Source organism: Actinomyces sp. HMT897, from assembly GCF_016626125.1.
Lineage (GTDB): Bacteria > Actinomycetota > Actinomycetes > Actinomycetales > Actinomycetaceae > Actinomyces.
Genome location: NZ_CP067336.1, coordinates 1148223 through 1263565 on the forward strand (window position 1 = coordinate 1148223; position 115343 = coordinate 1263565).

84 protein-coding genes and 1 tRNA gene (2 of these 85 cut by a window edge) are annotated in these 115343 nt (G+C 71.1%); 24 read left to right on the top strand and 61 right to left on the bottom strand.

The annotated features are described in order from the left end of the window. From JJJ15_RS04675 to rplJ, 5 genes are all read right to left on the bottom strand, one after another. Positions 1 to 267, bottom strand: partial view of an FtsK/SpoIIIE domain-containing protein gene (locus JJJ15_RS04675; RefSeq protein ID WP_200511600.1) — the 5' portion only. The gene continues 3096 nt to the left of window position 1, outside the view; the window shows 267 of its 3363 coding nt (coding positions 1–267); it begins with the start codon at positions 265 to 267; its stop codon lies off the left edge, out of view. Between the two features lie 495 nt (positions 268 to 762). Then, positions 763 to 4782 carry a DNA-directed RNA polymerase subunit beta' gene (gene rpoC / locus JJJ15_RS04680; RefSeq protein WP_200511601.1) on the bottom strand — a complete coding sequence of 1340 codons (4020 nt, stop codon included), beginning with the start codon at positions 4780 to 4782 and terminating at the stop codon, positions 763 to 765. Positions 4783 to 4879: 97 nt separating this feature from the next. Continuing rightward, on the bottom strand, positions 4880 to 8401 hold the full coding sequence (gene rpoB / locus JJJ15_RS04685; protein ID WP_200511602.1) for a DNA-directed RNA polymerase subunit beta: 3522 nt from the start codon (positions 8399 to 8401) through the stop codon (positions 4880 to 4882). A 615-nt stretch (positions 8402 to 9016) separates the two neighbouring features. Beyond that, the gene (gene rplL, locus JJJ15_RS04690) at positions 9017 to 9400 is read right to left on the bottom strand and encodes a 50S ribosomal protein L7/L12 (RefSeq protein WP_106109688.1); all 384 of its coding nucleotides are present in this window, start codon (positions 9398 to 9400) and stop codon (positions 9017 to 9019) included. A 63-nt stretch (positions 9401 to 9463) separates the two neighbouring features. Next, positions 9464 to 9985 carry a 50S ribosomal protein L10 gene (rplJ, locus tag JJJ15_RS04695; protein WP_106109689.1) on the bottom strand — a complete coding sequence of 174 codons (522 nt, stop codon included), beginning with the start codon at positions 9983 to 9985 and terminating at the stop codon, positions 9464 to 9466. A gap of 261 nt (positions 9986 to 10246) precedes the next feature. Here rplJ and JJJ15_RS04700 point away from each other — a divergent pair, with 261 nt between their 5' ends. Beyond that, positions 10247 to 11005 (top strand): A24 family peptidase, encoded by a 759-nt coding sequence (locus JJJ15_RS04700; protein ID WP_106109690.1) that lies wholly within the window; start codon positions 10247 to 10249, stop codon positions 11003 to 11005. Positions 11006 to 11234: 229 nt separating this feature from the next. On the opposite strand, the gene rplA is transcribed toward JJJ15_RS04700, so the two are convergent. From rplA to JJJ15_RS04725, 5 genes are all read right to left on the bottom strand, one after another. Then, a complete protein-coding gene (gene rplA, locus JJJ15_RS04705; protein ID WP_106109691.1) occupies positions 11235 to 11924 on the bottom strand; it encodes a 50S ribosomal protein L1 in 690 nt (229 codons plus the stop codon). 117 nt (positions 11925 to 12041) lie between these two features. Continuing rightward, complete coding sequence (gene rplK / locus JJJ15_RS04710) at positions 12042 to 12473, bottom strand: 50S ribosomal protein L11 (protein WP_106109692.1); 432 nt, start codon at positions 12471 to 12473, stop codon at positions 12042 to 12044. Between the two features lie 220 nt (positions 12474 to 12693). Then, complete coding sequence (gene nusG, locus JJJ15_RS04715) at positions 12694 to 13500, bottom strand: transcription termination/antitermination protein NusG (RefSeq protein ID WP_246742153.1); 807 nt, start codon at positions 13498 to 13500, stop codon at positions 12694 to 12696. An 8-nt stretch (positions 13501 to 13508) separates the two neighbouring features. Continuing rightward, positions 13509 to 13736 carry a preprotein translocase subunit SecE gene (gene secE, locus JJJ15_RS04720; RefSeq protein WP_106109693.1) on the bottom strand — a complete coding sequence of 76 codons (228 nt, stop codon included), beginning with the start codon at positions 13734 to 13736 and terminating at the stop codon, positions 13509 to 13511. 96 nt (positions 13737 to 13832) lie between these two features. After that, positions 13833 to 13905: transfer RNA gene (locus tag JJJ15_RS04725), tRNA-Trp, on the bottom strand. Between the two features lie 296 nt (positions 13906 to 14201). On the opposite strand from JJJ15_RS04725, the gene JJJ15_RS04730 reads away from it, so the two are divergent. Continuing rightward, complete coding sequence (locus JJJ15_RS04730) at positions 14202 to 15416, top strand: pyridoxal phosphate-dependent aminotransferase (protein ID WP_200511603.1); 1215 nt, start codon at positions 14202 to 14204, stop codon at positions 15414 to 15416. 295 nt (positions 15417 to 15711) lie between these two features. On the opposite strand, the gene JJJ15_RS04735 is transcribed toward JJJ15_RS04730, so the two are convergent. After that, complete coding sequence (locus JJJ15_RS04735; protein ID WP_106109695.1) at positions 15712 to 16965, bottom strand: phosphotransferase; 1254 nt, start codon at positions 16963 to 16965, stop codon at positions 15712 to 15714. 397 nt (positions 16966 to 17362) lie between these two features. Here JJJ15_RS04735 and JJJ15_RS04740 point away from each other — a divergent pair, with 397 nt between their 5' ends. Together JJJ15_RS04740 and JJJ15_RS04745 are read left to right on the top strand one after the other, a co-directional pair. After that, positions 17363 to 18058: a demethylmenaquinone methyltransferase gene (locus JJJ15_RS04740; protein ID WP_200511604.1), complete on the top strand. Its 696-nt coding sequence runs from the start codon at positions 17363 to 17365 to the stop codon at positions 18056 to 18058. 12 nt (positions 18059 to 18070) lie between these two features. Then, positions 18071 to 19546, top strand: a complete 1476-nt coding sequence (locus tag JJJ15_RS04745; RefSeq protein ID WP_200511605.1) for a chorismate-binding protein — start codon at positions 18071 to 18073, stop codon at positions 19544 to 19546. A gap of 245 nt (positions 19547 to 19791) precedes the next feature. Here the strand turns inward: JJJ15_RS04745 and JJJ15_RS04750 are convergent, their stop codons facing one another. The 6 genes from JJJ15_RS04750 to JJJ15_RS04775 all read right to left on the bottom strand — a co-directional run bounded on the left by JJJ15_RS04750 (position 19792) and on the right by JJJ15_RS04775 (position 31004). Next, positions 19792 to 21420 (bottom strand): trypsin-like peptidase domain-containing protein, encoded by a 1629-nt coding sequence (locus JJJ15_RS04750; protein ID WP_200511606.1) that lies wholly within the window; start codon positions 21418 to 21420, stop codon positions 19792 to 19794. A gap of 68 nt (positions 21421 to 21488) precedes the next feature. Continuing rightward, positions 21489 to 23729 (bottom strand): thiamine pyrophosphate-binding protein, encoded by a 2241-nt coding sequence (locus tag JJJ15_RS04755; protein ID WP_246742154.1) that lies wholly within the window; start codon positions 23727 to 23729, stop codon positions 21489 to 21491. Further along, entirely contained in the window at positions 23726 to 24964 is a 1239-nt protein-coding gene (locus JJJ15_RS04760; protein WP_348641493.1) for an o-succinylbenzoate synthase, read from the bottom strand. The genes JJJ15_RS04755 and JJJ15_RS04760 overlap by 4 nt, the downstream gene beginning before the upstream one ends. A 200-nt stretch (positions 24965 to 25164) precedes the next feature. Then, the gene (argF, locus tag JJJ15_RS04765) at positions 25165 to 26193 is read right to left on the bottom strand and encodes an ornithine carbamoyltransferase (RefSeq protein WP_200511607.1); all 1029 of its coding nucleotides are present in this window, start codon (positions 26191 to 26193) and stop codon (positions 25165 to 25167) included. A gap of 1438 nt (positions 26194 to 27631) precedes the next feature. Next, complete coding sequence (locus JJJ15_RS04770) at positions 27632 to 28975, bottom strand: arginine deiminase family protein (RefSeq protein WP_200511608.1); 1344 nt, start codon at positions 28973 to 28975, stop codon at positions 27632 to 27634. A gap of 1168 nt (positions 28976 to 30143) precedes the next feature. Then, entirely contained in the window at positions 30144 to 31004 is an 861-nt protein-coding gene (locus JJJ15_RS04775) for a hypothetical protein (protein WP_200511609.1), read from the bottom strand. A gap of 57 nt (positions 31005 to 31061) precedes the next feature. On the opposite strand from JJJ15_RS04775, the gene JJJ15_RS04780 reads away from it, so the two are divergent. After that, positions 31062 to 32297 (top strand): 1,4-dihydroxy-2-naphthoyl-CoA synthase, encoded by a 1236-nt coding sequence (locus JJJ15_RS04780; RefSeq protein ID WP_200511610.1) that lies wholly within the window; start codon positions 31062 to 31064, stop codon positions 32295 to 32297. A 318-nt stretch (positions 32298 to 32615) separates the two neighbouring features. Further along, positions 32616 to 33191, top strand: a complete 576-nt coding sequence (locus JJJ15_RS04785) for a DUF1440 domain-containing protein (RefSeq protein WP_200511611.1) — start codon at positions 32616 to 32618, stop codon at positions 33189 to 33191. A 95-nt stretch (positions 33192 to 33286) separates the two neighbouring features. On the opposite strand, the gene JJJ15_RS04790 is transcribed toward JJJ15_RS04785, so the two are convergent. Next, positions 33287 to 34384 carry a 1,4-dihydroxy-2-naphthoate polyprenyltransferase gene (locus JJJ15_RS04790; protein ID WP_281433034.1) on the bottom strand — a complete coding sequence of 366 codons (1098 nt, stop codon included), beginning with the start codon at positions 34382 to 34384 and terminating at the stop codon, positions 33287 to 33289. 421 nt (positions 34385 to 34805) lie between these two features. After that, positions 34806 to 35966, bottom strand: a complete 1161-nt coding sequence (locus JJJ15_RS04795; RefSeq protein ID WP_246742155.1) for an AMP-binding protein — start codon at positions 35964 to 35966, stop codon at positions 34806 to 34808. A 370-nt stretch (positions 35967 to 36336) separates the two neighbouring features. Here JJJ15_RS04795 and JJJ15_RS04800 point away from each other — a divergent pair, with 370 nt between their 5' ends. Further along, complete coding sequence (locus JJJ15_RS04800) at positions 36337 to 36753, top strand: PLD nuclease N-terminal domain-containing protein (protein WP_200511614.1); 417 nt, start codon at positions 36337 to 36339, stop codon at positions 36751 to 36753. Positions 36754 to 37352: 599 nt separating this feature from the next. On the opposite strand, the gene JJJ15_RS04805 is transcribed toward JJJ15_RS04800, so the two are convergent. Together JJJ15_RS04805 and JJJ15_RS04810 are read right to left on the bottom strand one after the other, a co-directional pair. Continuing rightward, positions 37353 to 38144, bottom strand: coding sequence for a hypothetical protein (locus tag JJJ15_RS04805; RefSeq protein ID WP_246742156.1), 792 nt, complete (start codon positions 38142 to 38144; stop codon positions 37353 to 37355). Then, entirely contained in the window at positions 38141 to 38914 is a 774-nt protein-coding gene (locus tag JJJ15_RS04810) for a histidine phosphatase family protein (protein WP_200511615.1), read from the bottom strand. Before JJJ15_RS04810 ends, JJJ15_RS04805 begins: the two co-directional genes overlap by 4 nt. A gap of 104 nt (positions 38915 to 39018) precedes the next feature. On the opposite strand from JJJ15_RS04810, the gene dapD reads away from it, so the two are divergent. Then, entirely contained in the window at positions 39019 to 40002 is a 984-nt protein-coding gene (gene dapD / locus JJJ15_RS04815) for a 2,3,4,5-tetrahydropyridine-2,6-dicarboxylate N-succinyltransferase (RefSeq protein ID WP_200511616.1), read from the top strand. 110 nt (positions 40003 to 40112) lie between these two features. Here the strand turns inward: dapD and JJJ15_RS04820 are convergent, their stop codons facing one another. From JJJ15_RS04820 to JJJ15_RS04915, 20 genes are all read right to left on the bottom strand, one after another. After that, the gene (locus tag JJJ15_RS04820; RefSeq protein WP_200511617.1) at positions 40113 to 40949 is read right to left on the bottom strand and encodes a class I SAM-dependent methyltransferase; all 837 of its coding nucleotides are present in this window, start codon (positions 40947 to 40949) and stop codon (positions 40113 to 40115) included. Positions 40950 to 41181: 232 nt separating this feature from the next. Then, positions 41182 to 42696 (bottom strand): citrate synthase, encoded by a 1515-nt coding sequence (locus JJJ15_RS04825; RefSeq protein WP_200511618.1) that lies wholly within the window; start codon positions 42694 to 42696, stop codon positions 41182 to 41184. A 177-nt stretch (positions 42697 to 42873) separates the two neighbouring features. After that, positions 42874 to 43128 (bottom strand): Txe/YoeB family addiction module toxin, encoded by a 255-nt coding sequence (locus JJJ15_RS04830; RefSeq protein ID WP_200511619.1) that lies wholly within the window; start codon positions 43126 to 43128, stop codon positions 42874 to 42876. Then, complete coding sequence (locus JJJ15_RS04835) at positions 43129 to 43380, bottom strand: type II toxin-antitoxin system prevent-host-death family antitoxin (protein WP_200511620.1); 252 nt, start codon at positions 43378 to 43380, stop codon at positions 43129 to 43131. A 67-nt stretch (positions 43381 to 43447) separates the two neighbouring features. Continuing rightward, on the bottom strand, positions 43448 to 44662 hold the full coding sequence (dapC, locus tag JJJ15_RS04840) for a succinyldiaminopimelate transaminase (protein ID WP_246742234.1): 1215 nt from the start codon (positions 44660 to 44662) through the stop codon (positions 43448 to 43450). A 134-nt stretch (positions 44663 to 44796) separates the two neighbouring features. Beyond that, complete coding sequence (gene fdxA, locus JJJ15_RS04845; protein WP_106109710.1) at positions 44797 to 45147, bottom strand: ferredoxin; 351 nt, start codon at positions 45145 to 45147, stop codon at positions 44797 to 44799. A 347-nt stretch (positions 45148 to 45494) separates the two neighbouring features. Beyond that, positions 45495 to 47549, bottom strand: coding sequence for a VanW family protein (locus JJJ15_RS04850; RefSeq protein ID WP_200511622.1), 2055 nt, complete (start codon positions 47547 to 47549; stop codon positions 45495 to 45497). Positions 47550 to 47961: 412 nt separating this feature from the next. Beyond that, positions 47962 to 49884 (bottom strand): translational GTPase TypA, encoded by a 1923-nt coding sequence (typA, locus tag JJJ15_RS04855; RefSeq protein WP_106109712.1) that lies wholly within the window; start codon positions 49882 to 49884, stop codon positions 47962 to 47964. A 353-nt stretch (positions 49885 to 50237) separates the two neighbouring features. Next, positions 50238 to 50858, bottom strand: coding sequence for a hypothetical protein (locus JJJ15_RS04860; protein WP_200511623.1), 621 nt, complete (start codon positions 50856 to 50858; stop codon positions 50238 to 50240). Between the two features lie 234 nt (positions 50859 to 51092). Continuing rightward, the gene (locus tag JJJ15_RS04865; RefSeq protein WP_200511624.1) at positions 51093 to 52766 is read right to left on the bottom strand and encodes an ABC transporter family substrate-binding protein; all 1674 of its coding nucleotides are present in this window, start codon (positions 52764 to 52766) and stop codon (positions 51093 to 51095) included. Between the two features lie 217 nt (positions 52767 to 52983). Further along, on the bottom strand, positions 52984 to 53589 hold the full coding sequence (locus JJJ15_RS04870; RefSeq protein ID WP_200511625.1) for an ABC transporter substrate-binding protein: 606 nt from the start codon (positions 53587 to 53589) through the stop codon (positions 52984 to 52986). Between the two features lie 27 nt (positions 53590 to 53616). Next, a complete protein-coding gene (locus JJJ15_RS04875; RefSeq protein WP_200511626.1) occupies positions 53617 to 55788 on the bottom strand; it encodes an ABC transporter ATP-binding protein in 2172 nt (723 codons plus the stop codon). Further along, the gene (locus tag JJJ15_RS04880) at positions 55785 to 56792 is read right to left on the bottom strand and encodes an ABC transporter permease (protein ID WP_200511627.1); all 1008 of its coding nucleotides are present in this window, start codon (positions 56790 to 56792) and stop codon (positions 55785 to 55787) included. Before JJJ15_RS04880 ends, JJJ15_RS04875 begins: the two co-directional genes overlap by 4 nt. Positions 56793 to 56795: 3 nt before the next feature. Then, on the bottom strand, positions 56796 to 57755 hold the full coding sequence (locus tag JJJ15_RS04885) for an ABC transporter permease (protein WP_200511628.1): 960 nt from the start codon (positions 57753 to 57755) through the stop codon (positions 56796 to 56798). 330 nt (positions 57756 to 58085) lie between these two features. After that, the gene (locus tag JJJ15_RS04890) at positions 58086 to 59801 is read right to left on the bottom strand and encodes an ABC transporter ATP-binding protein (RefSeq protein WP_200511629.1); all 1716 of its coding nucleotides are present in this window, start codon (positions 59799 to 59801) and stop codon (positions 58086 to 58088) included. Then, positions 59798 to 60772, bottom strand: coding sequence for an ABC transporter permease (locus JJJ15_RS04895; protein ID WP_106109719.1), 975 nt, complete (start codon positions 60770 to 60772; stop codon positions 59798 to 59800). The genes JJJ15_RS04890 and JJJ15_RS04895 overlap by 4 nt, the downstream gene beginning before the upstream one ends. Beyond that, positions 60765 to 61691 (bottom strand): ABC transporter permease, encoded by a 927-nt coding sequence (locus JJJ15_RS04900; RefSeq protein WP_106109720.1) that lies wholly within the window; start codon positions 61689 to 61691, stop codon positions 60765 to 60767. Before JJJ15_RS04900 ends, JJJ15_RS04895 begins: the two co-directional genes overlap by 8 nt. 69 nt (positions 61692 to 61760) lie before the next feature. After that, positions 61761 to 63365, bottom strand: coding sequence for an ABC transporter substrate-binding protein (locus JJJ15_RS04905; protein ID WP_200511630.1), 1605 nt, complete (start codon positions 63363 to 63365; stop codon positions 61761 to 61763). Positions 63366 to 63833: 468 nt separating this feature from the next. After that, positions 63834 to 65024 carry an MsnO8 family LLM class oxidoreductase gene (locus JJJ15_RS04910; protein WP_200511631.1) on the bottom strand — a complete coding sequence of 397 codons (1191 nt, stop codon included), beginning with the start codon at positions 65022 to 65024 and terminating at the stop codon, positions 63834 to 63836. 579 nt (positions 65025 to 65603) lie between these two features. Then, positions 65604 to 66164 (bottom strand): biotin transporter BioY, encoded by a 561-nt coding sequence (locus JJJ15_RS04915; protein ID WP_200511632.1) that lies wholly within the window; start codon positions 66162 to 66164, stop codon positions 65604 to 65606. Positions 66165 to 66625: 461 nt separating this feature from the next. Between JJJ15_RS04915 and JJJ15_RS04920 the strand changes: the two genes are divergently transcribed. Further along, complete coding sequence (locus tag JJJ15_RS04920; RefSeq protein ID WP_348641494.1) at positions 66626 to 67321, top strand: NUDIX domain-containing protein; 696 nt, start codon at positions 66626 to 66628, stop codon at positions 67319 to 67321. A 981-nt stretch (positions 67322 to 68302) separates the two neighbouring features. Here JJJ15_RS04920 and JJJ15_RS04925 read toward each other — a convergent pair. Continuing rightward, the gene (locus JJJ15_RS04925) at positions 68303 to 69307 is read right to left on the bottom strand and encodes a patatin family protein (protein WP_200511633.1); all 1005 of its coding nucleotides are present in this window, start codon (positions 69305 to 69307) and stop codon (positions 68303 to 68305) included. Between the two features lie 233 nt (positions 69308 to 69540). Here JJJ15_RS04925 and JJJ15_RS04930 point away from each other — a divergent pair, with 233 nt between their 5' ends. Next, positions 69541 to 70635: an NADH:flavin oxidoreductase/NADH oxidase gene (locus JJJ15_RS04930; protein WP_200511634.1), complete on the top strand. Its 1095-nt coding sequence runs from the start codon at positions 69541 to 69543 to the stop codon at positions 70633 to 70635. 414 nt (positions 70636 to 71049) lie between these two features. Here the strand turns inward: JJJ15_RS04930 and JJJ15_RS04935 are convergent, their stop codons facing one another. Beyond that, the gene (locus JJJ15_RS04935) at positions 71050 to 72708 is read right to left on the bottom strand and encodes a M18 family aminopeptidase (RefSeq protein ID WP_200511635.1); all 1659 of its coding nucleotides are present in this window, start codon (positions 72706 to 72708) and stop codon (positions 71050 to 71052) included. Between the two features lie 545 nt (positions 72709 to 73253). Here JJJ15_RS04935 and JJJ15_RS04940 point away from each other — a divergent pair. After that, positions 73254 to 73769, top strand: a complete 516-nt coding sequence (locus tag JJJ15_RS04940; RefSeq protein WP_246742236.1) for a GtrA family protein — start codon at positions 73254 to 73256, stop codon at positions 73767 to 73769. Between the two features lie 172 nt (positions 73770 to 73941). On the opposite strand, the gene JJJ15_RS04945 is transcribed toward JJJ15_RS04940, so the two are convergent. Beyond that, complete coding sequence (locus tag JJJ15_RS04945; RefSeq protein WP_200511934.1) at positions 73942 to 74844, bottom strand: peptidyl-tRNA hydrolase; 903 nt, start codon at positions 74842 to 74844, stop codon at positions 73942 to 73944. Between the two features lie 290 nt (positions 74845 to 75134). Between JJJ15_RS04945 and JJJ15_RS04950 the strand changes: the two genes are divergently transcribed. Further along, on the top strand, positions 75135 to 75479 hold the full coding sequence (locus tag JJJ15_RS04950) for a hypothetical protein (RefSeq protein WP_106109730.1): 345 nt from the start codon (positions 75135 to 75137) through the stop codon (positions 75477 to 75479). Positions 75480 to 75688: 209 nt separating this feature from the next. Here the strand turns inward: JJJ15_RS04950 and JJJ15_RS04955 are convergent, their stop codons facing one another. Together JJJ15_RS04955 and JJJ15_RS04960 are read right to left on the bottom strand one after the other, a co-directional pair. Further along, complete coding sequence (locus JJJ15_RS04955) at positions 75689 to 76405, bottom strand: GNAT family N-acetyltransferase (protein ID WP_200511637.1); 717 nt, start codon at positions 76403 to 76405, stop codon at positions 75689 to 75691. Positions 76406 to 76622: 217 nt separating this feature from the next. Then, a complete protein-coding gene (locus JJJ15_RS04960; RefSeq protein WP_200511638.1) occupies positions 76623 to 77135 on the bottom strand; it encodes a PH domain-containing protein in 513 nt (170 codons plus the stop codon). Between the two features lie 440 nt (positions 77136 to 77575). On the opposite strand from JJJ15_RS04960, the gene JJJ15_RS04965 reads away from it, so the two are divergent. The 4 genes from JJJ15_RS04965 to JJJ15_RS04980 all read left to right on the top strand — a co-directional run bounded on the left by JJJ15_RS04965 (position 77576) and on the right by JJJ15_RS04980 (position 82483). After that, positions 77576 to 78634 (top strand): YdcF family protein, encoded by a 1059-nt coding sequence (locus tag JJJ15_RS04965; protein ID WP_106109733.1) that lies wholly within the window; start codon positions 77576 to 77578, stop codon positions 78632 to 78634. A 225-nt stretch (positions 78635 to 78859) separates the two neighbouring features. Then, complete coding sequence (locus tag JJJ15_RS04970) at positions 78860 to 79918, top strand: YdcF family protein (protein ID WP_106109734.1); 1059 nt, start codon at positions 78860 to 78862, stop codon at positions 79916 to 79918. A 488-nt stretch (positions 79919 to 80406) separates the two neighbouring features. Further along, positions 80407 to 80697 (top strand): DUF4235 domain-containing protein, encoded by a 291-nt coding sequence (locus JJJ15_RS04975; protein WP_200511639.1) that lies wholly within the window; start codon positions 80407 to 80409, stop codon positions 80695 to 80697. A gap of 931 nt (positions 80698 to 81628) precedes the next feature. Next, positions 81629 to 82483, top strand: a complete 855-nt coding sequence (locus JJJ15_RS04980; RefSeq protein ID WP_200511640.1) for a lysoplasmalogenase family protein — start codon at positions 81629 to 81631, stop codon at positions 82481 to 82483. A 119-nt stretch (positions 82484 to 82602) separates the two neighbouring features. Here JJJ15_RS04980 and JJJ15_RS04985 read toward each other — a convergent pair whose 3' ends face one another. From JJJ15_RS04985 to JJJ15_RS05000, 4 genes are all read right to left on the bottom strand, one after another. Next, a complete protein-coding gene (locus JJJ15_RS04985; RefSeq protein WP_200511641.1) occupies positions 82603 to 85125 on the bottom strand; it encodes a DUF87 domain-containing protein in 2523 nt (840 codons plus the stop codon). Positions 85126 to 85553: 428 nt separating this feature from the next. Then, complete coding sequence (locus JJJ15_RS04990; RefSeq protein ID WP_200511642.1) at positions 85554 to 86051, bottom strand: hypothetical protein; 498 nt, start codon at positions 86049 to 86051, stop codon at positions 85554 to 85556. Then, positions 86035 to 87726, bottom strand: coding sequence for a ThiF family adenylyltransferase (locus JJJ15_RS04995; RefSeq protein WP_200511643.1), 1692 nt, complete (start codon positions 87724 to 87726; stop codon positions 86035 to 86037). Before JJJ15_RS04995 ends, JJJ15_RS04990 begins: the two co-directional genes overlap by 17 nt. Before the next feature lie 29 nt (positions 87727 to 87755). Continuing rightward, positions 87756 to 88565, bottom strand: coding sequence for a hypothetical protein (locus tag JJJ15_RS05000; RefSeq protein ID WP_200511644.1), 810 nt, complete (start codon positions 88563 to 88565; stop codon positions 87756 to 87758). A gap of 307 nt (positions 88566 to 88872) precedes the next feature. Here JJJ15_RS05000 and JJJ15_RS05005 point away from each other — a divergent pair, with 307 nt between their 5' ends. From JJJ15_RS05005 to JJJ15_RS05015, 3 genes are all read left to right on the top strand, one after another. Continuing rightward, complete coding sequence (locus JJJ15_RS05005) at positions 88873 to 89715, top strand: hypothetical protein (RefSeq protein ID WP_200511645.1); 843 nt, start codon at positions 88873 to 88875, stop codon at positions 89713 to 89715. A 321-nt stretch (positions 89716 to 90036) separates the two neighbouring features. Further along, the gene (locus JJJ15_RS05010) at positions 90037 to 91602 is read left to right on the top strand and encodes a hypothetical protein (RefSeq protein WP_200511646.1); all 1566 of its coding nucleotides are present in this window, start codon (positions 90037 to 90039) and stop codon (positions 91600 to 91602) included. 72 nt (positions 91603 to 91674) lie between these two features. Next, positions 91675 to 93495 (top strand): AAA family ATPase, encoded by a 1821-nt coding sequence (locus JJJ15_RS05015; RefSeq protein WP_200511647.1) that lies wholly within the window; start codon positions 91675 to 91677, stop codon positions 93493 to 93495. 340 nt (positions 93496 to 93835) lie between these two features. On the opposite strand, the gene JJJ15_RS05020 is transcribed toward JJJ15_RS05015, so the two are convergent. Next, complete coding sequence (locus JJJ15_RS05020) at positions 93836 to 96310, bottom strand: type IV secretion system DNA-binding domain-containing protein (RefSeq protein WP_200511648.1); 2475 nt, start codon at positions 96308 to 96310, stop codon at positions 93836 to 93838. Between the two features lie 412 nt (positions 96311 to 96722). On the opposite strand from JJJ15_RS05020, the gene JJJ15_RS05025 reads away from it, so the two are divergent. The 4 genes from JJJ15_RS05025 (at position 96723) to JJJ15_RS05045 (ending at position 101839) form a co-directional block, all read left to right on the top strand. Further along, on the top strand, positions 96723 to 99296 hold the full coding sequence (locus tag JJJ15_RS05025; RefSeq protein WP_200511649.1) for a tetratricopeptide repeat protein: 2574 nt from the start codon (positions 96723 to 96725) through the stop codon (positions 99294 to 99296). 193 nt (positions 99297 to 99489) lie between these two features. After that, a complete protein-coding gene (locus JJJ15_RS05030) occupies positions 99490 to 100272 on the top strand; it encodes a tetratricopeptide repeat protein (RefSeq protein WP_200511650.1) in 783 nt (260 codons plus the stop codon). A 116-nt stretch (positions 100273 to 100388) separates the two neighbouring features. Further along, the gene (locus JJJ15_RS05035) at positions 100389 to 100823 is read left to right on the top strand and encodes a tetratricopeptide repeat protein (protein WP_200511651.1); all 435 of its coding nucleotides are present in this window, start codon (positions 100389 to 100391) and stop codon (positions 100821 to 100823) included. Between the two features lie 347 nt (positions 100824 to 101170). Continuing rightward, a complete protein-coding gene (locus JJJ15_RS05045) occupies positions 101171 to 101839 on the top strand; it encodes a tetratricopeptide repeat protein (RefSeq protein WP_348641500.1) in 669 nt (222 codons plus the stop codon). Between the two features lie 147 nt (positions 101840 to 101986). On the opposite strand, the gene JJJ15_RS05050 is transcribed toward JJJ15_RS05045, so the two are convergent. The 9 genes from JJJ15_RS05050 to JJJ15_RS05090 form a co-directional block, all read right to left on the bottom strand. Then, a complete protein-coding gene (locus JJJ15_RS05050) occupies positions 101987 to 102838 on the bottom strand; it encodes a hypothetical protein (protein WP_200511653.1) in 852 nt (283 codons plus the stop codon). 326 nt (positions 102839 to 103164) lie between these two features. Next, complete coding sequence (locus JJJ15_RS05055; RefSeq protein ID WP_200511654.1) at positions 103165 to 103959, bottom strand: hypothetical protein; 795 nt, start codon at positions 103957 to 103959, stop codon at positions 103165 to 103167. Continuing rightward, positions 103956 to 104768 carry a hypothetical protein gene (locus JJJ15_RS05060; RefSeq protein WP_200511655.1) on the bottom strand — a complete coding sequence of 271 codons (813 nt, stop codon included), beginning with the start codon at positions 104766 to 104768 and terminating at the stop codon, positions 103956 to 103958. The genes JJJ15_RS05055 and JJJ15_RS05060 overlap by 4 nt, the downstream gene beginning before the upstream one ends. Before the next feature lie 67 nt (positions 104769 to 104835). After that, positions 104836 to 107163 carry a DUF87 domain-containing protein gene (locus JJJ15_RS05065; protein ID WP_200511656.1) on the bottom strand — a complete coding sequence of 776 codons (2328 nt, stop codon included), beginning with the start codon at positions 107161 to 107163 and terminating at the stop codon, positions 104836 to 104838. Next, entirely contained in the window at positions 107160 to 107735 is a 576-nt protein-coding gene (locus JJJ15_RS05070) for a hypothetical protein (protein ID WP_200511657.1), read from the bottom strand. The genes JJJ15_RS05065 and JJJ15_RS05070 overlap by 4 nt, the downstream gene beginning before the upstream one ends. Then, the gene (locus JJJ15_RS05075) at positions 107732 to 108196 is read right to left on the bottom strand and encodes a hypothetical protein (RefSeq protein WP_106109753.1); all 465 of its coding nucleotides are present in this window, start codon (positions 108194 to 108196) and stop codon (positions 107732 to 107734) included. The genes JJJ15_RS05070 and JJJ15_RS05075 overlap by 4 nt, the downstream gene beginning before the upstream one ends. 446 nt (positions 108197 to 108642) lie before the next feature. Further along, entirely contained in the window at positions 108643 to 109875 is a 1233-nt protein-coding gene (locus JJJ15_RS05080; protein ID WP_200511658.1) for a hypothetical protein, read from the bottom strand. A 141-nt stretch (positions 109876 to 110016) separates the two neighbouring features. Further along, complete coding sequence (locus tag JJJ15_RS05085; RefSeq protein ID WP_200511659.1) at positions 110017 to 110340, bottom strand: hypothetical protein; 324 nt, start codon at positions 110338 to 110340, stop codon at positions 110017 to 110019. Continuing rightward, complete coding sequence (locus JJJ15_RS05090; protein ID WP_200511660.1) at positions 110324 to 111133, bottom strand: hypothetical protein; 810 nt, start codon at positions 111131 to 111133, stop codon at positions 110324 to 110326. The genes JJJ15_RS05085 and JJJ15_RS05090 overlap by 17 nt, the downstream gene beginning before the upstream one ends. Before the next feature lie 1633 nt (positions 111134 to 112766). Between JJJ15_RS05090 and JJJ15_RS05095 the strand changes: the two genes are divergently transcribed. Next, a complete protein-coding gene (locus JJJ15_RS05095) occupies positions 112767 to 113948 on the top strand; it encodes an OmpA family protein (RefSeq protein WP_200511661.1) in 1182 nt (393 codons plus the stop codon). 184 nt (positions 113949 to 114132) lie between these two features. Here JJJ15_RS05095 and JJJ15_RS05100 read toward each other — a convergent pair whose 3' ends face one another. Further along, positions 114133 to 115343, bottom strand: partial view of a hypothetical protein gene (locus JJJ15_RS05100; RefSeq protein ID WP_200511662.1) — the 3' portion only. It continues 466 nt past the right edge of the window; 1211 of the gene's 1677 nt are visible here — the last part of the coding sequence; its start codon lies beyond the right edge, outside the window; its stop codon occupies positions 114133 to 114135.

Genomic DNA, 115343 nt, shown 5'->3' on the forward strand with positions numbered 1-115343 from the left:
GTCCCGGACGCGCAGGTCGGCGGCGGCGTCGTGCACGACCTGGGCACGGCGCAGGACGTCCTGGGTGCGCGCCTGGGCGTCCTGGCGCATCTGGGCCAGGCGGGTGGCGCTGAGCGCGGGCGCCGCCTGCGCCGGGGGCTGCACGGGGCCCGGAGGTGCCGTGCGCGGGGCACCGGGGGACGGGGTGGGAGCCCCCTGGGGCAGGGGCGCGTGGGAGACCGGCATCCCGGTGACAATGACACGGCGTTGGGAGGATCTCGGGCTCATAAAGGACCTTGGGGATGAGGGGTTGACGGCCGAGGGGCCCGCAGGCGGCAGGGCCTGGCGGGGCGGTCCAGGGCGGGGGCTTCTGAGGCAGATTACACCGCTGTGAGCAGGGCGATGGGATGCGGGGTGTCGCGGCGGTACAAGTTCCTGTATCCTGCGCGCTTTCGGACCTTGGTCCCTGGCGCCTGGGCCCGCCAAGGAACTCGCGCTCAGGCCGACGCCCCGCCGGGGCCGGTCGCGGCAGCCCACCGGCCACCCACCGCCCCGCCCGCTGCCTCCACGGCCCCACCGGGTAGGTCCCCACCAGCGCGGGGCCGGGTGCCCTGAGGCGGTCTCACTCGCCTCATACCACGTAGGTCCCCCACCAGCGTGGGGCCGGGGCGGCCGTGGGTACGCCTCCACGGCCCCGCGGGGTAGGTACGCGGGTGGGGGCGGCAGACGGTCTCGTCTGCCGCCCCCACCACGGCCCCGGGCCGGCGTACCGGGACGCCCGCCTCAGACCCGGTGGTCCTCCTCGGAGAAGTCGGCGTGGAACTCGTTGGGGAACTCCGTCCGGAACTCCCCCTCGTAGGGCACGTCGTCCAGGGGCACCCCATCGCCGGTGAACATCTCCTGGGAGGTCACCACGCGGGTGAGGAGCGCCGTCTTGACCTCCTCGGTGGGCTCCACCTCAATGTCGGAGTAGCGGGCCAGGCCCGTCCCGGCGGGGATGAGCTTGCCCAGGATGACGTTCTCCTTCAGGCCCAGCAGCGGGTCGGACTTGCCGTTCATGGCGGCCTCGGTGAGCACCCGCGTGGTCTCCTGGAAGGAGGCCGCGCTCAGCCAGGAGTCCGTGGCCAGGGAGGCCTTGGTGATCCCCATGAGCTCGGTGCGCCCCGACGCCGTCTTGCCGCCCTCGGCCATGACCCGGCGGTTCTCGGCCCGGTAGGTCATGACGTCCACCAGGTCGCCCTGGAGGAGGTCGGTGTCACCGGGGTCCAGCACGGTCACGCGGCGCATCATCTGGCGCACAATGACCTCAATGTGCTTGGAGTGGATGTCCACGCCCTGGGAGCGGTAGACCTCCTGGACCTCGTTGACGAGGTGGCGCTGGGTGTCGCCCACGGACCGCAGGCGCAGGATCTTCTTGGGGTCCACCGGCCCCTCGGTGAGGGCCTGCCCGGGCTCGACGTGGACGCCGCCGACCACCAGCAGGCGCTGGCGGCGCGAGACGGGGATGACCACGTCCTCCTCGCCGTCCTCACGCTTAATGACCAGGCGCTTGCCCTCGTCGTCGTCCTCAATGGCCAGGGTGCCGGCGACCTCGGCCACGGCGGCCTCGCCCTTGGGGGTGCGGGCCTCGAAGAGCTCCTGGACGCGGGGCAGACCCTGGGTGATGTCGGCGGCGCCGGCCGCACCACCGGTGTGGAAGGTGCGCATGGTCAGCTGCGTGCCCGGCTCGCCAATGGACTGGGCGGCGATAATGCCCACGGCCTCGCCAATGTCCACCCGCTTGCCGGTGGCCAGGGAGCGGCCGTAGCAGGCGGCGCAGGTGCCCACGGTGGAGTCACAGGTCAGCACCGAGCGCACGGCGATCTCCTCGATACCGGCGTCGATGGCGGCCCGGATCTCCTCGTCGCCCAGGTCGGTGCCGGCGGGGATGACCACGTTGCCCGCGGCGTCCACGGCGTTGCGGGCCAGCGTGGTGCCGAACACCGTGGTGCCCAGGATCTCGCTGGGGTGCTTGAAGGCGCCCTCGTCCTGCGGGTCGGCCGGGACCGGGTAGGCCTCGACGCCCCGGGCCGCCTCCTCCTCGGAGGGCTCGTGCATCTTCCGCCAGGAGAAGATGCGCTTGGTCAGGCCCTTGCGGGTGCCGCAGTCCTCCTCGCGCACAATGACGTCCTGGGAGACGTCCACCAGGCGGCGGGTCAGGTACCCGGAGTCGGCGGTGCGCAGCGCCGTGTCCGCCAGGCCCTTGCGGGCCCCGTGGGTGGCGATGAAGTACTCCAGGACGCTCAGGCCCTCGCGGTAGTTGGACTTGATCGGGCGCTCAATGAGGCGCTGCTTGGGGTCGGCCACCAGGCCGCGCATGCCCGCCAGCTGGCGGATCTGGTCCCAGTTGCCGCGGGCCCCGGAGACCACCATCTGGTAGACGGTGTTACGGGCCGGGAAGTTGTCCCGCATGGCCTGGGCGACCTCGGCGGTAGCATCGGTCCAGATGTTGATCAGCGCGGTGTGGCGGTCCTTCTTGGTCAGGAAGCCGCTGACGAACTGCTCCTCGATCTTGGCCGCCTGGGCCTCGTAGCGGGCGAGGATCTCGGGCTTGGAGGCCGGGGAGACGACGTCGGCGAAGGCCACGGTAATACCCGACCAGGTGGACCAGTAGAAGCCGTTGGCCTTGAGGGCGTCCAGGGAGGCCGCCACCTCCACGCGGGAGTAGGACTCCGCCAGCGTGTTGACGATATTGCCCAGGGCCTTCTTGTCCACCACGTAGTTGACGTAGGGGAAGGTCTCGGGCAGCGCCGTGTTGAAGATGGCCCGTCCCAGCGAGGTGCGCAGGGTGATCGGGTCGCCCTCGTGCCAGCTGGCGGGGGGCACCCAGCCGTCGGGGGCGGTAATGCCCTCCTCGAAGCGGATGTCGCAGGTGGCGTTGACGTCGAGGCGGCCGAAGTCGTGGGCCATGACGGCCTCGGCGAAGGAGGAGAAGGCGGGCACCACCTCCTGGCCGTGGGAGTCCCTGTCCACCTCGACGTCGGGGTCCGGCGTCTGGGTGAGGTAGTAGGTGCCGATGATCATGTCCTGGCTGGGCATGGTCACGGGCCGCCCGTCGGAGGGCTTGAGGATGTTGTTGCTCGACAGCATGAGGATGCGGGCCTCGGCCTGCGCCTCGGCGCCCAGGGGCAGGTGCACGGCCATCTGGTCGCCGTCGAAGTCGGCGTTGAAGGCGCCGCACACCAGGGGGTGGAGCTGGATGGCCTTGCCCTCAATGAGCTGGGGCTCAAAGGCCTGGATGCCCAGGCGGTGCAGGGTGGGGGCGCGGTTGAGCAGCACCGGGTGCTCGCGGATGACCTCGGCCAGGACGTCCCAGACCTTGGGGTTGGCCCGCTCCACCATGCGCTTGGCGGCCTTGACGTTCTGGGCCTCCTTGAGCTCCACCAGCCGCTTCATGACAAAGGGCTTGAACAGCTCCAGGGCCATCTGGCTGGGCAGGCCGCACTGGTGCAGGGCCAGCTGGGGACCCACCACGATGACGGACCGGCCCGAGTAGTCCACCCGCTTGCCCAGGAGGTTCTGCCGGAAGCGGCCCTGCTTGCCCTTGAGCATGTCGGACAGGGACTTCAGGGGGCGGTTGCCCACCCCGGTCACGGGCCGGCCGCGCCGGCCGTTGTCGAACAGGGCGTCCACGGCGTCCTGGAGCATGCGCTTCTCATTGTTGACAATAATCGTCGGGGCCTCCAGCTCCATGAGGCGCTTGAGACGATTGTTGCGGTTAATGACACGCCGGTAGAGGTCGTTGAGGTCGGACGTGGCGAAGCGGCCGCCGTCGAGCTGGACCATGGGACGCAGGTCCGGGGGGATGACCGGGATGGAGTCCAGGACCATGGACTCCGGGGCGGTGCCGGTCAGGCGGAAGGCGTTAATGACCTTCAGGCGCTTAATGGCCCGGGTCTTGCGCTGGCCGGTGCCGCCCGCCACGATCTCGGCCAGGGACTCGGCCTCCTTGTCCAGGTCGAAGGCGCGCAGGCGGGCCTGGATAGCCTCGGCCCCCATGGCGCCCTCGAAGTAGATGCCGTAGTCGGCCTTCATGTCCCGGTAGAGCACCTCGTCGCCCTCCAGGTCACCGACCTTGAGGCTCACGAAGCGGTCCCACACCCGGTCCATGTGCTCCAGGACCCGGGCGTTCTTACGACGCAGGGCCCCGATCTCACGCTCGGCGGTCTTGCGGAGCTTGTCGCGGTGGGCGGTGTCGGCCCCCTCGGCCTCGGAGGCGGCCAGGTCCTCCTCCAGGCGGCGCTGGCGGGCCTCGACGTCAGCCTCACCGGCCTCCTGGACGTGCTTCTTCTTGACCTCCAGCTCGGCGCGCAGGCTCGGCAGGTCGTCGTGACGGCCCTCCTCGTCCACCTCGGTGACCATGTAGGCGGCGAAGTAGATGACCTTCTCCAGGTCCTTGGGCGCCAGGTTGAGCAGGTAGCCCAGGCGCGAGGGCACGCCCTTGAAGTACCAGATGTGGGTCACCGGGGCGGCCAGCTTAATGTGGGCCATGCGCTCACGACGCACCTTGGAGCGGGTGACCTCCACGCCGCACCGCTCGCAGACAATGCCCTTGTAGCGCACCCGCTTGTACTTCCCGCAGGCGCACTCCCAGTCCCGGGTGGGACCGAAGATCTTCTCGCAGAACAGGCCGTCCTTCTCCGGCTTGAGGGTGCGGTAGTTAATGGTCTCGGGCTTCTTGACCTCGCCGTGCGACCAGGACCTGATGTCCTCCGCGGTGGCCAGGCCGAGCTGGATGCGATCGAAGACGTTGGCGTCGAGCACAGTTCCTACTTCCGATGTGTCAGCTCATGAGGTTGTGGGGGGCGCGGTGGCGTCGTGCTTCCAGGGCGACGCCGGCGCCGGTGCGGGCAGGACCCGCTCAGATCTCGTCGATCGTGGAGGCGGTGGCCCCGCCCGGACGCCGGCCCAGGTCGAAGCCGAGCTCCTCGGCGGCGCGGCGCGAGTCGTCGTCGGTGTCGTCCAGGCCGATGACGCTGCCCTCGGCGTCCAGGGCCTCGACGTTCAGGCACAAGGACTGCATCTCCTTCATGAGCACCTTGAAGGACTCCGGGATGCCGGGCTCGGGGATGTCCTCGCCCTTGACAATGGCCTCGTAGACCTTGACCCGGCCGTTGACGTCGTCGGACTTGACGGTGAGGATCTCCTGGAGGGCGTGGGCGGCGCCGTAGGCCTCCATGGCCCACACCTCCATCTCGCCGAAGCGCTGGCCGCCGAACTGGGCCTTACCACCCAGGGGCTGCTGGGTGATCATGGAGTAGGGGCCCGTGGAGCGGGCGTGGATCTTGTCGTCCACCAGGTGGTGCAGCTTGAGGATGTACATGTAGCCCACCGAGACCGGGTAGGGGAAGGGCTCCCCGGAGCGGCCGTCGAACAGGCGGGCCTTGCCGTTGGGGGCCACCAGCTGGACCCCGTCGGGGCTGGGCAGGGTGGAGTCCAGCAGGCCCATGAGCTCGTCGTCGCGCACGCCGTCGAAGACGGGGGTGGCCACGGGGGTGCGGGGCTCGGCGGACACCCCAGCCTCGGGCAGGCGGGCGGCCCACTCCTCGCCGGCCTCGCGGGCCGCGGTGGCGTCCCAGCCGCGGGAGGCCACCCAGCCCAGGTGGAGCTCGAGGATCTGGCCCACGTTCATGCGGCTGGGCACGCCCAGGGGGTTGAGGATGACGTCCACCGGGGTGCCGTCGGCCAGGAAGGGCATGTCCTCCACGGGCAGGATCTTGGAGATGACGCCCTTGTTGCCGTGGCGCCCGGAGAGCTTGTCGCCCACGGTGATCTTGCGGCGCTGGGCGATGTGGACGCGCACCAGGCGGTTGACGCCCGCGGGCAGCTCGGCGTCGTCGGAGGCGGCGTCGAACTCGTGGACGCCGATGACGATGCCGTACTCGCCGTGGGGCACGCGCAGGGAGGTGTCACGCACCTCCCGGGCCTTCTCCCCGAAGATGGCGCGCAGCAGGCGCTCCTCGCTGGTCAGCTCGGTCTCCCCCTTGGGGGTGACCTTGCCCACCAGGATGTCGCCGCTGCGGACCTCGGCGCCAATGCGGATAATGCCGCGCTCGTCGAGGTTGGCCAGGGTCTCCTCGCTGACGTTGGGGATGTCGCGGGTGATCTCCTCGGCGCCCAGCTTGGTGTCGCGGGCGTCCACCTCGTGCTCCTCAATGTGGATCGAGGTGAGCATGTCCTCGCTGACCACGCGCTGGGAGACGATAATGGCGTCCTCGTAGTTCAGGCCCTCCCAGGTCATAAAGGCCACGAGCATGTTCTGGCCCAGGGCCAGGTCGCCGTCGGCGGTGGCGGGGCCGTCGGCCAGGACGGACCCGGTCTCCACCCGCTCGCCCTCGGTGGCCACGACCCGCTGGTTGTAGCAGTTGCCCTGGTTGGAGCGGCGGAACTTGGCGACCTTGTAGACCTTGGTGGTGCCGTCGTCGTTCGCCACGCGCACGAAGTCGGCGCAGACCTCGGTGACGACGCCGGGCTTGGTGGCCACCAGCACGTCCCCGGCGTCCACGGCGGTGCGCCGCTCCATGCCGGTACCCACCAGGGGGGCGTCGGGGCGGATGAGGGGCACGGCCTGGCGCTGCATATTGGCGCCCATGAGGGCGCGGTTGGCGTCGTCGTGCTCCAGGAAGGGGATGAGGGAGGTGCCCACCGAGACCATCTGGCGCGGGGAGACGTCCATGAGGTCCACCTGGCTGGCGGGGACCAGGGCCGGCTCGCCGCCGGTGACCCGGCACAGGACGTGGCTCTCGGCGAAGTGCCCGTCGGCGGTCAGGGCGACATTGGCCTGGGCGATGACGTGGCGGTCCTCGTCGTCGGCCGTCAGGTAGTGGGTCTCGTCGGTGACGCGCCCGTCCCTGACCACCCGGTAGGGGGTCTCGATAAAGCCGAAGGGGTTAATGCGCCCGTAGGTGGCCAGGGAGCCGATGAGGCCGATATTGGGGCCCTCGGGGGACTCGATGGGGCACATTCGCCCGTAGTGGGAGGTGTGGACGTCACGCACGTCCATGGAGGCGCGCTCACGCGACAGGCCCCCGGGGCCCAGGGCGCTCAGACGGCGCTTGTGGGTCAGGCCCGCCAGGGGGTTGTTCTGGTCCATGAACTGGCTCAGCTGGCTGGTCCCGAAGAACTCCTTGATGGCCGCCGTCACGGGGCGGATATTGATCAGGGTGTTGGGCGTGATGGCCTCCACGTCCTGGGTGGTCATGCGCTCGCGCACCTGGCGCTCCATGCGGCTCATGCCGGTACGCACCTGGGCCTGGATGAGCTCTCCGACGGCGCGGATACGGCGGTTGCCCAGGTGGTCGATGTCGTCGTACTCGACGGGGATCTGGGTGACCTCGCCGTTGCGCACGCCCTCGATGCTCTTGACGCCGCTGTGGAGGGCCAGCAGGTAGCGCAGGGCGGTGGTGATGTCGTCAATGCGCAGGACCGACTCGGTCAGGTCGGCGGTCAGGCCCAGCTTCTTGTTGATCTTGTAGCGGCCGACCTTGGCCAGGTCGTAGCGCTTGGGGTTGAAGTAGAAGTTCTCCAGCAGGGTGCGGCCGGCCTCCACGCTGGGCGGCTCGCCGGGGCGGATCTTCTTGTAGATGTCCAGGAGGGCCTCGTCCTGGGTGGTGATCTTGCGGTCCTCGTCCAGGGCGGCGGTGAGCACCGGGTAGCCGTCGAACTCCTTGCGGATCTCGGCCGCGTCCAGGCCCAGGGCCAGCAGGAACACGGTGACGTCCTGCTTGCGCTTGCGGTCGATGCGCACGGCCACGCGGTCGGACTTGTCCACCTCGAACTCCAGCCAGGCGCCGCGCGAGGGGATGAACTTGACGTTGTGGACGTACTTGTCCGTGGCCTTCTCGGTGGTCCGCTCAAAGTACACGCCGGGGCTGCGCACCAGCTGGGAGACGACGACGCGCTCGGAGCCGTTGACAATGAAGGTACCCTTGTCCGTCATGAGCGGGAAGTCACCCATGAAGACGGTCTGGGACTTGATCTCACCCGTGACAAAGTTCTCAAAATCCGCGACGACGTACAGGGGGGCGGAGTAGGTGAGATCCTTCTCCTGGCACTCCTCGGCCGTGTACTTCGGCTCCTCGAAGCGGTGGTCGTGGAAGGAGAGCGCCATGGTCTCCCCGAAGTCCTCGATCGGGGAGATCTCGGAGAAGATCTCCTCCAGCCCCGAGGTCTCGGGCAGGGAGCCGGGACGCACGGCGTTGGCGGCGTCCACGCGGGCGCGCCACGCCGAGTTCCCTACGAGCCAGTCGAAGCTGTCCGTCTGGAGCCCCAGCAGGTTGGGGGCCTGCATGGGCTCGGCGATCTTGGCGAAGTTGACGCGACGCGAGGCGGTACGTGCGGCGATGTCGGCGGCGGTAGGTGCAGAGGTGCTCGAGGCAGCCAAAAGGGGGTCCTTCCCTCTAGAATCGAGGAACACTGCGCGTACAATGGTGGGCACCGACGCTCAGCCACCGCTCGTGGCGTGCCCCACAGAGGTCGCGGACCTCCGCCGGGCGGTGTGAGCCCACGCCAGTACGCACAATGCACGCAAAGCGCTAGCGTACACGGGTCAGGTGTACCCAGCCACGCCCGGGTACGTCTCATGCTTGCGATTCTGACCACATTCGCTCATACTACCCCGCCTGGCCCGACGTCGCCCCGCCTGGGCACGTGGGGACCGTGCCGTTGGTCCGCCAGGCGGTACGGCCCCTGACCCCGTGGGCCCGCCTGGCCGCCCGCGCCGCAGCCACCCACCGACCTTGCACGCACGGGGAGCCCGGCGTCGGTGGTGGCGGGCTGGGCGTCGGCCAGCACCGACCCCGGTACGCACGGGGAGCCCTCCGGCGAGGCCGAGGATTCCGGCGGCGAGCCAGACACCAGCCCCGGCACGCACGGGGAACCCCGCCCACCATAACGGTGGGCGGGGCTCCTTGTGCCCGGCGTGCCCGGCGTCAGCCCCGGCAACCAGGTGCTGGGGCGTGGCACCGCCGGGCGGCGCCGTGGTGACGCCGTAGGGGTCTCACTTGAGGGTGACGGTGGCGCCGGCGCCCTCGAGCTGGGCCTTGGCCTTCTCGGCGGTCTCCTTGTTGACGCCCTCCAGGACGGCCTTGGGGGCGCTGTCGACGAGGTCCTTGGCCTCCTTCAGGCCCAGGGAGGTCAGGGTGCGCACCTCCTTGATGACGCCGATCTTCTTGTCGCCGGCCTTCTCGAGGACGACGTCGAACTCGGTCTTCTCCTCCTCGGGCTCGGCGGCGGCGCCGGGGGCGGCGGCGGCCACGGCGGCGACCGGGGCGGCGGCGGTCACGTCGAAGGTCTCCTCAAAGGCCTTGACGAACTCGGCGAGCTCAATGAGGGTGAGCTCCTTGAACTGCTCAATGAGCTCTTCGGTGGTCAGCTTCGCCATAGTGGGCGTTCCTTCCTAGTTTGTTCCTGCGCGTGCAGGCAGTGGTGGGTGACGCGGGCGGCTTCAGGCCGCGGTCTCCTGCTTCTCGCGCAGGGCGTCGACGGTACGCACGGCCTTGGTGGCCGGTGCGGCGAAGAGGTACGCGGCCTTGGACAGGGACGCCTTCATGGCACCCGCAGCCTTGGCGAGCAGCACCTCGCGGGACTCCAGAGAGGCAAGCTGGTCGACGGCCTCGGCGGACAGCAGGTCGCCGTCCATCAGGCCGCCCTTAATGACGAGCTGCTTGTTGTCCTTGGCGAAGTCACGCAGGGCCTTGGCGGCCTCGACCGGCTCACCGGAGACGAAGGCCAGGGCGCTGGGGCCCTTGAGATCCTGGGCGAAGGCCTCGAACCCGACGCGGCGGGCGGCGATCGCGGCAAGCGTGTTCTTCACCACGGTGTACTCGGCGTTCTCACCGAGGGAACGACGCAGCGCCTTGAGCTGGGCCACGCTCAGTCCCCGGTACTCAGTCAGCAGGACGGCGCCGGACCCGCGGAACTTGTCCGCCAGGGCAGCGATCGCTGCTTCCTTCTCAGGCCGTGCCATAGGCCCTCCTTCCGTGGTCTGCCGCAGGGGCCACCCACGCAGAGAGCCCCGCGCCGGTGGCACAGGGCTCTGCCTCCGGGGATCCCGGAGGGGGTCTTGGTCTCACCTGCGCGGGCCCCGCCTGAGCGGACTTGGTCCCACCGGGGTGGGAGACCTGCGGTCTTTGGCGCCTGTCAGGCTACGCGGACCGCCCTGTTCCCGGCAAGGCGCGAGAGCCGATCACCCTAGTGCCGTCACTCACAGCATTGGTAGACTCCTCACATGGTCTGGATGCTCCTCTCCCCCCTCCTGGCCACCCTCTGGACGGTGGTGGCGTGGTGGGCGGTGCGCTACGCGCAGCGCTACACGGGCGCTCTGCCCCACGGCGTCCTCCAGCGCTCCTGGCCGCTGGAGGTCGGGGTGGCCATGCCCGTCACCCTCCTGCTGGGCACCGCCACCCTGGTGGTGGGCACGTACCACAGGGACACCGCCGTCCTGGTCACCCTCCCCCTGGGGCTGGTCGTCTTCCTGGTGCCCGCCTGCCTGACGGACCTGGCCTGCCACCGCCTGCCCAACCTCCTGCTGGGCGCGGCCGCCGCGTGGGGGAGTGCGTGCGCCGGGCTCCTTATCTTCATGGTGCTGACCCTGACGAACTTCCTGGAGGCCAAGGCGCGGCTGGACCGCCACGAGGCCGTGACGCACAGCTCCTTCTGGGACAGGCCTCCGGGCCAGATGCTGTGGGCGAGCGGGGTGATCATATGGCCGGCGGTGGTCATCGGCCTGCTCATGTGGCTCCTGTCGTCCCTGGGCACGGGGCTGGGCATGGGCGACGTCAAGCTCAGCACGCTGCTCTCGGCGTGGCTGTGCCTGAGCTCCTGGCAGGCGCCCTTCGTGGGCCTGGCGCTGGGCATGGTCCTGGGGGGCCTGGCCTCCCTGGTCCTCGTGGCGACGCGACGCGCCACCCTCAGGACCGCGGTCCCGCTGGGCCCGCCCCTGTTCCTGGGGGCCTGGCTGGTGTGGGCCGGGACCGGGCTGGGATGAGGCCCCGCACCCCATGCCCTGTACCCCACGCATCCGCGCACCGGCGTCGGCCCCAAGGCCGGGCGTATGACGGCGCCCCCACCCATGCAGGTGGGGGCGCCGCCGGTGTGGACGGACCAGTCGGCTCACGAGGAGCGGAAAAAGGGGGTGTGTGTGGACTGGTCCGCCCACGTCTGTGGGCCCGGGGCGAGACGAGCGCTGGGCTGCCGGCCCCGGGGCAGGCCCGGGCTCAGGACCTGGTGACGTCCATGGGGATGCCAGGACCCATAGTAGTGGTCATAGTGGCCTTGAGGATGTAACGACCCTTGGATGTCGAGGGCTTGAGACGCAGGATCTCCTCCAGGGCGGCCTGGAGGTTCTCCACGAGCTGGGCCTCGGTGAAGGAGACCTTGCCGATCACGAAGTTCAGGTTGGCGGCCCGGTCGACGCGGAACTCAATGCGTCCGCCCTTGATGTCGGTGACGGCCTTGGCCACGTCCATGGTCACGGTACCGGTCTTGGGGTTGGGCATGAGGCCACGGGGACCGAGCACGCGGCCCAGGCGGCCGACCTTGCCCATGAGGTCCGGGGTGGCCACGGCGGCGTCGAAGTCGGTCCAGCCGGCTGCGACCCTGGCAATGAGGTCGTCGCTGCCGACCTCGTCGGCGCCCGCGGCGAGGGCCTGCTCGGCCCGCTCACCGGCGGCGAAGACCACGACGCGGGCGGTCTTACCGGTACCGTGCGGCAGGGACACGGTGCCACGGACCATCTGGTCGGCCTTACGGGGGTCCACGCCCAGACGCAGGACGACGTCCACGGTGGAGTCGAACTTCGTGGTGGACGTGGCCTTGGCGAGCCTGGCGGCCTCGGCCGGGGTGTAGAGGATCCCGGACTGGATCTTCTCAGCGGCGGCTCGGTAGGCCTTAGAGCGCTTGGTCATCTGCTTCTCCTTGCAGTCGTGGTGAACAGGCCGCGCGAGGCCCTTCCACGCTTTGTCTCATCTGGTTCTCGGGGCGTCTCCGGCGGGGCGACGCGGGGGACCCGCCGGTAGCCGGGCTCAGGCCTCGACGGTAACGCCCATGGAGCGGGCGGTCCCGGCAATGATCTTGGTAGCGGCCTCAAGGTCGTTGGCGTTGAGGTCAGGCATCTTGGTCTGGGCGATCTCGCGCACCTGGTCGGCCGTGAGGCTGGCGACCTTGGTCGAGTGCGGGGTGGCGGAGCCCTTGGCGACACCCGCGGCCTTCTTGATGAGCTCGGCGGCCGGCGGGGTCTTGGTGATGAAGGTGAAGGAGCGGTCCTCGTAGACGGTGATCTCCACGGGGATGACGCTGCCACGCTGGGACTCGGTGGCCGCGTTGTAGGCCTTGCAGAACTCCATAATGTTGACCTGCTTGGCACCGAGGGCAGGGCCGATCGGCGGGGCGGGGTTGGCCTGGCCGGCCTGGATCTGGAGCTTGATCAGCCCGACGACCTTCTTCTTGGGAGCCATGTGGGGTTCCTCTTCTGTCCGGATGTCGCACGCCTGCCGTACGACGCGCACTGACGCACGCGAGGAGCAAGCCTAGCCCCTGGGACGGCGTCGTTCCTACCGGGACCCCTGGTCTCGTGCGCGTTCTCACACTCGATCTGGGGCCCTGGCCGCCACCGGCGCCGGTGACGTACCCGCGGTACCGCCCGCACCGGCGCCGTGGCGGGGGCCGGGCCAGCCCTCAGATTTTGGCGACCTGGGTGAAGCTGAGCTCGGCGGGGGTGTCGCGGCCGAACAGGGAGATGAGCACCTGGAGCTTCTGGGTCTCGGGGTGGATCTCGGAGATGGTGGCCGGCAGGGACTCGAAGGGGCCCTCGGTGACGATGACGGACTCCCCGACCTCGAAGCCCACCGAGTAGACCTGGCCGTCGACCGAGATCTGGCTCAGGCCGGCCTCGGGGGCGGAGGCGGCCGCGGCGGCCTGCCTGGCCTCGACCTCCTCGGGGGTCGGGCCGAGCTGGGCCACGGCCTCCTCGAAGGTCAGCGGGACCGGGTTGTAGCGGTCGCCCACGAAACCGGTGACCGCGGGGGTGTCCTTAATGGTGCGCCACACCTTGTCGGAGGTCTCCGGGTCGTCCAGGTCCATGCGGACGAACACGTAGCCGGGGATGCGGACCCGGGACACCTCCTTCTTCTTGTTGCCGTTCTTGATCTCGATGACCGTCTCCATGGGGACGACGGCGTCGAAGACGTAGTCCTCGACCTCGAAGTTCTCCGCACGGGTCTTAATGTCCGTGGCCACCCGGCGCTCGTAGCCGGAGTAGGTGTGCAGCACGTACCACTGCCCGGGCAGGCGGGACATCTCCTGACGGAACTCCTCGACGGGGTCCACCAGGGCGGGCGCGTCCTCGGCGGCCTGGCGGCCCTGCCCGGTCCCGGCCGCCGGGGCCTCGGTGGCGCTCCCCTCGGGCTCGACGCCCTCGACGTTCTCCTCGGACACGGTGTACCTGCTTTCGGCTCGACGGCGGGTGGGACGGGTGGACGGCACGGCCCCGCTCAGGCCAGGCCCCACATAACGATACGGTCGAAGATCATGTCGAGCGCGCCGGTGAAGACCATGATGGCTGCGATAAAGACGATGACCACGACGAAGTAGGTCGTCAGCTCGTTCCAGGTGGGCCAGACGACCTTGCGCAGCTCGTCGACGACCTCACGGAAGAAGCGGGCGATACGGGCGAAGACGTTGCGCTTCTTTCCCGCGGGGGCGGTGACGGTCTCGCTCATGCCTGGGGTCCTTGCTCGTCGGTTCCTGGTCGCGCCCTCTGGCGGGCGAGAAGAACGGAGCCGACGGGATCTCCCGGCCAGATCCGCCGTTCTCAGCAGGGCAGGCGGGACTCGAACCCACAACCGCCGGTTTTGGAGACCGGTGCGCTACCAATTGCGCCACTGCCCTTCAGCGGTGCCCCATCCTGCCACAGGAGGCGTCAGATCGCGAAATCATGGCATGTGGGCTGCGACACCTTGAGCCCCGGGGGCGGGGTGCGTGCCGGGGCTGGTTGGGCCTGGGCCGGGGCGGGTCGGGCCCAGGTCGTTAGGGCCCGACGCGCGCACGGGCCGCCCGGCGCGGGCTAGGCTGGGGCCGCTGGGGGCGGGGTTGGTGCGGGCCAGGCCGGGCCTGGGCCCCGGCGTCGTCCTGCCCCCACCGCGCTTGCCTCGCAGGCAGCGCCCAAAACAGCGACAATACCGTCCGTGAGTAACGCACCCAAGCGCCGGGTCTCAGCCCGCCTAGCCGCCATCGCCCCCTCCGCCACCCTCGCCGTGGACGCCAAGGCCAAGGCCCTCAAGGCCGCTGGTCGCCCCGTCATCGGATTCGGTGCCGGGGAACCGGACTTCCCCACCCCCGACTACATTGTCGCCGCCGCCGTCGCGGCCGCCAAGGACCCGGTCAACCACAAGTACTCCCCCGCCAAGGGGCTGCCGGTCCTGCGCGAGGCCATTGCGGCCAAGACGCTGCGCGACTCCGGCTACGAGGTCTCCCCCGACGACGTCCTGGTCACCAACGGCGGCAAGCAGGCCGTCTTCCAGGCCTTCGCCGCCCTGATCGACCCCGGTGACGAGGTCCTGCTGCCCGCCCCCTACTGGACCACCTACCCCGAGGCCATCGCCCTGGCCGGCGGGGTGACCGTGGAGGTCTTCGCCGGGGCCGACCAGGACTACAAGGTGAGCGTGGACCAGCTGGAGGCCGCCCGCACGCCCGCCACCAAGATCCTGCTCCTGTGCTCCCCGTCAAACCCGACCGGCTCGGTCTACACACCTAAGGAGCTGACCGCCCTGGGCGAGTGGGCCCTGGAGCACGGCGTGTGGGTCGTCACCGACGAGATCTACGAGCACCTGCTCTACGACGGCGCCCAGACGGCGCACGTCGTGGCCCTGGTCCCCGAGCTGGCCGACCAGGCCGTGGTGCTCAACGGGGTGGCCAAGACCTACGCCATGACCGGCTGGCGCGTGGGCTGGATGATCGGCCCCTCCGACGTCATTAAGGCGGCCACCAACTTCCAGTCCCACCTGACCTCCAACGTCGCCAACGTCTCCCAGCGGGCGGCGCTGGCGGCCGTCAGCGGGGACCTGACCGCCGTGGAGAGGATGCGCCAGGCCTTTGACCGACGTCGTAGGACCATGGTGGAGATGCTCTCGGCCATCGAGGGGCTGACCGTGCCCGTGCCGCACGGTGCCTTCTACGCCTACCCCAGCATGGAGGCGCTGGTGGGGCACAGCCTGCGCGGTACCGTCATTGACTCCTCCGCCACCCTGGCCGGGCTCATCCTGGAGCACGCCGAGGTCGCCCTCGTGCCTGGCGAGGCCTTCGGCCCCTCGGGCTTCCTGCGTCTGTCCTACGCGCTGGGTGACAAGGACCTGGTCGAGGGCGTGGGCCGGGTCCAGTCCCTGCTGGCGGAGGTCGCCTAACGCCTCCCCCGGGAGGCTCGGGAGCCCCGGGAGGCTTGCGCGGCGTGCCAGGTCTCCTGGTCGATGGCCCGCTTCCCCCGGGAGGCTGTGGGCGGCTGCCGCACGGCCACCAACCGCACAGACGCGAGACGGCACTGCCCCGTCTCCTCCGGCAGCTGCCGCACGGCCAGGGCAACCACACCCATCTCCAGGATCAGACACCCTGGAAGCACCACCCATCACAAACAAGTACCGTTCTCGCGAGCAACAAGTACCGTTCTCACGGAGAGGGGGCTGTGAGGGGGCGTGAGGGGGGCTAGTGGGCGCCGCGGCGGGCCTGGAGCTCACGGGCCTGGGCCAGCCAGGTCTCCGCCCGCGCCAGGCGGCCCTCGGCGTCGGCCCGCCAGGGGCTGCCGTCCTCCCGACGGGCGCCGGCCACCAGGGAGAGCACCACCCCGGCGCAGCGCGCCCGCAGCGCCACCGGGTCCGTCTGCTCGCTGGCCAGCGCCGTCCAGGTCTCCAGGGCCGGGCGCAGCCGGGGGTAGGAGGCGGGCGCCAGGTGGTCCAGCACGCTCACGTGCCCCAGGAGGCAGGCGTAGTCGTCCACGCGGTAGCCCGGCCCCAGGGAGTCCACGTCCAGGACGCAGGACACGTCCTCCCCGTCCATGAGGACGTTGGCCTCGTAGAAGTCGCCGTGGGTAGGCACCACCGGCCCCGGGTCGCTGCCCGCCAGCAGCTCCTCCACCCCCAGGGCCACCGCCCGGGCCCGGCTGGCGTGCTCGGGCAGCACCGTGGCGGCGGCGTGCGCGTAGTGGCGGGCCCGCTCGGACCAGGCCGGGTGGCGGGGCAGGGGCAGGGCGTCGGCGGGCAGGGCGTCCAGGGTGGCGGCCAGGGCGTTGAAGACACGGGTGGCCTGCGTCGGTTCCATGCCCTGGGCCAGCAGGCCGGACAGGGAGGTCCCCTGCCCGGTCGAGAGCATGACCAGCCCGTCGACGTCCTCGCGCAGGACCTGGGGGGCGGGCACCCCGGACAGGGTGAGCATGCGGTGGCGCTGGGCCAGGGCCGCGGCCTGCGGGGGGCGCAGCACCTTGGCGAAGGCGGTCGAGCCGTCGGGCCAGGTGACCCTCACAACCGCCCGGCGGGTGGGCCGGTAGGCCACCATGGTGGCCTTGACCTTGGCGCCGATCCGGGCCGACAGGAGGGAGGGGGTGCAGGCGACCACGAGGGCCGGCAGCTCGGGGTCGGCCGGGTGGCGCCAGACGTGGATCGTGGGGCCGACGCCGTCGGAGGCCAGGACGGGGATGAGGCCGGGGACGTTGGTGCGCGACAGGCGGGCGGTGGTGGCGCACAGGTACTCGGTCAGGCGGCGCCCGTCGGCCTCGAGGACCACCGCCGTGTACCCGACCGAGACCCCGGCGCCGGGACGGTGGTGGACGGAGTGGACGGTGCACTGCTCCAGGCGCGCCCCCTCGTGGGCGAGGGCCGCTCCGAGGACGCCCGCCGCACCCGTCCCGGTGAGAAGGGCGACCTGTGCCGCCTCCGCCGCCCTGACATCACCTCGCGCGCTCATGGGGCCCAGTCTGCCCTACCTGCGGGTATGTAACCTGACCACGACCCCAATGTCCGCATAATCCGCCGACGGAAGAAAACCGGGCACCCACTCCCTCAAGGAGCAGGCTCCGGGCGTCCTGTAGGCGCCCCGAGCCTGCTGGTGGGCTCAGGTACGCCCCGCTGGCACGCTCCCGCCTCAGCCGCCGGACGGGCCCGGGGAGCCAGCCGGGCGGGCCCGAGGAGCCGCCGGGCGGGGCCCGCGAGGGCACTCGGGGCCTGGACGCCCCTGGCCACGGCCTGCTGGACGGTGGGGCGGTCCCGCAAGGGCGCCCGGACCCGCGAGATCATGGGCTACGCGGGATCTGACCGGGGCCTGGGAGCCGGTGGTCAGGACGCCCAGATGAGAGAATGATCCTATGAGCCGAGCCAGCCTTGCCAAGGACCCTCACGAGGTCGCAGGCATGTTCGACGCCGTCGCGCGCCGCTACGACCTCACCAACGACGTCATGAGTCTGTGGCAGATCCGCATGTGGCGCTCGGTGACCCGCGCTGCCGTCGCCGCCACCAGCGGCACCCGGGTCCTGGACCTGGCAGCCGGCACCGGCACCTCCTGCGTGGACTACGCCGACGCCGGCGCCCAGGTGGTGGCCTGCGACTTCTCCCCCGGCATGGTCGCCGAGGGCAGACGCCGCCACCCCCGGATCGGCTTCGTGGCCGGGGACGCCACGGCCCTGCCCTTTGCCGACGCCTCCTTCGACGTCGTCACCATCTCCTACGGCCTGCGCAACGTCCGGGACACCGGTGCCGCCCTGGCCGAGATGCTGCGCGTGACCCGGCCCGGCGGACGCCTGGTGGTCGCGGAGTTCTCCACCCCCGCCCGGCGGGCCCTGGCCCGCGCCTACCGCTTCTACCTGGGTACGGCCCTGCCCGCGCTGGCCCGGGCGGTCTCCTCCAGCACGGAGGCCTACGACTACCTGGCCGAGTCCATCCTGGCCTGGCCCGACCAGGTGGCCCTGGCCCACCTCATCCAACGGGCCGGGTGGCGGGGCGTGGGCTACAAGAACCTCTCGGGCGGGATCGTGGCCCTCCACCGCGCCACCAGGCCACTGTGAGAAGGCACCAGCATGAATGACACACCTCAGCAGCCCCATGTCGTCTACTACGGCTGGAGCTACAGGCCGCCCTCGAACTTCAAGGCCTACTGGTTCTCCCCGTCCAACCCCTTCGAGGTACACCTGCCCCTGGACTGGCGTACCACCGAGGTATCGCCCTCGCTGCTGCCCACGGGCCCCGACGGCTCCCCCAGCCTGACCGCCCTGATCGCCGGGCACGAAGACGTCTCCTCCTGGGTCCGCGGCGGCTACGGCTTCGTAGGGGCGGGACGCTACATCGTCATCCGCACCACAGGCGGTCCGGACCGTGTCCAGAAGCTGCGCAACGCCTGGCGGCACGTGATCAAGGACTCCTCCTGGCAGGACCCGCTGCGCCGTCCCGGGACCGGGCCGGTCGCCATAGGCGCCATCACCTTCTCCCCCACCAGCTACACGTACTCGATCCTGGAGATCCCCCGTGTCATCGTGGGCCTGGACGCCCAGGGCGCCTGGGTGACCACGGTGAGGGAGAAGCCCCGCAAGCACCCGGACCCGGTGGATGTCCTGGCAGACATCCGCCGCTTCATCGCGCGGCCCGCCAGCTTCCGGGCCCCTCGCACCCTGAGCGTCCTGCCTGCCTCCGAGCAGAACTGGCGTGTGCTCCCCGAGGACGAGTGGGTCCGCCGCGTGGCCGCCGCCCAGGAGCGGATGCGCGCCGGTGAGGCCCAGAAGGTCGTCATGGCGCGCGCTACCCTGGTGGACGTCCGGCCGCGCCCCCACGTGGGTGAGGTCATTCACGCCCTGGCCCAGCGCAACCCGACCGCCTGGACCTACGGTATCCAGGCCATGGTGGGGGCGAGCCCGGAGATGCTGCTGGACCTGGAGGACGGGAGGGTCTTCAGCCGGGTGCTGGCCGGGACCGCCCGACGTCACGTCGATCCCGCCACCGACCCGCGCCAGGCCGCCGAGGAGGTGGCCCGGCTCTCCGCGTGGCTGCGCTCCTCGGACAAGAACGTGCGGGAGCACGACCTGGCCCGCGCCTCGGCCGTCCAGGCCCTGGAGCCCCTGTGCCGCGGGGTACAGGCCAGCGACCCCTTCGTCCTGGTGCTGCCCCGTGTCCTCCACCTGGCTACGGACGTGACCGCGCACGTAGCCGGGGACACCGGGGCCCTGGCCCTGGTTGACGCCCTCCACCCCACGGCCGCGGTCTGCGGCACACCACGGCAGGCGGCAGGACGTATTATCGAGGAGCTTGAGGGCCTGAGCCGGAAGTTCTACGCGGGACCGGTGGGCTGGGTGGACTGGCACGGTGAGGGCCAGTGGTGCATTGCCATTCGCGGAGCGCAGATACCGCCCATCCCCGTGCACTCCATAGGGGTGACCGGCGTGGGTCCTGTGACGGTCTACGGCGGTAGCGGGATTATGCCGGACTCCGACCCCGACGACGAGCTGGCTGAGACCCGCGCCAAGATGCGTACCGTCATGGACGCCCTGGAGTCGGCGAGCTAATGAGCCGGTGAGCTGCTAGCCAGCTCCCTGTCCCTCGCCCGCCGTCACCGTGCGGTACCCGGCTGGCGCGCGGACCCCCTGCCCACCGCCAACGACGGTGGGCAGGGGGTTATAAGGCGGCGGGGCGGCCTGCCCGGTGGGCCCCGCCTGCCGTCCGGCCCGGGCGGCCCTGGATCGGACGGCCCCGGGTCGGGCTGCCCCACCCAGGTCGGGCTACCTCGACCCGGACGGCCCAGGCCGGGCGCCTAGGTGTCCTTGCGTTCGGCCAGGGTCACGGATACCTCCTGGACCTTCCCGTCACGCACCAGGGTCAGTTTGACGGTGTCTCCCGCGGAGTACTGGCGCACGAACCCGGTCAGTGCCGCGCTCTGGTTCGTGGGCTTGCCGTCAATGGCCGTAATGACGTCGTTCTTGGTCACCCCGGCGTTCGCCGCCGGGGAGCCCGGCTCCACGGTGCCGACCAGGGCCCCCGCCCGGGTGACGCCGTCGGCCTGCGCATTCCCGTCCTTGATGCCGACCCCCAGGTAGGCGTGGGTGGCGCTTCCGTTGGCAATGAGCTGGTCCACGACCTTGGTGACGAGGTTGCCCGGGATGGCGAAGCCGATGCCGATACTGCCGCTCTTCTCCGCGCCGGTGGAGGCGATCGAGCTGGTGATACCGACGACCTGGCCGCTGGAGTCGAACAACGGTCCCCCGGAGTTGCCCGGGTTAATGGCGGCGTCGATCTGGATGGCGTTGGTGTACACCGGTGAGCCTCCTTGGTCCTGGCCGAGGCCGGGCTGCTGGGAGCCGTCGCCCTCCTCGTTGTTCTCCTGGCGGGTCACCACCGGACGGTCCAGGGCGGAGACAATACCCGTGGTCACGGTCGAGGACAGGCCCAGCGGGTTGCCGATCGCCATGACACCCTGCCCGGTGGCGAGCTTGGAGGAGTCCCCCATCCGGGCCACGGTGAGGTCCTTGGGAGCCTGCTCGATCTGGACGACGGCCAAGTCGGTGGCCTTGTCCGTCCCGGTCAGGGAGGCCGGGTAGATGCGCCCGTCCGCCAGGGTGACCTGGATCTTCCTGGCGCCGGAGACCACGTGGTCGTTGGTAATGACGTGGCCGGAGGCGTCGTAGATGACCCCTGAGCCGTAGGCGGTCCTCCCCGAGGCGGTCTCAACCGTGATAGATACCACAGAACCGGAGACGGCGGAGCTGACCGCCTTCCAGTCCGGGCTGCCGTCGGCGGCGGGGGCGACCGTCTGGGTCACGCCGCCGGTGGTGCCGGAGACGGCGGCAGCCGGGGCGGGGTTGTCCTTCTGAAGGTAGCGCAGCCCGACCACGGTCCCCCCGGAGGCGAGGAGCGCGGCCACCAGCGCCACGACGACGGTGCCCACCCAGCCCGGACCGCGGCGTGCTCGCTTGTGGGACACCGCGGCGCCCGGGGCCGCGGTCAGGGTGGGGGCGTAGGGCGGTTGCCCGTCCTGCCCCACGGCGGCGGGCTCGTTGAGGCCGCGGTCCTGACCGCGCTCGAAGGAGTAGCCCGCGGGAGCGGAGGGGACGGAGGTGTAGGGGGAGGACGGCGGGCGGTGCGAGGTGCTCGCCTGCTCCCAGGGCTCCCCGACCGGGCGGTGCGAGGAGGGCAGGTTGCCCGCGGGGGCCGGGCCAGCGGACGACGCCTGCACAGCGGGCTGCTGGGGCAGGCCTGTCCCGGAGCCAGCGGGCGTGACGCCCGGACCGGGGGCGCCCTCCTGGGCGGGAACGGGCCCGACGGCGCCGGGCGGCGCCCCAAAGGGCGGGGCGGCGGACCCGGGGACCTGGGGGTCGGAGCCGGGTAGCGCCCTCCCGGGCGTGCCCTGGTCCCAGCGTGGTGTGGTCTCGTCCGTGTTGCTCATTCATGTCCTCCTGTACGAACCGTGCCTAGGGAGGAGGTAACACTGCTGCTCTCGGTCTTTCCCGAGACCTAGCTGGATGTTTCCTGTGGAGGATTCGTGGCCTGGAGTCCGTCCGCAGGTACCGGCGACGGCGGGGTCAGCCGCAGGTGAACCAGGCTGGTCCCGACCACCGGCTGAGTGAGGAGACGGCGCAGGTCAGCAAGGTCGGCGGGGCGGTGGACCCGGGCGCCCAGGGCCTGGGCGAGCCCGCCGAGGTCACCGGTCTGTGGTGTGGTGAACAGGCGTGAGAAGCGTCCGGCCCCCGGCACGCGGGCGTACTCCAGGCCCGCGAAGATGGCCCCTCCGGCGTCGTCACAGACAATGACCTGGAGGTCAGGGACCTGCTCGTGGCGCCCTCGCCCCAGGCTCATGACGTCGTGCAGGCCGGCGAGGTCGCCCAGCAGGAGCCGGACGGGGCGGCGGGCGCCCAGGGCCAGGCCGACGGCGGTGGCGACGGTGCCGTCGATCCCCGCCAGGCCACGGTTGGCGACAGCGGTGGGCGCGGGGACGCCGACGGGTGCGAGGCGGTCCAGGCGGCGGATCGTGGTGGAGGAGCCCAGGACGAGCAGCGGCGCGCCCGGGCCGGTGCAGGACCGCCACACCGCCAGCGCCGCCGCGTCCACGTCCAGCGGGGCGTGGGCGTCCGGGGAGGGTGAGGCCGCCGCGAGGCCCGCCGCGGCCTGACGCCAGGCGGTCAGCCAGGTGGCGGGGGCGGGGGCGGCGCCCATGAGGTGGACGACCGCGGCGGCAGCTGACGGTAAGGATCCGGCGTCGGCCTGCGGGGGCACGGAGGCGCCGCGCTCCCCCTGCCCCGGGCCAGCCCCGGTCTGCGCAGGAGCGCCCGGGCCCCCGCCCCGGAGCGTCTCGCACGTCCGGTAGCCGGGGCGGACGGCTATGATCCGCCCCGCCGTCCCGGCCACGTCAATGACCTGGGCGCGGTCGGCCAGGACGGTGACCTCCAGGTCCTCACGTCCCAGCAGGGCCGTGACCGGTCGGCTGAGACCGGGGTGGCCCATTACCACGACGCGACGCGCCCGGCCGGCCAGGTCGGCTCCGTCATCACGGGCAAGGAGCTCGGCGTAGCGGGGCAGCGCGTTGCCTCCCTGGCGGGCCAGGGAGGTGGGCTCAGCCAGCAGGGGCCAGCCCAGGAGGTCGGCGAGCTCGACCGCGAGCGCCCCGAGCCGCGGGTCCGGGAGGTCCCCGGCCACGACGAGCCCCGGGGCCTGGGGCGTGAGAGCCCCCTGGTCGCGGCCGTCTCGCCCGTGGCGGTGGTGACCCGGGTCCTGGGGCGTGGGGCACCCAGCGGGCGCAGCCTGCCAGACCAGGTCAACCTCCCAAGTGGGCCCTGTGGCCGGGAGCGTACTCGGGGCCAGTGCTGAGGCCGCCTCGGGCGCACCTGGTCCCGGCCCGGAGCCCGTCGCCCCGGGATCCAGCCCGGGGTCCGTCGCCCCGGGATCCAGCCCGGAGCCCGTCAGCCCGGGGTCCGGGCCGGGCGCCAGCGGAGGACGGTCCAGGGCCCTCGTCCCGGGTCCCTGCTGGAGGCCAGGAGCCAGCAGGGGACTGGGAGCTAGGGGGCCGGGCGCCAGCGGGGGACGGAGGCGGACATTGACCTGGGCGGGACCGGGGTCGTTGCTCAGGGCCCCGGCGGCCGCCAGGACGGCGCGACGCACCTGCCCGGCGAGAGCCGGCCCGGCCGCCCTGCCCACCTCCGCCGTCACGTCGGCCGGCAGGTCGACGACCAGTCGCGGAGCCCGCCCGAACAGGCACGTCTGCTCAGTGGTCTGGTTGGCGCCGGTGCCTACCAGCTCGTGGGGGCGGTCGGCGGAGAGGACCAGCAGGGGCACCCCGGCGGCGTCGGCCTCTGCGACGGCGGGATGGAGGTTGGCCACGGCCGTGCCCGAGGTGGTCACCACCGCGACGGGGCGGCGCACCCCGGCCAGGAGGTGGGCGCGGGAGGCGCCCAGGGCAATGAACCCGGCGCTGCGCTCGTCCAGGGTGACACGCAGGGACACCTCGCCAGCGGCCTCGGCCTCTTCCAGGGCGTAGGCTAACGGTGCGCAGCGGGAGCCGGGAGACAGGACGGCCTGGTGGACCCCGCAGGCCACCAGGGCCGCCACAATGTGGCGTGCGGCCTGGAGGGAGGGCGGACAGGGGCACGAGGCGCCAGCGGGCAGCCTGGCCGAGCGCCCCGGGCCCGCGGCCCCCGCGTCAGCGCCTCTGGCGCCCGTACCGTCGGTGGACGCGCTGTCCGACGCGCCACCGGTGCTCACAGGGGGATTCCCGCTACCGCCTTACTGGGGTCGGCCGCCTCCCGGGCACGACGCTCGGCGAGCGCCCTGATAATGTGCACCATGCGTATGGCCCAGCGCGAGCACAGGTTCGTCTTGGCGGCGGAGGCGGCCAGACGCTCCTCGGAGACGTGGAGGTCGCTGACACGCAGCACCCCCTTGTAGGGGATAATGCTGGGGTCGGCGACGTCGCGCTTGAGGAGGACGGTGGTGCCCAGCCCGCAGGCGTAGTCGAGCTCGGGCAGGACGGTGGCGAGCTGCAGGCCCTGGAACAGGCCCACACTTGTGTCCAGGGCGGAGGAGACGACGACGGGCAGCTCCAGGCGGGAGGCGAGCTCCAGGGTCCGCCGGACCCCGCCCAGGGGCGCCACCTTGAGGATGGCGATGTCGGCGGCCTCCAGGCGGGAGACGGCCAGGGGGTCGTTGCTCAGGCGGATGGACTCGTCGGCGGCGATGGGGGTCACGATCTCCTGCCGCAGGGTCGCGAGGTCCTCGGTCGTGGCGCAGGGCTGCTCGACGTACTCCACCCCGCCGGCCGCACGCTCAATGACCGGCAGGAGGCGCTGCACCGTGGTCGGGTTCCAGTCGCCGTTGAGGTCGATGCGGATGCGTCCCCTGGGGCCCAGGGCGTCGCGGACGGCCTCCAGGCGCAGGATGTCCCGGCCCAGCTCGTGGATGTTGGGCCCGCGCCCAATGAACTCCCGACGGTCTCGCGGCGGGTCCGGCCGCAGCCCGGGCACGTGCCGGAGGAAGTAGTTGCGTCCGATCTTGACCTTGGCGACGTTGGCCCGGGAGGTGAGGATGAGCCTGCGGGCGTCGTCAGGGCCGACCTCGGGAATGGTGACGTTGACGTCAATGCTCTCACGCTGTCGCGGCGGCAGGGTGACGGGGGTGCCGTCCGGGCCGAGGCCGGTGGCCGCCTCCAGGGCGGCGGCCAGCCAGGGGGCGGCGGCCTTGGCGTCGTAGTCCCAGAAGGGCGCGAACTCGCCCCAGCCCGCCGGGCCGTGGAACAGGACGCCGTCGCGGCGCTTGAGGGCGCGGAAGGTGGTGTTCAGGGGGATGTCGTAGACCAGGGCCTGGTCTATGTCCTTCAGGAGGTCGGTGGGGTCCTGGGCGCGCAGGGCATCCAGGTCCAGCCTGCCGACAGAGGGGTCTTGCAGGCCCTGGAAGGTGAAGTCGTGGGGGCCATGGGTCCTGGGGGAGCGGGAACCAGTCACGGCTCTAGCATAACCACATATACCGTCCTGGGGGTGAACGCCACCCCGACATGTCACGAATCGAAATCGGAACGGTCACGGCGGGGGAACGGAGACGGCGGGTAGGGGGTCAGCACCCGGAAAACGCCTGTCTCCTGGGCGTCTCCCGGACCCGGTGGCACCTGGCCGACCGGGCCCGGGGTCCGCCCGGGCGCCGGACCTCAGTCGCCTAGAGTGGCAACCATCACAGCCTTAATGGTGTGCATGCGGTTCTCGGCCTGGTCGAAGACGATGGAGGCCGGGGACTCGAAGACCTCGTCGGTGACCTCCACGCCGTCCATACCGGTGGCCTGGTAGATCTCCTCACCAATGGTGGTGTTGCGGTCGTGGTAGGCGGGCAGGCAGTGCATGAACCTGGCCTGCGGCCCTGCGACCCCCATGAGGGAGGCGTTGACCTGGTAGTCGCGCAGCATGGCGATGCGGGAGTCCCACACCTCCTTGGGCTCACCCATGGAGACCCAGATGTCGGTGTGGACGAAGTCCACCCCGGTCACGCCGTCGGCCACGGACTCGGTGAGGGTGAGGCGGGCGCCGGTCCTGGCGGCCAGCGCCTGGGCGGCCTGGACGCACTCCTCGTCGGGCCACAGGGCCCGGGGGGCCACAATGCGCGTGTCGGCACCCATGAGGGCGCCGTTGACCAGCAGGGAGCGGCCCATGTTGAAGCGGGCGTCGCCGACGTAGGCGTAGGAGATCTCACTGGCCGGCCTGCCCGCGTGCTCCAGCATGGTCAGGGTGTCGCAGAGCATCTGGGTAGGGTGCCAGTCGTCGGTCAGGCCGTTCCACACCGGCACGCCGGACAGCTCGGCGAGGGTGGTGACCTTGGCCTGGGAGTCGCCGCGGTACTCGATGCCGTCGAACATGCGGCCCAGGACCCGGGCGGTGTCGGCCACGGACTCCTTGTGGCCCATCTGGGAGCCCGAGGGGTCGAGGTAGGTGGTGTGGGCGCCCTGGTCCGCGGCACCGACCTCGAAGGAGCAGCGGGTGCGCGTGGAGGTCTTCTCAAAGATGAGGGCGATGTTCCTGCCCCGCAGGTGCTGGACCTCCCGCCCCGCCTTCTTGTCCGCCTTGAGCTGGGCGGCGAGCTGGACCAGGGCCATCCACTGCTCGGGGGTGAAGTCGAGCTCACGCAGGAGGTGGCGGCCCTTGAGGCCAGCGAGGGTCGTGGGATCGGGGGCGGGGATCACGGTCATGCGGGTCCTTTCGTGGCGGGTGGACGGTGGGGCGCTGCCCGTCTGCCCCTGGGAGTCCAGGGGACGGTGGGCGGGCGCGGGGCCGACGACTGAGGGGCGGCGCCGGGGACCGCCCGGCACGATGGTAGGCCGACGCCGTCCTCCTCCACGTGTGACGCCACCGCCTCAGGACGTAGAGCCCCCCTGCGGGGGCCTACGTCCTGGCATTTCGCGTTAAGCCCGGCAATTGCGGAAGAGCCCCCCGCCTGCGGGGGCCTACGAGTCGGCGCCCGGGGAGCTGCCTCGGCTGGCGCGCGGATGGCCCTGGTCGCAGTAGGTGGCCTGTCTCGCCCCGGGAGGAGGCTATACGCGGCGGTTATCACGGCCGCGGCGGTGGTGGGCGGACGGTTCTGTCGCAATCTGAGGATCAGAGCCGACCCCACCCCGCCCAGCACTTTGTACACCCAATGTCCACGCAGGTCAGGAGCCTGAGCCCTGACGCGGCCAAGGGTGGCCCTCCTTCTGATCCTCAGATTGCGACACGCACACGAACCGGGTCGGCAGACAGTCGGCAGACTACGCAGGGCGCCGTATAAACCTATTCAGATTCGCGTAGGAAGAAGCTAGGGAGCCCCGCAGTGCGGGGTGCTCCCTAGACATTACTACAGGAGGAAGAATGTCTGGTGTTATTTGGTGTCTTAATGCACCTAGCGGTGCGGGGTGCTCCCTGACGAAGTCGGAGGAGACAACAGCTGGACGCCACCCGTTTAGTCTTAATGCACCTAGCGGTGCGGGGTGCTCCCTGACCCTGCTCCTGGGAGGCGCGTGGTTGCAACGTTTCCAGGGGCTGGATCGCCACCGGCCCTGCGGGGCCCTTCCGGAGGTGGTCGGAACGGGTCTATTTCTACCACCTTTCGTTGGTATGACGCCACTCGCCACCGACGGCCCCGGGAGCGGATCCGGCGCCGGCTTTGGACGAGACCATGCGGAAAAGTGGCGGTCGGGAGGGGTGTCCCGCGCCACAGCAGTGGTGACCAAAGTCACAGATTCAGCCAACCCCGACCCCGCTAGCACCCGCACGTGCACCCCCTCCCCTCACCAGATCCCCCGGCGCAGGCCTCTGTCGTCAAGCATAGACGACGCACCGTAGACATCCCTTCATTTGAAGGACGAAGAAACCCCGCACTAGGTGCAGGGCTCTACGAATCGGTGCTCGGGGAACTGTCTCATCCCTAGCTGCCAGCAGCAAGGGTAGCGCACGGAGTCAACCCCGGTGTAGCCGCGGGGCGGGCCAGGCGGGAGGCGCACCGGGAGGCGGCACACGCGGGCAGGAGGCGATGGACGCGCCCCGGCCGGACGAGGCGAGGGCTAGTGCCTCCCCGCCAGGCGCCACTTCAGCCGGAGAGGGCAAGGGCACAGGAGACAGGCAGCGCGCGGGAGGCAGGCCGGTGCCCGCTGCTCACACGGCGTCGCGCGTGACGGGGCAGGTCATGCAGTGCCCGCCGCCCCGGCCGCGCACCAGCTCCACCCCGGGGGTCTCAATGACCTCCACCCCGGCGCGACGCAGGGTGTCGTTGGCGGCCTGGTTGTGGGCGTAGCCAATGACGCGCCCCGGGGCGAGGGCGACCACGTTGCAGGAGTCGCGGGAGAGCTCACGCAGGGCCTCGGCCTCGTTGGACATGTCCGGGCTAATGACGCGGAAGGAGTCCGTGCCAGCGGCGCGGGCCAGGACGACGTCCATCTCGGAGCCGTCGTGGACGGTCACGCGCAGGGCCTGGCCGTTGGTACCGGGCTCGATCTCCACGGTGGTGACGTCGTTGAAGCCGGAGAAGCGCAGGCAGGTGTCCGGGGAGACCATGGTCATGAGGGTGTCCAGGTGCATGACGGCGTCAAGCTCGGTGTAGAAGGCGCGGTCGGGCATGTGGACGCCAATGACCCGGTCGGCGGCGTCGGCGGAGAACAGGCGCGTGGCCAGGCGCTCCACCCCGGCGGCGCTGGAGCGGTGGGTCAGGCCCATGACCAGGGTCCGGTTGCCCAGGACCAGGAAGTCGCCGCCCTCGATAGTGGCCGGGGAGGCCCCGTGCTCCTCGCTCCACAGGGCGGCGCGGCCGGCGAAGGCCGGGTGGAAGCGGTAGACGGCCTCGTAGTTGACGGCCTCACGCCGCCGGGGGGCCAGGGCCATGGTGTTGACGGAGACCCCGCCGTAGAGCCAGGCGGAGGTGTCGCGGGTGAACAGGTGGTTGGGCAGGGGGGTGACCACGAACTGCCCCTCCAGGGTGGACAGGTAGGTGGTGCTGAACAGGGTGGCGGCGTCGGCGGCGCTGAGGCGCTCACGCAGCTCGGTGCGGGTGATGCCCGCCAGGAGGACCTCGGCGAGCTCGGCGTCGGGCAGGGAGCCGAAGAAGTCAATGAGGACCTCGGAGGTGGACACCCCCACGGTCTCGGGCCCCACGGTCTCCTCCAGGACCAGCTGGCGGGCCTCGGGGACGGCCAGGGTCTCGGTGAGCAGGTCGCGGAAGTCGTGGACGATGACGCCCTCGGCACGCAGGATCGCGGTGAGGGCGTCGTGCTCGGCCTGGGCGCGGGAGACGTTGAGGGCGTCGTCAAAGAGCAGGGAGTCGGCGTTAATGGGGGTCAGGCGGGCGATCTCCCCGCCCGGGCGGTGGACAATGACCTCCCGGAGGCGCCCTGTCTCGGAGTCCACGCGCCCGCCGCCGCGCTCGACGGGGATGAAGGTGCGCTGCGCGGCGGCCGGGGTGGTGCCCGCCGTCCCTGCCTCGGTGGTCTGCGTCGTCGGCGTCATGGGGCCAGGGTAGTCGGGTTGCGCGGGCCCGGCCCGCGGCCCTCCTCAGAACGGAGATGCGAGCGAACACGGCGAGTCCTTCTCATCGAGGGGCGCGGTTCGGGGGTTCGGGTCGGCGCGGTGGCGTGGGGGACGGGTAATGGTGGGGCGTGCGGGGCTTCTGGGGTGATCCGGGGCGGGGTCGTGTCCGAATCTGTTGTAAAGGCTCCCTGCGGCGGGATCGGCCGCTGGCGGAAGCGCGGAATATCAACGTTTCTCCTCCGGCGCTCCGGTTCGATCGGGGCCTTTGCAACAGATTCGGACGGCCCGTCGCGCGCGGGCCGGGCGGGGAGGGCGGGGAGGGCGGTCGCGGGCCGCGAGCACGTCACTTAACCCGCGAGAACGTCTGCTAGAGGTACGTTCTCGCGGGTTAAGTGACGTGCTCGGCGGTTAAGTGACGTGCTCGCGGGCCGCCCGGCGATCTCGCGGACCGCGACGCCGACCCCCGGGCGCCCCGCCCCGCCCGGTCGTCCCGCATGGTGGGACGGCGTCTCACATGTCGTGACGCCGCCAGCCCACTTGGACCACTTATGCGCGGTTGGACCACCGTATTTCGTGAACCAGGTGGTCCAACCGCACGCAAGTGGTCCAAGCAGAAGAAGCGCCGCCCCTGACCCGCCGGCGACCCCGCGCCCCGCGCCCGCACCACCACCCGCTGAATAGCCTTCATGGGAGGAGGTCGCCCAAACGGGCCGGCCCCGAACTCTTCCGCGCGATTCCGCAGATTCTCCGACAACGCAGTCCTGGCCGGATGCGCAACACAATCCGGGGCCATCCCCATACCGCGCACCCGACCCTGACAGCATCCGCCTGACACCGCACGGACGTCTTCTCCCCCGCACCCGCCCTCCCGCACTACCACACCGATCTGGATTCCCGAACCACTACTTCTAGTGAGAAAGGTTTACTGCCAATCCGCTCGGACCACTTGAGTTCCATCAAGCCGCCTCACTCAACAGATCAGGCGATCCGATGGCGCGCAAATGGTTCAATCGGAGGCGCGTCGCCATGAGCCCCCGCCGACCGCCCTCATGCTTCACATCCGCATCGCCGCCTCCGAATGACATTAGGGGAACCTCATATTCGCCGTCCCGCGGGAGCAGCAGGCGGAACGACCATATTTTTCACGTCACGACGCACGATCCGTCAGGTACTGGAATCCCGCCACCAACAGGCCTCCTCCGAGCCCTACGAGTGCCCCCGCCAGGAACAACCGATATGCGCTGTCACGCTGAAGCTCCGGGCTCGTGATCAACAGGAATAGCCCCTGACGGGCCAGAAGATCATGATCCCACTCATACCAGGAGAAACGGTTCTTCAGCGTCTCCGATGGAGACTGACTCGACTGTTGAAGAAATTCACCCCCCTCCTTGAACACCCAATAACTTATGGTGGGACGCAGTCCGCCATCAAGGGCATACACCTCGATTCCGGGCAGATACAGGCTCCACGAGTCCAACGAAACCTGCTCGAATCGGTATTCTCTTGAGAGCGGGCACTTGATTTTCACGGTGGGCGGATGGTCGGTCAACCTGATGACGGAAATCTCTCCCGTCGCCGTTGGGGCGTCTGTCGCCGCCCCCTGTTCCTTGGCCTTGATCCACAGATTCTGCGGATCCGCAACCGAAACGTCAGAACGACCTCCGTCAGGAATCTCGACACTGCACTCCAAAGGCGTGTGCGAAAAATTGAACCCGGATTGATGGTACAATAATCCTATATAAATGTTCACTATTTGATCCGGTCCGGTCGAGACGTCATTTTCAGACACCTCCAGGTATGCAGAATCCTCCTTGCTGTCGACATTGATACTAACAGTCGTCGCATAGTCTCCGAGAGATCCCTCCTGAATGACGAGCACCGTCGGCGCATCGACAATCGTCTCCCGCGCCACCCCGGTATGGACGTACGGATAGACCCAGAAGAAGGCCAGGGCCCCGGCCGCCAGACCGGAAATTATGTAGACGATCCCACGCTTGATGTCTCTCATGTGATACATGTTACACGCGATCCGTCCGGCAGGCTCCCGTTCCTCTACGCTGGTTCCATGAGCGACGTCTTCCCCGTGCCCGCGCGAGTCTCCGAGATCTTCGACCCCGTCCGCTGGCGGGAGGTCAAGGGCTTCGCCCACGCCGGCGCCGCGACGGCCAGCACTGCGGACGGCTCGGCGCGCACGCGCAGTCCGGCAGAGCCCACCGGGGCCGGTTCTGCCGCCGACCCCGTCATCCTGACGGACGTGACCTACCACCGCGGCTGTGTGCGCGACGCCGACGGTGCCTGGCTGCGCGATCTGCCGGTGGCGCGCGTGGCCATCGACCGGCCCGAGGTGCGCAACGCCTTCCGCCCCCGCACCGTGGACGAGCTCTACCGGGTCCTGGATCACGCGCGCATGAGCGGGGACGTGGGCGCCGTCGTCCTGACCGGCAACGGCCCCTCCCCGCGCGACGGCGGTTGGGCCTTCTCCTCCGGGGGCGACCAGCGCGTCCGGGGCCGCGACGGCTACCGCTACGAGCGTGAGGACGCTACTGACCCCGGCATCGGTACCGCCGCCAGCGTTGGCACCGGGACCGAGGACACCGCCCCAGGCGGCGTCGCCTCCGACACCGAGACCCTCGCCCCCGGCCTCGACACCGCCACCCCCGGCACTGGCACCACCGCCCCCGGCACCACCGCCTACTCCCACGACGCCGACGTGGCCGCGGCACAGACGCGCATTGACACAGCCCGGGCGGGTCGCCTGCACGTCCTGGAGGTCCAGCGCCTCATCCGCACCATGCCCAAGGTGGTCATCGCGGCCGTCCCCGGCTGGGCGGCGGGCGGCGGGCACAGCCTCAACGTGGTGTGCGACCTGTCCCTGGCCAGCCTGGAGCACGCCCGCTTCAAGCAGACCGACGCCAGTGTGGGCAGCTTCGACGCCGGCTACGGCTCGGCGCTGCTGGCCCGGCAGGTCGGCGACAAGCGGGCCCGGGAGATCTTCTTCCTGGCCCGCACCTACGACGCCGAGACCGCTGCGCGCTGGGGCGTGGTCAACGAGGCGGTCCCCCACGCCGAGCTGGAGGAGCGGGCCCTGGAGTGGGCGGCCACCGTGACCTCCAAGTCGCCCCAGGCCATCCGCATGCTCAAACTGGCCTTCAACCTGGCCGACGACGGCCTGGCCGGCCAGCAGGTCTTCGCCGGGGAGGCCACGCGCCTGGCCTACATGACCGACGAGGCTCTCGAGGGCCGGGACGCCTTCCTCCAGCGCCGTGATCCGGACTGGTCCCCCTTCCCCTACTACTTCTGAGCTGCTCTGAGCGGGCTACCCAAGGGCGCTGACGGATCCCGCGGGGCCGCACGGTCTATCCCCGGGGCGCCTGCAACCCATCAGCCCCCAGGCCACCCGGCCCCGGTGCACCATGCGGTCGCCTATCCCCGGGGTGCCCGCGCCCACCTGTACTCCAATTCCCCGGCGCTCTCCCCGAGCCCCCGCATCCTGCCGCACGCCGCACCACCCGCACCCCGCCGCACGCCAACTCGTCTTGCAGGCCCAAATGTTGCGTGAGGTCATTCACATGCAATGGCGCGTACACGCACCCCTCCCCGTCCTTAGAAGAGGGCACTCATGAACAACCTGCTCGCCCGCACCGACAAGTCCCGTCGGCGTATCGGCACGGCCCTGCTGGTCGGCCTCATTGGCGGAGTCTTCTCCGCCATAGTGAAGTTCGGCTGGGAGGTCCCCTTCCCGCCGCGCACCCCGGGCCTGCGCTCAGACACCAATCCGCCCCAGTCCATGCTGGAGTGGTTCGGAATGTCCCACGACGCCTCGCACAGCATGGTGACCTTCAGCAATAACCCGCTGCCGATTATGTCCTTTATTGTGCACTTCAGCTTCGCGATCGCCTTCGGCCTGCTGTACTGCGTGGTGGCTGAGTACTACCCGGGGATCAAGCTGTGGCAGGGGGCCGTCTTCGGCGTCCTGGTCTACGTGGGCGCGCACGTCGTCGTCATGCCGCTGCTGGGGTGGGCGCCGAGCCCCTTCCCGTGGGTGGAGGGCGCCCAGACCTGGTCAGAGCACTTCTCCGAGCTCCTTGGTCACATTGTGTGGATGTGGTCCATTGAGATAGTGCGGCGCGACCTGCGCAACCGCATTACCCACGAGCCCGACGCCGAGGTCCCGCTGGACGCGGCCACCCGGTAAGGCCCGTCCCCAGTGGAGTAGCACGCCCGTGGTGGGGCTGGCACCGGCCCCACCGGCCGCCCACCCCGGCTTCACGGCCCGGGCCGCTGCCAGCCTCACCACCAGGGGGCCCACAGATCCGCCCCCAGGGCCGGGTCCACCAGGACCAGCCCCACCGCCAGGAGCAGGCCGTAGACCAGCTCGTAGAGCCCAGCGTTACGCAGGGCCGGGATGAGCGCGCGCCCCGTGGCCCCGGCCAGGACCGGGCGGGCTGCCTGCTCCACCATCGCCGAGCAGCACAGCAGCAGCACCAGGAGACTGGGCCCGGTCCAGCCCCCGGTGGTCTGGGCGCCGTCGGTCAGGTCGTAGCGGGCCAGCACCAGGGACGCCCCGCCCAGGACGACCGGCAGGCCCAGCATGAGCAGGTAGGCGGTCCGGGCCCGCCTCGGCCCCAGGCGCACGGCCAGGGTGCGCTTGCCGTGGGCGGGGTCGGTGGCAATGTCGCGCAGGTTGTTGACCATGAGCAGGGAGCAGGCAATGAGCCCGATGCCGCATGCCGCGGGCCACACCCAGGCGGGCACGCGCCCGGCCTGGACGTAGGTGGTCCCGGCGGTGGCCACGAGCCCAAAGAACACGAACACGAACACCTCGCCCAGGCCCGCGTAGCCGTAGGGGCGGGGGCCGCCGGTGTAGAACCAGGCGGCGGCGATCGCCGCGGCGCCGAGCGCCAGCATCCACCACTGCCCGCTGACCGCCAGCAGCCCCAGTCCCAGGAGCCCGGCCACCCCGAAGCAGCCGAACGCGGCCAGCTTGACGGTGCCGGGGGCGACCTGCCCGGAGACGGTCAGGCGGGGCGGACCGGTGCGGTCATCGTCAGTGCCGCGCACGCCGTCGGAGTAGTCGTTGGCCAGGTTGCAGCCGATCTGGAGCGCGAGGGCCACCCCGGCGGCCAGGAGCGCACGCACCCAGGACCACCGCCCCAGGGCGACGGCGGCGCCGGTGCCCAGGACGACCGGGGCGACGGCGGCCGGCAGGGTCCGCAGCCGCACCACCTCGACCCAGCTGGTCGCCCGCGGCCCGGGACGGCTCGGCTGCTGGCCTGCCCCTGGCTGACGGCTCGGGACGTGCGTTCCGGCTCCGTCCGGGGCTCCTGGCTGCTGGCCCGCTCCCGGCCGGGGGCTCGGGCTGGGGACGGGGGCCGACTGCTCGCTCACGAGCCGTATCCTCTCACCCCCCACGACCACCAGCATGGGGATCCCGAGGGTCCTGGGGCCGGTTTGTCGCAATCTGAGGATCAGAAGGAGGGCCACCCTCGGCTACGCCAGGGCCCGGGCTCCTGACCTGCGTGGACATTGGGTGTACAAAGTGCTGGGCGGGGTGGGGTCGGTTCTGATCCTCAGATTGCGACAGAATCAGGCACCGCATAGCGTGCAAAGAACTCGCTGCGTATAGGCGCCGGGTGAGAAGACTCGGGTGTCTGCGGTCAGGCCCGGGGTAGTGGGACTGGCCGGGCGTCCGGGGCCGCACCTGGACCGTCGCGTCCCAGCAGTCGGCGATGGGGGCCGGCCGGCAGTTCCGGCCCCGGCAGCACGATCACTCACGTCAGGCCCCGGGATAGTGGGGCCAGCCCAGGGATTAGGGCGCCCCGGAGACGTCACCGGCCAGAAGCTGCGCGACCGCACGGCGGTCCACCTTGCCCGGCCCCCGCAGGGGCAACGCGGGCAGCACACGCACACGCTTGGGCGTGTGGGCGCCGTCGAGCAGGGCACGTGCCGCCCGACGCACCTCCTGGGCGTCGGGCCTGGACCCGGGGGCGGGCACCACGGCGGCGGCGACCACGCTGCCCCACTCCTGGTCCTCCACCCCCACGACGCAGGCCTGGCAGACGCCGTCGATGCTGGTCAGGACGGACTCAACTAGGTGGGGGTCCACCTTGAGGCCGCCGGTGACGATCATGTCGTCCAGGCGCCCCAGGACCGTCAGGCGCCCGTCGGCCTCGACCCGCCCCCGGTCGCAGGTCCACACCTCCCGCCCCCAAGGGCCCTGCCGGAACTCGCAGCCGCCCCCGGCGTCACCTACGTAGCCCTGAGCCACCACCGGCCCGGAGATGACGATCCGCCCCTCGGGCCCCTCCACGCGCACCCGCACCCCGTCCAGGGCGACGCCGTCGTAGACGCACCCGCCCCCGGTCTCGGTCATGCCGTAGGTGGTGACCACGGCAATACCCGCCGACCTGGCCCGGCCCAGGAGGTCCGCCGACGCCGAGGCCCCGCCGACCAGGACCGCCGTCGCCCGGGCCAGGTCGGCGGTGGCCTGGGGGTCCTGAAGGACACGGTGAAGCTGGGTGGGAACCAGGGAGACGTAGACGCGGGCAGGTGGCGTGGGCGTTCCGGGGCCGGCGGCCTGGCGGACGAGCCTGACCAGGGCCGGATCCACCACCTCCTGCCCGGGACCAGCAGACGCGGCAGCGGCTACGGCCCGGCCCAGGGCCCGGGGGTCAAAGCCACCTTCCGGATCCACCACCACGGGCGGCACCCCAGCCACGAGGGAGCGCACGAGCACCTGCAGCCCGGCCACGTGGTGGGCGGGCAGGGCCAGCACCCACCGTCCCGGCCCGCCGAGCCTGACGTGGGTGGCACGGGCGGAGGCGACCAGGGCCTGCACACTCGTACCCACCAGCCGCCCGGTGCCGGTGGTGGAGCCGGATGTGCGCAGGACGATGTCAATGCCAGGCCGGGTCCCCAGCAGCCGCCCCAGGTTGGCGCGGAGCTCGGCGTCCGCCGCATCCAGTCCCACCGCGTTCACTGCATCCGGTTCTACCGCGCTCGCCGCCAATCCCATTGCGCCCGCACCCGGCCCCGCTGTACTCGCCGCACCTGCTCCTGCCACATCCGTTGCACCCGGTCCCGCCGCACCCGGTCCCGCCGGTCCCGCCGGTCCCGCCGTGCCCGCCGCACCCGTTCCCGCTGCTTCCGTTGCACCCAGTCCCACCGCATCCGCCACACCTGGTCCCGCTGCACCCCGTCCCACTGTGCCCGCCGCGGGGGCGGGTGCCGGTAGCGCCTGCCTGGCGTCGACCGGGACGAGGACACCGTGGACACGCAGCAGCCGAGGGATCACAAGGTCATTGTGCCCATACAGGTAGCCACTCGGCTACGCTCCTGCCATGCGCGCGCTCCTCCTCGTCCTCGTCATCGCCCTGACGATCTACTCCCTCCTGGACTGCGCCCGCAGCCCCGAGGAGTCCCTGCCTGCACGTATGCCGAAGTTCCTGTGGATTCTCCTCATTGTCACGACCCCAATGGTCGGCCCGATCGCCTGGATCATCACCTCCCGGGTCAAGGCCGCCGAGGACAAGGGCGGGGTCGTGGAGCCCACCATCTGGTCGGCCCCCGAGGGCACCACCTTCCACCGCCCCGCCCGACGGCGCCCAATGGCCCCCGACGACGACCCCGAGTTCCTGCGGGGCCTGGAGCGGGACATCCGCAGGCGTCGGCGGGCCCAGGAGGGCGGAGGAGCGGACCCGGACGACCGCAAGGACACGCCGGGCACCGGGGACAGCGAGCCCGACCCCACCGCCTGAAGACCGGTCTGCCCCAAGGGCGGGTCAGCACGGCTATGGCGGGCTGCTGCTCCTTCGCTGGCCCCCGCTCCTTCGCTGGCCCCCGCTCCTTCGCTGGCCCCCGCTCCTTCGCTGGCCCCCGCCCCGGGGGCCGGGGCGACCAGGTCGGCAGCCTCGGGACTCCTGAGGTGCGCCAGCCCTCACCCTGGGGGTCGGGTCAGCACAGCTTGGCGGGCTGCCGCTCCTTCGCCAATCCCCAGCCCGGGGCGGGTCCCATTGGCGCCGACTCCCCGGGCTACCTCACCAACCAGCCCCCACCCACCGCCACTGGCCGGTGTTGCACGTTCATCTTGGGGACGCCGCCAGGCCGGTGGCGCCATTTCAACGTTTTCTCCACCCGTGCGGGGTCCGGTGACAAGATGAATGTGCAACGCCGTCGTCGTTGCACATTCATCTTGTTCCCAGACCTCACACTACCGCGCGGATCCGCATGATTCCGCGGTTCCCGGATCCGGGGCCACGGAAAGAATGTGCAACTCCCCCCGGCGGCCGCCTCACGCCCGCACGCTCAGGATGGCGGCGGTACGTCCGAGACGTGCAACTCCCCCCGGGCGGCCGCCTTACGCCCGCAGACGCGGCTGGGTCCAGGCGGGCCAGCTGGCTACGTCCACGTCGTAGCCGTGGGCGGCCGCGTGGAGCATCCAGTCCCCCGGCAGCCAGGTGGCCCCGGCCAGCTGGGGGTGCTCGGGCATGTACTGGGCGGCCCAGAGCACGAGGATGAGCTCGGCCCACTGGGTGCGCAGCTTCCAGCGGGCCGACCCCCTGGCGTTGGTGGCCGCGATCACCACCTCCCCCACCCCGGTGAGCTGGATCTCCTGTATGTCGGCGTAGGGGACCGGCATGACCCCCTCACCCGTACCAATGTAGATGCCGTGGGTGGAGACGGTCACACGTGCGCTCGCCAGGTGCCGCCACCGGACCACGGCGTCGGCCTGCGCGGCCTTCCTCCGGCGCGAGTTGACGTAGGCCTGCCCGCCGAAGAACGCGGCCGTCAGGGCGATCCCCACCGGGCCGCCCGCCAGGAAGAAGCCGCGCGAGGGGTTGTAGGTGGCGTCCCCGCGCCGGAACAGCAGGAGCTCAGCGTCGGCGGAGGCCAGCATGACCTCGTCGGGCCCGAGGTGGCGTCGCACCGGGTCCACGACCGGTGAGACCGGGTTGGGCCGACGCCGGTGCGCCAGCGAGGTCAGGACCCCGGCGGTGTTCCACCAGACGAAGTCCTGGCCGGTCCAGGGCCGCCGGGGGGCGGGGCGGGACCGGGGATCGTGCACCAGGCGCTGCCCGTCCGCGGGTACCAGGTCGTCCGACGTCGGGGGCCCCGGCTGCGGGGAGCCCGACGTCGGCGGCTGGGTCACGCCCGGGCCTCCGTGGACCCGGGCCCGGCTGGCGCTGCCGGTGTGGCGTCGCGCGCGGCCGGTGTGGCTGGCGCGGTCTCACGCCCGGCCGCCCCGGCGTCGCCCATCTTCTCACTGGCGGCCGACGTGCCCGGGACCATGTCCTCGGCCTGGCGCAGGAGGTCCCCGGCGGGCTCCCAGTAGGCCAGTCCGGTCAGGGTACGGTCCTCAAAGGTCAGGGAGGTCAGGGAGGCCAGGGAGCACTGGCGGCGTCGGGGGTCGTGGGCCAGGAGACGGCCCTCCAGCCACAGGCGCAGCGACCAGATGGGCAGCTGGTGGCTGACCAGCAGCGCCTCGTGGCCCTGCGCCAGCGGGACGGCGTCGCGCACGGCGGCGGCCATGCGGGCCACCAGGTCGACGTAGGGCTCCCCCCAGGAGGGCCGCAGGGGGTTGACGTAGTAGCGCCAGTGCTGGGGGTGGGTCAGCACCCGACGGTCGCGGTTGACCGGCACCCCCTCAAAGTGGTTACCGGCCTCAGTGAGCCGGACGTCAGTGGTCGGGGTCAGGCCGAAGGCCTCGGCCGTCGGCGCCCCGGACTCCCGGGCACGCTCCAGCGGGGAGGTGATGACGGCCACGACGTCGTGCCCGGTGGCGGACAGGACATGAGCCACCCGCCGGGCCATGGCCGCCCCGAGGGCGGAGAGGTGGTAGCCGGGGCGGCGGCCGTAGAGGATCCCCTCGGGGTTGTAGACCTCGCCGTGCCTCATCACGTGGATCGTCGTACGCACCATAGCCCTGATTCTGTCACGCCCCGCCCCCGCCGGGGCCCGCCCACGGTGAGCCGACGGCAGAACCCACCACGGCGCCGTCGGCCCGGGAGCCGTATCGTGGGGCCATGACGACTCGCAGCGCATGGGGCCTCGGCCTCGCCACCGTGACCGACGACGGCACCACCCTGGACGTGTGGTACCCCCGCCCCGTCCTGGGCGACGAGCCCGAGGACGGTCACGCCGACCTCCTGGCCACCCTGACGACCATGGAGCACCAGGACGCGGCCCGCGGCGTCCACACCACCGTGGTGCGCACCTGGGCGGACCTGGACGACGCCCCCCAGACCGTGGCGGGCGCCTACCTGCGTCTGCACGTCCTGTCCCACCGCCTGGCCCTGCCCAACACGGTCAACCTGGACGGCATCTTCTCCCGCCTGCCCAATGTGGTGTGGACCTCGGTGGGCCCCTGCGCCGCGGAGGACTTCGAGACCACCCGCACCCGCCTGCGCGCCGCCCTGGGCTCCCCCGTCCAGGTCAGCTCGGTGGACAAGTTCCCCCGCATGACCGACTACGTGCTGCCCTCGGGGGTGCGCATCGGCGACGCGGCGAACGTGCGCCTGGGCGCCTACCTGTCGGAGGGCACCACCGTCATGCAGGCCGGCTTCGTCAACTACAACGCCGGGACCCTGGGACGCTCCATGGTGGAGGGGCGCATCTCCCAGGGGGTGGTCATTGGCGACGGCTCGGACATCGGCGGCGGCGCCTCGACCATGGGCATGCTCTCGGGCGGCGGACGCCAGCGCGTGGCCCTGGGCGAGCGCTGCCTGCTGGGGGCCAACTCCGGCCTGGGCATCCCGCTGGGGGACGACTGCGTGGTGGAGGCGGGACTCTACCTGACGGCCGGGACCAAGGTCTCACTCATGCCCCAGGGGGGTGTGGTGCCCGGCAGCCACGGCCTGTTCAAGGAGCCTCGTGTGGTCTCCGCCCGCCAGCTGGCGGGGGCCTCCAACGTGCTGTTCCGCCGCAACTCCCAGTCCGGCGCCGTGGAGGCCCTCTCCCGCGGCGGCAAGGGCATTGCGCTCAACTCCGAGCTCCACACCAACCAGTAGGGACGCCCCCGGCCCAATGGTGCTGGGCCGCCCGGCGCCATTGGGGCTCCGACGCCCACTCCCACGGGCTGGCCCTGCCAGCTGGCGGGCCGACGCCGGGCCCGTCGCCCTCAGGGCTTGCGGGCCACCAGGGCAATACCCACCATGTCCTTCTTGTAGCGGGTGAACACGGCACGCATCTGGAGGATACGGGCACGCAGCTCCTTGTCCCGCAGGATGTTGCGGACCATGCGCAGGGCCCCGCGCAGGCCCTCGTCACGCAGGTTGCGCCCCACCTTGAGCAGGGCCATGGGGGCGGTGCCCACCCACTCCACCTTCAGGCCCGCGTCCTCCATGAGCTGCTTCCAGGCGGCGGCGGTCATGGGCCGGGCGTTGACGTGGATGGCGCGGGCCAGGTCCTTGCGCAGCTCGGTGTAGTGGTCCTGGTCAATGTCGTCGGGGACGACGCCGAGCTCGTGGATGGCGTAGCGGCCGCCGGGCCGCAGCACCCGGACGGCCTCGGCCACGATAGCGGCCTTGCCCTTGTCCCCCTGCATGGTCAGCATGGCCTCCCCGACCACGACGTCGGCGCAGGCGTCCGGCAGGCCGGTGGCGGCGGCCTCGCCCTGCCGGACGGTGCCGCGGTCCCCGACCACGGCGGCCACCCGGGCGGCAGCCTGCGGGTCCCGGTCAATGGCCGTGTAGGACGCGGGCCCGGCCTTCATGATCTCGGCGGCGGTGCGCCCCAGGCCGGGGGCCATCTCGACGACGTCGGCCCCCGCCAGGCGGGCACGGGCGAGCATGGCGGCGGACAGGGCCGCGCCGCCCGGGCGCAGGACACGCTTACCGGCGCGGGCCAGCACCCAGTGGCCCGGGGCGGTGGCCACGGGGCGGTCGGCGTAGGGAAGGGGGACGTCAGTGGGGTCAGAGGGAGCGGCAGCCTTGGGACGGTCGTGCGGTTCAGCCATGCGCCCAGTTTAACCTGGTGGTACCGGAATAAAACAGGCGGTCCCAGGCCCCAGGTCCCAACCGCCCGGCCCCGCCACCCCGACCCCGCTCTCGACCGCACCGAGGCGCGACCCTCCGACCTGCGTGGACATTAGATGCACAAAGCGTAAGGCGGGGTGGAGTCGGCTCTGATCCTCAGATTGCGCCAAAACCAAGTGCCAGCCCTGCCAGGGGCGCGTATAACCCCGGCGCTCAGACCCGAGTGACGCGGTCCAGGCTGGAGACGCCCGTGCGCACCCCCGGGTACTCGCGCACCGGCGCCCCGCGGCGTCGCATGGCCACGTAGTGGCGCTCGACCGGCCCGGTGTAGACCTGCCGGGGCCGGCCAATGCGCTTGGCGGGGTCCACCATCATCTCCCGGTACTGGGCGATCCAGCCCGGCAGGCGCCCCAGGGCGAACAACGGCGTGAACATCTTGGTGGGGAACCCCATGGCCTGGTAGATCAGGCCGGTGTAGAAGTCCACGTTGGGGTAGAGGTTGCGGGAGACAAAGTACTCGTCGCTCAGGGCCACCTCCTCCAGCTCCATGGCGATCTCCAGCTTGCGGTCCCCCTCGGGGCTGCCCAGGCGGCTGAGGACCGAGTGGGCCGCCTCCTTGACCAGGGCGGCGCGCGGGTCGTAGCTCTTGTAGACCCGGTGCCCGAACCCCATGAGCCGGACCCCGTCCTCCTTGTTCTTCACCTTGCGGACGAACTCGCCCGTGCTCAGCCCCTGGGTCTGGATGGTGTCCAGCATACGCAGGACCGCCTCGTTGGCCCCGCCGTGCAGCGGGCCGGACAGCGCCCCCACCCCCGCCGCCACGGAGGCGTACATATTGGCGTCGGCCGACCCCACCAGGCGCACCGTGGAGGTGGAGCAGTTCTGCTCGTGGTCGGCGTGGAGGATGAGCAGCATGTCCAGAGCGCCAATGACCACGGGGTCAATGTCGTAGGCCTGGTAGGGCATGCCGAAGGTCAGGCGCAGGAAGTCCTCCACGTAGCCGTTCCGCGGATCGGGGTAGAGCAGCGGCAGGCCGATGGCGCGGCGCGCAATGTAGCTGATCATCGTCGGCATCTTGGCAATGAGCAGGACGGTGGCCAGTTCGCGCTCGTAGGGGTCGTGCGGGTTGAGGGTGTCCTCGTAGTAGGTGGCCAGGCCGGATATCCCGGACTGGAGGATCGCCATGGGGTGGCCCGAGGAGGGGAAGGAGGTGAAGAAGCTGCGGAAGTCCTCGTGCAGGAGCCGGTGGCGGGCAATACGCTCCTGGAAGCGCTCAAACGTCTCCCTGTCCGGCAGGTCCCCGTTGATCAGGAGGTAGGCCACCTCCAGGAAGCTGGAGTTCTTGGCGAGCTCGGCGATCGGGTAGCCGCGGTAGCGCAGGATGCCTGCGGCACCGTCAATGTAGGTGATCTCCGAGGCGCAGGAGGCGGTGTTGGTGTAGCCGGGGTCCAGGGTGACCAGGCCCGTGGCACCCAGGAGGCTGCCGACCCTCAGGCCGTCGGCGCCCTCGGTGGCAAAGGCCCGGGGCAGCTCCACCTGCACCTGGTCCACGGTGAGCAGGCCGGGGGCGTCGGAGTCGGACGGGTCCACGGGGCCGCCAGGATGGGAGGCGCCACCGGGACGGGGGCCGCTGCCAGGGTGGGCGGCAGGGCCGGCGTCGGTCGCGCGGGTGGCACTCGCGGCGGGAGCGGTGCCGGGGTGGGCGCTCGGGGTGGGGGACTCGGTCATGACGCCTCCTCTGTGGTCGTGGCAGCCAGGCGGGCCACCGGGACTACGGTCCTCACCCACCACTGTAGGCGCTGGTGGTGACAGGGTGTGGTATCCGCGGCGCCTGGCACCGGGCGCTCCCGGCCCGCGCAGGCGGGCGGCAGCCGCCTCCACCCGCTCAAGCCGGGCACGGTGCGGTCAGTAGTGGTAGCGCGCCTGGAGGATAACGAGGTCGTCGCCGTCGACCAGGTAGACGAGACGGTGCTCGTCAGTGATACGCCGCGACCAGGCGCCGGGGGCTCCGTACATAAGCCGCTCAGGCTTGCCTATGCCGGCGTGGGGGTCACGCAGGCAGGCGTCGATCAGGGTGTTGACACGCTTAAGGACCCGCCGGTCGGCCCTCTGCCAGTGCTTGTAGTCCTCCCAGGCACCGGGGTCCCAGACAAGCCTCACTCAGTCCTCCCGGTCGAGGCCGTGCTCCTCGGTTCGGCCCGCGCGCGCCCGGTCATAGGCGTCAAGCAGCCTGCGGGCGTTGGCCGGGGAGCGGAACAGGTAGGCGGTCTCCTGCCAGGCCGCGTACTCGTCAGCGGGCATGAGGACGACGCTGCCCTTCCGTGAGACGATCTCCACGGGCACACGGTCACTGGTGACCTGCTCAATGAGCGGGAACAATGTCCTGCGTGCCTGGCTGACGCTAATAGACACGGTCACCACCTCCCTACCTGAACAACGGTACCAGGTAACGGTACCAGATGGGTGGGCGGAGACCGGCTCAGGGGCGGAACAGGGCGGCGGCTCCCGGGCCGCGCAGGCGGGCGGCAGCCGCCTCCACCCGCTCGTCGGTGTCGGTCAGGGAGACCCGCACGTGCCCGGCGCCGGCCGCGCCGTAGAAGTCGCCGGGGGCCACCACAATGCCCAGCTCGGCAAAGGCCCCCACCAGGTCGAAGGCGCTCATGCCCGCGGGCCCGCGCAGCCACAGGTAGAGTCCCGCCACCGAGAGCGGGTCGGCCACCAGCCCCACGTCGGCGACGGCCTCCACCAGGAGGGTGCGGCGTCGGCGGTAGGTCTCCCGCTGGGCGGCCACGTGCGCCTCGTCGCCCAGGACGGCCGTGATCACCGCCTGGACGGGGGCGGGGACCATGAGGCCGGCGTGCTTGCGCACCTCGGTGACGGCGGCGACCAGGGCGGCGTCGCCCGCGAGGAAGGCGGCCCGGTAGCCAGCGAGGTTGGACTGCTTGGACAGGGAGTACAGGACGATGAGGCCGGAGCGGTCGGGGGCGCCGTCAGGCCTGGTACCGCCCACGCGCGGGTCGAGCAGGCTGGGGACGCCCTGGCTCACCCAGGGCTCGGCCCAGGGCAGCTCGGCGTAGCACTCGTCGGAGACGACGACGGCGCCGCGCCGGCGTGCCCAGGCCACCACGCGGGCCATCTGGGCCACGGAGAGGACGTGCCCGTCGGGGTTGCCGGGGCTGTTGAGCCAGACGAGGACCGGGTCGCGTGGGGTGCCGTCGGGGCCCGTGGGCAGGACCCAGGTGGCGGGGTCGGCGTCGGTGTCCACGGGGACCGGGTGGGCGCCGACCAGGCGGGCGCCGACGTCGTAGGTGGGGTAGGCGGCGCGCGGGTGGAGGACGAGGTCGCCCGGGCCCACGCCGAGCTGGAGGGGCAGGAGGGCGACGGACTCCTTGGAGCCAATGGTGGGGATGACCTCGGCGTCCGTGAGGGCGGGCACGCCCCGACGCCGGGCCATCCACTCAATGACGGCCGCACGCAGGGCGGGGGTGCCTACCGTGGTGGGGTAGCCGGGGGCGTTGGAGGAGTCGGCCAGGGCCTGGCGGGCGACGGCGGGGGTGTCGTCCACGGGGGTGCCGACGGCCAGGTCCACGACGCCGTCGGGGTGCTGGGCGGCGCGAGCCCGGTAGGGGCGCAGGGAGTCCCAGGGGAAGTCGGGCAGGGCCGGTGGGCGAGGCAGGGTGGCGGCGCTGGCCAGGCCGGTGAGGGGCTGGCCAGCAGGGGGCTGACTGGCGGGCTTGGTGGTCACAGGCCGATTCTCCCCCACGACGGCAGAGAGGACGGTGCGGATGTCCTGCCCCACACCTGAGGTGGGGACGGGGGTGCGGGGAGTCAGTAGCCGTTCTCGGCCTTCCAGTCATCGTTCTGGGGTGGCAGGGCGGCGACCATGGGGTCGTCGTAGGGCTGGGGGCCTGTGGCCTGGGCGCCGCCGGGGCTGCCCAGGCCCTTGAGGGCGAAGAAGTCGATATTGGCCCGGGTGTAGTCGGCCCACTCGTCGGGGACGTCGTCCTCGTAGAAGATGGCCTCGGTGGGGCAGACCGGTTCGCAGGCACCGCAGTCCACGCACTCGTCAGCGTTGATATAGAGAGTCCGCTCGCCCTCGTAGATGCAGTCCACAGGGCACTCGTCCACGCAGGCGCGGTCCTTCACGTCCACGCAGGGCTGGGCGATGACGTAGGCCATGACGCTTCTTTCCTTGGGTCGCTGGGTGCCGCGGGAAGCGGCCAGGGGAGCTCAGGCTAGTATCCCGCCGCCGAGCCCGCTCACCCAAGTGAGGTTGCCGACGGCGCGACTCCGCCAGTTCCCGACCCAGGGCGCCCGGCCTTTACGTCATGTCCAGGTCGCGGATACCCGCGGGCCGTGCCAGTGGGCCCGGGGGGCGGACCCGGTAGGCACGCTCCTGCCCCCGGCCCCAGGCCCGGCCAGCTCCGACCCCGGGCTGAGGTCACCGACGCGCGGAGTCATGAGGCGCCCGCTAGCCCCGACCCCGACCCCGACCCAGGGCCGTTCCCCGTCCGCGCCCAACGGGCCTACTTGCTGCACACAATGCGGTTGTCGGCCTCGTACTTGGTGGTCAGGACGTCGTCGGGGACGGTCTTGTCCGGGGCCTTGCGCGAGCGGGTCACGGTGATGTCGAACCCGGCGTTGCCCCCGGAGTAGGCCTCACAGCCGGGGCCGCTGGCGGTCACCGTCTTGACCGGCCGGTAGTCGGTCTTCTCCCCGGAGGTAATGGAGACCTCGTAGTACCGGGTGGACCACAGGCGCACGTGGACCTCCTCGCCGGAGACCCAGGCCTGGATCAGCACCGGGTAGGGGGTGGAGTTGCCGAACTTGACGTCCTTCTCCCCGGTCCAGATGGTGGCCTCGCGCCCCGCCGGGTAGCGGCTGAACCAGTAGGTGTGCGGGTGGTGCTCGACGTCGTCCATGCCGGCCTCGAACGCGGCGTTGAACATGGTGGTGCCGATCTGGGACAGGCCCCCGCCAATGGCGTCAACGTGCTTGCCGTCGCTGATCACGCCGGCCGCGGCGAAGCCGTGCTCCTCGTCGACCTCCCCGAGCGCCTCCTCGGTGGAGAAGACCTGTCCCGGCATGACGATCTTCCCGTTGAGGAGCTCGGCACCGCGCCTGAGGTTCTGGTCCCTGCCGGGCTCGGAGTAGAAGGGCGTGGAGTAGTCGCTAATGAACTCGGTAATGTGCCAGTCCGCCGCCGCGGTGGTCAGGGCGGGCTCCTTGGACACCAGGGGCAGGGTGACGGTGCGCCCGGTGGCGCTGGAGGTCCCGGCCTTGAGGGCGCCGTCGGCCAGGGCCTGACGGTCGATGACGCGCCCGTTGGCGGGTGCCACGTACTGCGGCGTGGCGGTGGGGGCACCCTCGTCGCTGCCGTCAATGGTCCAGGTGGCGGACTGGGGGGCGACCTCCACGTCCGCGCCCATGGTGGACACGACGGTGTCGTAGAGCATGTCGGCGTCCAGGGCGGCGCTCAGGGCGGTGCCCGAGGAGGAGATGGTGACCAGGCCGGCGACCTGCTCGGGGCTGAGGGTCACGTCACCGGCGGAGATACTGGCGGCGTCGGTACCGGCGGCCGTAATGGTCAGCGGCGCGGACAGCAGGGGGTTGAGGGTGTCGTTGATAAAGGCCTGCGCGGCCGCGTCGGTGATCGTGGGGCGGGCCTGGCCCGCGTCGAGCTCAATGGTGGTCTTACCCAGGGGCCAGTTGGCGGTCAGGCGTCGTACGGAGGCGGCAATGTCCACGCCGTTGCCCGCGGAGGCGGGGATCAGGACCGGCGTGGTGCCGTTGAGGATGACGGAGGCGTTGGCGGTGCCGGTGGCGAGCTCGTCCAGGTGGGAGCCGAGCGCCCCGGTCAGGGCCACGGGGTCCACGTTGACGACGGCATCGACCCTGGCCCCGGTGAACCGGTTGAAGATCGTGGCGGGGTTGAGGGTGAAGCGGGTCAGACGCTCCACGCTGGCCTCGGCGTCCACGCTCACCCCCGCCTTGGAGGGCGTGATCTGGGCGGAGGAGCCGTTCACCGTCACCGTCACCGGGTCGTCCAGCACGTCCTGCGTCTGGGTGGCGACGGCCTGGCGCGCCTCGGAGAGGCTCATACCACCCACGGCCACGCCCGAGATGCTGGAGCCCGGGGCCAGGTTGGCCGTGTTCCACCAGGCGGCCCCCACCCACAGCAGGACGAGGACGCCCAGGCCGGTCACCACCGCGAGCGCCGTCCTGCGACGCCGGGACCAGCGCCGTCGGCCCTGAGCGGGCTGGGAGCTGGAGGCCGACGCCGAGTCGGTAGCGGTGGCGGTGTCATCGTCCTCGGTGGCACTGGTGGTGTCCTCGGTGGGAGCGGTGTCGGCAGTACCGGCCGCAGGGGTCGCCGTGTCCTCGGCGGGGTCGGCGTCAGCCGGGTCGGCAGCCTCGGCGGGGCCCTCAGCGGGGACAACAGCCTTGGCAGTACTGGCCTTAGCGGGGGCGAGTCCCTCAGCAGGGGCAGCGTCCTTAGCGGTGTCGGTGGCCTTGGCAACCTCAGTGTCCTCAATGGGACCGGCGGACCTGGCAGAGCCAACGGCCTTCTTCGTAGCCACCTTTGTGCTGGTAACAGCCGCACTGGTGTCAGCTACCTTGGCGTCGGTAGAGCTAGTGGCAGTGACGCTAGTACCAGTGGCCCTGGCGTCGGCACCCGCACCGCTGGCGGTGCCACCGCCAGGCCCGGAGGTGGTGCCACCAGGCGCATTCGTGGCGCCATCGGGCGCCGTGCCACTAGGCGCGCTCGCGGTACCGGACGCGCTCGCGCCATCAGGTGCCGTGCCACCGGGATTACGGGGGACCGGGTGAGGGGCCGGCTGTGCCACGGCAGCGTCGTCGGCGTCGGACGGGGTCGCATTGGGGTCGGGGACGGGGACGGTCACTGTTGGCTCCGATTCTCGGTCAGGGATCAAGAACTCTGGGTGTCCGGCTCAGGGCCGGGGGCGGGCCGGACGGGGCCGGGGGCGCCCGTCAGGCCCCGGCGCGGCGGCGCCTGGCATTGTCACGGAAACGCTCCTGGGCGCCCAGGATGACCTTGCGGATACGGATCGCCTCCGGGGTCACCTCCACGCACTCGTCGTCGGCGGCGAACTCCAGGGCCTCCTCCAGGGTGAGGTGGCGCGGCGGGGTCAGGGCCTCAAAGGCGTCGGCGGTGGAGGAGCGCATATTGGTCTGCTGCTTCTCACGGACCACGTTGACGTCCATGTCCTCGTCACGGGGGTTCTCCCCCACCACCTGCCCCTCGTAGGTCTCCTGGGTGGGCTCCACGAAGAAGGTGCCGCGGTCGGCCAGGCGGATGAGGGCGTAGGCGGTCACCGAGCCCGCGCGGTCCGAGACCAGGGAGCCGGTGGTCCGTGAGACGATCGGCCCCGCCCAGGGCTCGTAGCCCTCGGCGATGGAGGAGGCGATGCCGGTGCCCCGGGTCTCGGTGAGGAACTGGGTGCGCAGGCCGATCAGGCCGCGGGCCGGCACCAGGAACTCCATGCGGATCCACCCGGTGCCGTGGTTGGTCATGGTCTCCATACGCCCCTTGCGGGCGGCCATGAGCTGGGTGACGGCGCCCAGGTACTCCTCGGGGACGTCAATGGTCATGCGCTCCACCGGCTCGTGGCGGACGCCGTCAATGGTGCGGGTGACCACCTGGGGCCTGCCGACGGTGAGCTCAAAGCCCTCCCGCCGCATCTGCTCCACCAGGATCGCCAGGGCCAGCTCGCCGCGCCCCTGCACCTCCCAGGCGTCGGGGCGGGAGGTGGGCAGCACACGCAGGGAGACGTTGCCCACCAGCTCGCGGTCCAGACGGTCCTTGACCTGGCGGGCGGTGACCTTGGCGCCCTTGGTCCGCCCGGCCATGGGGGAGGTGTTAATGCCGATGGTCATGGAGATGGCGGGGTCGTCGACCCGGATGAGCGGCAGGGGCCGGGGGTCGTCCGGGTCCACCAGGGACTCGCCGATGGTGATGTCCTCGATACCGGCCACGGCCACGATGTCCCCGGCGTGGGCGGCCTCGGCGGGCTTGCGCTCCAGGCCCTCGGTCACCAGCAGCTCGGAGACGCGCGCGCTGACAATGCTGCCGTCGTGGCGGGCCCAGCCCACGGACTGGCCCTTGCGCAGGGTGCCGTTGTGGATGCGCAGCAGGGCCAGGCGGCCCAGGAAGGGGGAGGCGTCCAGGTTGGTGACGTGGGCCTGGAGGGGGGCGTCCTCGTCGTAGCTGGGGCCGGGAATGCGCTCGATAATGGTGCGGAAGAGGGGCTCCAGGTCCGGGCTGGCGGGCAGCTGGCCGTCGGCGGGGGCGGTGGTGTCGGCGCGGCGGGCCTTGGCGGAGGCGTAGATGACGGGCACGTCCAGGACGGCGTCCAGGTCGAGGTCGGGGTGCTCGTCGACCAGGTCACCGGCCAGGGCCAGGAGGAGGTCGGTGGTCTCGGAGACCACCTCGGCCAGGCGGGAGTCGGGGCGGTCCACCTTGTTGACCACCAGGATGACCGGGAGGTTGGCCGCCAGGGCCTTGCGCAGCACGAAGCGGGTCTGGGGCAGGGGCCCCTCGGAGGCGTCCACCAGCAGGACGACGCCGTCGACCATGGACAGCCCGCGCTCGACCTCCCCGCCGAAGTCGGCGTGACCGGGGGTGTCGATGACGTTAATGGTAATGCCCTCGGGGCACCCGGCCTCCACCGCGGCCGGACCCTGGTAGTGCACGGCGGTGTTCTTGGCGAGGATGGTAATGCCCTTCTCGCGCTCCAGCTCCCCGGAGTCCATGACCCGCTCGCCGGTGGACTCCGCGGTGGCCCGGGCCCCGAAGGCCCCGGCCTCCCAGAGCATGGCGTCAACGAGGGTGGTCTTGCCGTGGTCGACGTGGGCGACGATGGCAACGTTGCGCAGGTCCTGGCGCACGGTCATACGAGGTTCTTCCTCCATCTGATGGGGCGCCCTCGCTCCTGCGGCGCCGGACGGCGGCACAGCGGGCGACGGCGCACAACGTCTCCAGGGTAGTGGGCGCCCGTCCCGACCTGCTATGCCGGAGGCGACATCAGGCCTGTGCAGACTGTCACCACAGGGCGTGCGGCCAACACCACCGACAGGGCAGGCATGCCAGGACCCGGCTACCAAGCGGGCGCGCCCACCAGGCGTGCGCTGTGCGACCGGCGCGGGTTAGCGCTTCCCCTCAGCACGGGCCCTGCCAGCGCGAGGATCACGAACACCTTGCGGTTAGCGCCCCTCCTCGGCACGGGCCCTGCACCGCACGACGTCGCTCAGGTCAGGAGCGCTGCCGCCACCAGGACCAGGAGGAGCCCGCAGGCCCAGACCAGGGGCTGGTTGACCTGCACCCGCCTCTGCCCCTCGCCGACCTGACCGACCCGCTCCTGGTAGACCTCAATGAGGTCGGCGGCGCCCGAGGCGTCCAGGCTCACCGCGTGTACACCCTCACCGTCCAGGAGCTCCTCACGGACCACCCGGCTCCCCAGCAGGTCCGGGCGGCGGGCCGCCTCCGCGCGCGCGGCGTGGTCCATGTGGTAGCGCACCCCGGCGGCGATGCCGCCGCGGCGGGGGGCGGCGGCGACCTTGACACGGGTGGAGTCGTCCAGGATCACCTCCAGGCCCCAGCGGCCCCCGATGTGGGAGATCCTGGACCAGGGCACGAAGGTGGTGGTCCAGGCGTTGCGGACCACGAGCTCCTCGGGGGTCAGGCGCACCTCGGGGGCCCACCACAGGGTCCAGACGGCCAGGAGGAAACCGTAGCCGGTGGCCAGTGGGGGTGCAATGGCGTCTGGGCCGTCGGAGACGAGCAGGAGGGCCAGCAGGGCCAGGATGACCAGGGCGGCCAGGACGGCGCCGGTGCGGGCCAGCAGGGAGCGGACGATGACGGTGGGCACGCCCTCATCCTGCCACCGGTCCCGCTGGTGCGGGCGGAGGCGGCCACGGGCGCCTGGGCCGCCCCGCGCCTGACGGGTACGCCGACGTCGGCGCCTCACCGGCGCGAGCGGGTGGGCCGCCCCGCGCCTGACGGGCGCCCTTGGCCTCCCGCCTGGGACGGGAGGCCAAGGGCGCCCGGGTCAGCTGCGTCGCCTACCCGCACGGTACGGGCAGGGGGAGCCGGGAGGCCGGTCTCACTGGTCGACGTAGCCGATGTCCTGCGCCCGGAAGCTCGCCAGCCCCATGGCACCGAAGTTCACCAGGCCCTTGGGGACGGCGGTGAGCTGCATGCGCTCGTACAGGGGGTAGTTGTAGACGTTCTCCCAGATGAGCGCGTCCACCTTGTTGGTCAGCTCAATGCGCTTGGTCTGGTCCATCTCGACGTCGATCTGGGCGATGAGCGCGTCCACCTCCGGGATGTCGGCGTCGGAGTAGTTGGACTCCGAGCCCTTGCCGTAGATCTGGCCGACGTTGTTCATGGGGTACGGGGTCCCCTGCCAGGTCATGGCCGAGATCTCGTAGTTCCCCGGGACGAGGAACTCGCTGAAGAACTTATTGGTGTCCACCGTGACCGGCTCCAGGGTGATGCCGACCTCGGCCAGCTGGGACTGGAGGAGACCCTGCTCGTTCTCAGTGGTGGGCGTGCTCTGCGGGATGGTGAAGTTGATCTTGAGGGGCTGGCCGGCCTTCTCGCGGGTCCCGTTGGCACCTACCGTCCAGCCCGCCTCGTCCAGGAGCTTCTTGGCAGCCTCGGGGTCGTAGGACCAGGGGCCGGAGTTGTCCTGGTAGCCCGTCTGGCTGGGCATGAAGAAGCGGTTGCCCAGCAGGACCTTGGAGACGTCCACCGGGAGCCCGGCCAGGTCCGACTTGGCAATGGCCTCGCGGTTGGTGGCGCGCATGAGGGCCTGGCGGACCTTGACGTCGGCCAGGATCCCGTTGGCCGCGTTAATGGTGAAGCAGCGCCACTGGAGGCCGAAGTTGCCTCGGATAACGGCGTCGGAGCGGGTCAGGGCCTGCTTGTAGACGTCGGAGGAGATAATGTAGTCAATGACGTCGATCTCCTTGTTGGCGAAGGCGGTGGCCTCCCCGGAGGAGTCCAGGACCCGGAAGGTCACCTTGTCCAGCTTGGGGGCCGCACCCCACCACCTCTCGTTGGGGACCAGGGTCGCGATCTGGGCGGCGTCGTCCCAGGAGTCGACCTTGAACGGGCCGGAGAAGTAGTCGTTGTTGAAGGTGGAGACCATGGCGGTGTTAAAGGTCTCCGCGTCCTTCATCAGCTCGGTCGGCTGGCAGCCAGAGATGACGTTGCTCCAGTCGGGGTAGGTGCTCTCGAAGACGACCTTGAACTTGGCGTCGGTCTCCTTCTCGACCTTCTCCACCAGCTTAATGCCGTCCGTGGAGGCGAAGCGGTAGTTGGTGTCCTTGGCAGCGGCGTAGGAGGCAGCGAAGTCGTCCGCGCTGATCTGGCGACCCGAGCCCCACACGGCCTTCTCGTTGAGCACCACGTCCACGACGGTCTTGCCGTCCACCTCGCTGGCCTTCGCCGAGACAATGAAGTCGGGGTTGGGGGTGGGGGTCCCGTCGTCGGCGTACTCAAAGAAGAACGGGCTGACGAAGTGCATGAGCATACGCAGGTCGACGCCGTTGCCGTCCACGTGGGAGGCGTTCCAGTTGGTGATCTTGGAGGTCATGCCGAACCGGAGCTCACCACCCTGCTTGACCTGGTCGTGCTCTACCTTCTGCATGGCGGCGGCGGCGGTGGGGACGGCGTCCCCCGCCGTGGAGGTCTCCTTGGCGCAGGCGGCCAGGGCGAGGAGGGCGGCGGTGGAGGCGGCTCCACCGAGGAAGAGACGGCGGTTGATCATCATGGGGTCTCCGACTTTCCGGGATTCTGTAAAGAGGGACACAACCCATAATACATATTTATACGTTACACGCGGGAAATATTTCACATACTGGACACATGCCGTCCAGTCAGTAGACCGGGGTCACACAGAGGGCGGCGATGTGGTAGCGCGTCTCAGGCGCGCTACCACATCGCCTACAGCCCGGCGCGGTCGTCCTGCCGCGGCTCGGCCCACCGGCTCACTCGGAGAGGTAGCCCACGTCCTCCGGCCGGAAGGAACCCAGGCCCACCGCACCGAAGTTGACCAGCTTCCTGGGCACCGCGGTGAGCTGGACCCGGTTGTAGATCGGGATGTTGAAGACGTTCTCCCACACCAGGACGTCGATCTGGGTGGCGATCTTGAGCCGCTCCTCATTGGTCTGGGCGGTGTTGGCCTGCGTGACGAGCGAGTCGATCTCGGGCACGGAGATCTTGGAGTAGTTCGAGCCCCCGGTGGAGGAGTAGACCTGCCCCAGGTTGCCTATGGGGTACTGGGTCCCGAGCCAGGTGAAGCCCGTGATCTCGAAGTTGGACTTGCGGACGTACTCGGTCTGGAACTTGTCGGTGTCCACCCCGTCGAGCGTCAGGGTGATGCCGACCTCGGCCAGCTGGGACTGGAGGAGCCCGGCCTCGTTCTCGGTGGTGGGCACCCCCTGGGGCAAGGTGAACCTCAGGCTCAGCTTCTGGCCGTCCTTCTCGCGGATCCCGTCGGCGCCCACCGTCCAGCCCGCCTCGTCCAGGAGCTTCTTGGCGGCCTCGGGGTCGTAGGACCAGGGGCCGGCGTCGTCCTGGCAGGCGGGAACCACGGTGTCCGGGCCAGGACGACGTCGGGCTCAGAACACGGCGGTCTGCTGGGGGTAGTAGCAGGCTACCTGATGGTCGTCGCCCATGGAGGTGTGCTCGGGCATGGCCCCCAGGCAGCGGCTCCGCTGCTCCTCGTTGAGGGTGAGGAAGAGCTGGCAGCGGGTGTGGAAGCGGCAGCCCGAGGGCGGGTTGGCTGGGCTGGGCAGGTCGCCCTTGAGGATGATACGGCTGCGGGTACGCTCCTTGGCCGGGTCCGGGATGGGGATGGCCGAGAGCAGGGCCTGGGTGTAGGGGTGGGCCGGGGCCTCGAAGATGGTGTCCACGTCACCCACCTCGACGATCTTGCCCAGGTACATGACGGCCACCCGGTCGGCGATGTGCCGCACCACGGACAGGTCGTGGGCCACGAACAGGTAGCTCAGCCGCATGGTGGCGCGCAGCTCGTCCAGGAGGTTAATGACGCCGGCCTGGATGGACACGTCCAGGGCGGAGACCGGCTCGTCCAGGACCAGGAGCTTGGGCTCCAGGGCCAGGGCCCGGGCGATGCCAATGCGCTGGCGCTGGCCGCCGGAGAAGTTGCGCGGGTAGCGGTTGGCGTGGCTGGGCTCCAGGCCCACCAGGGCCATGAGCTCCTCCACGCGCGGGGCGATGTCCGCCTTCTTCCAGCCGTTGTGCCGCAGCGGCTCGGCGATAATGTCGTAGATCGGCAGGCGCGGGTCCAGGGAGGCCATGGGGTCCTGGAACACGATCTGCAGGTCCTGGCGGACCTTCCTGCGCTCGTTGCGGGTGATCTCCCGGGAGTCCCGGCCCAGGACCACAATGGTGCCCGACTGGGGGGCGCTCAGGGAGAGCACCTCCATGAGGGTAGTGGTCTTGCCGCAGCCGGACTCCCCTACCAGGGCCAGGGTCTCCCCCTCGCGGATGTCGAAGGAGATGCCGTCGACCGCGTGGACCGTGCCCACGCGGCGCTTGAAGACGGCACCCTTCATGAGCGGGAACTCCTTGACCAGGTCCGTGGCGCGCAGGACCTCCTGGCGCTCGGCGTGGGGGACGCTGAGGGCGTCCGGGGTCTTGAGCGCGGGTACCGGGAAGATCCGGGTGCGGTCCACCTGCCCGGAGCTGATCTCCTGGGTGCGGCGGCAGGCGGCGGTGTGCCGGCGGGTGACCTGGGCCCCGGGGTCGGGGGCCTGGTCCCCGACCCCGGACACCACGGTCAGGTCCGGCTCGGAGGCGCGGCAGGCGTCCTCGGCCATGGGGCAGCGGGGGGCAAAGGGGCAGCCCGGCGGCAGAGCCAGCAGGGAGGGCGGGTTGCCCTCCAGGGTGGCCAGGGCGGAGTCCTTGCGTGCGTCCAGGCGTGGCAGGGCCCCCAGCAGGCCGACGGTGTAGGGCATGGCCGGGTGGTAGAAGATCTCGTCCACGGTGCCGGTCTCCACAATGCGTCCGGCGTACATGACCGCCACCCGGTCGGCCATGCCCGCCACCACGCCCAGGTCGTGGGTGATCATAATGACCCCGGCACCGGTCTCCTTCTGGGCGGTGCGCAGCACGTCGAGGATCTGGGCCTGGATGGTCACGTCCAGGGCGGTGGTGGGCTCGTCGGCGATAATGAGGTCCGGGTTGTTGGCGATGGCGATGGCGATCACGGCACGCTGGCGCATGCCGCCGCTGAACTCGTGGGGGTAGGCCTTGGCACGCACGGTCGGGTTGGGGATGCCCACCAGGTCCAGCAGCTCGACAGCGCGCTCCCAGGCCTTGTCACCGCTCATCTTCTCGTCGTGGATCCTCAGGGCCTCGACGATCTGCTGACCCACCGTGTAGACGGGGGTGAGGGCGGACAGGGGGTCCTGGAAGACCATGGAGAGCTGGACGCCCCGGATCCGCGACATGTAGGCGTCGGAGCGCCCCAGGATCTCGGTGCCGTGCAGGGTGATGGAGCCGCTGACGTCGGCCGACTCGTCAAGCAGCCCCATGACCGCCGTGGAGGTCACGGACTTACCCGACCCGGACTCCCCCACCAGGGCCAGGACCTCGCCACGGGCCACGGACAGGTTGACACCGCGCACGGCGTCCACCCGCCCGTCCTCGGAGGGGAAGCTCACCCGCAGGTCGGTGACCTCCAGCAGCGGGGCGTCGGAGGCGGGGTCGGGCAGCGCGTCGCTGGCGAAGGCCGGGGCCTTGGGGTTCTTGGTACGGCGGCTCATGCCTTGCCTCCAGACTTGGACGAGGGGTCGATGGCGTCACGCAGGCCGTCACCCATGAAGTTGACGCACAGCAGCATGGTGACCAGCACCGTGGCGGGCGCCAGGAAGATCCAGGGCGAGGTGGTGGCGGCACGCTGCCCCTCGGCAATGAGCGTACCCAGGGACGTGTTCGGCGTCTGCACCCCGAAGCCGAAGTAGGACAGGGTCGTCTCGCTCAGGACCGCGTAGGCCACGTTGAGGGTGGCGTCCACAATGAGCAGGGAGGCGATATTGGGGATAATGTGCCGCCCGATCACGACGGCGCTGGGCACGTTCATGAAACGGGCCGCCTGGACGTAGTCGAGGTTCTTCACGCTCAGGGTCAGGGAGCGCACCACGCGGGCGGTCAGCATCCAGCCGAACCCCGCCAGCAGGACGATGAACAGGGTGACCGACCCCTTGGAGGCACCCGCCTTCTGGGACAGGATGGCGATAATGAGGAAGGAGGGAACCACCAGGAGCAGGTCGGTGAACCACAGGGCCACCTTCTCCCACCGGCCGCCGAAGTACGCCGCCGAGCTGCCCACCACCGCCGCGATGGAGGTCTGGAGGAGGGCCACGCAGATGCCGATGAGCATGGACTTGCGGGTGCCCTCCACGGTCATGGCGAACACGTCGCGCCCGCCCTGGGTGGTGCCGAGCCAGTGGGCGGCGCTGGGGGGCTGGAGGAACTCGCTGGAGACGTCGCGGTACCCCCAGGGGCTGATACTGGCGCCGAAGACCGCGAAGCACAGGACCAGGACCAGGCCGACGGCGCCGGCCACGGCGGAGCGGTTGCGCAGGAAGCGTCGCAGGATGATCTGGGCACGGCCCAGGCGCTTGGACTCCTTGGGGTTGGAGGTCAGCGGCTCGGAGGTGTCACGGGTCTCGGCGGGGGCGTTGCCGAGCTGCTCGGCGCTGGCCGAGGCGACGGCGTTGGCACCCGAGCGCGACAGGACACTGCGGTCAGGGGTCTTGCTCGCCATGGGTCAGCTCACTCTCACTCGGGGGTCGACGACCGCCACGAAGACGTCCGACAGCAGCGCCCCGGTGAGGGTGCACAGCCCGGAGAAGGCCACCACGGCGGCGGTCCCGTTGATGTCGTACTGGGAGATGGCGTCGACGGAGTACTCCCCGATACCGTGCCAGCCGTAGACACGCTCGGTAATGGTGGCCCCGGTGAACAGGCCGGCCAGGGCGAAGGCGAAGTAGGTGGCCATGGGGATCAGGGCGGTGCGCAGGGCGTGCCGGGTCACCGCCCGGCGCTTGACCAGCCCCTTGGCCCGGGCGGTACGCACGTAGTCCGCCCCCAGGGTGTCCAGCATGAGGTTGCGCTGGTAGCGCGAGTAGCTCGCGAGCATTCCCAGGGACATGGAGATGGTGGGCAGCAGCAGGTGCTGGGCGCGCCCGGCGAACCCCGAGCCCTCGCCGGAGAATTCGAAGATGTGGTAGCCGGTACCGTTGTTGACGCGCACCGCGATGACCTGCAGGAGGATCGCGATGACCATGGCGGGGGTGGAGATAATGAGCATCGAGACCAGGGAGACCACCCGGTCCGTGACGGTGTACTGCTTGGTGGCGGTCCAGGCCCCCAGGGCGACGCCGCCCAGCAGGCCGATGGTGGCCCCCAGGACCACCAGGCGCAGCGACACGAAGGCCCGTACGGCGATGACGTCGTTAATGACCTCGCCCTTGGGGGAGTACCCCCAGTCCCAGTGCAGGAAGACGTTCTGGAGCCAGGTGACGTAGCGGTCCCAGACCGGCATGTCGTGGGCGATGTTGTAGCTCACGAGGTTGTCGTGGATGGCAGCCCAGTTGAGCTTGGGGTCCTGGATGTTCCACAGGTTGGACGGATCCATGGAGTACGAGGCCATGATGTAGGCCATAGAGGTCGCTATGAACAGCAGTATCGCGTAGTTCGCGATCCGCCTGGCTAGGTAGGGGAGCATAGGGTCTTCTCTTCCGGTTCTCCCGCCTGACGTCGCCGTCGGCAACGAGGCGGCCGGGCGGGTGCGGACACCTCCGTCCCGGCCAGCCCCACACAGGGCAGACCAGGTACAGGACTGAGGTGAGAATACCCGGAGACGGGCACCAGGCTGTAACATGAGCGGCCGGTCATGTCACAGCGGGGTCGCGAACGGTGGGCACAGCCCCGCAGCGACCCGCATACGGCACCCCGTACGTGACCGAAAACACGGCGTCATTATCCTGCGGAGGGCCCCGGCACCCGCACGGGCAGGCCCGGCTGGCAGCTGCGGCTGACCGGCCCTGCGCGGGCCCTAGGCGGCGTCGCGGTAGAGGTCGATACCGGCACCGGGCACGGCGGCAATGAGCCGCTGGGTGTACTCCTGGCGCGGGTTGGCGAACAGCTCGTCGCTGGGCCCGGACTCCACGACCTTCCCCTTCTCCATGACCACGACGTCGTCGGCCAGCAGCCGTACCACCGCCAGGTCGTGGGTAATGAACAGGTAGCTCAGCCCCAGCTCGGACTGCAGGTTGGACAGCAGCATGAGGATCTGGGACTGCACCAGCACGTCCAGGGCGGAGACGGCCTCGTCCAGGACCACCACCTCGGGGCGCAGGGCCAGGGCCCGGGCCACGGCCACGCGCTGGCGCTGGCCCCCGGAGAGCTCCCCGGGGTAGCGGCGCATGGCCGAGCGGGGCAGGGCCACCATGTCCAGCAGCTCGGCCACCCGGGCCTCACGCTCCTTGCGCGAGCCCACCTGGTGCACCCGCAGGGGCTCCTCGACCGAGCTGAACACCGAGCGCATGGGGTCCAGGGAGCCGTAGGGGTTCTGGAACACCGGCTGGAGGCGACGGCGCAGCGCGAAGAGATCGGCCTTTCCCAGCGTGGACAGGTCGGTGCCGTGGTGGTAGACCTTGCCCGAGGTGGGGTCAATGAGGTTGAGGACAATGTTGGCCACCGTGGACTTCCCGCTGCCGGACTCCCCCACCAGGGCCAGGGTGGTGCCCTCGCGCAGGGTGAAGGAGACGTCGTCCACGGCCTTGAGCTCCTTGGCCTTCCCCTTGGCGCCGCGCACGCTGAAGACCTTGGTCAGGTTCTCCACGCGGATGACGGCGTCGGTGGCTGTGGCCCCCAGCCCGGCCCCCAGGAGCTCGTCCTCGGTGACCTTAATGCCCCGGGCGTGGGCGGCCTCAATACGCTGGGAGGCCAGCGAGGGCGCGGCCTGCACCAGGCGCCTGGTGTAGGGGTGGCGGGGCTCCTGGAGGATCTCCAGGCTGGGCCCGGACTCCACCACCCGCCCGCGGTGCATGACCACCAGGTGCTCGGCCCTCTCGGCGGCCAGGCCCAGGTCGTGGGTGATAAAGAGCATGGCGGTGCCCTGCTCGCGGGTCAGGGACTGGAGGTGGTCCAGGATGACCCGCTGGACGGTGACGTCCAGGGCGGAGGTGGGCTCGTCGGCAATGAGGAGGCTGGGGTGGGCCGCCATGCCGATGGCAATGAGGGCCCGCTGGCGCATGCCGCCGGAGAACTCGTGGGGGTACTGCCTGGCGCGGTGGGCGGCGTCGGGCAGTCCGGCCTGCGTGAGCAGGTCCAGGACCTTCTGGTCCATCTCCTTGCCGGGCACCACGTTGTTGGCCCGCAGCGCCTCCTTGACCTGGTAGCCGATGGACCACACGGGGTTGAGGTTGCTCATGGGGTCCTGGGGGACCAGGCCGATACGGGACCCGCGCAGCGCGGTCATCTCCTTGTCCCGCAGGTGGGCGACGTCCCGGCCCTCGAAGAGGATCTGCCCGCCGGTGACCCGCCCGGTGCCGGGCAGCAGTCCGATGACGGCGTGGGCCATGGTGGACTTGCCGCTGCCGGACTCCCCCACCACGGCCACCGACTGGCCGGGGTAGATGGTCAGGTTGGCGCCCCTGACCGCGGGGACCATGCCGGTGGAGGAGCGGAAGGCGACGTCCAGGTCGCGGATCTGGAGCAGGGGGGCCGGGGCGGGCCGGGCGGCGCGGGAGTCAGGCGTGGTGCTCATTGCTTCCTCGTCTTGGGGTCCAGGGCGTCGCGTACGGCGTCGCCCATCATAATGAAGCCCAGGACCGTCAGCGCCAGGGCCCCGGCCGGGTAGAACAGGATGTGGGGGGCGGTGCGCATTGAGTCCTTGGCCGCCGAGATGTCAGCACCCCAGGAGACGACGCTGGCGGGCAGGCCGATCCCCAGGAAGGACATGGTGGCCTCGGCCACGATGTAGGAGCCCAGGGAGACGGTGGCGGTGACAATGATCGGGGCGGCGGCGTTGGGGACGATGTGGCGTGCCAGGGTCGCCCAGCGACCGGCCCCCAGGGCGATGGAGGCGGTGACGAACTCGTCGTTCTTGATCCCCATGACGGCGCCCCGGGCAATGCGTGCGATCTGGGGCCAGCCGAATATCCCCAGGACCAGCACCACGGTGAAGATGGAGCGGTGGGTCTTGAACATGCTCATCACCACGATGGCCGCCAGCATAAAGGGGATGGCGAAGAAGATGTCGGTCATGCGCGACAGGAGGGAGTCGAACCAGCCCCCGAAGTACCCGGCGATCGTGCCCACGAGGGAGCCCAGGACCACCACCAGGAAGGTGGTGAGGATGCCCACGCTCACCGAGGCGCGCGCCCCGTGGACGGTGCGGGCGAAGATGTCGCAGCCCTGCAGGTCGAAGCCGAAGGGGTGCCCGGAGCGGGGTGGGGCCAGGGAGTCGTCCAGGATGCAGGATGTCGGGTCCGTGCGGGCCAGCAGGCCGGGGACGAGCGCCAGGACCACGGCCCCGGTAATGAGCAGGGCGGCGACCCAGAACAGGGGCCGACGGCGTAGGACCTTCCAGGCCTCGCCCCACATGGAGGAGGGGGCGGACTCGTCGGCCACGGCGTCCACGGCGCCCAGGCCGGTCTCGTCGGTGTCGGAGACGAAGCGTTCCTGGCCGGGCAGCGGTTCCCGCCCGGCAGGGCGGGTGGTGGGGGTCTCAGGCATAGCGGATCCTCGGGTCGAGGGCGGCGTAGAGCAGGTCTACGAGCAGGTTGGAGACGATAAAGACGAGGATGAGGACGGTGGTGAAGGAGACCACCGTGGATCCCTGCCCCTGGGTGATCGCCTTGTAGAGGGTGCCACCCACGCCGTGGATGTTGAAGATGCCCTCGGTGACAATGGCCCCGCCCATGAGGGCCCCCAGGTCGGCCCCCAGGAAGGTGACCACCGGGATGAGGGAGTTGCGCAGGACGTGGTGGGTGGCCACGCGGGTGCGCCCCAGGCCCTTGGCGCGGGCGGTGCGCACGTGGTCGGCCCCCAGGTTCTCACTGACCTCCGTGCGCGTCAGGCGCAGCACGTAGGCGAAGGACACGGCCGAGAGCACGATCGCGGGCATGAGCAGGTCCGTGACGCCGGGGCTGGAGCCCGCCGTCACCGGCAGCCACCCCGCCTTGATGCCGACGAGGAACTGCATGACGAAGCCGGTGACGAAGGTCGGCACGGCGATCACGGTCAGGGAGACCACCAGCACGGTGGCGTCAAAGAACCCGCCACGGCGCAGGCCCGCCAGGGTCCCCACCACGACGCCCAGGACGCCCTCGATGACCAGGGCCATGAGGGAGAGCTTGATGGTCACCGGGAAGGCCTGGGCCATGACCTGGGTGACGGGCTGGTGGGAGAAGGTGGTGCCGAAGTCGCCCACCAGGATGCCCTTGAGGTAGAGCAGGTACTGGGTGAGGAAGGGCTGGTCGAGGTGGTACTGGGCGCGAAGCTGGGCGATGACGGCCGGTGACAGGTTGCGTTCCCCGGCCAGGGCCGCCACGGGGTCCCCGGGCATGGCGAAGACCATGGCGTAGATCAGGAAGGTCGCGCCGAGGAAGACGGGAATGACCTGGAGGAGTCTGCGCCCGATATAGCGGAGCATGAGGGTTCCTTCTGGTGGTGGTGACGCGGGCCGGGGGCGGTGGCCCGTGTGCCACCGCCCCCGTAGGCGTCAGTCCTTGGTGACGGCGTGGTACAGCGGGGCAGAGTTCCAGCCGAACTCCACGTTGCTGACCTTGGTGGAGTGCCCGCCGAAGCCGTTCTGGTACCACAGCGGGATGGCCGGCAGGTCCGCGAACAGGAGCGTCTGGGCCTTCTGGTACAGGGTGGTGGCCTGGGTCTGGTCGGCGGTCTGGGCCGCCTGGTCCAGGAGGGCGTCGAACTCGGGGTTGGAGTACTGGGCGTCGTTGGAGCCGGCACCGGTGCGGTAGACCATATTGAGGAAGTTGCCCATGGACGGGTAGTCGCCCTGCCACCCGGCGCGGAAGCCCGAGGTGAGGGTGTGGGCGGTGACGTCGGCGCGAAGCTCCTTGAAGGTGGGGTAGGGGTTGCCGGCGGCCTCGATACCCAGAACCGTCTTGATGGAGTTGCACACGGCGTCGACCCAGGTCTTGTGCGGGCCGTCGGCGTTGTAGGCAATGCTGAAGGAGCCGGTGAAGGGGCTGATGGCCTCGGCCTGGGCCCAGGCCTCCTTGGCTGCGGTCGCGTCGAAGGTGAGGACCTCGTTGCCCGGCACCTTGTCGCTCCAGCCGCTAATGACCGGGGAGGTGAAGTCGGAGGCGGGGGTGCGCGTGGAGTAGTAGAGGGTGTCGCAGATCTTCTTGCGGTCGATCGCCAGGGACAGGGCCTTGCGGCGCAGGCGCCCCTCCTCGTCCATCTTGAAGTGCTCCGAGCCCACGTCGATGGTGAAGCACTGGATGACGGCGCCGGGCTGGTTAATGGCCCGGTCCCCCAGGTCGTCCTTAAAGGTGGCCAGGGCCGAGTCCGGGATGGCGTCAATGACGTCGAGGGAGTCGGACTGGAGGTCCGCGTAACCGGACTCGTAGGTGGTGTAGAACACGAAGCTGACGCCCTTGTTGGCGGCCTTGCGCGGGCCGGAGTACTTCTCGTTGGGAACCAGCTCACAGCGTTCGTTGTGGGTCCAGGAGGACAGGGAGTAGGGGCCGTTGCCCACCGGCTTCTGGCCGAAGGCCTCCATGTCCGCGTAGGCGGACTCCGGCAGCGGGTAGAAGGCGGAGTAGCCCAGGCTGAGCAGGAAGTCGGACTGGGGCGCCTTGAGGGTGATGGTGAACTCGGTGTCGGAGACCTTCTTCAGGCCGGTGAGCTCGGAGTCGGTGTCGTAGGAGAAGCCCTCGATGGGCTCGAAGAAGGCGCTGGACAGGTGGGCGTGGGACTTCAGGGCGCCGTAGTTCCAGGCCTTGATGAAGGAGTCGGAGGTCACCGGGGTGCCGTCGGAGAAGGTCCAGCCCTCGTTGAGGGTGACGGTGAAGGTCTGGCTGTCCTGGGTGGTGACGTCCTTGGCGACCTCGTTGACCAGGGCCCCGTGGGCGTCGTAGGAGTACAGGCCGGCGAAGATCAGGTCGATAATGCGCCCGCCCCCGACCTCGTTGGTGTTGGTGGGGATCAGGGGGTTCTGGGGCTCGGTGTCGTAGGCGGTGACAATGCCGTCACCTCCCTTGGAGGTGGTGTCGGAGGAGCAGGCGGCGAGCGCTGCGAGGGCGGCCGTCGAGATGACGCCGGCTCCGAAGGCCCGACGGGACAGGATGAGTCTGTTCATGAGGAACTCCCACGGGAAGGGGCGTTGACGCCCGGAGGACGGGGCGCCCATCGCAGGAGGTGGTCAGTGGCACACCAACGCATACACATACACTCATGCGAATGGACGGCTGGCACTGTACCCCATGGAGCCGCCGGACGCGCGCACCGTCTTACCCTGTGGTCACACGGTTCCCCGCCAGCCCGGCGACGCACAGCGTTTACGCAGGTCAGAATACTTTCATTGGCTGCTGTGAAGAGAGCGATCCGAACCCTAAGGTCCCGGTGACAGGTGTGGAGGGAGGCTTCCTGGGCGTGGTGGCGGACTGTGTTTCAGGTAGCGAGCTGGGTTTTAAGTGGTAGGTTTATTTTTAGGTAATGGGTCTGGGTTTTAGATAGTAGGTTGTGCTTTAGATGGTAGACTGGGTTTTAGACGGCAGCGTCCTGGGCCTTACCAGGCGCCCTGGGCCCCAGGCGGTGAGCCCAGGTCTTACCAGGCGGCGGCCAGCAGCTCGTAGGAGCGACGTCGTAGCAGCGGGTCGTGCACGGTGGTCACCACGAGGAGCTCGTCCAGGTCCCAGCGACGCACCAGGGCCCGCAGCCGGGGAACCACCTCCTGGGGAGCGCCCACGAAGGACAACGCCATGGAGGACTCCACCGTGCGCTCCCGCCCCGGCACCAGGGCGCGCCACGCCTCCAGGTCCGACGTCGGCGGGTCCAAGGGTCCGGGACGCCCACCGACGACCCGCGCCGCGGCGGTCATGGCGGTCGTGAAAAGACGCTGCGCCTCCTGGCACGTGGGGGCCAGGACGACATTGACGGCCGCGGCGACCCGGGGCCGGACCGGCTGGGGGGCGTCGGCCAGGACCGAGCGGTAGGTGGTCATGGCGGCCTCGGCCTGGGAGGGGGCGAAGTGCGAGGCGACGGCAAAGGGAAGCCGCATCTCACCGGCCACCCGCGCCCCGGTCACCGAGGATCCCAGGATCCAGGTCTGGGGGCTGGTGCCCTCCCCGGGGAGGGCGCGTACCACGGTCGGCTCCAGACAGGCCGGGGGCAGAGAGGAGGTCTGCGGTCTGTCCTGCTTGTCTGCCTGTGGGTCGATTTGCTGGTTTGACGGTGCATTAGCCCGTAAATGGGTCCGTCTGTCTACCCGTGGATTGGTTTGTGAGCCCGTCTGCACCCCACCGGCTGACGGGGCAGGTCGCGCGGGCCGGAGGGAGCCGGGGACGGCGGCGTCGGCGTCGGGCCCGGGGCCGAGGTAGCCCAGGATCTCACGGACCTCGTCGGCGAAACGACGGGGGTCGGCGGACCGCCGCCGCAGGGCGCGGGCGGTGACGGCGTCGGTGCCGGGGGCGCGCCCCAGGCCCAGGGCAACGCGGCCCGGGTAGAGCAGGGCCAGGGTCCCCACCTGCTCGGCGACGACCAGGGGGGCGTGGTTAGGGAGCATAATGCCGCCGCTGGCGACGCCGATCCGCTCGGTGGCGGCCAGGACCTGCCCCATGAGGATGGTCGTGGCACTGGCCAGGTAGGTGGTGGAGCCGTGGTGCTCGCCGAGCCAGTAGCGCGTGTACCCCGCGGCGTCGGCGGTGCGTGCCAGGGCGACCATGTCACCCAGGGCCTGGGCGCGGCTGCGACCGGCGGGGACAGGGACGAGGTCCATGACGGACAGGGCGACGCTCATGGTCGCAGCCTACGGCTCCCGCAGGATCACCGGTGCCAGTACCGACGTAACAGTTCCAACCGCCCTTACGCGGACGGCCCGGACTGTCCTACACCACCAGGGGCTTGCTGCCGAAACCACCTTTGCGCGGACGGCCCGGACGAGCACCCCCGACCTCGTCAAGCCCAACCTCCCAGCCGCTCCGCGGGACGGCCCAGACGAGGAGCAGCCGCCGGCCACCGTCGCGAGTCCCGGCCGTCCCGGCGCGGAGAGCCCTGGCAGCGCGGAGGGACGGCTCGAGCCCGCCTTGTGCGGACGAGCCTGGTGTGTGCGCACACCCTCAGAGGCGGCAGGACTCGAACCCACCTTGTGCGGACGAGCCCTCACAGGAGTGCTGCCGCGTCACCCGGGTAGATGACACGGCAGCGTCGGGGAGCGGGGACCGGGATGGGGCGGGGTCTTGGGACCGGCACCGTGGGTGCCCCGGAGCCTCAGCGGGTGCGGGCCACAGGCCGACGGGACGTCGGAGGACCGGTGGGGTCGGTGCGTCCGGGCGGTCCTGACCTCCTGGAGCTGAGGCGGGCGCGACCGCGCGGGGGCCTAGGCATGACGGGAGGGCAGGATCGTGGCGGCCAGGGACTTGCAGATGTCGCCCACCAGGAAGGGGACGGCACCCAGGGTGAAGGCCGCGCCCAGGGTCAGGCCCTTGGCGTAGGCGAGCCACAGGACGCCGGGCACGTAGACGGCCACGGAGGCCAGGAGCATGAGCCCCAGGCGGGCGGGCAGGCGGCGGCCCGGGGCGGTAGCGGTCCCCGCCACGACGGCGACCAGGACGTAGCCCAGGACGTAGCCGAAGGTGGCGGTCACCCCGCTGGTCCAGCCGTGGAGCACCGGGGCGCCAGCGGCGGCCAGGCCCGCCAGGAGCAGGGCGGAGGCCGCTCCGCGCCGGGAGCCCAGAAGGCCGCCGACGCCGAGGACCGCGAGGGTTCCCAGGGTGACCGGGACAGGCGTAAAGGGCAGGGGGACCGCGAGCTGGCCCAGGAGGGCGATCGCAGCGGTTCCGGCTGCCACCAGGACGGCGTCGCGCCCCAGAGCTCGGACGCGCAGGGCGGCGCGAGAAGGAGCGGCCGCAGCGACCTCGTTGAGGGGATGTGTCGTCATGCACTCACCATAGACAGACAGCGTGCGTTACCGGAACTCCGGTTCTCCCCCGTGATAAGGGCGTTATTTTGTGCCTTTCCTCTAACCTATAGGGTTCTTTCACGAGAACCAGGAGACTATGAGGCGCGGCCTCAGGGCGGACGCCTGTGCCGCATACGGCCCGGACACCAGGACGTCCCGGACCGGGTCCTGGCTCCCATGGCGGGCGGGCCTGGCCACAGCCTGGACTACCGTCAGACCCTCACCGGCTGGCTCCCCCGTACCGGGCGAGGCTGGCCCTCGGGACCCGGTCGAGACCCAGCTGGTGCGGGGCTCCCCCGTACCGGGCGGGGCTGGCGGGCGCCGGGCGGGGCCAGGTGCCGCGTCCGTGGCCTCCAACACCCCGGCTGCCCCAGGCACCCCGGACTGCAGAGGGTAGCCGCCGAGGCGGATGTGCAGGGGCGCGGGCTAGAGTCGGCCTCGTGAGCGTGCACTCCTTCTCCCTGGTCCCCGCCGCCTACGTCCTCCTGCTGCGCCAGACACCTGGCAGGACCAGCGACCCGGCACCTGCTACAGCTGCCATCGCGCTCGCGGGCACCTCCCGACCCAGGCCCGGCGTCCTGGCGCCCCCCGCTGGCACGGTCCCGGCGCCCTCTGCCGGTACGGTCCCGCCCGGTACCGCCGCGCCCCGCTCCCCCGGCTCCTCGGCCGCGGGCACCGAGGTCCTCCTCCAGCTGCGCCGGAACACGGGGTACATGGACGGCTACTGGGCCACAGGGGCGGCCGGGCACGTCGAGAGCGGTGAGTCCGTGCTCCAGGCCGCCTGCCGGGAGGCCCGCGAGGAGGTCGGCGTCGTCCTGACCCCGGAGGACCTGTCCACGCTGACGGCTATGCACCGCTCCAACGATGTCGGCGGCGCCGCCGTCGAGCAGCGGGTCGACTTCTTCTTCACCGCCCGCGCCTGGCAGGGGACCCCCACCGTCCAGGAGCACGAGAAGGACGCCGGGCTCGACTGGTTCCCCCTCACCGCCCTGCCCGCCCTCGTCCCGCCGCACGAGCGCGCGGTCCTGACCTGGCTGGCCAGAGCGCTCGACGGCGGGGAGGCGGTCCCGGCAATCACCACCTTCGGCTTCACCCCGGGCCAGGACGTCGCCCACTACGGGGTGGCCCGGCACTGAGCGTCCGCAGCGCCCTGGGCCGGGTCGGCGCTTCCGGCGGGCCTGACCCACGCCCCGCCCCACTGCGCGCCAGCGTCCGCCGCGCCACGCAGCTCTAGCCCCACCCGTCCTGTGGGCGCCCCTTCTGGTCCTCCTCGTGGTAGCCGCTGGCTTCGTCGGCCCCATCGGCTCCGCGAGCGCCCCGGGACTGGGTGACGTGCCCGTCAGAGTGGGTGACGGCCGTCTCATCAGCTCCGCGAGCGCCCCGGAACTGGGTGGTCGGCCCAGCTCGTAATTCACAAGGTCGCTCCGGCACCCCGGGGCCGGGCGGGAACGCCTGGCCCACATGAACGGTCACGCCGCCCACTCCCCAGGCACCCCGGGGCCGGGCGCCGTCGTGGGACCCGTCCCTGGGCACCATGCCCCGCCGCGCAGGTACTCCTCCAGGCCGAGCGTGGGGGCGACCCGTCCCTGGGCGCCATGTCCCGCCGCCAGCCCGCCCCGCAGGAAGAGTTATCTAGGGATCTGGCCAGTCGAACGCCTGGTTTTGTCGCAATCTGAGGATCAGAGACGGAGCCACCCCGACCGCAGCTTTGTCTGCTTAATGTCTGCGCAGGTCAGGAGCTTGGTTGCTGGCGTCGGGGAGGATGCCACCGTCTCTGATCATCAAGATTGCGACACGAGCAGGATCCAGGGCAGCAGACGGACGAAAAGTTAGTCATACAACCGTATAATTCGTGCACTTTTGTGTCGGGAACCCCCGTGGACGTCCGACATCCCCGTTCTCGCGAGCAACAAGTACCGTTCTCACGACAAACAAGTACCGTTCTCGCGACGAATAAGTACCGTTCTCGCGAGAGAGGGGGCGGGGTGGGGCGCTCCTGGCCCCGGGTGCGGAGGCAGCCACGCACAGCGGACGGCGCCGCACGGCCAGACCTGCCTCACCCCTCCAGGAACCCCACCCGTCCTGCTCGACGGTACGGACGCGCCCGAAGACCTGCCTCACCCCTCCAGGAACCCCAGGATCCGGGGCAGCTCACGACGCGCCTGGACCATTCCGGCCTCATAGGCGGACACGAGCCGGTCATAGCGCAGCTCACCGTTCTCAATCCCCATGCGGTCAGGCTGGAAGAGGTAGACGCTGCCTGAGCGGACGCGGTCCTCCAGCTCCTGCATGGTGGCGTTGTAGCGGGCGGGGCGGGCGATAATCGCGTCGGCCACCAGGGGCTGACGACGGAACGCCTGACGGTACAGGAGTGAACGCACCTCCTCCTTGTGGTACCCGGGCGGCCTCGTGGTGACCACGAGCATGCGCTCAAAACCATCAGCCTGCGCCGCGTCAGTGGCGAACCCCCCGGTGGGCCCCAGGGCGCCGTCGTAGTACCGGGCACCGTCAATGGTCACCGGGGGCATGAGCAGCGGCATGGACGCCGAGGCCTGGGCGCGCGGCAGCAGCTTCTCCAGGGTGTCCAGATCCGACTTGCCCCAGTAGACCTCCTGGCCGGTGTCACCGCAGAAGGCCCCAATGCGGACCTGGGCGGGCGAGGCGGCAAAGACCTCGATATTGAGGGGGAAGGGCTGACCGGGGTTGGTGGTCTCCTTGTAGAGGTGGTCGGAGTTGAAGTAGCCCCGCCCCTGCACAAAGCTCCCCCAGCCGCCTGCCTGCGGGTCCAGCGGCATGGACAGGAAGGCCTCACGGGCACGCCACCTGTCCCGGGCGACGAAGTTGACGGTGTGGGTGCCACCAGCACTGATACCGCCGACCCACCCGAAGTCCAGGCCCTCCTCCAGCAGGAGCCGTACCAGGGCCGCGGTGTAGGTGGCGCGCATGCCGCCTCCCTCGAAGACGAGGGCGACGTCGTCAAAGCGCCGTGTCACCGGCGCTGGGACGTGACCAGGGTGCCCGTAGGGGAAGGGGCCGGTGGCGGGCAGAGCCGTCACGGCCGCGTCGGCAGGAGGCGGAGGAGGCAGGATGGGCTCGACGTCGAGGACTGCGTCACTGGTCATGCCACGCACCCTAACGCGCTACCCCTGCATGACGGGGAGTGCGCTTCACTGTACGGGAAACTTGCGCCCGGCTCGCCGCCGCCGACTAGCCCGCGGGCCACCCCGCCATGCCGACTAGCCCGGCCCGCCCGCCGACCGGCCCAGCCTGCCGGTCGGGCCCTGGCGCTCACTGGCGGTGAAAGGCCCTCGTCCTCCCCTACCCTCACCGCGCCCTGCGGCGTAGCGTGCCGGACATGGTCACCCCACGTCTTCTTGAGTCCCTTCCCCTGCGCGAGCGCATCGCCCGTAACCGCCTGTGGCTGCCGCCCATGTGCACCTACAGCGCCGCCGAGGACGGCGTGGTCACGCCCTGGCACGTCGTCCACTACGGTGCCCGCGCCGCTGGCGGCTTCGGGACGGTGGTTGTGGAGGCGACGGCGGTGAGCCCGCGGGGACGGCTCTCCCCGCGGGACCTGGGCCTGTGGGAGGACGCGCAGGTCGCGGGGCATTCCCGCCTGGTCGAGGCGATCCACGCCAGCGGCTCCCTGGCCGGGGTCCAGCTGGGGCACGGGGGCCGCAAGGCCGGTACTCCCCCGTGGCGCCCGGACGCCGTCGGGGCCCGTCAAGGCACTCTGGCTGGCTGGGACCTGGTGGCGCCCAGCGCCCTGGCCTACCCCGGCCACGCCACCCCGCGCGAGCTCGACCTCACCGAGGTGCGGGCCCTGGTGGAGACCTTCGCCCAGGCTGCCGGCCGGGCCGTGGCGGCCGGTTACGACCTGGTCGAGCTCCACGGCGCCCACGGCTACCTTCTCCACGAGTTCCTCTCACCCCTGTCCAACCACCGTACGGACGCCTACGGTGGGACCACGGCCGGGCGCCGGCGCCTGGTCCTGGAGGTGGTGGAGGCCGTGCGCGAGGCGGTCGGGGACGCCGTGCTGGGTATCCGCCTGTCCGCCACCGACTGGACCGCGGGCGGGCTCACCGGGGAGCAGACCGCCGAGCTGGCGCCGCTGCTGGTGGGGGCCGGTGCCGACGTCCTCCACGTCTCCACGGGCGGCAACGTGCCCGCAAAGGTCCCGGTGGCCCCGGGCTACCAGGTCCCCTTCGCCGCCCGGGTGCGCGACGCCGTCGCCGCCACCGCGACGCCGGTGGTGACGGTCGGGGTCATGAGGAGCGCCACCCAGGCCGAGCAGATCCTGGTCACTGGGCAGGCCGACGCCGTGGCAGTGGGGCGCCCCGCGCTCCTGGACCCGAGCCTGCCCCTGCGCTGGGCCCGCGACCTCGGGACGGAGGGCTGGCAGGCCCAGGGGGTGCCGGTCCCCTACTGGCGCGGGGTCTGGGCGTCGTAGGCGATCAGCAGGCCGCCAGCGCTGGCCGGACCGGCACGGGATCTGGGCGCAGGCGCGCCCCGACGCCCCGCACCTGGGTTCTGGCCAGCGGCCACTCCCCTACCGGCACAGGGCCTGGCGAGGCAGGGCACGTGCGACGCCTAGTCACCCAGCCGGTCCCTGCTGGTGTGGGGTCTAGCTCACCTGGGCGCCGTCGAGGTCGCGGAGGCGCGCCAATCTCCTACCGGCACGGGATCTGGGCGCAGGCGCGCCCCAGCGCCCCGCACCTGTCGTCCGGCCCCGGCACGCGCGCCTCAACGCCAGGAGACCAGCGCCCTCCCGGCCAGCGCACGCCGTCTTCCTAGGCAGGCGCTGGCGCACCTTGTGCAGACCAGGCTGTCCTCCCGGCCAGACGCCAGCGCACCTTGTACGGCCTCAGGCACCGAGCCAGTAGGCGGCCAGGGCGCGCGACATCCACATCCCGTCCCAGATCCCGCACATCTCCCGCTGGGAGTGCATAGACAGCAGGGGGACGCCGACGTCCACCGTGGTGACCCCCAGACGGGTGGCCGTGAGCGGGCCGATCGTGGTGCCGCACGGCACGGCGTTGTTGGAGACGAAGTCCTGGCTGGGGACCTGCGCGGCGGCGCAGGCGCGCGCCCAGAGGGCCTGGCCGGGCGCGTCGGTGGCGTAGCGCTGGCGCGCGTTGATCTTCAGCAGCGGGCCGTGGTTGACCAGGGGGCGGACGGCTGGGTCGTGGAGCCCGGCGTAGTTGGGGTGGACGGAGTGCCCGGCGTCGGCCGAAACGCAGCTGGAGCGGGCCAGGAGCGCGGCATAGGCGTCCCCCGTGTACCCCATGGCCGCGCCCAGGCGCTCCAGGAGGGTGGCCAGGAAGGGGCCGGCCGCGCCGGAGCGGGTCTCGCTGCCCACCTCCTCGTGGTCGAACGCCACCAGGACGACGGCGTCGCGCGGGCTGACAGGCAGGACGGCACCCGGGCGGGCGGTCCCGCCACCGGCTGCCAGCACCCCGCCGCCAGCTGCCTCGGCCAGCGCGCCAGCCCTGGCTGCCAGCGCTCCACCACTAGCTGGCGAGCCGTCCTGGGCAGCCCCAGCTGGCGCCCCGTCACCGGCTGGCACACTGGCCAGGGCCTCCAGGGCAACCAGGGCGGCGTGCACGGAGGAGAGGTTGTCCAGGCGAGCCGAGGCCAGGAACTCGCCCCGGCGACCGAAGCGCGCGGGGGCCTCGGTGGGGTAGGTCAGGACGTCGTGCCCGGCCAGGTCGGCGAAGTCGATCCCGGCGACCTCGCACAGGTACCGCTCGACCGCGTCAGGGCCGAGCTCGGCACCCTCGTCCTGGGCCAGGGACCACAGGGGCAGCAGGTGGGCCTGCCGGTCCAGGCGCAGGGCGTCGTGGACGGAGTGGTCCAGGTGCGGGGCAACCTGGGCCACGCGGGCGAGGGGGCCGGTACGCACCAGGTGGGTAGCACCGTCGCGCGTGGTCAGGCGCCCGGCCAGGCCGAGCTCACGGTCCAGGAAGGAGTTCTCCAGGGGGCCGCCGTAGACCTCGGCGTTGACCAGCTGCCAGCCGGCGCGGTTGAGCGCCGCCCGCGGCTTGAGCTTGAGGGCCGGGGAGTCGGTGTGGGCGCCGACAATGCGGAAGGCGACGTCGGTGGCGCCGGCACCCGGGACCTGTGCGGGCGTGCCAGCGGGGACGCTGCTGGTGGGCGCAGCACCGGCGGGTACAGTACCGTCGGCGGGCGCGCTGCCAGCAGGGACGCCCTGGGTAGGCGGTGTGCCAGCCGGAGTGGCGGAGGTGCCCTGGGCGGCAGCGGCCTGGGTGGGGGCCTCCGGCAGGATCCAGGCGGCGACGGCGCCGTCGCGCACGACGTAGCCGCGACGGGGCAGCCCGCTCCCCCAGGGCCTGGTCTCGCTGACGGCGGTCAGGCCGACGGCCTCCAGGCGGGCGGCGACCTCGGCGGCGGCGTGGTAGGAGGAGGGGGAGGCGGTCACGAAGGCCGCCAGGGAGTCGGTGTAGGTGTCCGGGCTGGTCAGGGCTGGCACCGTCAGGGCGGGGGCGAGGGTGGTCTCAGACATGGGTGCAGTCTCCCACACGACCAGTTGCGTCTACCGTCAGGAACGTACCTTAGCCGTGCGGGACGTACCTTAGTTATTGAGGACGTACCTTAGTCGTCGGGGACGTACCTTAGACGACTTCTAAGGTACGTCTCCAGCGACTAAGGTACGTCCCCGTCAGACAAGGTACGTCTCCGGCAACTAAGGTACGTCCCGCATAAGACAGGTGCGCTCACCTGATCCTGGGAGGCCTCCGCTCCCCACCAGACCCAGGACCCCACAGGCCCCAGAACCCCGCCGCACCCAGGACTCAATGACCAGGACTCAATGACCAGAACAGGGGCACTCCGCTCCCCGCCGGACCCAGAGGCCCGTCCTCCTCCCTGAGGACTAGATCGATCTCCTCCCCGGGAAGGTTGTCGTTCGGACCTCAATCTATAAGACTCTGTGTTCAGACACAGCCCGGCCACGTACGGGAGCCACGGCACCTGCCTCAGAGAGGAGATCAGATGAGCCAGACCATGATCTGCCTGGTCAAGCCCGCCTCCCCGCCTACGAAGATCCTGATGCCTGATAACACCCCCGACGCCTCGCGCAGCCGCAGCCGGGCCCCGGAAGCCTTCCTGGGACTCATGACTGTCCTCCACCGCCTCGTCCCCGCGCCGCTGCGCCCCCGGGTGCCCCTGACCTTCATCGGCTACGTCCTCATTAACGGCAGCGCCTTCGTGCTCGACATCGTCTGCCTGTCGGTCTTCTACAACCACTTTCACTGGGTGTACCAGGTGGCGGTGACCATGGGCTACGTGGTAGCGGGGGTCTACTCCCTCCTGCTCAACCGCTGGCTGAACTTCCAGGTCTCGGGGCACCTGGCGCTCCAGGGCTCACGCTACGCGGTCGGGCTGGTCAGCCAGTACGTCATCTTTATCCTGGGCCTGTCCAGCGTCCTGCACCTGGCGGGAGTCAACGCTGAGCTCGCCCGGGTCGTCTCGGCCTGCTGCGAGGGGATCTACCTCTACGTCCTCATGCGCCTGTGGGTCTTCAAGGGCGCGCCGGAGCCCGCGTCCCAGCCCGCCACCTGCTGAGACCAGCGGACCGGTCACCGGGGCCCGGACCGTCGGCACCCCAGCCCGCCACGTGCCGAGGCTTGGCGGGCGGTCACCGGGGCCGGGTCCTGGCGCGTCCGGGCGACGCGGACGGCCACAGGCCCAGGACCGGTCACCAGAGTCGAGGCCGGGTCCGCCCCCGCACCGCCGCTCACCACAGGGCGCGCGTGGTCTCCGTCGGGCCGTCAAGCTCGGTAAAGCCCGCGTCCACCACCGACACGGGGCGCCTGCCCGAGGTCGCCTCCCAGGAGGCCCGGTCGGGGAAGGTCACGCGCAGGCGGTAGCCGTCGTGCGCCCAGGCCCGGCGCACACGGTCCGGCAGGTCGGGGCTCTGCCAGGCCAGCTGGGCGGCGTGGGCGACCTGGGCGCACAGTTTTCCGGAGGTCATCTCGTGCAGAGGCGTGACCTCGACGGTGACGAGTGCGTCCGTGCTCGCCGACTCCGCCCCCAGGGTGATGTAGCGGGCAATGACGTCCTCCTGCGAGTCGTCGTCACCACGGGCGTCACCACGGGGGCGGCCTGGTGGGGGCGCCGTAGGTGGTGAGCACGACGAGCCACGGGCGTCATCACGGGGGTGGTCTCCTGGAGCGCCCGGGGGCGGCGTCCCCGGGCCGTGAAGGCGTCCGACGACGTCGGCCCGCTCCTGCGCGAGCGCCTGCTCGACGACGGCCCTCACGGCGGCCGGGGCGGGCGGGAGCTCCTGGCCGTGGGGGAAGTGCGTGCCCTCCACCTGCGTCCTGGCGATCTCGGGCGGCAGCGGGCGGACCGGGCCGGGGACGATCGCACGGGCGGCCGCCTGCCCCCAGCCGTGCGGACCGTCCTGGACCACGGTGACACCCGCCAGACGCTGCACCTCCTCCCAGCGCCTGCCGCGGGCACGTCGCACGAGCTTGCGGATGCGCCGGTCGCGCCAGTGGCTCACGGCGGCATGCCACGAGCCACCGGGGGCGGCCTGCGGGGAGGCCAGGAGGGCGACGACGGCGCGCCCGACGGCCTCGGCCACGTCAACCCGGCGCGGTGGGTGGACCTTGTCGTAGCGCACCGCGATCTGCATGCCCCAGGGGACCGTCGGGTCGACGGTGGCGGGGTCCACAACGCCCGGCGCCGGGTCCGGGTCGGTCGGCTGGGAGCCGGTTGCGGGGGCCGCGGGGGCGGGAGCGGGAGCGTCCGGGGCAGGGGCGGAGCGGGCCTGAGCGGAGGTGGCGGGCTCGGAGGAGGTCATGGTGGGACCCTACGCGCCGTGGGAAGACACTCAGCTCACGACTGGCGTCCGCCTCAATATTGTTATATCCTCAACGAGAATGCCCGCACTCAAAACACCGCCTCAATCCCTGAAGGGCTACCATGAAACCCAAGTACCTGCACCTCATTGCCCTTGTTCTCCTCCTGGCCGGAGTCGGCCTCATAATGGTCAGGCACATAGGCGACCCGCCCCAGGTCACCTGCGTGGAGAAGGGCCCCACCTCGGGGTTCTCCATTGAGAAGGACGGCCAGGAGTGTCCTCTGAACGAGGCGGACTTCCGGGCCTACTGGCACTGGGAGCACAATTCGGCTGTCCCCCTCCACCTGGCAGGCCTGGGCTGCGTCGCCCTGAGCCTCGCGACCGAGGTCACCGGCCTGGTGGTCGGGCACAAGCAGAAGAAGCGTAAGCGGGAGGCCGCCGCCCTGGGCACCTCGGCCCAGGCCTGAGACGGGTTAGTGCCACCGCCCCCAGAGGGTGCTGACCCCCTGAGGAGAAGGAACGCCTGGGCGGCGCCCAGGGCGCGCACGTCCGCCCGCCGACCCCCTGAGGGCGGAAAGGGACGCACCTCGGCGAGCTGGGCCAGCTGCCCGCGAGCGCGTCGTCGCTCAGAACCGGGAAGGGCGTAGCCAGGGGCCAGCCCGGGAGCAGCCCTGGGCTACGCGGGGTGACGCAGGAGGACGCCCATACCGCCCTCGAAGGTGATCCCCGCCAGCTCCGGGCCCCGGGCGACCTGCGTGAACCCCAGTACCATATGGAGGGCGATCGAGGCGTGGTCGGTGGCACTGACGACGGAGTAGACCGGCGCACCGGGCTCCAGGACCTCCACGGTACCCAGCACCGCCGCCAGGAGCCGCCGTCCCACGCCCTGACGTCGGGCATCCGGATCCACCACGAGGCCCGAGACCACCCACACAGGGGCATCTGTCTCCTCCTTCCCGCAGACCTCCAGGGCGGTGGCGGGGAGCTGGAAGGCGCCCGCGAGCGCCACCGGGACAAGCGTCTCGTCCCCGGGCGGCGGGAGGGCCACGTCCCCCGGCGTCATGACGTCCGGGGCCTCGTCCTGAGGAGGCGACGTCGGCTGCACGCCCCTGACCTGCGGGGGCTCCTGGCGGCGGTCCGGCGGCTCAGGGGCCGGCTGCGCGTCCCTGACCTGTGAAGTCTCCCCTGCCAGGGCGAGCAGCAGGACCGGGACGTTCTTAATGGTGCGGGTGGCCTGGTCCAGGGCCTCCTCGACGGTGTGCCCGCGCAGGGCCAGGAGCTGGGCCACCCGTGCCCGGTCACCGGGCAGGGCGGGACGGATGACCAGGTCGTCCTCGCCAAGGAGAAGGGAACGGACGGCGGGGTCTGGCTCGAGGGGGACGAAGTCGTTCACCGCCCCAGGGTCCCACACGAGGCCTGGCACGCCGCTGGCCCGTGCGCCGCCACACACCCCCGTTCTCACGACGAACAAGTACCGTTCTCACGACGAATAAGTACCGTTCTCGCGGGCAATAAGTACCGTTCTCGCGAAAGACGGGGCGGGGCAGCACGGGGCAGCAGGGGCGCGGGCCCGGTCAACTGCAGAGCCCCGGTCAACTGCAGAGCCCTGGTCAGCTGCGGGGGTCGGCGTCAATCGCTCCCTGGACGTCGTTGAAGAGCAGGTTGGAGATCTCCACCTGCACCATCTCCACCTGGGGCACGTCGTGCAGGAGGAGCGGGTCGTCGGACGAGGTCTGCAGCGCCAGCGTGCCGCAGCTGAAGAAGCGGTCGGTAAAGTCCTTGTCCAGCTGGATGTCAGAGATCCGGGTCAGCGGCAGGTCGTGTCCCACGCGCTTGAAGACGCCGGCGCGGGTGATAACACGCTTGGTGGTCACCGTGTAGGTGTGCGAGTACCACTGCAGCCACGGCACGATGAGCAGCGGCACGCTCAGGACCAGCACCACGGCCCAGATGCCGACCAGGCCCCAGGGCCTCCAGGAGCTGGGGGCCAGTACCGAGCCGACGACGCCGAGCACGACCAGCACGGTCTCGAGGACGATCCTCCACAGGAGGATCTTCATATGGGTGTGCATGTGCCGTACCACGACCTCGTCGCGACTGAGCAGCTTCTTTGACAGGGCCATAGGTACATGGTGCCACGACCTCAACCGTCTTCAACAGATTTCGTCCCCGGCCCCGCCACCGCCCCGACGACGGGCGCGGCGCACCCAGCACCCCGGCACCCGCACCCAGCACCTAAGCCCCAGGCCAACCCCCCACCGGCAGCAGGCGCGGCGCACCCAGCACCCGAGACCCACCCACCGGCAGCAGGCTAGGCTGGCCCCGGCCAGGCGCAGGCGACACCAAGGGCCCCTGGTCCTGCCTGCCCGGCCCTCCTGGCCGACCGGCCAGGTGAGCAACACCATGCTGGCCACGCTGACCACACGGGCCGTCCGCGTCTACGGCACGATCACCTGGGCTGGGCCCGGGCTCTCGGCCGTCGAGGGCCGTCCGCGTCCGTAGCACGACCCCCGGGGGACAGGCGGCACAGGCAGGCGCCAGAGAGGATACGGAGGAGGTCGCCATGAGCACGGACGTGACACGGCTCCTGACAGACACCGGGGGCCTGGCACTGTGGTGCTTCCTGCTAGGGGTGTGCCTGCACCGGGACAACCGTCAGCTGCGCAACGGCTTCCTGGCCCTGCTGGTGGCCCTGTGGAGCATACGCCTGGTGTCCCGCCTCGCCGACCTGGTACCGGGGCTGGACGTCCCGGTCACACTGGGGAGTGCGGCCCTGATTGTGTTCACGGGGCTCATGCCCTTCCTCCTCGTGCTCAACGGGGTGGTGCTCCTGCGCCGGGAGGGGATCCGCCTGGGGAACGTGCTCAGCCTCCTGGCCGGGCTGGGACTCGTCGCGGCGCCTGTGGTGGCGGTCGCGCTCGTAGCCACAGCCAACCCGTGGGGGCTCCTGGCCGCCATGCTCCTGTTCTGCCTGTGCCTCTACCTGGGGGTCTTCCTGGTCATCCTCCTGGCCCAGACGGCGGTGCAGCGGATCTGGGGAGGACGGCGCGCGGTACCGCACCCCGACGCCGTCGTGGTCCACGGCTCCGGGCTCATTGACGGCAAGGTGCCGCCGCTGCTGGCCTCACGGGTGCGCCGCGGGATCCGGGCGTGGCGCGACGAGGACCGCCTGCGTCCGGGGGTGCCGCTGCTGGTGATGAGCGGGGGCCAGGGACCGGACGAGCCGGTCAGCGAGGCGCAGGCGATGGCGGACTACGCCGTGACCCAGGGGGTGGCACGTGAGCGCATCCTGGTGGAGGGCCGCTCCGCCACGACCCAGGAGAACATCGCCCTCAGCCGTGAGCTGCTGGCACGGCAGGGCATGCCGCAGGCGCGGGTCCTGCTCGTGACGAGCTCCTTCCACGCGGTGCGCACCGCCGTCCTGGCCTCGGACATGGGGACCACGTGGGCGGTGGCCTGGGCGCGCACGGCCTGGTACTTCTCGGTCAACGCCTGGCTGCGCGAGTACGTCGCGGTCCTGACCTACCGCAGGACGGCGGCGCTGGTGTGGGCCGGGCTGACGGCGACGGGGGCGGCGGCCTACACGGCCCTGGTGGTCGCCGGGTACATATCCCTGCGCTGAGGGCGGGCGGAACCAGGGACGAGGCCGTGAGCGGAACCGGCAGGCGGAGCCGTAGGCGGGACCGGCAGGCGGAGCCGTGGGCGGTGGGCGGGACCGGTAGCCAACAGCGCAGACACACCCCTACGCTGAGGGCGCCCGGGGCCGGTACCGCGCGCCAGCGCCCCACTTTGTATGCTGTCGCACGCATAGTTGAGGAAAAGACGGGAGCGAGGGGGACGAAACGGCATGGTTGACAATACCTACCTAGTAGCGAGCGGGGTGCTCCTGTTCCGCGTCGTCGTCCTGGCCACCATACTCGGGGCCCTGACCTGGTCCCTGGGGAGGGACCGACGTCGGCTACGCTGCGGCGTCCTGGCGACAGCCTCCCTCGTGGTGCTCCTGGACACGGCGGTGGTGGTGGCCCGGTGGCTGGGACTCCCTACCGGTCCCGTCACCACCCTCTTCCTGCCTCAGCCGGGGACCGTGTGGCTGCTGTCGTGGATACTGCCTGTCACACTCATGAGCGTGACCAGCGTGGTCGGGATGCAGGGCGGGCGCAGGCCGGTCAACCTGGCCGCCATCGTCCTGGGCTGGGTCGGTACCGCGACCCTGGTGGCCTCCACCTTCCTGTGGCAGGGCGACGGCGTCGTCCTGCCCGCGGTGGCGACCTTGATAATCGCCCTGGCGGCGGCCGGTAGTGTGACGTTCATAACATGGGTCGCCCAGGGGCTCCTGCAGGACAGCGGGCAGTGGGGGGAGGACGACCTGGGCCCGGAGGTGGTCCTGGTCCTGGGGGCCCGGCTGGTCCGGGGCCAGATGACCCGCCTGCTGGCGGCGCGCGTGGACGCCGGGCTGCGCGCCTGGGAGCGGGCCGACCGCGAGCGCCCCGGCACCCCCCTGCTGGTCCTGTCCGGTGGGACGGTAGGCAGCCCGGTGGCCGAGGCCGACGTCATGTCGGCGTACGCCCTGGTCCAGGGCGTGCCGCCGGGCCAGGTCGTGGCCGAGGACCGGTCCCGCAGCACCACGCAGAACCTCCTGTTCACCCGCGACCTGCTGGAGGAGCGGGGGATGGCCGAGGCGCGGGTCCTGATTATGACCAGCGCCTTCCACGTGGCGCGCACCGGGATGCTGGCCAGCCGGCTGGGGCTGCGCTGGCAGGTGACGGGGGCGCCCAGCTACTGGTACCAGCTCGTGGGGAACTGCTCGCGCGAGCTCCTGGCCTTTGTCGTCGAGCGGTGGGCGGGGGTGTCGCTGACGGTCGCGGGCGCCGTCGCCTACGCCGTGATCCTGGTGACCCTGAGCTGACGCCCCTGCGTACCGCCGGGCGCGTGACCAGCACCGGTGCCAGCGGGCCGTGGGACTCACACCAGGCTACCGGCCCTGGGCCCGTGGCCAGCACCCTGCGACCACAGTGGCTGGCGTTCTGTAACCCGCAGTGAGGCCACCCTGCCGAGTCTGCTCCTGGCGGACCACCGGGAGCACCACCTCCTACCTGTGCCCTCTGTCCGCCGGGCGCGTGTGGCACCCGGCCGTCGGCGTGAACATGAGGCATGATCGTAGGCGACGCCGCCTGACGCCCGATCCGTTGCCCGGCCCGGGATCAGCAGGCACCCGGCCTGGGACCAGCAGGCACCCGGCCCGGGACCAGCCACCGGCCAGCCCGGTCCCAGGTGGCGCCCGGCCTGGGACCACCCGGCGCTCGGCACGGCCCCAGGCACCGCTCAGGCCCGGCTACCGACCCGGGCGAGCCCGTCCACGTACAAGTCCGCTCTACCCCACCTGAGGAGCCTTTCATGTCCCGTTCTTCCTCCCCCAGCTTCACCTGGCGGGTCACCGCCGCCCTGACCACCCTGGCCGCGGGCATGGTGGCCGAGAAGGTCGTGGCGACCACCTGGCGTGCCGTCACCGGCTCACCCGCCCCCAAGCAGGAGGATCTCCTGGACACTCCCCTGACGCAGGTAGTGCTGTTCGCCATCGTCTCCGGTGCCACGGCGGCCGTGGTGCGCGAACTGTCCCTGCGCAAGGCCGCAGGCGTCTACGGCCGCTCCGGCAACAACCCCCTGCGCCCTGCCATTAAGGCCTGAGCGCAGGCCAGCGCCGACGCCCCCTGCACACAGCGGCCGACGAGGCCCTGCCACCGCTGGCCGGCTCACCCCAGAGCCGTCCGGTGCACGCGGCGGCCTACGGTCCGGCACGCGCACCAGCCCCAGGTCTCCGTGCCCGCTCCTGCACGCAGCGGCCTACGAGACCACCAGGGCCGCGATACCGGATAGGGGCAACCCGCCCTGCACGCGGCGGCCTATGGGGCCCTGCCCCGCTGGTCGGCTCGCCCCAGAGCCGTCCGGCGCACGGGTGGCCTACGTCCACAGGGCAGGCGGGTCAGTAGCTGGCGATGCGGGTCGCTGGCAGGACCTGGATTCGGCGCCTGACGACCAGCTCGCAGAATCCAGGACACCGGCCGACGCCGCACCCGCACAAACAGGCGCCTCCGCCTCCAGGACGGAGGTCTATTCACGACCCCGGTGGGACTGGCGCCCGGTTCTGTCGCAATCTGAGGATCAGAGCGGAGGGCACCCTCAGGTGTTCCGAGGTCCGGGCCCCTGACCTGCGTGGACATTGGGTGTACAGAGGCGAGAGCGGGGTGGGATCGGTTCTGATCCTCAGATTGCGACACGCACGCCGAACAGGCCAGCAAGTACTCGGGAAACCATCCAGGGCATCGCATAAAACACAGGTCCAGACGAAGACGACCGGCCCCGGACGGTGTCGGTTGCGCAAACCCCCGGTCCTGCCGCGGGCCAGCCGGTAGAATCCGCTCAGGAGGACACCATGGTTCGCACGTCGCAGGACCCGACCCCCCGTATGTCCCGGCCCAATGAGGGGCCCGCACACACGAGACGCGGTCCAGAACAATCCCAGTTAGTGGAAAGCACTGGAACAACGCCCGAAACTACCAGTTCGTCACGGTTCAGGCCCCTGGCCAGGCTGCTCCCTGCCCGCGGCTCCCTCACACGAATGCTGCGGTCCCGGCAGCGCCCCTCTCCCCCGGCGCCCGCCTCCAGCCTCCCACCAGGCGCCTCCCGTCAGTCGCCGCCAGCCGCCTCCGACTTCCCGGCGCCCGCCTCCAACCAGCCGCCAGCTCCCCCGTCCCGGCCAGCCCGCCCCCACCCCAGCCGGGTGCTGGCGCTCCTGGCAGCCCTGGACGCGGGCATCCACCTGGCGGCCTGCTGGTGGGAGCCCACCGAGGGTACTGCGGTGAGGCACCGGCGTGACGTGGTCGTCCGGCTCACCCAGTCCCTGGCCCTGCCGCTCATGGGCGGGACCTGGGCCACGTGGCCGGACCGGCAGGTGCGGGGAGCCCGGGCGGGCACGGTGTACGGCGCCCTGGCCTGGTCCTGGCTGGGTGACACGCTCCCGGCCCTGGTGCCGCGTCAGGCGGCCCTGCCGGTCCTCGTGGTCTCCTTCCTACCCGCTCAGTGGTGCTGGACGGCGGCCATGACCCCTGCCCGAGACCGTAACGCGCTGCGGCCGACCTCCCCCGCCTGGCCCCTGCCCCTGTTGGGAGTGGTGGGCGCTGGCGTCGCGGTAGGCAGGCGGGTCCTGCCGGGCTCGGGGGCCCTGGCCCCGGTCGGGGCCCTCTACGCGGTCTCACTGGCCACCCAGGCCCTGGCCGCCACGGGCACCGGGCCCCTGGGTGCGGCCGGCGGGTCGCTCTTTATGCTCTCCGACTCCCTCATTGCCGTCCAGGCCCTGGGAGGACGGCGCCTGCCCAAGGGGGAGTGGCTGGTCATGAGCACCTACCTGCTGGCCCAGGCCCTCCTCCTGGCCGCCGTCGAGCACGACGCCCGCCGAGGCGGACAGCATCGGTAAGTCCCCGGCCAGGGCGCCCGGACCGCAGGCCGGCAACCACCCGATCCGACGCCCGCCCCCGGGTGCCAGGGCGCCCGGACCGCCCCGGTTTCACGTGGAACTCGCAGGGCCCCTCGTCCTCACTCGTCCTCCTCAGAGACTGTCTGGTGCGACTTGAGGAGCTCGTCCAGGAAGGACCGGCCGGTGGAGGCCGCAGGCCCGGGACCGTCCTGGCTCAGGGCGCCGCACAGCCGCCGCACCGCCCGGTCGACGTCCGCCGACCCCAGCGGGCTGAGACCGCCCTGGGAGCTGCTGGTCAGACGTCGCCGGGCCTCGGTGACCGCCGTCGCCCGCTCCGCCCAGTCCGGGTGCAGCATCCTCTGGCGCTCAGCGCGTTCATTGTGGTCAATGGTCAGGGTGAAGGCCTGCGTCTGCCCCTTAGGGGTGGCCAGGGTGGTGGCCGCCCGCATGTTCGGCAGGCGGCTGAGCGACCCGCCGCTCCACGTGCCGATCCGCTCCTCCACCCGGGGTGCGTCCCGGATGGAGGAGCGCAGCCCCACCACCGTGGAGGCGTTGGCCTCCACGGCACCGCCCAGGGAGGCACTGAGCTGGCCCATGTGCTGGTGGGCGATGACCACGCCGACGCCGAACTTGCGCCCCTCCGCCAGGAGCTCGGACAGGCCCCCGGCCTGGAAGAGGTGGGCCTCGTCGACCACGACGAGGTGGGGCCGCTCCCAGGACCCGCGGGCTCCCATGGCCAGGGCGTGCTCCATGAGCCAGACCATGCCGGTGAAGGCAGCCTGGTCGGCGCCGATCCGAGGGGCGGCGAGGTCAATGAGCAGGACCTCACCGCGCTCCACCACCTGGGCCACGTCAATGGCCCGGTACCCGGAGCCGAACACGGCCCGCATGGCCGAGGAGCGCACCAGCCTGTCGAACTTGGAGGAGACCCAGGCCAGGATGTCGGAGAAGTCCGAGGACCTGTTGTCGACCAGCTCACTACGCAGCTCCCGGGCGAGCTCCGCGTCCCGGGTGGCGACGGCGTCGGTCACGTCCTTGATCCGCTGCCGGCTGGCCAGGACCTGGGGCACCAGGGTCAGGGTGGCGCGGTCCTCCAGCAGGATCCGCAGCGCCGCCATGGTCTGGCGGAACAGCCGCTCAAAGCGCGGCCCGATAATCCCCTCGTGCCTAGGGTCGAAGATCGCGTACAGGATCTCCAGGACCTCCCCTACCATGTCCTCACAGTCGCGCCCGGCAAAGGGGTTCAGGGGGGTGGGGTGCTCCAGGTCGGCGGTACGCACCACGTGGACCCGGTGGGCGCTGCCGGGCGTCAGCTCAGTGGACACCCGGCTGACCAGGGTGCCGTGGGGGTCGATGAGCGTCACCCCGATCCGGGCCTCCAGGGCCGAGGCGATCAGCCCCGCCGCCAGCGTGGACTTGCCCGCCCCGCTGGCCCCCAGGACCTGGACGTGCTGGCAGGCCTGGGTGACGCCCAGGCGCACCGTGACCGGGCGGCCGGAGGCGTCGGGGGCGGTCCCCAGGCGCAGGCCCGTGGCCGGGAGCTCCTGGGCCACCGGGACGTCGGGGATGGTGGGCAGGAGGCAGGGGACCCCGACGACGTCGGAGCGGATCCCGGCGGCGGGGACCTTGACCAGGCCGCGGGCCATGCCCTGGGGGACCGCGTGGCCCTGGAGGGCGTCCTCGCCCCCGCCCCACACGGCGTCGGGCTCCTCCTCGTCACCCAGGGGGCGGTAGAGCATGTCGCTGGCCAGGCCGTCCACGGCGACCTCCAGGCGGGCGGGCACGTCCTCACCCTCGTCCACTCCCAGGAGCATCCTCATGCGTACCGGGGTCCCCATGTAACCCATCATGGCCTCCACCGAGGCCCGCCCCTCCGTGGTCAGGACCTGGTCCTGGAGCATGAGGCGCTCGACGGCGGTCGCGGGGGCCAGGTGGATGCGCAGCACTCCCCCGGTGCTGCGCAGGGTGCGCAGCAGGTCCATGCCGGAGCAGGCGAGGGGGTTGGGCCAGGTCCCCAGGGCGCGGGGGCGGAGGCCCCCGGTCCCGGGCACCTCCGAGGTGTCGGTCAGGACGAGGGCGTGCCCCTCGGGGGTGAGGTCGGCCCGGGTCAGGCTCAGGAAGAGCGGCTGCTCCCTGACGGCGGGAACGGCCTCGCGCAGGACGGCAGGACGGGGGCGGTCCACCACCGGGTCGACCTCCTCCCACACGTGGGTGTGCTCACCGCACCACACGAGGTCCCCGCCAAAGGGCTCGCCCACGCCCCAGGCAGCCAGGGTGACGTTCACCTGCCCGTTGCGCTCGGCCTCCATGGTCAGCGTCAGGCGCGAGCCCAGGGGCTGCTTGGCCAGGACGTTGAGCAGGCGGTTGGTGAAGAGCTGCGCGGCGGCGGGGGCGTCGGCCTGGCGCAGGAGGTGGTCCAGGCGGAAGAGGCGTTCAGGCAGGGGCCCGGACGGGGCCGGGCGCGGGTCGAGGGCCTGCGTGGCCACCGGCCCGGACGGGAGGGCCTCGGGGGCAGGAGACGGCGCCCCGGGGGCGGGAGACGGCGCCTCAGGGGCGGGAGGCGGGACCTCCGGTCCGGGGCCTGAGGCGGCAGGCCCGGAGTCAGGATCCGGGTCGGGGACAGGACGGGAGTCGGTGGTCATACCAGGCCTTTCCGGAGGTGCGACTGAGAAGACTGAGAAGGAGGCACCCCGCCGCACTCAACCGCCGTGCATCCTAGGAGGACAGGGACCAGGACACGCCGCAGGCCACCAGCCCAGTTCCTGCCACCTGGGACACAGGCCCACCGAGGTGGCCGGGCCGCTGGCCCAACCGCCCCCCGGACCTGTACCGCCCCCGGGCCGCCAGCCCGACCGCCTCCCGGACCCCCGGCCCGCACGAGCGCCGTGCCCGGGGCGTCCTGCGCGGCCCCGGGCAGGCGCAAGACGAGCGCGGGAGCGCCACGTCCACGGGTGAGCAGCTGGGTGCGGCCCCGGGCAGGTGCGACGAGCTCGGTGCCGGGCACGGGCAGCAGCTGCGCCCAGACCCCGCACCCGGTACCGAGCTGGCCTCCTGCCCAGGGCGTGTCCCCTCACTCGTCGAGAACAGCTATGAGCACCCACACCAGGAACGTCACCGTGAGGGCTACGAGCACCGCCATGACCGCCAGCACCAGCGCCGTCGGCGCGCCTGCCACGATCCCGCCCCAGCGTGCCGCCGTCAGAGCCGTCCGCTGGTCCGCGCTCACCCGGGACAGGCCCCGGGCCGTCAGGGCGATGCCGGCGATGCAGACGCTGCTCAGCCCCATCACCACGGACTGGGACCAGGCGGACGGGAAGGTGAGCAGGGTGCGCGCGGTCCCGACCAGCCCGCCCTGGCCGGAGCACCCGTCGACCAGCAGCGGGTTGGCCACAGCCAGGACCACGCACACGACCATGAGCCCGTACAGGAGGATCCGCTCATCGCGCCCCATCCGGAACGTGCTGTCCACACCCTCCCGGGCGTGCTGGCCGCCTTGGACCAGGGCGCCGTAGGAGGGGGCGGCGTCCTCACCCAGCCGCCGCCTGACGTCGTCAGTGAACGAGCTCATCCGCCCGGCCCCCGGCCTCAGGCCCGGGCGTCTGCTCCAGGTCACGCCAGCTCGTGTCAGGGCACTCGGCCCCCTCGATCAGCTCGCGCGCGATCGCCTCAAGGACGCCGCCGCCCGCCGCCGATCCGGCGGTACCCGCCACCCCGCCAGCAGTACCCGTCACGGCGGCCGTCTCCAGGTCCCCACCGGGCCCGGAGACGGTGTCCGCGTCCTCAGGGGTGGACCGGCGCGCCCCGGGCCCGCAGACGGGGCAGGACCCGCCCCGCCGGACGACCGGCCACAGGCTCCGCGGGTGCGACTGGTGCGGTGCGCCCGGGAGCACCCGGTCCAGGACGGGCCAGTGAGGCACGGTCGTCACGATCCCGAAGGTGCGGCCCTGGGTGAGCAGGTGCACGAGCTCGCGCCCGTGGACGCTCCCCGGCCCGGCCAGGACCGCGAGGGCGGCCTGGGAGGCGACCGAGGCGACCAGGTTGACCGACGCACCGAGCCCGGACTCAGCCACGAGACGGGTGTCGACGCCGTAGTTCGTGGCCGGGCGCTCGCTGGCGGACAGCTGGTTGGCGCCGACGGCGCAGCCCCAGCAGGGCGTGCCCAGCACCGGCATGACGACGCACACCTCACCAGCCGCCGCCTTGCGGTACAGGGCGCAGCTGACCTGGGGGACGCCGCGCGTATAGGCGCGGGCGGCGAGGTCACCCTGCTCGACCATGTCGTCGGTGGCCAGGACGAGAAGATCCGGTGCGGCGGCCAGGGCGGTCCCGCTGTGCTCCTGGAGCGGGCCCATGAGGCAGGTGACGGCCGTATGCGGGCTGATGTCACGCAGGCGCCTCGCCAGCGCCCAGACCTTCGGCACGCCGATGTCGGCACGGGTGTAGACGCTGCGGGCCATGTTGGCCTCGCTGACCTCGTCGGGGTCAATGAGGACCACCCGGCCCACGCCCGACCGCACCAGGTCCTCGGCGACCCGGCTGCCGACGGATCCGCAGCCGGCGACGACGACGCCCCTGTCCTGCAGGGAGCCGACGAGGCCACGGACCCGGGAGAGCGCGTCGTCGCCCTCAGGAGGCAGGAAGCCGTCGTCCTGCCCGGGCCGCGCCCCCTGCCCCTGGCCGTCGTCAGCGGCGCCGTTGACGAGGACCTCGCCGCGCCCGCGCTCCAGGACGGGCGCCCCGTCGGCCGTCCGGCTCAGGACGTGGATGCTCATCCGGTGCCGCTGGCCGATCGGCAGGTCGGTATCACGGGGCACCCCGCGCGTGACCACGCAGATGAGCAGCGAGTCGAGGTGAGGGTTCTGCTCGAGGGCGTGGGTGGTGGTGCACACGTCCGTCGCCGAGGGGTCGGGGAGGCCGTCGGGGTGGGAGTGGACCGTACCGGCCAGGACGCCCAGCCCCGCCCTCTCCGCCCTGCCCACCAGCTCGGTGAGCTCAGGGGAGATGTCCCAGCTGACGGGCGAGTACCGACCGGCGTGGTCCTCAATGAGCTCACGGACGACGCCGTGGTCGGCAAGGAGGGCGCCCCCTCGCTCGGGCTCAAAGGACGCGATGTGCTCCTGGACGCGCTCCACGAGGTCGGGAGAGAACCGGAGGACGACCTCGCCGGGATCCCTGGTCGTGGAGCGGGACGCCGTGCGGCGTGCCCGGAACCGGCGTCCCAGGAGGCTGGTGACGTGCGACATGACATTCCCTTCTGGTTGGTTGTTCCTGCTCAGGCGGACAGGAGGACGTCCTGGCCCCACATACGGCGCTGGGTGTAGAGCGCCCACTTGCCGGCGTTGACCCGGGCCTCCGTCAGGGTGGGGTGGGCCCGACCGCCCGCGCCGCAGATGACGGGAACACGCTCCCCGTTGACATAGGTCGCGATCATGTGAGGCTCGTGGCCGAACTGCTCGTCCGCGTTGGGACGCAGCACCCAGATCCGCCAGAACCCCCCGTCGTTCGGGGAGCGGAAGACGAGGAAGACGAAGCGGAAGCCCATCGGGGCCACCTGGAGGCTGAAACGCCAGCCGTCGAGCACGGAGTTGTGCACCGGGGTCCACCCCTCGACGTTGTAGGGGTCGATACGGCGGATCTGCGCGACGTCGTCCATGGAGATGGTGGGTGCGGGGGCCGCCATGCGCTCGGTGGGCAGGACCGAGAACGGGGCCGCGGAGCTGGCGCCAGGGCCCGTCACGGTCAGCGTGCCACCGGGTCCCATGACGACGTCGCCGCTCCTGTCACCGTTCTCAAGGGAACGCATGAGCCGGGCGACCTCCTCCCAGCTGGCCGCGCCGGTCCCCTTGTCCACCGGGCCCCGGCCCCCCGCCATGCGCTCGGTGGGAAGCGTGCTGCCCCAGGGCGCGGCCACGAGGCCACCTGCGTCGTCGGCGTGGGCGAGCGGCTGCAGGACGCCGTCAGCCAGGGCGACGTCGCCCGGCCCCGCCTCCTCAGGGGCCGTCCAGACCGCCCGCCCGTCGGGTCCGATCGTGGGGACGAAGTCAATGACAGTGGTGTCGGCGGATGTGGTCAGGTTTCCCATGACGGGCTCCTTCGGTTACGTACGACGCCGCCCCGGCGCTTAATGCCTGTGACGGACGGTGTCGCCTCGGTGGATCACCCAAAATGAGTTATACGTCACATATGGGTCGCCGGGCGGGCCTCGGGCGGGCCTCGGGCGGGCCCGGGCGTCGCCGGGCGGTGGGACTCGGTCGCTGGGCGGGCCCAGGGCGAGCCTTGGGCGGGTTCCGGGCGTCGCCGGGCGGGCCCGGAGACGGCAATAACAACCGCGCTTCAGGGTCGTACCCCGCGCACCAGGCCTGCGCGGGGCCGACCCGAGAGGACCCGTCATGAGCGCCAACGCCGTTGCCGTCCAGATCCGCCCGACCCGCCCGACCCCAGCCCCCAGGCTGACCCTCGTCCCCGCCCTCGCCCCCGAGGTCCCCGTGGCCGGGGGCGTCTCACGCACCCGTCGTGACAACCGCACCGCCGCCGAGCGCACCGCCCCCGTCAGCGGCCGGGGCGTGCGACGCCGGGGGCGCACCGTCTTCGTCCTGGACCTGGAGAACCTCAGCGGGGGCGGCACCACCACGCCGCAGGACCTGGCCCGCACCCTCAACATCCTGCTCGACGTCATGCCGATCGGGGCCATGGACGTCGTCTACAGCGGCATGTCCCACCACTTCGCCGCCCGGAACCTGCCGGTCCTGGCAGCCGTGAGCCTGCACCCCGCCCTGCGCTCGGGCCCCGACGGCGGGGAGAACGCAGTCCTGGACCAGATCGACGTCAACCGTCTGGCCCGGCGCTTCGACAACCTCGTGATCGGCTCGGGCGACCACGCCTTCGTGCCGCTGGCCCGCCAGGCCGCGAGGCTGGGCATGACCGTCTGGCAGGTCACCGGGCGCGGCGGCGTCTCCCGGGACCTGTGGCGGGCCTGCTCCCTGCACACCCGTCTCAACCTCGGCGACATGCCCGAGGTCCTCCCCCAGCCGCCTGCGCGCGACCGGTCGGCGGGGGACCTCGGCAGTCGCACGCCCCGGCCGGAGCCGGTGGGTGAGCCGGTGGGTGACGGGTGGGGGCACCACGGGAAGGCACGCCGTCGTCACTGCCGACGCGACCACCTGCCTGCCGCGGCCCGACGTCGTACGGCCGCCGCCCGCCACCGCAACCAGCGCGTGCGGCGAGCCGCCTGAGGCCCAGGACCAGCGAAAACGGCGCCGGCACCCGCGCCCCGCCCGGGGTGTGCGCGCCTTACCCGCACCCCGCCCGCACGGCACCACGGCAGGCCAGCGCCCCGCACTCGCGCCCCACCAGAGGCGCACCCGCGCCCCGCCTGAGCCCGTCCTCGTATGCATCTGCCTCTGGCGAGAGGACTCCGCAGCCGCGCTCGCCAGAAGACGCACTCACCACCTGCCTCAAGGGCCCGGAGGAGCACCGCTCCTCCGGGCCCTCGTCGTCCTCATCCAGGCAACAACCGCATCTCACCACACATTCACAACAGAAAGAACAGCATTATGACTACCAGCACCACCAAGCGGCCTTACACCGTCGAGGAGATCCACAGCGCCCAGCGCATCCTCCCCGACCCGTTCACCGGCCAGTGGCTCATTGCGGGCGACCCCGACAACCCGGTGCCCTCCTACCGGGGCACGGAGCCGCTGACCGTGACGACCGACGAGATCGACATCGTCACCTCCAAGATCCTCCACCTGTCCTGGGGCTGCAGCACCGTCCGCCGGATGCGCGACGCCCTCCACCCCGGCGGCTCCTGCTGGGGCCGCAACCCGTTCGTCGTGAAGGCGGTGACGCCGCCCGTCTCCACCAGCGCCTCCACGTACGACCCCGACCTCGACGCCGTGGACGACGCCGGTGAGACCGCCTCCGCCACCGGGGGCGCCGGGCGGGACGTGACGCTCAGGGCGGTCATCGACCCCGACCCCAACTGCGAGGGCTGCGCCCAGCTGGTCCTGGATATCGTCCGCGGCACCACGCAGGAGGAGAAGCCCTTCAAGGGCGTGCTGGCCGTCATGGCCCGCGAGGCCCGCAAGCTGGGCCCCAGGCCCCTGATCGCGCCCCAGATCCGCGCCCGCGTCAAGAACGTCGCCGAGGACTACATGCGCGCCAAGGCCTCCCAGGACGGCGGGCTGTCACGCCCGAAGGAGTCCGTCGCAGAGCTCAGCAAGCGCATTGGCCTCGACGAGCGGCACGAGGCCGTGCTCGTGGACATCCTCTTCGGCATCCGCTTCAACAAGCCGCTCGAGGACGACATCCCCATGGACTACGTCATTGACCGGGAGACCCAGCGCCACCACACGGGCCCGCGGGAGGCCCGCGTCCTCGTCCTGGGCGTGGTGAGGACCGTCAAGAAGAAGCTGTCCGGCCTCAAGGGGCGCGACCGCACGTGGTGGGAGCGCAATGTCACCAGGCCCGCCGACGCCTCACGGGTCGCTACGGCGCTCTCCCTCAACGCCGCGCTGTCGGACGGCCCCGACTCCGACTCGTTCGAAGAGCTGCTGGAGGACCAGGTCGATATCGCCGAGAGGATGGAGACCGAGGTCATGAACCTGCTCGGTACCGGTATCAGGGACCTGTTCACGACCCGCTACCTCACCGTGGGCGGCGGGCGCACCGAGGTCCTGTGGGACGCCGTCACCGACTACTTCATCGACCACCTCGGCCAGAGCCCGCTGGGGCTCGGCGGTGAGCGCATCGACCTTGACACGCTCCAGCGCGCCAGGGCCAAGGCCGAGCTCGTCAAGGAGGTCCGGGACATCGCCCGGATCTGGGAGCGCGAGCTCTACTCGGACCTCAGGTACCGCCTCCTGACGGAGATCCTGGACCTCCTGGGGGTCACCCCCGGCCCGGGACACCGTACGGACACGCTCAAGGGCCTTCTTGAGGCCCTGCCCCACAGCCTCTACGCGCCTGTGGAGGACCTGCTGCGCACCGACATGCACAGGCCCGACGCCGAGGCCAGGTTCCTGCGCGGTGTCAGGCCGGAGCTCCGCACCGAGATCGAGCACTGGCTCCACGACACGCTCAAGGACCGGGCGAGCAGGAAGGCGCCGACCGGGGTGTGAGCCGTGCTCCTCCTGGCGTCCGTCATGGGGGGTATGCACACGCAACTGTCTTCTCCTGCCGGGTGTGGGGCCGTGGTGGTCCCGCGCCCGATGCCGGCCTGGGCCCGCCAGGCCCTGTGCCACCTGCTCGCGCTCGAGCCCCAGCACGTGGTCCTCGTCACTGAGGACGACGACGTCGGGCGGGCCGGGGAGGCCCTGACCGCCGCGCTGCGCGGTCTGCCCGTGCCCGGGGGCCCTGCCGGGGTCGTGACCTGCTGCGGGGCCCGTGAGCTCTGCGCGCTGCGCGGCGGCGTGGACGAGGAGGACGGCGGGGCCTGCGCGGCGGTCAGGGCCGCGCTGTACGGCGTGCCGGTCGGCGCGCCCGGGGGCGGGGCCGGGGGTGGGATGGCTGGGTGCGAGGCGCCGCGGCCGGGTGGCGGCGTCCCTGTCGGCGCGCCCGGTGGTGTGGCTGGTGGGGTGGTGGTCCCGGGGCGTCGTGTCCTGGTGGCCACCGACCCCGTCGACCCCATGGGGGCCGAGGCGCTCCTGCTGGCACGGCACACCGCCCGCCGCCTGTCCATGCCCCTGGCCTGGGTGGTCCCGGGCAGCCAGTGGGACCAGGCCGACGGGCTGGAGCGCCGCGCCCTGGTCCCCGGCGGCGCCACGGTCATCGACTCCCGGCCCGCCCCGGGCACGGCTGAGCTGCGTCGGGAGCTGGCCAGCCTGGCCCCACAGCTCGAGGCCTTCCACCGGGTCCGGATCCCGCCAGGGACGGTCGCGGCCGCGGCCCGGGCGGTACCCGGGGCGGGCGAGCCCGCCCAGCCCGAGCACGGCCGACGCCTCCTGGACCTGTGGGCCTGCGACGCGGCGCTGCGCGGGGAGGACCACGCCCTGCCCCCCGGCCCCGCCCGCCCGGACGAGGACCGGCAGGCCCGCCGGTGGGACGTCCGCGCCCTGGAGCGGGCGCTGCGCAGCCGGGTCCTGGGCCAGGACGAGGCCTGCCACGCCCTGGCCCGGCAGGTCGCCCTGGGTCACCGCGGGTTGCGCCTGACCGACCGGCGCCCCCGCTCCGCGGTCCTGCTGACCGGGGGGACCGGGACGGGCAAGACGCTCCTGGCCACCACCCTGGCCGACCACCTGGCGGCCGCCCGCCAGGAGGCCGGCGAGGCCCTGATCCGGGTGGACACGGCCATGCTGACCTCTGAGCACCTGGGCTCGACCCTCCTGGGCGCCCCGCCCGGCTACGTCGGCTCGGACAGGCGGGAGGGGTGGCTGACCTCCCGGATCGCAGCCAGCCCCCACGCAGTCCTCCTCCTGGACGAGATCGACAAGGCCTCCCCCCTCATACGCGACAACCTGCTCCTGGAGCTCCTGGGCAACGGGACCGTCACCGACTACTCGGGCCGGACCGTGGACGCCAGCGGCCTGGACGTCGTCCTGACCGCCAACACCGGGGCCCGGGCCCTGACCCGCCAGGCCCCGGGCCTGGGACCCGGCGAGGACCCCCGCGCCGTGGCCCGCAGGCAGGTCAGGCAGCTACTGGCCCCCGAGGTCCTGGGCCGCCTCGACGCCGTCGTCCTCATGGAGCCCCTGGACCGGGACCGCATGAGCCGGGTCCTGGACCAGGTCCTGGTCACCCTCGCCCGGGTGTGCGCACGCAGCGGCTACACGGTGGAGGTCACCCACCAGGCCCGCGAGATCCTGCTCACCCAGGCCCTGGCCCGTCCCGACGGCGCCCGCCGCCTCCACCGGGAGGTGGAGCGGGCACTGGCCGCCCCGCTGCTGGACCAGGACGCGGGAACCTACCGCACCCACGTGGACGAGCGCGGACACATCACACTCACCAGAACCACACCAAAAGACGCCTTGAACCAGGACAAGACACCCACCGCAGACGAACACACTCCTCTATAGACAGACGCCTCCCTACATAGGTGAGTATCCTCCGGCTGCGGACACACCCTACGCCGGTGAACGCCTTTCCCCGTGGATGAACGCCTTCCTTCGTAGGTGAGCGCGCCTTCAGGTATATGAACGCCGTTTAGGATGGCGTTCATATAGCCTTAAGCGCGTCCACCCGCAGGACAGCACGCCCATCCGCAGGACAGCGCGTTCATCCGCAGGACAGCGCGTTCACCTGAGAGGAGGGGCGCGACGTCGGGCCGGGGCCACCCAGCAGGCCTCAGCCCACCGAGCCAACCCCACCCCTCCGAGTCAGCCCCACTTCGCCGAGAAGGCCAGGAGGGGCCCGGCCTCAGCCCTCTGAGCCAGACAGGAGGGTGTCGACGTCAGCCGAGCCGGAAACCGGCTCCCCCATGCCCAGGGAGGTGAGACACTCTTCCAGGAGGGAGCCGAAGTCGTCGTCCTGGGGACCGTCCTGGGGCCGCGAAGCCCCACCGTCCTGCTCGCAGGGCTCCAGGTGGGGAGAAGCAGTGAGGCGGACGAGGTCGTTGGCCTCGCACTGACGGATGGCGGCCTCGACGTCGTCGCTGGTCAGGGCCTTGAGGCTGCCCAGCTCCTGGCACCGCCGCAGGACGCGGGACCGGGTGATCTGGCGGTTGCGCTCGACCGCCCCGGGGCGCTCGCGGCGCAGGGCGTCGGCACGCTCGTTGTGGTCCACGACGAGGGTGAAGGCCTGCGTCTGCCCGGCGGGGGTGGCCAGGGTGGTGGCGGCGTGCATATTGGGCAGGCGGCTGAGGGAGCCGCCGCTCCAGGTGCCGATGCGCGCCGCGACGCGCGGGGCGTCCTGGATGGAGGAGCGCATCCCCATGACGGTGGAGGCGTTGGCCTCCAGGGAGCTGGCGAGCTCCGCCGACAGCTGGCCCATGTGCTGGTGGGCCAGCAGGACGCTGATGCCGAACTTGCGGCCCTCGGCCAGGAGCTCGGGCAGGCCCCCGACCTGGAAGAGCTGCGCCTCGTCGATGACGAGGAGGTGGGGACGGTGGCGCTGCGCGCGGGAGGCCATGGCCAGGGCGTGCTCCATGACCCAGATCATGCCGATGAAGGCGGCCTGGTCCTGGCCGATGCGGGGCGCGGCCAGGTCAATGAGGAGCACCTCGCCGCGGTCCATGACGCCCTGGACGTCGATCGCCTCGCGGCCGGAGCCGAAGACGGCCCTCATGGCAGACGAACGCAGGACGCGGTCGAACTTGGAGTTGACCCAGGCGAGCATATCGGCGAACTCGCTGGAGTGGTTGCCGGCCAGCTCGCTCTCGAGCTCGCGCGCCAGGCGCGGGTTGATGTGGTGGACCGCGTGGGCGACGTCGGTGATGCGCTCCCTGTCCGCCAGCAGCTCCGGGACCAGGCTGATGGTGGCGCGGTCCCCGAACAGGGCACTGGCGGCCCCCATGGCCTGGTGGAAGATCCGCTCGAAGCGAGGGCCGATAATACCGGTGTGCTTGGGATCGAAGACGGCGTAGAGGATCTCGATGACCTCCCCGACCATGGTCTCGAAGTCGCGCCCCGTGAAGGGGTTGAGAGGGGTGGGCCGCTCCAGGTCGGCGGTGCGCACCAGGTGGGTGCGGGCGGCGGCCCCGTCGGGCAGCTCGTCCACGCAGCGGCTCACCAGGGTGCCGTGGGGGTCGATGACAGTCACCCCCAGACCGTGCTCGACGGCCCAGGCGACGACGCCAGCCTGGAGGGTGGACTTGCCAGCGCCGGAGGCCCCGAGCACGTGGACGTGCTGGCACAGCTGCTCCAGGCCGATGCGCACCTCGGTGCGCCCGCCGGTGGAGTCAAGGGCGGTGCCCAGGCGCAGTCCCTCGGTGGGGACGGCGTCGGTAAGGGGGACCTCAGGGGTCGTCGGCATGGCGCAGCGGATGCCGATGACGCCGGTGCGCTCGCCGGGCACGGGGATGCGGACCAGGCCGCGGGCCATGCCGCGCGGGACGGCCCGGCCCTGCAGGGTGCGGCTGGCGCCCGCCCACACCTCCTTAGCGTCCTCGTCGGCGCCCAGGGGGACGACCTCGAGGTCGCTGGCCCAGTCCTCGAGGGCGACGACGACACGCGCGGGGATCTCCTCATCGAGGTCGGTGCCCAGCAGGAGGCGCATGCGCACGGGGACGCCGACGTAGCCCATCACGGTCTCGGTGCTCGCCCGCCCCTCGGTGGCCAGGACGGTCTCCTGAAGCATCCAGGTCTCGGCCGAGCCGGCCGGGGCGAGGTGGACGCGCAGGGTCGCGCCAGCACTGCGCAGGACGCGGGTCATGGTGAGCGCCGAGTTCGTCATCACGGTATTGGGCCAGGTGCCCAGGGGGCGTCGGAAGGTGTCCTGGTCGGCGCCGGGCAGGAGCCGGGTGAGGGTGCGCGCGCCGGTGCCGTCCGGCACGCCGGGCGCCACGGGCTCCGGCGTGAGGCGGGGCGACTGCCGGGTGACGGCGGCGACGACCTCGCGCAGGACCCTGGGGGCGGGCCGCCCCGCGCCCGGGACGACCTCCTCCCACTCGTGGACGCCCTCGGAGCACCAGGCGAGGTCCTGGGGGAAGGTGGGGGTGACCCCGACGGCGTCCACGCTGACCCGGACCTCGCCGTCCCGTTCGGTGCCCAGGGTCAGGGTGACGCGGGCGTCGGGCCCCTGGCTGGCGACGACCCCCAGAAGGCGGTCGGTGAGGATCCGGCCCGCCAGGCCGGGGTCGGTGTTGCGCAGGGCCCGGCTGAGGACGAGGCTGGTACGCTCAGGGTCTGAGGGGGTGTGCCAGCGGATCTCGGGTCGGTTGTTGATGGCGCTCATGGTGGTTCTCCTTGTGCGACTGCGGGCGCGGTGCGCACCGCGTTACCCAGGGAGCGCGGTTGTTATTCGCGGGCGACCCCAGGCTCGGAGAGGATGCAGATCAGGAGGCTGCGCAGGCCCCAGGGCCGAGCTCCTGGAGGACCGCGGCGGGGAGCTGGCGGGCGAGCTCCGCACCCAGGTGCAGGGGATGTGACGGCGCGGGAGCGGCCGTCGTGCGCCGCGAGGGGTTGGGTTGTATCGGTCTGGCCTGGGCGGGGCCTGCTGAGCCTTGCCTGGGTCCTGGGCCCTACGGCGCCCGACCCTCAAAGAGGACTGACGGGGACGGCACGACGGCTCAGGTCCGGGGTGTCAGACCCGTCAACACCCCGGCGTGTGGTGCAATACGTCTGCCCGCGACGGACAGGAGGTAGCCATGGCGGACCCGGACGACGGAGGCCTCTCCCCGGAGGAGATCCTGAGGAAGGCCGAGGAGGCCTTCAATGGCGGATGTCGGCTGTTCGAAGCCGGGCACCTGCCAGAGGCGATCGCAGCCTTTATGAGAGCGTTGGAGCTCTATCGGCAGGTGGAGGGTACTGAGCGCCAGCAGGCTGGCTGCCTGGGCAACACCGGCCTCGCCCTGGGTAGGGTGGGCAGGTACGAGGAGGCCCTGACCGCCTTCCAGCAGGCCCTGGTGGCCGCCTATCGCACCCTGCCAGACACCGAGCTCCAGCAGGCCAAGTGCCTGCTCGACACCGGCACCACCCTGCGCAGGGTGGGCAGGTACGAGGAGGCCCTGACCGCCTACCGGGACGCCCTGGCCCTCTTCCGCACCTTGCCAGGCACCGAGCGCCAGCAGGCCGCCTGCCTGGGCAACACCGGCCTCGCCCTGGGTAGGGTGGGCAGGTACGAGGAGGCCCTCACCTCCTACCGGGACGCCCTGGACACCTACCGCACCCTGCCAGACACCGAGCGCCAGCAGGCCAACTGCCTGCTCAACACCGGCCTCGCCCTAGGCGGGGTGGGCAGGTACGAGGAGGCCCTCACCTCCTACCGGGACGCCCTGGACACCTACCGCACCCTGCCAGACACCGAGCGCCAGCAGGCCAACTGCCTGCTCAACACCGGCAACACCCTGGTCGAGATAGGTCGGTATGAGGAGGCCCTCACCTCCTACCGGGACGCCCTGGCCGCCTATCGCACCCTGCCAGACACCGAGCGCCAGCAGGCCAACTGCCTGCTCAACACCGGCAACACCCTGGTCGAGATAGGTCGGTATGAGGAGGCCCTCACCTCCTACCGGGACGCCCTGGCCGCCTATCGCACCCTGCCAGACACCGAGCGCCAGCAGGCCAAGTGCCTGAACAACACCGGCAACACCCTGTACGGGGTGGGCAGGTACGAGGAGGCCCTGACCGCCTACCGGGACGCCCTGGCCGCCTATCGCACCCTGCCAGACACCGAGCGCCAGCAGGCCAACTGCCTGCTCAACACCGGCCTCGCCCTAGGCGGGGTGGGCAGGTACGAGGAGGCCCTGACCGCCTACCGGGACGCCCTGGCCGCCTATCGCACCCTGCCAGACACCGAGCGCCAGCAGGCCAAGTGCCTGCTCAACACCGGCAACACCCTGCGCGGGGTGGGCAGGTACGAGGAGGCCCTGACCGCCTACCGGGACGCCCTGGCCGCCTATCGCACCCTGCCAGACACCGAGCGCCAGCAGACCGACTGCCTGCTCAACACCGGCAACACCCTGTACGGGGTGGGCAGGTACGAGGAGGCCCTGACCGCCTACCGGGACGCCCTGGCCGCCTATCGCACCCTGCCAGACACCGAGCGCCAGCAGGCCAACTGCCTGAACAACACCGGCGTCACCCTGGTCGAGATAGGTCGGTATGAGGAGGCCCTGACCGCCTACCGGGACGCCCTGGCCGCCTATCGCACCCTGCCAGACACCGAGCGCCAGCAGGCCAACTGCCTGCTCAACACCGGCCTCGCCCTAGGCGGGGTGGGCAGGTACGAGGAGGCCCTGACCGCCTACCGGGACGCCCTGGCCGCCTATCGCACCCTGCCAGACACCGAGCGCCAGCAGGCCAACTGCCTGCTCAACACCGGCGTCACCCTGCGCGGGGTGGGCAGGTACGAGGAGGCCCTGACCGCCTACCGGGACGCCCTGGCCGCCTATCGCACCCTGCCAGACACCGAGCGCCAGCAGACCGACTGCCTGCTCAACACCGGCAACACCCTGGTCGAGATAGGTCGGTATGAGGAGGCCCTCACCTCCTACCGGGACGCCCTGGCCGCCTATCGCACCCTGCCAGACACCGAGCGCCAGCAGGCCAAGTGCCTGAACAACACCGGCGTCACCCTGCGCAGGGTGGGCAGGTACGAGGAGGCCCTCACCATCTACCAGCAGGCCGCAGACTTCCTCCGCATCCTGCCAGGCACCCAGAAGGACCAGGTCGCCTGCCTGTTCAACACCGGCGTCACCCTGGACGAAGTGGGCCGGTACGAGGAGGCCCGCACCTCCTACAGAAGAGCTCTTACACCGGCGATTATTAGTGCTCTGAAGTCTAATACCGCTCGCTTCCAGTTTCCCACCGAGCACGACCGTCTCACCTGGCTCACGGAAAGAGCAGAACCATCCCTGGACCTCGCCCTGCGCCTCGCCAGCATCAATGACCAGCCCGCCCTCATCTCAGATCTCATTGCCACCTTCCGCACCGGCGGCAGCATTGATACCACCAGGCTGACGACACAAGGCAGGACAACCACGCTAGGGCTCATCACGCCCAACCTCACCACACACCCTGAACCCAACCCCCATCCCACAACCCCCACACCCACCGGCCTGGCCCTGACCGCCAGCCCACCCCTGGGCACCGACGCCGTCCTCTCCGCCAACCTCCCCCGACGCCCCGGACCCGTCCTCCACATGCCCCACCACCGCACCGCCCTGGCCGACTACCAACAAGACGACGACACCACACGCCCCCACGCCCACTACCGATGACCTGTGTGCAGGGTGAGACTTCCACGCGCCCGTCCGGCAGGTCGTAGCGCCCGCCTCAGTGCTGTTAACTATTGCTATGGTCACAGCGCGCACCTCTTGACGGATGCGTCTGTGGCCGCGGCAGGGACGTCGGGCTCGCCTGGCAGCACAATATGTGCTGCAGTGGGGCACACACGACGGACAGGAGATGACCATGACGGACCCGGACGAGGCTGACCTCTCCCCAGAGGAGATCCTGAGGGAAGCTGAAACCGCTTTTAGCAAAGCGGCCCGATTGTTCGCCACCGGGCACCAGGAGAAGTCGATCATAGCTTTCACGGAGGCTCTCGAGCTCTACAGTCAGGTGGAGGGCACCGAGCGCCAGCAGGCCGACTGCCTGAACAATGCAGGTGTCGCCTTTAACATGTTGGGAGGTCATGATGAGGCCCTGGACGCCTATGAGGTCGTCCTGGACTTCTACCGCGAGCTGCCCGCCACCAAGCAGCAGCAGGCCGACTGCCTGAACTGTATAGGCACCGCTCTGCGCCGTATAGAGTCAGACAAGGAGGCCGTCGCCGCATACCGGCAGGCCCTCGACCTCTACCGCGACCTGCCCGGCACCGAGCAGAAACAAGCCAGCTGCCTGAAGGACACCGGACGGGTCCTGCGCCACATGGGGCATCATAATGAGGCCCTCGTCGCCTGCCGGGAGGCTCTGGGACTCTACCAGCACCTGCCTGGCACCGAGCGGGACCGGGCAGAGTGCCTGAACGGTACCGGTATCGCCCTATACGCCCTAGGCCGCTACGAACAGGCCATCACAGCATACCGGCAGGCCCTCGATCTTTACCGCGACCTGCCCGGCAGCGAGCGGGACCGGGCCGCCTGCTCATACAATATCAGCGCCGCACTGCACAAGACAGGCCGCCACGAGGAGGCGCTCGCCCTCTACCAGCAGGCCCAGGAGGTCTACCCCCAGCCTGACGGGGGCCGGTAGCCAGGAGGAAGTGGTACACAGAAAAACGAAGCAACGCCTACCCGAGACACCAACCAGCCGCTGAGCCGGCGTTTATTATAGAACGTTTACGAACAGGCAGTCAGGAGCCGAGAACGTTGAACCACCTGACAGAAGAGTATCGGCACACGGCAGACAAATTATTTGACACGGGTATTGACCTGACTGACGCAAAGCGTTATCCCGAGGCGCTGACGGCGTTCCGTCGCGCCCTGGACCTCTACCGTCAAACGGGTGATACCCACGAAGATCTTGCCGACTGCCTGACCAATATTGGCGTCACCCTGCGCCAGGTGGGACAGCACGAAGAGGCACTGACCTCCTACAGGCAGGCCCTGGACATTTACCGACGCATTGACGGCACCGAACATGATAGAGCTCGTTGCCTCGTCAATACAGGAAACACCCTGCGTTACGTGGAACGTTACCAGGAGGCAGTTGACGCTTACCAGCAGGCCCTGAGCCTCTATCAGCACAAAAAAATACCGGATTCCAGGAGGCTGAATGTCTGCACAACATCGGCCTTACTCTGAGTGACACGGGACGGTACGAGGAGGCTCTCGCTGATTACCGGCAGGCCCTGGCACTGTACCGCGACCTGCCGGACACCAAGCAGAATCAGGCCAACTGCCTGACCAATATCGGCGCCACCCTGCATGAGAATGGACGCTACGAGGAAGCTCTCGCCTCTTACCAAGATGCTCTTAACATCTACCGAGATCTTCCAGGCGCCGAACAGCTTCAGGCTATCGTCCTGTACGACACCGGCGTCACCCTAGACAAAGCAGGACAACAGGAAGATGCTCTGGACGCCTACCGTGACGCCCTGGAAATTTACCGTGATCAGCCTGACTCCGAGCAGGATCAGGCCAACTGCCTGATCAACATGGGTGTCATCCTGGACGACGTCGACTGTTATGAGAGGGCGCTGACCACCTACCATGACGCCCTGGTCCTCTACCGGAAGGTGGACGGGACCGAACTTCAGCAGGCTCACTGTCTGAACAATACTGGTGATACTCTAGACAGTATAGGGCAGCACAAGGAGGCTCTGTCCTTCTACGAGCAGGCACTCGCCCCGGTGCTCATCGGCGCCCTGGAGTCCGACGCCGCCCGTTTCCAGTTCCCCACCGAGCGCGACCGCCTCACCTGGCTCACCGAGCGAGCGGTACCAGCCCTGGCGCTCGCCCTGGAGCTTGCCTCCAGGAACGACCGGCCCGACCTTGTCTCAGACCTCATTGCCACATCCCGCACCGGCGGCAGCGTGGACACTGCCGCGCTGACAGCGTCGGGCCATGGCGTCCGTACAGGACGCGGCGAACCGAACGTCGCCGCCGGTCTTGGACCCAGCACGCCTCCCACAAACCTCGTACCCACTAGCCTGGCCCTGACCGCCGGTCCACCTCTGGGGACCGCCGCCACACCGTCCGCCAACCTCCCCCGACGCCCCGGACCCGTCCTCCACATGCCCCACCACCGCACCGCCCTGGCTGGCTATCGTCCCGGCGGGCCACTCGGTGCGGGGCGCTCCCGATCATGGGGCCCGTGAGGGCGAGAGCTTCCGCAACGGGCCACTCGGTGCGGGGTTCTCCCTGGCGGGCCGCAGCGCGCCCAGGCCCGCTACCGGTGACCCCGGGGGCTTCTCGCGGGACGGTGCTCCACCCTCCGGAGACGGTAGCCTGGGCCCTGCGGCGGATCATCCCTTACGTGTGGTGGTCCCGTCCCCGAAGAAGTCGTCACGCGTGTGGTAGACGGAGCCGTCCGACCCCCGGGTCGTGTAACCGTCCCCAAAGAAGTCCTTGGTCGTGTGGTAGACGGTCCCGTCCGAGCCCCGGGTGGTCGTGCCGCCACCAAGGAAGTCGCTGGTCGTGTGGAAAGTGACCCCGTTCGACCCCCGGGTGGTGGTCCCGTCGCCAAGGAAGTCCCTGGTCGTGTGGAAAGTGGTCCCGTCAGATCCCCGGGTCGTGTAACCGTCCCCGAAGAAGTCCCTGGTGGTATGGAAGGTGTCCGACCCTCCGAACCCGCCGACAGGCGCCGCGTCAATGGCGCCCCCGCCCACCGAGCTCACACCGGAGTAGCCTCCGCCGTAGGAATAGGTGACCGACGACGACCCGCCATCCTTGGAGGTCAGGACGGCGAGAACGGCGACCGCGGATATCACCCACACGCCCGTGACAATAATCGTCCCCTGGTACTGGAACCAGCGGAAACCGAAGAGTGAGACGACAAACAGCGCCACCGAGACGGCGACGGCGAACAGCAGCGAGCCTATGAACGCGCCGACGGGGAAGAGGACCGCTGAGATAACAGTCAGGTCCTTTCCTCGGCTACCGGGGAGGCGGCTTATCACGAGCCCGATGGCGCAGCCGACAACCCCTCCCACCACAGCATAGTTCTGCGCCGCCGCAATGAGCGTGTCGTTCGTCGCGGAAGAGGCTCCGGTTGAGAAGCTCATACTTGAGAATCCCATAACCAGCAGCCCGGTGGACGCCCACATAAGGGCGCCGAAGACGGCATAGGAGAAACCTAATCTCAGTGTCGTAAGCACGAGGTGAGCGTAGCGACCCCGTCAACGTCCTGACAAGTACCAGAACTTGTACTCTTGCCCCTCGCCGGCGGGCGGTCCCACGCCAGGAGCAGGAGCGCGGGCGCCCGTGGTGTCTCCTGGCGCGGATCCGGGTGGTGGGGGTGTCTGTCGAGCTCTCCTGGCGCAAATCAGGGCGGATTTATCCGATAAACCGGATAATCTGCCGTCTGTCTGCTGGCCCGGTTCGTGTGCGTGTCGCAATCTGAGGATCAGAACGACTGGCACTCTCTGCCGCGCCGGGCCCCGGGCTCCTGACCTGCGTGGACATTGGGTGTACAACATGGCGCTCACCTCCTTCCACCAAGGACACGCCTGCCCCAGCCAAGAAGCAGGTGGGTCAGGACGAATGCCAGCCCGTACCCGAGGACGACGCCCAGGTTCGTCCCCGGCAGCAGGCAGCTACCGGAGGACGCGCCCGCCGACCCCGACACCGGCACCGCGGCCCCCGCGCCCGCCCCGTAGCCTCCCCACAGGACCAGCGGCGTGGCCAGGAGCACCGCCTCCAGCCCCGCGAGGGCCACGGCCGCCAGCGGCAGCAGGGCGATGACCGCCCCCAGGGCCAGCCCCAGCAGGCCCATGAGCGGCGCCGCGGCGGCCCCGTGCCGCAGCGCCTCCGGCCCCCACCCCGCCGACACCGACCCGATCACCAGGACCCCGCCGAACCAGCCCAGGCCCGTCGTCTCCACCCCCGCACCCGCGCCCTCCGGGAGCCTTCCGCGCACGCCAGGCAGCAGGAGCGTCCCGGCGGCGGCCCCCATGGCGATGAGCCCCACCGAGCGCACCGGGGTGACGACGTCGAAGCCGCACCCGGTGCCCGCTCCCAGGAGCGCCAGCACGAAGGGCGTCGAGGCCACCAGCCCCAGTACCGAGGCCGACCAGGCCAGCGGCTGCCAGAGGGGGTCCAGGAGCACGGCCGCCGCGGTGAGCACCGCAATGAGCACGCCGGTGCCCCAGCCCGCCGACTCCCAGCCGAGCCAGCCCGTGGACGTGGAGGCCGCCACCGTGGTGACGGCCCCCGCCAGCAGCGCCACCGGGGCACGCCCCGCCCTCCCCGGCCGCGGGGCTCCCAGGAGCGCGCTCACCGGCCCGCCCTCTGAACGTCCCGGACGTCGGCCAGGCTGTAGACCCGGTCAGGCCCCCCGGAGGTGTCGAGCCGGCCGTCGTCACCCACGTGCTCCCACACGCTCACCGTCCCACCGCGCTCGTCGACCTGGATGACGCTGCGTCCCACCTGGTCAGACCCCTCACCGACGGCGTCGGCTCCCTCCAGGTGGGTCTGCCCGTCCCGGTTGAGGGTGCTGACGACCCACTCCCGGCTCATCTGCGTCCCGCCCACGTTCCGGGTCATGCGCGGCGGCCGGTAGTCGCGAGCGGCCGTGCCCTTGACCTCAATGACGTGGACGCGCCCGTCGGGCCCGAGGGTCTCCAGGTCCAGGCCCTGGGGGCGGCTGCCCTCGGTGTGGATGGTGAGCAGCTCGTGGCCCTCCACGTCCCGGGCGAAGGAGGCGGCCAGGTCCTCGGAGCGCTGTCCGAGCTCCTGACGGGCCAGTCCCGCGCCCGGGGCGTGACCGGTGTCCCCGGCGTGACCGGTGTCCCCGGCGTCACCGGCGCCCCTGCCTGTCTCCGTCCCCGTGCCCGCGCCCGTCTCCGCACCAGGGCCGGTCTCAGGGCCGCTCCAACTGGTGTCCCACACGGCACCTGCCGTGTCCGCACCCGGGCCCGCAGTATCACCGACGTCACCAGTCTCACCGGTGGTCTCGAGGCCGCTCCAGCTGGTGTCCCACACAGCACCCGCCGTGTCGGCGCCCCCGGCCGCTGTGTCCACGACCGCCGTGTCCGCGCCCCCGGCTGTACCGGCACCGCTACCGGTATCTGCTGCAAAGTCCTTCATATTCCCTCCTGGTACTCGGACCTACTGCCCTTGACGGACGCCCGGGGACGTCTGGTCCACACGACCGTCACCCCCGTTGAAGACGCCTCAGGGCGTCGTCGTCCAGGGTCCGCCCGGTGTCCACACCAGGTGCCGGTTCCAGGTCCACCAGCGGCACGACGCCGGAGCCCGCCACCCGCACAAAGGCCAGCCCCCGCCCCAGGCCCGCGGCGACCCGCTCCGCCTCACCCGACAGGCCCAGGTCGGCCAGGGCGGCCCGACGGTCGTCGTCGTTCATCAGGCCCATGACGACGCGGTTCGCCGTCGAGGAGCGGGCCTGCGGCGCCAGCTCACCGGGTGACTGGGTGGCCAGGACGAAGCCCTCCCCGTACCCGCGCAGTGTGGCAATGTCCGTGGACAGTGCCCGCACGGCCTCGGATCGCAGCCTCTCCCCCGTCTGCGCGCCGCCGTGGCGGTCCCCGGCGTCCAGGAAGAGGTGGGCCTCCTCCAGGACGGTGAGGTGGGCCAGGCCCCGCCGCACGCCGCGGGCGCGGGCGGTGGCACGCACCTGCTGGAGGACCACGGCCGTGACAAGACGGACGTCGTCGTGCTCTACCAGCTCATGCAGCTCGATGACGAGGGGGCCACCGAGCCTGGGCGTGAGCGTGTCCTGCCCTGCGGCGAGCGTGTGGGCCAGGTCCCCGTCCCCGCCCAGGCGCCTGAGCCGGGTCTCCATGGCACCGAGCATATTGAGGGCCTCACCGGTGTAATGACGCTCACTGACGATCTGCCGGAACCCGGCCAGCACGTCCCCGACACCCGGCGTCCTCACCCCACGGCGCCCCTCCTGCCAGCCGTGGTGCCTGTAGGCACGGGCCAGGGACTCCTCCAGCAGCACGTCGAGCGGGGAGGGCATGGGGGCGCTGAGGAGGAGGGCCTGCTTGACCGCCGCCAGGTGCTGGTTCAGACGCACCCCCTCGGGGACGGTGAGCAGGTCCGTGCGCAGGGGCACCAGGTCCTCACGGCACGCCGTCAGGACGGTCACATCCTCCCCCAGGACCGACTTAAGGGCCCGGTACTCGTTGCGTACCGGCTCAATGACGAGGAAGGGGACGCGCTCGCGACGCCACAGGCGCACGAGGAGGGACTGGATCGCGGTGGTCTTACCGCGCCCGGAGGAGCCGACGACGAGCGTGTGCTCGGTGAGGTCGCGGGCAGGCAGCCCCATGGCGCCAGCCGAGCCGTGGACCCTGCCCAGGTGGATGCGGTCACCGTCCTGCTCGACGACGGGACCCCGATAGGCCTGGGAGGCGTCCGACTGGGGCAGGCCGGGGCAGCCGGCCTGGGTGGGCAGGGGCATGAGGAGGCGCCCGGCCAGGTCCGTGACACCGTAGAGGAAGGGCAGACGCGCGAGCCCCGCGGGCAGGAGGCCACGGGACCACAGGGGTCCGGGCCCCCAGGGGATCACGCTGAGGTGGTCGAAGGAGTAGGCAGCGGCACGCAGCTCCTCCTCGCTGGTGGGGGCCGCCACCCGCATATGGGGAGCCACCCCGCGGCGGCGCCCGGCGACGGCGGCCCCGACCTCCGGGGCCAGACGGGCCAGGTCCCCGGCCGGGCCCCGCAGGCCGATCCGGGCCAGGACGGGACGATCGAGCTCCTCGCGCAGCTCCGCCCAGGACAGTGCCGCGTCCCGGGCGGCGACGTCACCCGGGACCCGTACCAGCCGACGCAGGACGTCGACGTCATCGTGCTCGGCGCCCAGGTTCTCCAGACCGGCCCTGTAGGCGTCCAGGAGGGCCCGCTCGCCGGGGGTCAGCTCGGCGACCTGCACCAGGACCGAGACGGCGCCCTCACGCACGCCCAGGAGCGCCCGGGCGACACGGTTCCAGGCGGAGGCGTCACCGGGCCGGTCGGCCAGGTGCCACAGGACGTCCGGGCCGTCCGGGCCGGGCCACGTGGGCCGCCCACCGACCTCGGTGCGTCGCAGGTCCAGGTAGCTGCCGCCTCTCGGCCCCAGGGCCCTAGCTGGGGCCGGGCCGGTAGCGAACCCCGCGGGCAGGTGCCCACGCAGGGCCGCCAGTGCCCCGAGGGCCGTGGTCGCGCCCCGGGTGGAGCGGGCGGCCAGGTACAGGTGCAGGCGGTCCTCGCCGTCGTCCTTGACCCAGCGCAGCTCGACGGCGTCACAGCCGGGCTGTGTGCGGGCCGCCAGGACGAGGCTGGCCGCTGCCCCGCGCAGTGTCCGAGTGGCCGCGGCCTCGTCCTCCGTGCCGGGGCCGCCGAGGGCCGGCGCGGCAGTGACCTCCAGGACGGCGGTCCAGGAGGTGGTGGGGGTGAGCTGGCCACCGGCAGGGGGCCAGCAGAAGGTGGGGCCGGTGGTCACGACGGTCCCGGCGGCAGGGGCAGGCAGGCTGGTCATACTCGGTCTCCCGGGGTCGGGGCGGACAGGACGTGCTCAGCTGGCAGGCCCGGGTTCGGCAGCCCGCCGCCCGGGCCGGGCAGTACCGGCAGGCCGAGGGGGGCAGGGCCCGGGCCCGTCGCGGGGAGCACCGGGAGGGTGCTGCCGCGGTCGGCGGGGTCAGCGAGAGCGGGCGGGGCTGGCAGGCCCGGGTCGGGCAGGGCCGCCAGGGCCTGCGGGTCAGGCAGTGCCGGCAGGTCCGGGACGCGCCCAGCCAGCAGGTCCGGGTCAGGCAGCCCGCTGCCTGGGTACCCGCCGGGCCGCAGCGGGGAGGCGGTGAGCCGCGAGCGCGCTGCGCGGGCGTCGTCGTCGGCCCGTCGGCGCAGGAGGGTCAGGGCCGCCAGGGCGGTGGCCCCCAGGAGCAGCCCCGGACCCGGTACCGGCAGGACGGCGAGGAGGACGGCCGCCCCCCGGACCCGTCTGAGGGCGTCGTGGCGTGGGGCGCGCTCGAGCCGGAGCGCGGCCAGGACCAGGGCGAGGAGCAGCTGGGCGGAGTACAGCCCCGCCCAGCAGGGCACGGGGAGGTCGGTCACCGGGGCCTCCTGCGCACCGGCCTGCCCTCGACCTCGGCGACGAGGACGTCCACGGCAGGCAGGAGGACCAGGTCGTGGAAGGAGCGGGTCAGGGTCAGGCGGGCCCGGGTGGCCTGCGCCCCGGCGTCGGCCCGCTCAGCCAGCTCCCGGCCCGGACCCGGGCCGCCCAGGAGGGAGCGGAGAAGGCCCTGGTCCTCCACCGCGAGCATCCAGCCCACGTCAAGTCCTGTCCCTACGGGGTCGGCACGGACCTCCAGGAGGTGGGGAAGACCCCGCCACCAGCCGTTCCTGAACCGGACGGGGGCCTGGAGGCGCAACCGCCCGCCCGAGTGGACGACGGTGAGCGGCAGGCCGAGCCCGCTGCGGCGGTGGAACTCCAGGACGGTGCCGAGGAAGGGCTCCGCGAGGTGGCCCGCCCCGGGGACAATGAGGCCCTCCTCGTCAACGGGGACTCTGTACATGGCGGCTCCTTCACTGGTGACGGCTCGCCCTGGCGGCGGGCCACACCGCACCTGACGGAGGCCAGGGGGTGGCCGGGCCACTGGCCCCGGCGCCGGGAGCCCCGCGACCGGCACCGCGCGGCACCGTGCGCGGGGCTCCCAGGCGGTCGGCTGCCCTGACAGGCTGCCAGGCGGGGTCCGGCTTCGCCGACGAGGCTGCCAGGCAGGCCCGGCCTCACCAACAGGCCTCCCAGGTGGCCAGCTGTCCTCTCAGACGAGCCAGTAGCGCCCGTGGTCGGGGCAGACGAGCCCGCCCCCGCAGGCCGTGCAGCGCCTCTCGCGCCAGTCCCCCTCACACACGGGGCAGGTGGTGAGGTCCTGAGGGCAGTGGCGGCACGTCCCCGGCTCGCCGGGGGCCCACCAGCCCTGTCGCGTCCACACATAGACCAGGAGGTTGGGGCCGCTCATCAGGCCACCGCCAGGGAGGGCGTGCCGTCCTCGCCGTAGCGCCCGTCAGCGGCGGCGCCTCCGGGGGTCCTGGCCCGCTCGGCGCGGGCGTCCGCGGCCGCACGACGCTGGTCCAGCGCGGTCGTCATCTCCGGGTCGCCGTAGGAGGTCTGGAGAGCCACGTAGTAGGTGTCAATCATCTCGGTACCCAGGCAGGTCACGACGGCGACCTCCTTCTCCCGGAGGTGGGCGAACTCCTCCTTGAGCCGCCTGGCGTGCTCGATCTGCTCAGGGAGGTCGGCGTTCTGACGCCGGTAGGCGTCCAGGGCGCGGGTGGCACGCCTGAGGTCACGGTCCGCGCGGCCCAGGGTGGCGCCGAAGAAGAGCCCGTACTCAAGGGCCCCGCAGACCAGCGGCATAAGGACGCTGACCACGCCGAGCGCCACGGCAGCCCACCCGGTCGAGGATGTCGCCTGGGAGCTCAGGCCTGCCTGGCTGTCCATAATGCGCACGTAGTCCTCCCGCATCACGGCCATCGACACCGCGATCGCGAGTCCCGCCAGGAAGAAGGGGATCCCCATCCAGAGGGCGGCGGCGCGCCGGCCCGCGGCCAGCTGGTTCGCGGTGAAGCTCGCCCCCACCAGGAGGGACAGGGAGATCCCGCAGCCGGCCATGAGGGCGACCTGGAAGGAGAAGCCCGCCACCAGCAGGGCGGTCGCGTTGAAGACCACCTCTGACACTATGATCATGATCAGGAAGATCCACTGCATGACCCGGCTCCAGAAGCCTGCGGAGCGGGTCGCCTCCACCGCGCCGGGCCCGCGGCTGTCACGGAGCTCCTGCTCGGCACTGTCGACCGCGGCCTGGGCCTCGGTCACCTTCCTCTCAAGCAGGTCGCCCTCGGACTGGCGGCCGAGAAGACCCGAGAGGATACCGTCCTGCTCGTTGACGAGCTGCTGGTACCTGTAGTGGACGGCGGCCACCTCCCGGTGCGTCCGTGAGCGGATCTGCTGCTCCACGGCCAGGCGCTGGTCGCTGACGGCCAGGGAGTCGGCGTCGTCGACCCCGGCGGCAGCCTGCCTTACGGCCTGCTGCTCGCTCGAGGCGACGGCGGCAGCCGGCACCACCGGGGCGAGGACGATCTGCGGGCGGACGTCCTCAGCGCTGTTGCGGTGGTACTCAATGGGGCGCGTCCGGGTGGGGGACTTAGTGTCGTCACGGAAGAGCGTCGTGACTTTCCTGAGGATCTTCATGACCCCTCTGACGGATACCACGAGGGTCCTGGGCCACGGGGCGCGGACGTGTACCCGAGCGGATGCCACCCAGACTCGCCCCGAGGGTCCTGGGCCGCGGGGCACGGACCAGGACCCTGTGCCGGGGCGCGTCCGCCGCCCTCAGGGTCTCCCGCCCGTCACGGGGGAGGCCGAGGCGACGGTGGCGCCCCCGGGGCCACCGGGCACCGGGGAGGCCGTGGCGCCGTCGGACGAGGGGCCGGCCTGGCGGGAGCCCAGGACGTACCCCGTGCACACCGCCGCGAGGACGAGGAGCAGCAGGGCCAGGACCGTGGTGGCCACGCCGGGTCCCCGGCCCCGGTAGGTGCCTCGGTCCGTGTCCCGGCCGAGGGCCCCGGCCCTGGGAGCGTTGTCGGAGCCGGGGCTGGGGCCGGAGCCGGGGTAGCCGAGGACGGCCGCCAGGTGCGCCTCACGCGAGGGTGCCACGGCCGCTCACCCCGCCCTGGGTTCCACCGAGCCACACACCCTGGGCGGCACCGTCCCGCTCGGCGGCACCGTCCCGCTCAGGGTCACGGAAGTCCTCCCACGTCCACTCCAGCCGCGGATCCTGGGCGGGCCCCAGGGTCGAGCGCATGACGGGCAGGTCGTCAACGAACCAGGGGGCGTCGGGGGCGATGGGCCGCGGGCGGGTGGGGGCGCTGGTGCCCGCGCCCCAGAACCGCCACCAGGGGCCACGCTCCCTGCCGAGGCAGTAGTGGGCGACCCGGTTGTTGGCCAGGGCGGCAGCCTGACGCAGCATCTCACGGCCCTGTTCGTGAAGGTGGCGTCGCATCTGCACGTTGGCGTGGAGGCGGTCGCGGGCGGCCTCGACCTGGGCGCGGTGCTGTTCCCCGGCCGCCTTGGCCGCACGCGCCAGCTGACGGGCCCGGTAGGCCTCGATGCTGCTGGCGTACCCCTGGTCGGGGACGGGTGAGAGCGCGCTGACCCCCTCCCCCTCACGGCGCAGGAGGTCGGAGTCGCTGGCTATCTGGGCGTCCAGGAGCGCGACGCGGTCGTGAAGCTCCTCGGAGAGAACGGCCTGCCCCTCGCGGAAGGCCTGCTCCTGCCCGTGGATCCAGGGGGTGCGCCCGTCGGGGTCAGGCGTCAGGGCGTAGTCCTGCCGCCCCTGGCGCTCGGCGTCCCTCAGGTCGCCGCTCACCCCTACGTGGGCACCGATACTGGCCATGCCCAGGCCGGTACGGGACACGGAGGGTACTTCAGGAGGTGACGATACTTTCATGCCCCTCCTGACGGAGCGCAGCAGGCAGGTGGCTCATTGTCCCGGGGCCGGGCGGGACCACTGGCAGACCCGGGGTCGCCGTCCCAGGCCCACCCCACCTCGGGCTGCTGGCCCGGGCCCATACCAGCACGACCGCGACGACAGCGGGGTCACCCGCCTGCACGTCTGCTGGCCCGGGCTCTTGCCAGCACGACCGAAAGTCCCCCGGGACGGGTAGCAGACCGCCTCACTGCCTGGTCCAAGACTGGTCCAAGACCTGGCCTGAGGTGAGGACAGGGGACTATGCACGGCCCCGGCGGTGGTGGGCGGACGGTTCTGTCGCAATCTGAGGATCAGAGCCGATCCCACCCCGCACAACTCTTTGTACACCCAATGTCCGCGCAGGTCAGGGGCCTGGGCCCCGGTGCGGCAAGGGGTGCCAGTCGTTCTGATCCTCAGATTGCGACACGCACACGAACCGGGCCAGCAGACAGGCGGCAGATTATCCGAAGGTCCACATAAAAGCATTCGGGTTCGCGCCGCGAAAGGCGGGAGAGCCCGCCTCACAGTCAGTCCCGCCCCGTCCACGCACGAATTACCCGTAGCGCGAATGGGATAGAACCGCGCCAGGGGGAACAGGACGCTCCCTGACATCACCTGCAGGAGACGTTCAAGCAGCTCGCTGTTGTCTTAATGCACCTAGCGGTGCGGGGTGCTCCCTGACGGGAAAAGGGTCTTCTCGTAACTCCAGCGCCCGAAGAGTCTTAATGCACCTAGCGGTGCGGGGTGCTCCCTGACCCCTGCCTCTGGGAGGCGCGTGATTGCAACGTTTCCAGGGGCTGGATCGCCACCGGCCCTCTGGGGCCCTTCCGGAGGTGGCCGAAACGGGTCCATTTCTACCACCTTTCGTTGGTATGACGCCACTCGCCACCGACGGTCCTGGGAGCGGATCCGGCGCCGGCTTTGGACGAGACCATGCGGAAAAGTGGCAGTCGAGAGGGGTGTCTCACACCACACTGATGGTGACCAAGACCACAAAATCAGCTGGCCTCAACCCCGTGAGCACCCGCACCGCGTCCTCTTCCTCACCAGATCCCCTCCGGCGCAGGCCCCGTCGTCGAGCGCGAGCACCGCCCACTCCCTCCCACACAGGACGCGCACAATAAGACGGACCACGTCATTGGACTCCTCAACACAGCACCCGAACAAGCCCTCATTGTGGACCCATTTGCCTGGGGCAGACCAGACAGCAGGAGAAACCCCTCCGAATATGGCTCAAAGGCGACCTCCTGACCACTGCCCTGTGCCGCCCTTAGCCCTGCCTACACGAACAAAACAATAGCACACGTCCCACACCCACACCAGCACAATCAGGAGACACCCTGTTCCCCACAACTAGATCGCGTTCCGTTCACGCTGTACATGATCACGTCCCTGCGGGAGCCAGCCACGGACACCCGTTCTCACGGCGAACAAGTACCGTTCTCACGAGCGGGGAGCGGGGGCGGGAGGGAGAGACTCCCCACGGGCCCACGCCACCGCGGGGCCGGGCACGCGCCCGGGTAAACCAGGCCCGAAGATGAAGCACGATCCCACGCCACCGCGGGCCGGGGCCAGGTGAGCCGCCAGCCGCCTGGGCTCCGTCATGGGGATCATGACACAGCACCAGCGCCTCAGGCGCACCACCCGTCTTCTGCTCCTCCTGGTCGCGGCAGCCCTGGGCCTGACGACCCTGACGGCCTGCGAGCTCAAGCAGGGCGAGGACGTCGTGACCTCCACCAGGGCCACGGCCATTGTCTACTCGGCCCGGCAGAACTCGCCCACGATCGACCTCACGGCCTCCAGCCCCGGCGTTGACGCGGTGATCGACGACGCCGTGGACGGGCACGGCACCCTCTACGTGGTCAGCGCCGACGGCGCCCCGGCCGTGCGGACAAGCCTCACCCTCGCCTCGAGGCAGGCGAGCGAGGTCGCCTCCAAGCGCTCCCGCACCGCCAACGTGAGCCGGGTGCGCCAGGCCCTGGCCGCCTCGGTCGCCACGACGCCCGAGGCCGACACGCTGGGCGCCATCGGTGTGGCCGCCGACCAGGTGAGGGGCTCCACCAGCCCGACCGTCGTGGTCATTGACTCCGGTCTGGCCACCACGGGCGCCGTCCCCTTCCAGAACGGCGTCCTGAGCCCGGGCACCGACTTCCAGGCCACCGCCCAGTCGCTCAAGGCCGCCCGGCTCCTGCCCGACCTCCAGGGCATGACGGTCCACTGGGTGGGCATGGGGGACACCACCGCCCCCCAGGGCGCCCTGGACCAGGCCGCCCGGGCCCGCCTCGAGGAGCTGTGGCGGTCCGTCGTCGAGACCGCGGGCGGCACGCTCACCACCGACTCCCGGGACGCCGTCACCACCACCGCACCCGAGCAGCTGCCCGCGGTGACGCCGGTCAATGTGGCCGCCACCTCGGTGTCCGCGGCCCGGATCTCGGTGACCCTGCCGGAGACGCAGCTGGCGTTCGTGGGCGACGAGGCCACCTTCCTCCACCCCGACCAGGCCTCCGCCACCATTGCCGAGCTGGCCCGCTCCCTGACCGGCAGCGGGGTCTCGCGCGTGACCGTCACCGGCTGCACCGCCACCGCCGGCACGCCTGAGAGCCGTGCCACCCTGTCCCAGGCCCGGGCGGAGGCCGTGAGGACTGAGCTCCAGGCGCACCTGGGCGGCGTGCCGGTCACGGCCCGGGGCCTGGGGGCCGAGTGCCCGGGGCACGTGCCCGACGTCGGCCCTGACGGCCGCCTCACTGAGCCTCAGGCCCAGCAGAACCGAGTCACCGTGGTGACCGCCGAGTAGGGCGCTCACCGCCCGGACCCTCCGGACCCGCCAGGGCCAGCCCTCCCGGAACCGGCCCTCCCGGGGCCACCGGGCCCGCCGCTCCGCTCAGACGCGAGAACGGTACTTGTTCGCCGTGAGAACGGTACTTATTGCTCGTGAGAACGGACCAGGCGGAGCTGGGCGGGCCCGCTGGCCCCGGCGCTCAGGCGACCCCGACACCAACGGGTCCGGCGACCCCGTCCCCAGCGCCCCCACCCTCACCCCCATCCTCGTCCCCGCCGGCGTCGGGGACAAAGCTGCGGTCGGGCGCCCAGTAGGCGTTGAGACCGGCCCAGGTCAGGGGCGAGGTGACAATACCGGGGCGCTCCCGCCACGCGGCCAGGCACCCCCGCTTCCACTCGTTCATTGCCAGCACCGCGTCCGGGGCACGCAGGCAGTCGTCCACCGCGAAGGACAGGTCCAGGAACCCCCGCGCCGACTCCTCCTGGCAGGCCCGGCGGAAGAACTCGTCGGTGAGCATGGTCCAGCGTGTGGTCATTACCAGCTCGGCACCGGCCTCCAGTATGGCGGCGGCCATGCCGAAGGGCTCCACCTGGCCGGTCTCCGTGCCCGACTGGCAGGCCACCAGCCCCACCCGCGGTGGCATGGGCCACAGGTAGATCCCTGAGTGCGCCTCCGGTGCCGGGGCGCCGCTCATGTCGGTGCCGTCGAAGCCGACGCCGGTGGGCAGCAGGTCCCCCAGGTCGGGCTCCTGCCCGGCGCGCGCCGTGTTGCGGAACTTGGCGGCGTGCTCCCTCCAGTCAATGGTGCCCAGGACGAGGTCGCTGGCGCTGAACCAGCGGGTGCCCTCCTGGTCCGTGGGGTACACCCCGTAGCAGGCGCGGGAGTCGGCCAGCTGGAGGCGGGAGTCGCCCCCCGTGCCGGTCATGTGCCCGACGTAGAGCAGGTGCGACAGCGGCCTCCTGTTGTCAACGGTGACGACGTCGGGATCCTGGCGCAGGACCGCGGAGAGCTGGAGGCGGGTCGTCCCCCGGGCGTCCCCGCGCCCACCGGCCTCAGCCGGGGCGCTACCGACCGTCACCGGGGCGGGCTCGTAGCCCCTGACCCGCTCCTCCCACGCGGCCAGCTCGGAGCCGTTGAGGACCCCGGCCCGCCCCGCGCCCTGCTGCCAGGGCTGCACGAGGTAGACGGCGGGGGCGTCCCTGACCCTCTCCCAGCTGGGGTGGGGCAGGGACGGCTCGGAGTCCCGCCCGAGGACGGGGCCCATGGTGACCACGTCGAGCACGTCCAGGAACCGCTCGACCTGGCCGTCCGGCGTCGTCCGCCCGGTGGGCATGAGCTCCCAGGGGACCTGTCCGCACGACGGCGGCGGGTTCACGGCCAGGAGCACCCGCTGGCCGGGCGTGTCCACCG

Coding starts and splice junctions, on each gene's coding strand:
- rplL (WP_106109688.1), bottom strand. CDS start 9,400: ATGGCGAAGCTGACCACCGAAGAGCTCATTGAGCAGTTCAAGGAGCTC.
- rplJ (WP_106109689.1), bottom strand. CDS start 9,985: ATGGCACGGCCTGAGAAGGAAGCAGCGATCGCTGCCCTGGCGGACAAG.
- JJJ15_RS04700 (WP_106109690.1), top strand. CDS start 10,247: ATGGTCTGGATGCTCCTCTCCCCCCTCCTGGCCACCCTCTGGACGGTG.
- rplA (WP_106109691.1), bottom strand. CDS start 11,924: ATGACCAAGCGCTCTAAGGCCTACCGAGCCGCCGCTGAGAAGATCCAG.
- rplK (WP_106109692.1), bottom strand. CDS start 12,473: ATGGCTCCCAAGAAGAAGGTCGTCGGGCTGATCAAGCTCCAGATCCAG.
- secE (WP_106109693.1), bottom strand. CDS start 13,736: ATGAGCGAGACCGTCACCGCCCCCGCGGGAAAGAAGCGCAACGTCTTC.
- JJJ15_RS04735 (WP_106109695.1), bottom strand. CDS start 16,965: ATGAGCGCGCGAGGTGATGTCAGGGCGGCGGAGGCGGCACAGGTCGCC.
- JJJ15_RS04740 (WP_200511604.1), top strand. CDS start 17,363: ATGAGCCGAGCCAGCCTTGCCAAGGACCCTCACGAGGTCGCAGGCATG.
- JJJ15_RS04745 (WP_200511605.1), top strand. CDS start 18,071: ATGAATGACACACCTCAGCAGCCCCATGTCGTCTACTACGGCTGGAGC.
- JJJ15_RS04750 (WP_200511606.1), bottom strand. CDS start 21,420: ATGAGCAACACGGACGAGACCACACCACGCTGGGACCAGGGCACGCCC.
- argF (WP_200511607.1), bottom strand. CDS start 26,193: ATGACCGTGATCCCCGCCCCCGATCCCACGACCCTCGCTGGCCTCAAG.
- JJJ15_RS04770 (WP_200511608.1), bottom strand. CDS start 28,975: ATGACGCCGACGACGCAGACCACCGAGGCAGGGACGGCGGGCACCACC.
- JJJ15_RS04775 (WP_200511609.1), bottom strand. CDS start 31,004: ATGAGAGACATCAAGCGTGGGATCGTCTACATAATTTCCGGTCTGGCG.
- JJJ15_RS04780 (WP_200511610.1), top strand. CDS start 31,062: ATGAGCGACGTCTTCCCCGTGCCCGCGCGAGTCTCCGAGATCTTCGAC.
- JJJ15_RS04785 (WP_200511611.1), top strand. CDS start 32,616: ATGAACAACCTGCTCGCCCGCACCGACAAGTCCCGTCGGCGTATCGGC.
- JJJ15_RS04800 (WP_200511614.1), top strand. CDS start 36,337: ATGCGCGCGCTCCTCCTCGTCCTCGTCATCGCCCTGACGATCTACTCC.
- JJJ15_RS04810 (WP_200511615.1), bottom strand. CDS start 38,914: ATGGTGCGTACGACGATCCACGTGATGAGGCACGGCGAGGTCTACAAC.
- dapD (WP_200511616.1), top strand. CDS start 39,019: ATGACGACTCGCAGCGCATGGGGCCTCGGCCTCGCCACCGTGACCGAC.
- JJJ15_RS04820 (WP_200511617.1), bottom strand. CDS start 40,949: ATGGCTGAACCGCACGACCGTCCCAAGGCTGCCGCTCCCTCTGACCCC.
- JJJ15_RS04825 (WP_200511618.1), bottom strand. CDS start 42,696: ATGACCGAGTCCCCCACCCCGAGCGCCCACCCCGGCACCGCTCCCGCC.
- fdxA (WP_106109710.1), bottom strand. CDS start 45,147: ATGGCCTACGTCATCGCCCAGCCCTGCGTGGACGTGAAGGACCGCGCC.
- typA (WP_106109712.1), bottom strand. CDS start 49,884: ATGACCGTGCGCCAGGACCTGCGCAACGTTGCCATCGTCGCCCACGTC.
- JJJ15_RS04865 (WP_200511624.1), bottom strand. CDS start 52,766: ATGATGATCAACCGCCGTCTCTTCCTCGGTGGAGCCGCCTCCACCGCC.
- JJJ15_RS04875 (WP_200511626.1), bottom strand. CDS start 55,788: ATGAGCCGCCGTACCAAGAACCCCAAGGCCCCGGCCTTCGCCAGCGAC.
- JJJ15_RS04880 (WP_200511627.1), bottom strand. CDS start 56,792: ATGGCGAGCAAGACCCCTGACCGCAGTGTCCTGTCGCGCTCGGGTGCC.
- JJJ15_RS04885 (WP_200511628.1), bottom strand. CDS start 57,755: ATGCTCCCCTACCTAGCCAGGCGGATCGCGAACTACGCGATACTGCTG.
- JJJ15_RS04890 (WP_200511629.1), bottom strand. CDS start 59,801: ATGAGCACCACGCCTGACTCCCGCGCCGCCCGGCCCGCCCCGGCCCCC.
- JJJ15_RS04895 (WP_106109719.1), bottom strand. CDS start 60,772: ATGCCTGAGACCCCCACCACCCGCCCTGCCGGGCGGGAACCGCTGCCC.
- JJJ15_RS04900 (WP_106109720.1), bottom strand. CDS start 61,691: ATGCTCCGCTATATCGGGCGCAGACTCCTCCAGGTCATTCCCGTCTTC.
- JJJ15_RS04905 (WP_200511630.1), bottom strand. CDS start 63,365: ATGAACAGACTCATCCTGTCCCGTCGGGCCTTCGGAGCCGGCGTCATC.
- JJJ15_RS04910 (WP_200511631.1), bottom strand. CDS start 65,024: ATGAGCGTCGCCCTGTCCGTCATGGACCTCGTCCCTGTCCCCGCCGGT.
- JJJ15_RS04915 (WP_200511632.1), bottom strand. CDS start 66,164: ATGACGACACATCCCCTCAACGAGGTCGCTGCGGCCGCTCCTTCTCGC.
- JJJ15_RS04925 (WP_200511633.1), bottom strand. CDS start 69,307: ATGACCAGTGACGCAGTCCTCGACGTCGAGCCCATCCTGCCTCCTCCG.
- JJJ15_RS04930 (WP_200511634.1), top strand. CDS start 69,541: ATGGTCACCCCACGTCTTCTTGAGTCCCTTCCCCTGCGCGAGCGCATC.
- JJJ15_RS04935 (WP_200511635.1), bottom strand. CDS start 72,708: ATGTCTGAGACCACCCTCGCCCCCGCCCTGACGGTGCCAGCCCTGACC.
- JJJ15_RS04940 (WP_246742236.1), top strand. CDS start 73,254: ATGCCTGATAACACCCCCGACGCCTCGCGCAGCCGCAGCCGGGCCCCG.
- JJJ15_RS04945 (WP_200511934.1), bottom strand. CDS start 74,844: ATGCAGATCGCGGTGCGCTACGACAAGGTCCACCCACCGCGCCGGGTT.
- JJJ15_RS04950 (WP_106109730.1), top strand. CDS start 75,135: ATGAAACCCAAGTACCTGCACCTCATTGCCCTTGTTCTCCTCCTGGCC.
- JJJ15_RS04960 (WP_200511638.1), bottom strand. CDS start 77,135: ATGGCCCTGTCAAAGAAGCTGCTCAGTCGCGACGAGGTCGTGGTACGG.
- JJJ15_RS04965 (WP_106109733.1), top strand. CDS start 77,576: ATGAGCACGGACGTGACACGGCTCCTGACAGACACCGGGGGCCTGGCA.
- JJJ15_RS04970 (WP_106109734.1), top strand. CDS start 78,860: ATGGTTGACAATACCTACCTAGTAGCGAGCGGGGTGCTCCTGTTCCGC.
- JJJ15_RS04975 (WP_200511639.1), top strand. CDS start 80,407: ATGTCCCGTTCTTCCTCCCCCAGCTTCACCTGGCGGGTCACCGCCGCC.
- JJJ15_RS04980 (WP_200511640.1), top strand. CDS start 81,629: ATGCTGCGGTCCCGGCAGCGCCCCTCTCCCCCGGCGCCCGCCTCCAGC.
- JJJ15_RS04985 (WP_200511641.1), bottom strand. CDS start 85,125: ATGACCACCGACTCCCGTCCTGTCCCCGACCCGGATCCTGACTCCGGG.
- JJJ15_RS04990 (WP_200511642.1), bottom strand. CDS start 86,051: ATGAGCTCGTTCACTGACGACGTCAGGCGGCGGCTGGGTGAGGACGCC.
- JJJ15_RS04995 (WP_200511643.1), bottom strand. CDS start 87,726: ATGTCGCACGTCACCAGCCTCCTGGGACGCCGGTTCCGGGCACGCCGC.
- JJJ15_RS05000 (WP_200511644.1), bottom strand. CDS start 88,565: ATGGGAAACCTGACCACATCCGCCGACACCACTGTCATTGACTTCGTC.
- JJJ15_RS05005 (WP_200511645.1), top strand. CDS start 88,873: ATGAGCGCCAACGCCGTTGCCGTCCAGATCCGCCCGACCCGCCCGACC.
- JJJ15_RS05010 (WP_200511646.1), top strand. CDS start 90,037: ATGACTACCAGCACCACCAAGCGGCCTTACACCGTCGAGGAGATCCAC.
- JJJ15_RS05020 (WP_200511648.1), bottom strand. CDS start 96,310: ATGAGCGCCATCAACAACCGACCCGAGATCCGCTGGCACACCCCCTCA.
- JJJ15_RS05025 (WP_200511649.1), top strand. CDS start 96,723: ATGGCGGACCCGGACGACGGAGGCCTCTCCCCGGAGGAGATCCTGAGG.
- JJJ15_RS05030 (WP_200511650.1), top strand. CDS start 99,490: ATGACGGACCCGGACGAGGCTGACCTCTCCCCAGAGGAGATCCTGAGG.
- JJJ15_RS05060 (WP_200511655.1), bottom strand. CDS start 104,768: ATGAAGGACTTTGCAGCAGATACCGGTAGCGGTGCCGGTACAGCCGGG.
- JJJ15_RS05065 (WP_200511656.1), bottom strand. CDS start 107,163: ATGACCAGCCTGCCTGCCCCTGCCGCCGGGACCGTCGTGACCACCGGC.
- JJJ15_RS05075 (WP_106109753.1), bottom strand. CDS start 108,196: ATGTACAGAGTCCCCGTTGACGAGGAGGGCCTCATTGTCCCCGGGGCG.
- JJJ15_RS05080 (WP_200511658.1), bottom strand. CDS start 109,875: ATGAAGATCCTCAGGAAAGTCACGACGCTCTTCCGTGACGACACTAAG.
- JJJ15_RS05090 (WP_200511660.1), bottom strand. CDS start 111,133: ATGAAAGTATCGTCACCTCCTGAAGTACCCTCCGTGTCCCGTACCGGC.
- JJJ15_RS05095 (WP_200511661.1), top strand. CDS start 112,767: ATGACACAGCACCAGCGCCTCAGGCGCACCACCCGTCTTCTGCTCCTC.